Genomic DNA, 114,882 nt, shown 5'->3' with positions numbered 1-114,882 from the left:
GCCCCGATACTGGGGGCCATCGCCGACCAGAACGGCCGCCGCAAGCCCTGGCTGATTGCCTTCACCCTGCTGTGCGTGGTCTCCACCGCCATGCTCTGGTTTGTCGCGCCGGGTAGTGGTGACCTGTGGTTCGCGGCCTTCTGGATCAGTCTCGGCATACTGGGCGCTGAATGCGCCTTTATCTTCTACAACGCCATGCTGCCTGATCTCGCCACGCCCGAACGGGTGGGCCGCTGGTCCGGCTGGTCCTGGGGACTGGGCTACGTCGGCGGCGTTACCTGCCTGGTGGTGGCATTGTTCGTCTTCATTGAGGGTGATACCAGCTGGCTGGGCCTGGACCGGGACGCGCTGGAGCATGTGCGCGCCACCTTTGTACTGGTGGCGATCTGGTACCTGGTGTTCTCCCTGCCGGCCTTCTTTTTCGTTCCGGACCGGCCGTCCCGGGGCCTGCCACTGGTGCCGGCGGTCAGGGCGGGCCTGGTCCAGCTCCGGGACTCCATCCGCCAGGTGCGGCAGTACCGGACCATTGTCCGTTTCCTGATCGCCCGCATGCTCTACACCGACGGCCTCGCCACCATCTTCACCTTCGGTGGGGTTTATGCCGCCGGCACCTTTGGTATGGACCAGACCCAGGTACTGCAGTTCGCCATCGCCCTGAACGTCACTTCCGGTCTGGGAGCCCTGGCCTTTTCCTGGGTGGATGATGCGATCGGCGGGCGCAATACCGTGCTGTTGTCGCTGACCGGGCTGACCCTGTGCGCCGCTTCCATTCTCCTGGTCACGGATCCGCTATGGTTCTGGGTCGTGGGTATGACCCTGGGCATCTTCGTGGGCCCGCTGCAATCCGCCAGCCGCTCCTATATGGCCCGGGTGGCGCCACCACACCTGCAGACCCAGATGTTTGGCCTGTTTGCCTTCTCAGGCAAGGCCACCGCATTCCTGGGCCCGTTGATGGTAGGTTGGGTAACCGCCGTTTCCGGCAGCCAGCGCTGGGGAATGAGCACCATCCTTATTTTCCTGCTGATCGGTTTTGCGATTATGCTGACGGTGCCACCGGCATCCAGAACCATCCATCACCAACCTGCGGAAGCGAAGTAAACCATGACACCCGGTATCGAGTCTGCCAGAAAGGCAGGCATCCAACACACCATCCACCAGTACGACCACGACGCCAACGGCGAATCCTACGGCCTGGAGGCGGCGGAAAAGATGGGCGTGGACCCGGCGCGGGTGTTCAAGACCCTGGTGGTGGAGACCGATGGCGGGCAACTGGTGGTGGCGATCGTGCCGGTTTCCACCAGCCTCAACCTCAAGAAAATCGCCAAAGCCGCCAAGGCAAAGAAGGCCGCCATGGCGGACAAGCAGAAAGTGCAGCGTACCACCGGCTACGTGCTCGGCGGCGTCAGCCCCCTGGGCCAGAAGAAGGCCCTGACCACCGTCATCGATGACACCGCGAACCACTTCGACACCCTCTACGTCAGCGCCGGGCGGCGGGGCCTGGAAATCGAACTGGCGCCGGCGGACCTGGTAAAGCTGACAAACGGCATTTTTGCGGATATCCGGCAGGACTGATAGCTCCCGCCCCCCTTCAATCGAACCTCCTGCGCTATAGCACAAAAAAGCCCGGTCGGGTCTCCCCGGCCGGGCTTTTTACTACCGGACTGTCACTCAGGTGCGCTTGGCGCTCTCCCGGGCTTCGTCCAGGATTTTATTGAGGGTCTCGCTGGGCTGCATGATCTTGCAGACCTTGTCCGCGGGCGGGTGGTAGTAACCACCGATGTCCGCCGGATGGCCCTGGATCACGCTCATTTCCTCCAGGATCTGGTCCTTGTTCTCTTCCAACTGCTTGGACAGCCTGGTAAAGAACTCCTTCAGGTCCTTGTCGCCATCCTGGTTGGCCAGCTCCTCCGCCCAGTAGCGGGCCAGGTGGAAGTGGCTGCCGCGGTTATCCAGCTCGCCGGTTACCCGGGACGGTGACTGGTTGTTCTCCAGCAGGCGGCCGGTGGCCGTGTCCAGGGCCTCACCCATCAGACGGGCGCGCTGGTTGTCCTGCTTCTCGCCCAGCTCCTCCAGGGAGACCGCGATGGCCAGGAATTCACCCAGGGAGTCCCAACGCAGGTGGTTCTCCTCCAGCAGTTGCTGCACATGCTTGGGCGCGGAACCGCCGGCGCCGGTCTCGTACAGGCCACCGCCGTTGAGCAGCGGCACGATGGACAGCATCTTGGCGCTGGTGCCCAGTTCCAGGATCGGGAACAGATCGGTGAGGTAGTCACGCAGGACGTTGCCGGTCACGGAAATGGTGTCCAGGCCGCGGATCAGGCGCTCCATGGTCCAGCGGATGGCGCGAACCGGCGACATGATGCGGATGTCCAGGCCTTCGGTGTCGTGTTCCTTGAGATAGGTCTTCACCTTCTCGATCAGCTGGGCATCGTGGGGACGCTCGTCATCCAGCCAGAACACCGCCGGCATGCCGGTGGCTCGGGCCCGGTTGACCGCCAGCTTGACCCAGTCACGGATCGGCAGGTCCTTGGTCTGGCAGGCACGCCAGATGTCGCCTTCCTCGACCTTGTGCTCGGTCAGCACGGTGCCGTCCTCGGTGACAATGCGGACGGTGCCGGCTTCGGGAATCTCGAAGGTCTTGTCGTGGGAACCGTATTCCTCGGCCTTCTGGGCCATCAGGCCCACGTTGGGTACGGTGCCCATGGTGGTGGGATCGAAGGCGCCGTGGGTCTTACAGAAGTTGATCACTTCCTGGTAGATGGTGGCGTAGGTGGACTCCGGCATCACGGCCTTGGTGTCCTTCAGCTTGCCATCACGGGCCCACATCTTGCCAGAGTTGCGGATCATCGCCGGCATGGAGGCATCCACGATCACGTCGCTGGGCACGTGCAGGTTGGTGATGCCTTTGACCGAGTCCACCATGGCGATTTCCGGCCGGTGCTCGTAGGTCTTGTGCAGGTCTTCCTGGATCTGTTCCTGCTTGGACTCCGGCAGTTGCTTGATCTTCTCGATCACGGACGACAGGCCGTTGTTCGGGTTGACGCCGATTTCCTGGAACAGGTCGCCGTACTTCTCGAACAGCTCCTTGTAGAAGACCTTCACCGCGTGACCGAACACGATCGGGTGGGAGATCTTCATCATGGTGGCCTTCACGTGCAGGGAGAACATCACACCGCTGTTCTCACAGTCGGCAATGGCGTCCTCGAAGAACTTCACCAGGGCCTGCTTGCTCATGTACATGCCATCAAGCACTTCGCCTTCCTGCAACGGCAGGTCGGACTTCAGTACCGTCTGCTCACCCTTGCCATTCTCAAACACGATGTTGGCCTTGGTGGCCTTGTCGAGGGTGACGGACTGCTCGCTGGAGTAGAAATCGCCGCCACGCATGTGGGCAACGTGGGTGCGGGAAGCAGGGCTCCACTCACCCATGGAGTGCGGGTACTTGCGGGCGAAGGCCTTGACCGCGGCGGGGGCACGACGGTCGGAGTTGCCTTCACGCAGTACCGGGTTCACGGCGCTGCCGAGAACCTTGGAATAGCGTTTATGGGCTTCCTTTTCCTCATCGGTTTCCGGATGTTCCTTGTACTCGGGAACCTTGTAGCCCTGCTCGTTCAGCTCCTTGATGGCCGCCCGGAGCTGCGGGATGGACGCGCTGATGTTCGGCAGCTTGATGATGTTGGCGTCCGGGTCCTTGGTGTACTCGCCCAGTTCCGCCAGGGCATCGGGGACCCGCTGGTGTTCTTCAAGGTAATCGGGGAACGCCGCCAGGATACGGGCGGCGAGGGAAATATCACTGGTCTCGAAAGTGATGCCCGCCGGTGCGGTAAAGGTCTGCAGGATCGGTAGCAGGGAGCGGGTCGCCAGGGCCGGCGCTTCGTCGGTCAGTGTGTAGACAATCTTCGGATTTTCGGTTGTCATTTTCGTCCTCTGGATAATGGATGAATTCAGGACGGTCACCATCTGGTCAAGCGTCTTGTGAACCCCCGACCGCAACAATGACTGAATAGGGTCTTTTGATGAGTCACATAAGATAGCATTTTTTTTTAATATTGGGTTACGATCTTAGTCTTAAGGTCAGATTTCACCATTCCGTCATATGGCATTCCCACCCATTAAAACCGACGCTTACCGCCCGGGAACTGGCCTGGCATTCCCACCTGACCTGTGCTTTAGTATTGGACATAAACCTTCACCGCCTACCTTTCTGGAGTACCCGCATGATCCATGGACGGATTGGTCCATTCGTCGCCCTGATCGCCTTTGCAGCCCTACTGGGCGCCTGTGCACATCAAAGCTCTACCGTCGTTACCGATGTCCAGTCGACCGGCCAGCCCAGTCGTGGTTTTTCCAACATCCTGGTAGTGGCAGCCAACGGCAACCCGGAGGTACGCAGGGCGGTGGGCAAGGCATTGACCGACCAGATCGTCCGGAAAGGTGTCAGCGCCTTTTACCTTGCCGATGACAACGACGTCCTGTCCTGGGATAACCCGGCGGAACTGCGCAGCCAGTTACTCGATATCGCCACCAAGGGCCAGTACGACGGGGTACTGGTGATGTCACTGGTCGACAAGAAACACCACGAGAACTACCAGCCGGAAACCGTGAGCTACATCCCGGACAACCGGGACATTGGTCCAACGGCATCCATGACCTACATGGAACGTTCGGTCCAGCCGGCCTCTTTCAAACGCTCGGTGGAATACGTCATCCAGTCAACTCTCTATGATGGCACCAACGGCAATGCGGTCTGGCGGGCACTTTCCCGCACGGTCGACCCCGATTCCCTGGACAAGGCCGCCAGGGAGTTCGCCTCGGTCGTTGCCGAAGCATTGGACGCACCGCTCGGTCAGGGGGGCTCCCAATGACCCGATCAGGCCCAACCATTGTGCTGGTCTGCGCTATGACGGTGGTCACTGGCTGCGCAAACCGGGATGCCAGCCTCTCCCAGGGCGTCGATGATCCCTGCGCCACCGTCCAGGGGCTGATCGCCGAATACCCGGAGGGCTTCCCGTCCTACCGCGGAAAAGCCAACAACACCCGCAATATCACCACCTATCGGGCGAAGGAAGACCTGGTGGCCGGTCATTGCGAGATCTGGCAGTGGGGTAATGGCGACACCGCCTATAGCTGCTCGGCGGCGGCACCCTCCATCGATATTGCCAGGGATCGATACCTCAAGTCCGTTAACTACCTGATGCAATGCCTGGGGCCGGACTGGAGCACCGTTGAAATGACCCGTGACCGGGATGGCGAGACCGACGGCCAGCTCACCCGGTTCACCTCCGGCGAGCATCCGGACCTGTCCGTATCGGTCCATCTGATCGACGAGAAACGAGGCCCGAAACACAGCTACACCAACTACCTGTACCTGGGCACCGACGCCCAGGACCCGGGGGCGACCGACTGACCCCCCAACCATCGGGACTGGCATGGGTCGGCACAGCGTATGACAACCGGCAGCCAACGGAGCGGCATCAACCTGGTGGTCTGGCTGGCACTCAGCCTGCCGGCCGTCGCCGGGGCCAGTGATTTCACCCAGGCCGGGTTGCTATTCCTAGATCTTGCCCGTGTCATTGATGGTCACCAGATTGCCCAGTGCGTCGAGTACCATATAAAACCGGTCCGGCGCTTCCCGCCGGTCGTCGTATCGCACAATCCAGAACCGCCTGTCATTCACTTCCCGCACTTCCACCGCGTCGGCTTTCACGTCGGACCAGCTTTCCTCGAGCTTTCTGCTGGCCACCAACTGCATCTTCAGAAAGTCGGCCCGGTCTGTGACCTGCAGATCTGATAACGGCTCGGTCACGACATGGTTAGGGTGGGCAAGAATAGTATTGGCCCAAAGCAGGGTAACAACAAGCGAACAGATCAATACAAGCGTCTTCACTGCCTGGTTTCCTTAGAGTGTTGATATTGTAGGCGTTTATGTCAGGTCCGAGCGCACCGACCGGCAGCTGTTGGTCCAGAACAGGACCAGCTACGGCAACCCGGGCGGTCAGGAGAATCGTGCAGAATGAGTGGTGCAGAACAAACCCGACATCGTCATCGGGCAGAGAGCCTACCAGAGGGAAAACAGGGACTGGATTAACATTGAATCATGTCCCGAAGCATGAGGGGATGGTCTGAGGCCCAGGCCATTGATATCCCGGGCCCCTTTTTGTAATAACTTGTCCGCTTACTCCACCTTTACCAGATCGTCCGGCTTCCAGGTCTGGTCGTAGAAGGTCTTTTCAGCGGTGCCGCCCGCCCAGGCCGTTTTTTGCTGGCGGCCTTAGTGACAGCAGAGGTTGCGGTTGTCCCTGCTACCCAGTCCAGGATCATCTTGGGCGCCATTTCCACGGTTAACTGAATGTGGCAGGCCCACTACTAATTAAGAAACTGCAGATTCAGACCGAGGAAAACCTGCCACTCCGGCTGCCCGGGCCCCTTGTCGGCAATCGAAAACTGCGGCTCGACAAACATGTTGACCACAGTCTTGCCCCGCTTGATCACCTGCCCGATACCAACACCCACCGGCACGCTGTAACCGTCGTTCTCCAGGTTGTAGACCCAGATGGGTGCGGCCCGCAGATAGGTGCCGCCACCAAGCTGGTAGAAAGCGAATGGCTGGAAGGCGGCAAAGTTTGCATCCTCCCGGTCATCCTCGCCGGCAAAGCTGTCCTGCCAGGAGAGCAGGTAACCGTACTGGAACTGGGGGTCGGCCCCGTTGAACAGGACATTCACCAGCCCGCCGGACCATTTCTCGCTGCCCAGCTCATCCTTGCCGGCCGTCGGGGCGGTGATCTGGGGACCAACACCAAAGCTGACCGCCGGATTGCCGGTATCGAACAGATACGCGGAGAACAGGTTAAGGTCACCAAAACTGGTTTCCTTGTCGCCGTCCGGCGCGGTGGGGAAGGTGTTGATGGGCAGTGATGCCCGCAGAATCCAGTTGGTGTCGCCGGCGGAAAACGGCCTGGCATAACGGAACCAGAACTGGTTGGCGGATTCATCGGATTCGGTCAGGTCGCCGATGTAGTAATCCTGCATGTTGAAAGCGGTCATGTTGGCCAGCGGGTTGTTGGCCTGCGCCGCTGCGCCTGGCGCTTCCTGGGCAGTCACGTTAAACGAGACAAGCAGCGCAACAACGCCGGCGCCAGCCCGAGCCCATATTGATCGCATTGTCGTTGGAGTCATAAGACATGTCCTTACCAATAGGGTGGGCATGAGAACCAGCGAGGCCAGCCCCGCTGGTTCCCAGTCTTCCTACATGGAGGTTTCCTTCGGCGTCACGATGGGCCACCAGGGGTCGAACTTGACCAGCAGCGAGCGGAACTCATCGAAGGTGCCGGCATCGCCTTCCAGGGTGGCATCGCCAGAGTCGACCTTATCCTTTATCGATGCCTGACCGGCCAACACGTCATTCAGGTTGGCTCGCGTCATTGAGATGGACACATCCGCATCATCGAAAGGCTCCTCGTAATAGTTCAGGACCCCGTTCTCCAGCGCGACACCGTAGTCCTCTTCGGTATCGGTCAGCTCGAAGTTCATCATCATCTGCTTGCCAGCGGCCTTGTTGCCGTCAATCTGAATGGCCAGGTAGTCAAAGAACATTTCCAGGGGCATTGAGGCCACAATATCCGGGGAGGCCGTACTTGGCATGGGCATCACTTTGACACCGTCACGGAGTTCCTTGGCGCCAGACAGGTAGAAGTTACGCCAGGGGCCATTTTCGGCCTGATACCCCAGTTGCTCCAGGGCATCCGCCAGCAGGTCCTTCGCGCGCTGGTTGTCCGGCTCGGCCATCACCACTTTGTCCATGACCTGGGCCACCCAGCGGTAGTTGCCCTCGTCGTAGTCGCCCATGGCTTTCTCGATAACGGCTTCAGCGCCGCCCATGTACTCCACGAACTTTTCACCGGCTTCCACGGGCGGAAGGGGATGTAATCGGGAGGGGTTGCCATCAAACCAGCCCACGTAGAAGTTCCAGGTTGCCTTCACGTTGTGGTTCAGGCTCCCGTAATACCCACGGTTAGGCCAGAATGTCGCCAGCTCGTCGGGCAGTTCAATCGTTTCAGCAGCCTCCACCATGTTGTACCCCTGGTTGAGCATCCGGAGGGTCTGGTCATTGATGTACTTGTACAGGTCCCGTTGCTTCTTGAGGTGATTGACCACGTTCTCGTTGCCCCAGGTGGGCCAGTGGTGCGGTGCGTAGAGTACTTCCACATCGTCGCCCCATTCCTGGATGGTCTGGTGGAGATAGTTGGACCAGGCCCGGGCATTACGCACCTTGGCACCGCGCAGGGTATAGAGATTGTGCATGGTGTGGGTGGCGTTCTCGGCGGCGGTCAAAGCTTTCAGTTCGGGGATGTAGAAATGCATCTCCGCAGGGGCTTCGCTACCCGGGGCCATCAGGAATTCAAACTCAAGACCATCAATGGTCATGGTCTGGCCGGACTCGGTAATATCATCCGTGGGTTCAATCAGTGTGGCCGTACCCGTGGAGGTGGAGAGGCCAAGCCCCGTACCCAGGCTGCCCTGCGGCCCTTTCTCCAGCAGGTTGCCGTACATGTATCCAGCCCGGCGGCTCATGTGGTTGCCAGCGAAGACGTTCTCGCTAACGGCCTCCTCCACAAAGCCCTCTGGCGCCACAATCTTCACCTTGCCGGCTTTCACGTCCGCCTCATCCACCACACCACGGACACCACCAAAGTGGTCCACGTGGCTGTGGGTATAGATCACCGCGGTTACCGTCTTTTCGCCCTGGTGTTCCTGGTACAGGTCGAAGGCCGCCTTCGCCGTTTCCGCCGAAATACAGGGGTCGATAATGATCACGCCCGAGTCACCTTCAACAAAGGTGATCACCGACAGGTCGGCACCACGCACCTGGTGGATCTCCGGCGTCACTTCGTACAGGCCCGGCTGGCTAAGAAGCTGAAGCTGCCGCCAGAGGCTGGGGTTCACCGTATCCGGCGCCTCCTGGTCGTTGGCAAAACCGAACTGGCCAGCGTCCCAGATCACATCACCCTTGTCATTCTTGATCTGCCCATTATTGGGCAGGGGGGCGATGAAGCCCTTGGAAGAGGTCTCGAAATCGGTTCTGTCATCAAAGGGCAGTTGGTCGAGTACGGCCTGATTGTTCTGGGCTGTGGTCTCACTTGCCGGATTGCCCGCAGCCTGGGCGAGGCCGCCCGACGCCAGAACGGCGCTCAGACTGATGGCCAGGGAATTACGTCGAAAGTTCATGGTAATCATCGTCGATATCTCCATTACTATTTACGCACGTCCCGGGCAACTTCCGTACTGCCACGCCCAATGGACAGCCAGTTTACGTTTTGAGTGTTGCGAATAGTCTTACGTATAGGATTGCGGTGCGGTTTTCTTCCCTCCTTACGAACCACCTGGCCTTACGAACTACCTGGGCCCACGCAGACGATTTCATGAAGGTCAACAGCCGGGAAGTCATACATTCGCGAGTACCACGGTCACTCCCGAAGATGACGCGCTGGCGACGTTGGCCAAAGCGATTTAAACCATTCTCCCGATGATTCGTTGCAGGACTCTGGCAGGCAGGATCAGGAGCTGTGTTGGCGTTCAGAACCGCGCCTCCCTGCGTGAACCACTACACATTATTAATGTTCAGGTAAGTATAGTAACCATTCCTGTTTACGCCATAGGAAACGGTTTTTCTTCGCGAAAACAGGGGGTTCCGGACTATTGGTCCCGCAACTGTTGCTCGTAGGCTGCGGCCCGGTTGGCCTGCCCCTGCTTGCGAAGGAAACTGACCAGTGCAGAGAGGATTTCCCGGTTGCCCGGATAGCGGCCGGTGGCTGACTCCAGTTCGGCAATAGCGTCCTCGGTGCGCCCTTGCGAGTCCAGTGCAACCGCGTAGACGTACACGTAGCGTGCCGGCGCGGTATCGCTGCCCGCGGCACTGCCAAGGTGCTTGATGGCCGGATCAAGCTGCTGCTGGCGCACCAGCAACAGGCCAAGGGAGTGTTCGATTGAGGCCGGGTCATTCACTTTCCCGAGTGCCGATTCCAGCACCTGCCGGCCTTCAGCATCCCTGCCCCGGGCCCGCAGAAGATCGGCCAGGTTTACATAGGCCGCTGTGTAGTATGGCGCCCGTTTGATGGCGGTGCGATAAACACCTTCCGCCTTCGCGAACTGACCTTGCTGACCGTACAGCCCCGCCAGATTCACCAGCGATTCCGGTCGATCCGCATTGTTGCGCTGTGACTGGATGTACTCCTCCATGGCGTCGGCATGCCGGCGGCTCACCTCCGGCTGCTCCGACGGCAAGGTGTCGGCCGACAGGTTGCTGGCGGTGAGGCTGCGGGGTATGCGGTGCTCGTCGTAAAGTCCGGGAATGCCAAAGATGGCCCGGTACTGTTCGGGAATGCCAGTCAGCCCCTGGGCAACCCCCAGCGCCACCAGCGGCTCTCTGGTCTGGCTCGCCTGCTGGAGGACCGGTACGGTCCGCTGCGACAGGTAGCGGGGCAGCAGGCTGGCCGCTGTGGCACGGGCAATGGCTGGCTGTGACGTGTCCTGGATCAGCCGGGCCAGCTTCTGTTCCGCCTGTGGGCCGCCGTAGCGACCGGCGTGGAGGGCATCCGCAAAGTGATCGTTTGACGGTTCCCCGTGACGTTGTCGCAGCGAGTCCGCCGCCCATTGATCGTCCTTGTCCTGATGGCAGTCGATGCAGACGTTGGGTACCCCCAGGGAAACCGAGAGATCGGGCCTTGGAATGCGGAAACTGTGGGCCTGGCGTTCATCCACGCCCATGAAAGTGGCGTCCGGCATATGGCAGGCGACGCACTCGGCCCCGGCACTATCCTCCGGATGGCCATGGTGTTCCCCGGTGTCGAACCTTGAGGCCTGGTGACACTGGCCACAAAGCGCATTGCCTTCCGCCTTGCGCGCCAGGCTGTGGGGGTTGTGACAGTCGGAGCAGGTGACGCCGGCGTGGTACATGGCGCTCTGCAGGAAGGAGCCGTAGACATATACCTCGTTCGCCACCTGGCCGTCCACATGGTAGAGCCCTTCCTCAAGCAGCGAAGGCAGGAAATGGTTGAACAGACCGTCTTCCGGTCGGGCGCCATGGAACTGGGTGGCACGGCGGGAGTGGCACTGGGCGCAGACTTCCAGCTCCGGCTGCATTTCCGGTCCGGCACTCTCGGGGGGCGGACTACCGGTTTCCGGGTCAATGGCCCAAACCTTGGACTCTGCCCGGGACAGGGACAGTTCAAAGCCGTTGAACGGCTGGCCCCAGTCTTCCGCTTCCGTCGCGTCCACATGCTGCTGACCCGGACCGTGGCAGGCCTCGCAACCTACATCGATCGCGTTCCAGGTGGTGGCGTAGGTGTCCGTTTCCAGGTCGTAGTTCTTCTGCAGGTTGGTGGAGTGGCAATCCGCGCACATGAAGTTCCAGTTCTGGTTGAGCCCGGTCCAGTGCAGCTCGTCACCGGCGCGGACCGGTTCATCCGGATAGAGGTGGTACCAGCGTTGGCCGCCGGCCGCCTTCGGGCGTGTGTCCCAGACAACGCCCAGTGCCTGCAGTCGTCCGCCCGGCATTTCAATGAGGTATTGCTGTAGTGGCTCGACACCGAAGGTGTAGGCGATGGGGTAATCCGCCAGCTCGCCATCCGGGCCATCGGTGCGAACGTAGTAGGTATCGCCGTCGCGGTAGAAGGTGGAGGTGGTGCCAAAGTAGTCGAAGGTGGTGTCGCCGAAATCCCCCAGTACCGTGCCCGGGATGGCCGGCTGCATGGCCAGGTCGTGGTGGGAATTCCGCCAGAGGTCATGCTCATTCTCATGGCACCCGGCACAGGTTGATGAGCCCACATAGCCCCGGTCATCCGCTGCCATACCGGGTGAGGCCGCCTTCGGGCTCGCCGGAGCCCCGTGAGCCAGTCCCGTCAGTAGCAGGCAGGCCAGTATTATCAAGAGTCGGTACACATCACGCCCTGTTACGCCTGACACCCGGGCCGCTGCAATGGCGACCACCCCTGTGTCCCAAAGTTACCGCAGGCCAGACGGAAACCGGGAAAGACCCGCCATGGTCCATGGGCTGGCGTCTCCCGGTACGTCACCGTGCGAATGACTGTGTCCTTCCGTGCCGGAATCCAGGCCAGGCAGGCTACTGGTTGCCAGTCCAGACCGTCTCCCAGTCGTTAGCCATGTCCACCAGTACCCAGCCCCGGTCACCCGCCTGGTCCAGGCCATCCGCCAGCTTGCCGAAGTGTGAATCCCGGTCGTAGGCGAATTCCCGTTCACCGTCGGTATGGTGTAACAGCATGCCAAGCCTGGGACCCGCCCCGGCTGTGGTCCATTCCAGCATCTGGAAGTCGCCGTCGGAATTACCGACTGCCATGACCGGACGCTTACCGATACCTCGCATGATGCCAACCGGCTTGCCGGCCTTGTCATCGATAAAAAAGATACCACCGGTTTTCATGAGCATCGGCGTACCGCCTTCGCTGATCTGGTACTCCGTGTTCCCCAGAGTAGCCACCACCTGCTCGGGCGGTACGTTGTAGGCATCCTCAGCGAAAGCGCGAACGAAGTCCACGCCACCACCGGTGACAATGTACACCTTGAAGTTTTGATCCCTCAGGTAGGTGAGCAGCTCCACCATGGGCTGGAAGGTCATGTCACCATAAGTGAGCCCGGAAGTCGGGTGTTCGGTACTGGCCAGCCAGGCCCTGGCATCGGCCTGGAATTCTTCCACGGACATGCCGGCGTGGCTGACATTGATGATTTCGCTCAGGCCCTCCATGCCGCCGGCCATCATGCCCTTCATATCCCCTTCATTGGCGGCCTTGAGGACGTCCGATTCGAGGATGGACGGATCCTCGGCGGCCTTTTCCCTCAGGCGGTCCAGGGCGTAGGCGGCCTGGAAATACATCGGTTGTTCACTGATCAGCGTGCCGTCGTTGTCGAACACGGCGATGCGGTCTTCTGCTGGCACGAAGGTGTCAGCGTCCTTGTCCGTAACCGATTCCACGAAGTCAATGATGGCTGCCTTGCTGCCGGTATTGTTCCAGGAGGGCAACGGGTCGGCCAGGCACGGTCCCAACGCCAGTGCACCGATCAGTGCGGCGATTGCTCGTTTCATGGTTCTGCTCCCATGCGTGTCCCTTGAAGTCCCACTCAGAACAGGCCGGGCCACTATCGCGGCCCGGCCCGGTCATCACTGCTGGACGTCGTTCAGCTCGATTCCCTTTTCCTTGAGCACACCCTGAACCTGTTGCAGGGCACGGAAGCGCTTGATGGTCATGGGACCACCATAGGCATCCGACTGCAGCGGACGCGGCGGGTGCTCCATATAACTCTGGGCAACCTGTTCCAGCTCCTGGCTGAAGAACGGCAACGCCCAGGTGTTCTCGCGACCCGAGGTCATGAAGATGTCGTAGCGTTCCTGCGGGTCTTCCCAGAGGTTGTAGAGCTGCGGTACCACATCGGCATACTGGGAAGGACCACGCCAGCCCAGCTCGGCTGCCGGCGCTTCAGACCCGGCAAGCGCACCGTTGTCGCCCTTCTGGTTGAATACCGCCTTCCACTGGTCAATCCGGATGGCACCCGGCATCAGTTCCGTCTCGGTGAAGTAGAGCCAGGTGTTACGGCCCCAGTCTTCGTCGTCCACATCCGCGAACAGGATCGGCGCCATGTCATGACTGTCGAAGATCATGGGCTCGCCGGCCCGGTCTTCAGAGGGCAGTTCGACACCACCGAGGTGCGCGAACGTGGCCATCAGGTCAAGGCCACCAACAATCTCGCTGGACTTGCTGTTGGGCTCGATCTTTCCGGTCCACTTGAAGAAGGCCGGTACCCGCCAGCCACCTTCACGGTCGGTACCCTTGGAACCACGGAATGGGGTCATGCCACTATCCGGGTGCACATCCTGCCATGCACCATTGTCGACGGTATAAACCACCAGGGTGTTCTCCTCGATACCCAGTTCCTTGATCTTGTTCAGGATCTTGCCGGTCTGGGCGTCCATCTCGACCACCTTGTCGCCATACTTGGACTTCACGTCCGAAGCACCCACATATTCATCGGCTGGTATGTTCGGCTGGTGATTGGCGGACCAGTTGATGGACATGAAGAAGGGCTGATCCAGCTTGGCCAGGCGCTCCATTTCCACCACGGCCATTTCCGCGGTATTGGTGTCGAGATTGGCCAGGTCCTCCTCGGTCATGTCGGCCATGGACAGGACTTCCGTGGCCTCACCACCGGCCTCGCCTTCAAGAATGCCAATGGTGTTGTCCTGGAAGAACTTGCGCTGATCATCCGTGATCTGGGGGTTCCAGCCATCAAGGGCGTAGGTCATGGCATTGAGGTGATAGAGCAGCACGTTCTCCATCTTGTCGTAACCATGGGCAATGGGCATGGCGTAGTCATCCTCGCCCAGGTGCCACTTGCCGGCGAAGTAGGTGTTGTAATCCGCCTGCTTGAGTACCGAGGCCAGAGTCCACTCCGCCTCCGGTAACCCGCCGCCCTGGCCCTGGAAGGCCACGGTGGTCATACCGGAGCGGTTCGGGTTGCGGCCGGTCTGCATGGCGGCACGACCCGGGGTACAGGAGGCCTGGGCATAGAAATCGGTGAACATCATGCCTTCGTTGGCCAACTGATCCAGGTTGGGAGTATCCATACCCCGGGCCTTGCCGCCGAGATAGGCGCCTAGATCCCAGTAGCCGGTGTCATCGGAGATGATCATGACAATATTGGGTTTGGAGCCGTAGGTGGGGTAGTCCTGGTGGTCCGTCGAATCCTGGGCGTTACCAATCGTTGGCAACACGGAAGCAAAGGCCAGCATGGCCATCATACGTAATGACATTGCCAAATCCCTCTAAGCTATTAATGATACGTCTGCCCCATGAGTCGCAACAGCATCACAAACAGCAGTCTGTTCAAAGCGATCAGACAATTGCGTACGATTTAGCCAATGGTAGACAAACTTAGTCTAGCAACGATCCCGGATAACACTTGTGAATTTTGAGTGTCGCCCAAAGGCCTGAAGTTAAAGCAGTCCCTCGATAGGCATCAGCGAGAACAACCACAGCATGCCTCGATCGAAAGCATTGGTACCCGGTTCATTGGTCAGCACATCACCCGCGCCATCCCGCCAGATCAGGTCACCATCGTCGTCCAGTTCCACCCGGTAGGCGTGAAGCGTGAGATCCGGCCCGAATACGCTGGCCAGTTGCCGTGCCAGTTCCGGGCTCTGCAGGATCAGGCCCATTTCCGTGTTGAGCTTCGCCGACCGGGGGTCGAAGTTGAAGGAGCCAACGAACACCCGGTCGCCGTCCATGGCAAAGGTCTTGGCGTGGAGGCTGGAGGAACTGTTCAGGCTGAAACCGGAACTGCCCCTGCCGCCGTTACCGGCCCCCACGGCCCTCATCTCGTAGAGTTCCACCCCCGCGTTCAACAGTTCCTTGCGATGGCGGGCGTAGCCGCTGTGGACTACCAGCACATCGGTGGCCTCGGCGGAGTTGGTGAGGATGCGTACCTCGACGCCCTTTTCCTCCAGCCGCTCGAACACCGCCACGCCTTCGTCGGTGGGCACGAAATAGGGGGAGACCAGTTCCAGGGATTGGCCGGGCGGGCCCATATCCCGGGCCAGGTCGCTCATCATCAGACGACTGTCATCCACCTGGTCCAGCACCTTCGCGGGATCATCGCTCACCAGACGGGCCGTTGCCCAATCCAGTTCCAGCTCGCCATCCAGCAACAGCCCTACAAAGGGACGGTCGGTGACCGCCTGAAAGTAGCGTTGCGCTTTCGGCGATCGGGCGGTCTCCTGAATCTGCCCCCGCAAAGCGCGGCGCTGGGATGCCCCCACGGGCTCCACCAGTGCTTCCAGGGGATAGGCGGACTCGCTGGCCCAATAGCGATCGAACTGCTGCGTCACCTCTGGCACGGTGGTGCCTATGGCCAGTACGTCCAGATCCACGAACAGTGCACCTGGCGTGGCCCCGAAATACTCATCACCAATATTACGCCCTCCCAGCACCGTCAGGGCGTTATCAGCGGTCATGGACTTGTTGTGCATGCGCCGGTTGACCCGGCTGAAGTCGGTGAGGAAATTGAGCCATTTGGCGCTTCGCACCGTGAAGGGATTGAACAAGCGGACATGGATATCCGGGTGGCTGTCCATGGCCGCCAGCAGGGGGTCAAGGCCACCGATGCCGTTATCGTCCAGCAGCAGGCGCACGCGGACGCCCCGGTCTGCGGCTTCCAGCAGTTCTCCCAGCAACAGCAGGCCGGTAGTGTCTTCCTGCCAGATGTAGTACTGCACATCCAGCGTGCGCTCGGCGGCGCGGATCAGCAGCACCCGGCTGGCGAAGGCATCAAGCGGTTCGTAGAGGGGATAGACGCCGGTGTCGCAAGGGTTCCGGGACGCCAGCGTCGCCACGGACCGGCCGATCAGGGTCTCCCGGACCTCGCTTTCCGGTAACCCCGTCAGGTCGCTGCCATGGTCCACCACCGGCAGGCTGCAACCAGCCAGCAGCAGGATCAGGAGCAGCGCCAGGGGTACGCCTTGGTACCGGTTACCTGTCACGGGTTCACCTCCCTGTTCCCGGATTGTCATGATGGGCCATGGAGGAAAGACTTGCAGAACCCGTGACAATTGGCAATCGCTTCCGGTTCAGGCACCCCCGTCCAGCAGGCCGGCGGCGCGGCATTGCTCGCGGATATGGTCCAGGGCCTGCGGGTTGGCCAGGGCGTCGCGGTTGTCCGCTTTGGCCGAACCGTTGATCAGCCGGGCCACCGCCAACTCCACCTTCTTGCCGCTGCGGGTGTAGGGGATGTCGTCCACGGCAATGATGTGCTTCGGCACATGGCGCGGGCTGGCACCTTCACGGATGCGGCGGCGCAGCTGTTGCACCAGGTCGTCGGAGAGAGTCTGGCCCTCCGCCGGCACCACCAGCAATACGACTTCCACATCACCGTCGATCTGCCGGCCCACCACCAGACTGTCCGCCACTTCGGCGATGGTTTCCACCTGTCGGTAGATTTCCGCGGTGCCGATACGCACACCACCCGGGTTGAGGGTGGCGTCGGAGCGACCATAGATAATGGCACCACCGTGCTCGGTGAACTCGATAAAGTCGCCGTGGGCCCAGACGCCGGGAAAGGTGGCGAAGTAGGCATCGCGGTAACGCTCACCATCCGGGTCGTTCCAGAAACGTACCGGCATGGACGGCAGTGGCTGGCGGCAGACCAGTTCACCACGACCCTCGCTGACTGGCTTGCCGTCGTCGCCATAGGCCACCGCATCCACACCCAGGAAACGGCACTGGATCTCGCCCCGGCGTACCGGCAGCAGGGGCGTTGCCCCCACGAAGCAGCCGCAGATGTCGGTACCACCGGCGATGGAACCCAGCAGCACCTCCGGTGCGCCATCGTTATAGACCCAGTCATAGTCTTCCGGCAGCAACGGCGAGCCGGTGGAGAACACCACCCGCAGGTGGCTCTGGTCCAGGTCCCTGGCAGGTTTCAGCTCAGCCTTACGACAGCCGGCGATAAAGCGGGCGCTGGTGCCGAAGTGGGTGACCCTCTCCCGGGCCACGGTTTCCCACAGCATGTTCAGATCGGGGTAGCCCGGGGAGCCGTCCACGGTGACCACGGCGGCACCGGTTATCAGCGCGGACACCTGCCAGTTCCACATCATCCAGCCGCAGGTGGTGAAGTACAGGAAGCGGTCGTCCGACCCCACATCGCCGTGGAGCATCAGTTCCTTGGCATGGTTCACCACCAGCCCGGCGCTGCCATGCACGATGCACTTGGGCTTACCGGTGGTGCCGGAGGAATACAGGATGTAGACCGGGTGATCCGGCGGCAGCGGCGTGAAGGAGGGCGCCTGCCCTTTACCAGCCGCCAGGGCATCTTCCCAGGTGGTGACCCTGTCGCCGAGGATGGGCCCATCATCGGGTAGCTGCCCGATGCTCACCACGCACTTCAGTGATGGCAGTTGCGCCACCAGGTCCCGGAAGGCTTCCTGGCGCGGGAATACCTTGCCGCCGTAGCCATAGCCGTTCACGGCCACCAGCGCCGTGGGCTCGATCTGGCCGAAGCGGTCGTTGATGGCGCCCACCCCGAAGTCCGGGGAGGCGGAACTCCAGATGGCCCCCATGCTGGTGGTGGCCAGCATGGCGACAATGGCCTCATAGCCGTTGGTGACAATGCCGGCCACCCGATCCCCCTGAGCCACACCCTGGCTGCGCAGGAAGGCCTCGAAGGCCCCTACGTCTGCCTTCAACTGGCCGTAACTGCGCCGCAGCACCGGGCGGGTCTCGCAATAGGCCACCACCGCCTCACGATCGGCATGGTCGCCCTCCGCCAGCCGCAGCAGGTTGGCGGCAAAGTTGAGCTTCATTCCGGGGAACCACTCCGCCCCTGGCATCTCACGGCTGCCCAGTACCCGTTCGGCCGGAGTGTCGCAGACCAGGCCGCAATAGTCCCAGACCTTCTGCCAGAAGGTCTCCAGCTCGTCGACGGACCATTGGTGCAGGGCATGATAGTCGGCAAACGGCCCCAGGCCCTGCTCTTCCAGCCAGGTCCTGAAGCGCTCCATGCGGGAAGTTTCCAGGGTTTCCTCAGATGGTGTCCAGACCACCATGGACTCGTGCTTGTCACTCATTCAGGACTCCTTTACTGCATGTGCCAGCCATGGCTGACCACGATGGACTGACCGGTCAGCGCGGCAGAGGGGAAAGCGGCCAGATGGACGGCCAGTTCGGCAACATCCTCGACGGTGGTGAACTCACCATCCACGGTGTTCTTCAGCATGACGTTGCGGATTACTTCCTCTTCGGAAATCCCCAGTTCCTTCGCCTGCTCCGGAATCTGCTTTTCCACCAGCGGAGTGCGTACGAAGCCCGGGCAGATGATGTTACTGCGCACACCATGCTCGGCCCCTTCCTTCGCCACCGCCCGGCACAGGCCCAGCAGGCCGTGCTTGGCCGCCACATAGGGGGATTTCAGGGGTGAGGCCTCCACCGAGTGGACGGAGCCCATATACAACATGGTACCGCCCTTGCCGGCGTACATCTGGTTCAGCGCGGCACGAGTCACCAGGAAGGCACCATTGAGGTGGACATCCACCACCTTGCGCCAGTCACCGTAGGCCAGTTTGTGGACCGGGTCGATGTGTTGCACCCCGGCGTTGGCCAGGGCAATGTCCACACCACCCCACTGGTCGGCCAGTTGGCGGAAGCCGTCGTCCACGGCCTGTTCGTCAGTGACATCCATGGCCAACGCCATGGCCTGGCCGCCGGCTGCTCGAATTGCCTCGGCAGCCTCATTGGCGCTGTCATGGTTCAGGTCGGCAATGGCCACCCGGGCGCCTTCACGGGCGTACTGCTCAGCGATGGCCCGGCCGATGCCACGTGCGGCGCCCGTAATCAGGGCGGTTCTCTGTTTCAGCCTCATGACGGATACTCCTTGTTGATCCGGTTCATTATTGTTGTTCATTGGCCACCATACACCTCATTGGGCAACCAGGTTGCCAGGGGCTCGAAGGCAAACACCAGCCCCAGGCCCAGCAACTGCAGCAGGATGAAGGGCAGCACCCCCAGGTAGATGTCCCTTGTGGTGATGCCGGGCGGACAGACCCCCTTAATATAGAACAGTGAGAAACCCACCGGGGGAGTCAGGAACGACGTCTGCAGGCAGATCGCGAACAGTACCGCAAACCAGACCGGCTCCACGCCCAGGGAAAACAGCACCGGCGCCACCAGCGGCAGGATAATCAGCGTGATCTCCACCCAGTCCAGGAAGAACCCCAGCAGGAAGGTAATCAACAACACCGTGATCAGGACACCGGTGGTACCGAAGGGCAGGCCGGTGATGGCATCGCGGATGACATCATCACCACCGAGACCCCGTAAGACCGCCGCGAATACCGTGGCGCCGATAAAGATGCCGAAGATAAATGCCGTGGTACGACTGGTCTGGTACAGGGCCTCCCGCAGTACGTCCATGTCCAGTCGACGGCTGACAAAGGCCATCAGCATGGCGCCGGCGGCACCCACCGCCGACGCTTCCGTGGTGGTGGCGATACCGAAGAAGATCGACCCCAGCACTGCCAGTATCAGCGCCATGGGGGGCACCACCGACAGGAACACATCCACCAGCGCCCGCAGATCCAGCTTCTGGTGATGCTTTGGCGCCGGTGCCAGGTCCCGCTTCAGCCAGGCGGCAATGCCGATATACAGGATGTACATCACCCCCAGCATGAGGCCGGGGATCAGCGCGCCCATGAACAGCTTGCCCACCGACGCATCGGAGGTTCCCAGCCGGTCAGACATCAGTACCAGCATAATGCTCGGTGGCACCAGGATACCCAGAGTACCCACGGAACAGGCGGTGCCCACCGCCAGGGACTTGTTGTAGTGAGCCTGCATCATCGGTCCCAGGGACAACATACCCAGCAACACCACCGAAGCCCCGACAATGCCGGTGGAGGCCGCCAGCAGGATGCCGACGATAACCACGGTGATGGCGTAGCCACCCCGCAACGGCCCCAGCACCCGCACCAGGCTGTGCATCAGTTTTTCGGCGATGCCGGAACGGTCCAGCATGATGCCCATGAAGATGAACAGCGGCAGGGCCACCATCAGTTCATTGGCCACGATGCCGTAGATACGGGCATCCAACACACCGATGGTGCCGGACCAGGTAAACCAAAGGTCTGCGTCGAAGTATTCGACCATCACGTGGCCAACGACTGCGAACACAAGGCCAATGCCGGCCAGTGACCAGGCCACCGGAAAGCCCAGCAGCAACAGCGCCATGAAACTGGCGAACATGGCGATAACGAGCAGTGTTTCCAGTCCCATCAGTGGTCCTCCTCCTGGTCATGGGGAGCGGCCAGGGCCCGGGGGAAACCCGCCAGCAAGGTGGTGCACCGGGTCAGCCGGGAGAAAAGGGCCAGGGCCACCAGCGCCAGGCCCAGGGGCAGGAAACCCTTGAAGATAAACCGGTACGGCAGGCCACTGGGGGCCTGTGAACGCTCGTCCAGCACAAAGGCCTTCCAGGCGTAGGGCACCAGGGCTTCCATCATCAGGTAGAGGATCGGCAGCGCCAGCAGGGCAATGCCCAGGGCCTCAATAAGCGCGCGGGTCCGCAGGGAGAATTTCTCTCGCAGCACATCCACCCGCACGTGGTCATCCTTCACCACCGCGTAGGCCAGGGTCATCATCATGGCGATGCCGAACAGGTGCCAGGATAGCTCCTCCAGGGCAATGGAGCCCCGGGACAGCACGAACCGGCTGAATACGTTGACCAGCACCACCACCAGCATCACCAGCCACAGCCAGGACAGACCCCTGCCGATGGCGCTGATCAGCCGATCCAGGCCCTGGGAAAGCCGGTTGTGGGGAAGGCCGTTATGGTGGGCAGCGGGGCTGGCCGGAGCACTGAAAGTCGCAGGTTCCGTCACATCAACCTCGGATATGTTCTGGATTCAGGGGAAAACGGGCGGGCACGGAATGCGCCCGCCCGCGACTGGCTACGGGATCAGTCGTACTGGTAGAAGTCCCGGGGCAGGTAGCCCTTGCTGTGCCAGATGGAGTGGTGTTCCATGAACTCACGCTGGCTGGTGAGCACCCGCCTGAACATCTCGTCCTCGGCGGCGATATCATCCAGCACCTTGTTGGTGGCCTCCTGGAGTTCCCGCAGTACCGGTTCCGGCAGGGTCTGGGCAGTCACGCCTTCGTCCTGGTAGTCCCGCAGGGCGGTGGGCTGGGCGTATTCGCTCTCGGCGAAGCCCTTGAGGGTGGCGGACTCGCAGCCCATTTCCACCAGGGCGCGGGTCTGGGGTTCAAGATCATCCCAGACATCCTTGTTGACCAGCAGGTGGGAGGTGGTCAGGGTCTGGTGCCAGCCCGGCATGATGTAGTTCTTGATGATCTGGTCCAGCCCAAGCATCTTGTCGATGGCCGGTTGCGAGAACTCGGTGGCATCGATGGTCTGCCGCTCCAGGGCCTGGTAGATCTCACCGCCGGGCACCATGGTCACCGAGGCGCCGAGTTCTTCGAGCACCTTGCCGCCGATGCCGGCAAAGCGGATGCGCAGGCCGTCATAATCGTCCAGTGACTCGATGGGCTCGGCAAACCAGCCGGCGCCTTCCGGGCCGATGATGCTGCACAGCATGGGGTGGATATTGCGCTCGGCGTAGATTTCCTCCAGCAATTCGCGGCCTTCGCCCTCGTAGTACCAGGCCAGGTAAGCCGGGGGCTCCATATTGAACGGCGCGCCGGAGTATAGCGGCAGTGCGGGGATGGTGCCCTGGTCATAGCCAACCCAGGTATAGCCGGCCGGGTACTTGCCCTCGCTGACGGCATCCATGATCTCGAAGGGGGGCACCAGCTCGCCCGGCTCATAGTAGCGGAACTGGATATCGCCGCCGGAGATATCCTTGAGGTTCTCGGACAGGTGCTTGACTGGTGTGGTCAGCCCCACCAGGTGGGAAGGGAATGCCAGCGGCACCTGCCAGCGGACCTTTTCCGCGGCGGCGGGGGTGGCGGACAGGGCCAGGGCGCTGGCAGCGGCCACGCCCAGGCCAAGACGGGATACGGAGGTCTTGATCGACATATCGGGTTCCTTGTTGTTTTTGTCGCACTCACGACAGGACTGTCTGTTGCAGCCAGAACAACCGGAACCGGGCACTATCGCCGTGGACGGGAAAGCCAGTGTTGTTAGTGGTTGTTCTGGCCGTCACGCCGTGGTGAGCAGAAACCGTGCCGATCAGGATTTTGTCTTAAAAATCAGATGAATGGATTGCCGGCGCACAGCCGGAAATTGATAGGTGTCCTGAAAATCGGACAATCCCCATGCATATCAGCGAAAACTTGTCCTTAATTACGGACAGGTGTCCTTGATTCAGGACATTCTGGCAAGTTTCTGGTAGAGCACAGAGCGGGAAATCCCCAGCAGGCGGGCCGCCCGGCTGCGGTTGCCCCGGCTGGCCGCCAGGGCTGATTCAATGGCTTCCCGCTCCGCCGATGCCACCACCTCCGCCAGGGTATGGGTAACACCAGCAACCGGGTGGCCGGCGCGCGGGACAGTGTCGGTGACCGGCACCGACAACGTCTCCAGGGCGGGCAGCACCTGTGCCAGTATGTCCCGGTCCAGGGCTTCGGCATTCTCGTTCAGGGTCAGCGCCCGCTCCAGCACATTGCGCAGTTCGCGGATGTTGCCCGGCCAGTGGTGCCGGGCCAGCAGGGCCAGGGCCTCGTCGGTGATCTCCGCCCCCAGGCCCGGCCCATCCGAAAGGTCCGCCAACAGACTTTCACAGAGAATGCCCAGGTCCGCCAGCCGCTCCCGCAGGGAAGGCACCTGAATGTCCATGACATTCAGGCGGTAGTACAGGTCCGACCGGAAGCTGCCCTCCACCATCATCTGCCGCAGGTCACGGCTGGTGGCGGCAATCACCCGCACATCCACCGCCTGCACCTGGTTGGAGCCCAGGGGCTCCACCTCCCCCTCCTGCAGCGCACGGAGCAACTTGGCCTGCAGCGGCAGCGGCATGTCGCCCACCTCGTCCAGGAACAGGGTGCCGCCGTTGGCGAGCTGGAAGCGCCCGTCACGGTATTTGGCGGCGCCGGTGTAGGCACCGGGGGCAACGCCAAAGAACTCTGCCTCCAGCAGGTTTTCCGGTATGGCCGCCACGTTGACCGCCACAAACGGACGCTCCGCCCGCCCGGAGGCGGCATGGATGGCCTGGGCCAGCACCTCCTTACCAGTACCGGTCTCCCCCTGGAGCAGTACCGGCATGTCCCGCCCCGCCGCCAGCCGCGCCTTGCGCTTGACCTCCAGCGCCGCCGGGCTGGCGCCGATAAAGTCCGATAAACTGTAACGGGTGCCCCTTGCCTGTTTGGCCAGGGCCTTGCGGGCCGCCTGAAGGTCCCTGTGCAGGCGGCGGTATCGGGCCACGAGGGGCGTGAGGGGCTGCAGATCGTCATAGAGGATGCAGGCGATGGCGCCCACTACGGCACCGTCTCCATCAAAGTAGGGCAGTCGGGTGACCACCAGTTGCTGGTCCTGATGCTCCATGATATCCAGCAACAGTGGGTCACCGCTGGCCACCACCTCCGGCATACGGCTTTGGGGGATAACCCGCTGCACCGGCTGACCGATCACGTCCTGCTCGCGGACACCCAGCAACCGACAGTAGCTGTCATTGATCCATGTAATGCGCGCGTCGCAGTCCACGGCAATGGCCCCGGCACTGGCCTTTTCGAACATGGCGATCAGTGCCTCAATCATGTCCCGGGTCAGGCCGCGGATTCCGGTCGGCTGGAAGGGGGATGGCATGCGGTACCTCATCTGGCGCTACGGTGGATCAGCCCAGCTTCAGGAACGGGGCCAGTGAAACGCCGAGTATAAACACCAGCGCCGCCAGGGCGGCAATAACCGTGACCGGTTTGCGCAGGAACTGGTGCCAGACGCCATCGCCGCGGCCCTGGCGCAAGGCCTCTTCCCAGGCTTCCCGTTGCCGGCGCTGACGCCCGGCCTGGTAGTCCTTCAGCAGGGCCTTCGCCCGTTCCGCCTCGGTCCCGTCATGGGCCCAGAAACCGCCCATGCTGATACCCCAGAAGGAGGGCGGCGTCTCGTAATAGTTCACATCATGCTCCTCGAACAGGGCGCGGATCTCATCCGCCTCGTCGTCGGGCACATGGCGCAGATTCATCAAATGGTGGGGCATCGGTTACACTCTCGTGGCCGTCTGGCTTTTGTACGTCATTGCTACAAGGATACTCCATGCCCGGCCACCTTGAGACCCTGCTGGCCTTTGATCACCAGCACCAGCGCGACCAGCGGCAGTCGCCGACCTTCCTGCACCGCCGGGACCGCCGTTACGCCCTGGACCGGGGCGAGGGCCACAAGCCGGATATCCGCCACTGGCTGGGCCAGCTCCAGGCCCTGAACGGGACAACCGCCGCCGGTTTCCCGGAACTCCGGTTCTGGCGGCATTTTACCACCGTCTTTATCACTGCCGGTGCGCTGCTCGGCGTCATCACCATGTCGGGCCTGCTGTTCTATGATGGGGGCCAGCAGATCAATATCACCGTGATCCTCGGCGTCATCCTGCTGCAACTGGTGCTGGCCCTGTTCACCGCCTGCCAGGGGCTGGCCGGCTGGCAACCCTGGGCACCGCTGGCCCACAGTCTGCAACACCGTCTGGAGAAGCGTCAGCCATCATCAGTCCTGCGGCCCCTGTTCAGCCCGATGATGGCACGGACCGCCCAGGCCGCCGGCCTCACCTTCGGCGTCGCCGGACTGCTGACCCTGCTGGTTTCCGTGGTTGTGCAGGACCTGGCTTTCGGCTGGAGCACCACCCTGGAAACGTCAGCCGAGGGCTGGTATCGCGTTGTCTCCTGGGTGGCGGCCCCCTGGTCCGGCTGGCTGCCGGTGGCCACCCCAAACCTGGATCTGGTGACGGACACCCGCTTTTTCCGGCTGGATGCCGCCGGTACGGACACCGCCAGTATCCGCTGGGGCGCCTGGTGGCCCTTCGTGGCCATGGCCTGGCTGACATGGACCATCCTGCCGCGGCTGCTGTTACTGGTGGTCGCCACCCTGGACCTTCGCCGCAAGGAGCAACGGGCGCTTTGCGACCACCCCGGCTATAAGGCGCTGCTCTGGCGCATGGAAACCCCGGCGGTGGAGACTGGCAGCGACGCCACCGACAGTGGCCAGCTTCCCGTCGATGTCACCTCGGACACCGTCGCCATTCCCGAGACTCCGCTGGTGGTCTGCTGGGCCGGCGCCTCGCCGGCGGACATCCTGACAAAGCCGCCTTCGCAGCCCCTGCGGGCGGGGGGCAACCAGAGTCTTCAGGCGGACCGGGACACCCTGGACGCCATCGCTGAGCGGCGATCTCCGGAGGACCGGCACCTTCTGGTGGTGACCCGGAGCTGGGAGCCCCCCACCGCAGAGCTGGAGGACTTCCTGGAAGATGCCACCAAACAGTTTCCGGATCTCGCCCTGATCCTGCTGCCCGTGGCCAGCGATCCGTCGCAACCACCAGCGCCCCAGCCCCTGGCCCAATGGCTGCGATTTGCAGAGAGGGTCGGCCAGAACACCCGCGTGGCCACCGCCAACACACCGGAGGTGCACCATGCCCCCCAGTGATCAGGCGCCGGTTTTCGCCGTCGTGGGTCACCCCAACCGGGGCAAGTCCAGCGTCGTGGCCACCCTGTCCCAGAACGACCGCATTGCCATCGCCCTGGAACCGGGCACCACCCGGGAGAGCCACACCTACCCCCTGACCGTGGACAACCACACCCTGTATACCCTGGTGGACACCCCCGGGTTCCAGCGCCCGCGGCGGGTGCTGGAATGGCTGGAGGCACACAGCCTGTCCGCCTCCGACCGGCCGGATACGGTGGCGGCATTCGTGCACCAGCACCGGGACAACCCGAAGTTCCGGGACGAGTGTGAGTTGCTGACGCCCATCATCGAGGGCGCCGGCATCATCTACGTGGTGGACGGCTCAGTGCCCTATACCGCCGAGCAGGAGGCGGAAATGACCATCCTGCGCTGGACCGGACAACCCAGCCTGGCCCTGATCAACCGTATCGGCGCCGACGACCACACCGAAAGCTGGCACAAGGCCCTGGGGCAGTTCTTCCAGGTTGTGCGCAGTTTCGACGCCGTTCGCGCCCCGTTCGAGAAACATCTAAGCCTTCTGAAAGCCTTTGGCCAACTCCGCCCGGACTGGGAGCAACCCCTGGATCAGGCCACCCACTATCTGACGCGCCAGCGGGAAGACCGGCAATGGCAGTCCGCCCGGCTGATTGCCGGCGCACTCGCCGACATGATGCGCCACCAGGAGTCCCGTACCTTGCCCCGAAACCTGCCGACACCCGGCAGCAACAGTCGCGAGGCCCTGGAAACCCGACTCAGGGAGCGCTGGTACCAGAATCAGCGGGAACGGGAAGAGCGCCTGCGGCGGGATATCGAGACTCTGTACCAGCACCACCAGATCGCCCGTCAGGAAGCCGAACTGAGCTGGCACCAGGACCATGACCTGTTCAGCGAAAGCACCCGCCAGGCCTGGGCCGTCAGCAAACGCTACCTGGCCACCGCCGGCTTCGGCGCCGGCGCGGTCGGTGGTGCCGGTATCGACGCCCTGACCCTGGGCCACTCCCTGGGCGCCGGCGCCCTGATCGGTGGCCTGATCGGCGCCGCCGGCAGCTACTTCTACGGCGACCGGCTGGCGGTGCAGGCGTTACGGCTGGGGCCACTGAAGGGTAGTGGCGAACTACAGACCGCCACCTTCGGCCCGGTACAGGACCTGCAATTCGGCTATATTGTTCTGGGAAGGGCGGTGGATCACTGGTGGCACATCAGTGAAAGGAACCATGCCGGTCGTGACCCGCTGGAGCTGCCACCCTCCGACAGCCACTGGCTGGAACAACTGGACAGCCCCCAGCGCAAGGCGATCCAGCAAGCCCTCGGCAAGCTGCGCAAGGGCCGGCAACTGGCCCCTGACGAACAGCAACCCCTGGAGGCCGCCATCCATTCCGCCCTGGTGGGTTACCGGAAATGGCGGGCCGATAACGGTGCCAGCAGGGATTCGATAGCCTCTGGGGAGGCGGGCCGGCCTCGTTAAGGGGCGGCCAAACAGTTATAATGCAAGGCTTGTCACATTCAGTAGCCTCTGAACGATACCGGGATGATCCCTGGCTTTCAGAACGGCTTTACCCAACCAGAACGAGGTACGCCCATGAAAATCGTACGAGTGCAGGACATCATCGGTACCGAACGTGAAGTCAGCGACAAGCAGTGGACCAGCCGCCGTCTGCTGCTGAAAAAGGACGGCATGGGTTTCTCGTTTCACGAGACCATTATCAAGGCCGGCTCAGAGCACACCTTCTGGTACAAGCACCACCTGGAAGCCGTCTACTGCGTAGCCGGCAACGGGCGCATCAAGGACCTGGCCACGGGCGAGGTTCACGAGATCACCGACGGCACCCTGTATTCCCTCGACAACCACGACCGCCACACCCTGTATGGTGGCACCGAGGACATGCGCCTGATCTGTGCCTTCAACCCGCCGGTGACCGGCCGTGAAATCCACGACGAAGACGGTGCCTACCTGCCGGACACCAGCGACAACTGATCGTTGATGGCGGTCGAACGCACCGCAACCACACCGCCACCGCCAGCAACGCTGCTGCCGGTGGCGGTGTTGCTTTGGCTGGCCGGTGTCTACCTGCGCATCCCCATCCTGGTGGCGCCGCCGCTGGCACCGTTCATCAGCGATGACCTGGGCCTCAACCAGGCCCTGACCGGCGCCCTCACCACCCTGCCCATCCTGATGCTGGCCATTGGCGCCATGCCCGGCTCCCTGGCGATTTCCCGCCTTGGTCCCCGCAACACCCTGGCACTGGCCATCACCATCATGGCCCTGGGCTCCGCCGCCCGGGGGCTAGTTCCTGACGCCATCACCCTGATGGTCGCCAGCATCGTCATGGGCCTCGGCATCGCCATGATGCAACCTGCACTGCCGGCCCTGTTACCGAGATGGCTGGAGCCCCACCACATTGCCATCGGCTCCGCCATCTACATGAACGGCATGCTGATGGGCGAGTTCATCGGTGCCGGCGTCACCCTGCCGGTGCTCATGCCGCTGCTGGACAATAGCTGGCAGGACACCCTGCTGGCCTGGTCGCTGCCGGCGCTGCTGGTGGCCGCCGCCCTGTTCATCCCCAGGCGGGACCTCAGCCGCCCCACCAAACGGGCAGCCTGGCTTCCGGACTGGCGCAATCCCCTGACCCTCAAACTGGGCCTGCTGCTGGGCCTGTCCTCCTCCATGTTCTTTGGCCTCAACGCCTACATGGGCAACCTGCTGGAGCAGCAGGGCCACTTCGGAAAACTCTCCGAAGCCCTGTTCTGCTACAACATCGCCCAGGTCTTCGCCTCCCTGATGATGCTGAAAATGGCCCGCCAGTGGGTCGGCCGCCGCGACCTGATCGTCTGGATGGCCGCCCTGAGCATCCTCGGCACCGCCGGCACCATCGTTACCGAAGGCTGGTGGTCCATCGCCTTCGCCACCTTCATGAGCTTCGTCGCCGGCATACTGCTGATCCTGCTGATCGCCCTGCCACCACTGGTGGTCCGCTCCGAAGACACCGGTCGCCTCTCCGCCGGTACCTTCCTGGTGGGCTACACGGTGGCGTTCTCGGTACCCATGCTGGGCGGCGTCCTGGCAGACTGGACCGGCGATATCCGCCACGCCCTGATGATCATGGTCGGCTACAGCGTGCTGGTGCTGCCACTGGCATTCACCCTCGACCTGACAAACAAAAAGGGCCAGCCCGAAGGCTGACCCCGAAGAGGCCCCACACTCACAGCCTGAGGGCCGTGGAGCGGGGGGTGGGTTCTGCAGGGAACCCTTGTCTGAGCGAAGCGAGTTTTGGGTTTCCGGAAGAACCCGCCCCCCGCTTCGCGGCCCGCCCCCAATCTCAGAGGTAGAAGTCTCTCAACGGAGGAAACCCGTTAAATTCAATAGCGCTGTAAGTGGTCGTATAGGCCCCGGTAGACAGCCAGTACATCCGATCCCCGATCGCCAGATTCAGAGGCAACGGATACTTGTGGTGCTCATACATGATATCGGCACTGTCACAGGTCGGCCCGGCAATCACACAGTCCTCGCCCTCGCCGGACTTCTCCGTCCAGATCGGAAACTTGATCGCCTCATCCAGCGTCTCGATCAGACCACTGAACTTGCCCACATCCGTATACACCCATCGGTGCAGGGCTGTCCGGGACTTGCGGGAGATCAGCACCACCTCGCTCACCAGCACACCGGCATTGGAAATCAGTGAACGGCCCGGCTCGATGATAATCTCCGGCAGGTCGTCACCGAAATCCTCCCTCAGGAAACGATGGATCTCTTCCGCGTACACCCCCAGCTCATTGGTGCGAGTGATGTAGTTGGCCGGGAAACCACCGCCCATGTTGATCATCTTCAGCTCGATGCCGTCCTCTTCCTTCAGACGCTCGAAGATGACCTTCACCTTGTTCAGGGCCGCATCCCAGGCGCCGATCTCACGCTGTTGGGAACCCACGTGGAATGATACGCCATAGGGCACCAGCCCCAGGTCACGGGCCAGGATCAGCAGGTCCATGGCCATGTCGGTCTGACAGCCGAACTTGCGGGACAGGGGCCAGTCCGCGGTCAGCGTACCCTCGGTCAGGATCCGAACATACACCTTCGAGCCCGGGGCCGCCTTGGCAATATTGCGCAGGTCCGCCTCGGAATCCGTGGCGAACAGGCGCACACCGCGCTCGTAGAAGGTGCGGATGTCCTTCGCCTTCTTGATGGTGTTGCCATAGCTGACCCGGTCACCGGTCACACCCAGGGCCATCACCTTGTCCAGCTCATACACCGAGGCAATATCAAAACTGGCGCCCTTGTCCCGCAGCATGGTCAGGATCTGCGGAGCCGGGTTGGCCTTCACCGCGTAGTAGACCTTGGCGTACGGAAAGCCTTCCACCAGCTCGTTGTACTGGCGGTCGATCACCTTGGTGTCGATCACCACGAACGGGGTTTCCTGCGTGTCCGCAAAGTCCTTGATGCGCTTGAACGTCTCGGCGTCGTAGTAGTCGGCAATGTTGGCGTTGGTGACATCGGTCATGGGTGGTGTGTCCCTCCACAGGGTAATCGCCCATAAAAAAGGGCACCACAGCAACGCTGCAGTACCCGTCATATGGCGCGATCATCAGGCTTTTTTCATGGGCCGGATATGAGCAGAAATACCCATGGGGCAAGACCTTATGAAACCACTGGAATAGATTTGTAATGTATTGAAACAGGAAGGGGTTGGGGGCTATTCAATACGCCGCCCAGACTGTTAATGTGGTCACAAATTGAACAGCCGGAGTATAACGATGTCTGAAGTCGCTTCCATGGCAGCCGCCAGCACCCAGATGAGCCAGCAACGGGTGAGTGAACAGGCGCAGATCCAGGTCATGAAACAGGCCATGGACATGCAGGAACAGGGCGCCATGCAATTGCTGGAAGGCGTCACCGATACCGCCGTACCCACTGCCGGCGCCAATCCGTCGGATCGCGTCGGGGCCAATGTTGACGTGAAGGCCTGAGGGCCGGAACCTTCAGACCGCCACCGGCCAGAGTGGGGCCGGGCCGTCCGGATCTTCCGGCGCCGTCCGGGTCCGCAGATAGCCCAGGATGGCATCCTTCAACGCCGTTCCCTGGGCCAGCCCCTGGTTGCCAAACAGCCGGTTGAATTCCAGCACGTAGGGGTAGCCTTCCACCAGGGCGATGTCGAAACCGGCATGGTTCACGCCCAGCGTCCGTGCCAGGCTCAGGGCAAGGTCCGTCGCCACTGCCGGCACCACCGACGCATCGATTTTTCCGCCCCGTGCCACGTTGTTATAGAAGCCCTGATCCGACTGCGTTCGCCAGTAGGCCGTGAGTACCTGATCTCCCACAACTACAACACGCACATCCCGGTCGATAGGCAGGTACTCCTGCGCATACAGCACCGGCGTCCGCTCGCAGTACCGTAACCAGTCCTGGCGGGATTCGATCAGCCAGACGCCCTCACCCATGGAGGCCTTGGGCAATTTGGCGACGAAGGGCGAGGGCATGGTCGCCCAGACCCGGTCCCGTTCTTCCGGCCCGTTGGCTTCGATCAGTGTCCAGGGGGTATGTTCCGGCGCCACGGTCTGGAAGGCCCGGGTCATCTCGACCTTGTCGTGGCCGATGCGGTAGCTGGCTTCACTGGGGAAAACCCGGCACTTCAGGCCATGGACCAGGGCATTTAGTTGCCAGTATTCCGGGAACAGTACCCAGTCGGCCTGTTCAAGCTCGGCCTTGTGACGCAGGAAGTGCTCGGGTTTGATGGTGGTGGTATCCGGGAAGCCCAGGGTACGGAAGATATCGAAGGAAACCAGTTGCATTGGGGTGTTTGCTCAAGGGAGACGCTGTGCATTTTATGGGCAATTCGGTGTTTGGCAAGTGGTTTGTGAGTAAGCCGTGAGCTGGGTTCGTAGATTGGCTGGTTTGGTGGCTGGACTCGAAAACGAGCGAATCTTTACTGATCTTTTGTCTCATGATTGGCATGGAAGCGAGGCGCGGTTTGCCGGCAAACAGGTCTAGTGAGCCTTTCAGTTGGATGCAGTGTTTTCATGGAGGCAAGCACGGGGTCAAAAGTGAGGGGGTGCTGGTAGGTCTTTCAGAGCAGGGCCAGGGAAGGCCCGGTAGCAAGGTCGGTCCAGGGATGGGCCGTGAATTGCGGCGGCGAGAGACCTACCAGCACCCCCTCGCAGGCACTAACGCTAAAATACCTACTCCCCGGAGGAAAGCCCGGAACGATACCGGGCAGGACTAACCCCTTCCCACCGCCGAAACGCCCGGGCAAAGGCGGCCTCCTCCGAAAACCCAAGGCGCTCACTCACCACGACCACTGTCTGCCCGGCCTGCAACAACTCCGTCGCCAACCGATGCAACTCCCGCTCCCGCAGCACCTTGAACGACAACCCCTCATCCGCCAGTAACCGGTTCAGATGTCGGCCACTGACCGCCAGCTCCGAGGCCACCCGCTCCTTGCCCCAGTTAGGATGCTCCCGCACCAGGCGACTCACCTGCCCACTCAGACTCTGATGACCCAGGGATTCCAGGGTATGATCCGCAAGCTGCCGCAGGTGATCCCGCAACGCGCTATTGGCCTGGATCAACGGCAGATCGCCCTGGTCCCGGTGACACTGCAGACAGTTGCAATCAGCGTCAAACACCACCGGCATACCCAGCCGTTCCCGATAGGACACCCCATCACCCCGGGACGGATGAGCCAGCAAAAGGATCTCCGGCCGGAAAGCCTCCCCGGTAGCCCAGCCTGCCAGCCGCACCAGCGACGCCATCACTGCGTCCACCCGTTCCGCCACCCGCACCCGATACTCCGGCCGATAGCAGAGGCTGATCCAATCAGCATCCTCCGAGATCGAGAACTCACCACCATCACCCACCACTGGCGCGTACTCCACCAGCGCCTCAAGCCCCTCCCGCAGGGTATCGCAGCTCACCAGCAACATACCGGCACTGTCCAGGTGCCCCACCTGCAACGCCAGGCCGATCTCCAGCCCGGCCAGCGGATCGTCCACCGCCTGGCAATATTCCTCCCAGAGCCGGTCCTGCACCGCCAGTGGCACCCGCTGCCCCGGCACCACCTGTCGGGTAATATCGTCGGACAGCGTGATGCCCCGGCGTTGCGCCGCCTGCAGGATCGCCTGGGCATAGAGGTGGGTAACCGTGGGTGACGTTCCGATCATGGCCTGAATTGTCGTGGTTTCTGTCCTGTCCGGTCAGGAAAACGGACGCATTTACCCATAAGATACGGGATGACAAGAACAAAATCAGGAAATTCCAACATGTATGCAGTGATCGGCGCGGGCCCCATGGGCCTTGCCTGTGCCCGCAATCTCCAGAAGCAGGGCATTCCCTTTACCGGATTCGAACTCCATGGCGACGTAGGCGGTCTGTGGGATATCGACAACCCGCACAGCACCATGTACGAAACCGCGCATCTGATCTCGTCCAAGCGCATGACCGAGTTCGTGGAGTTTCCCATGAAGGACTCGGTGGCCCAGTACCCCAGCCACCACGAGCTACGCACCTACTTCCGGGACTTCGTCGACCATTTCGGCCTGCGTGAACACTATGAGTTCAACACCTGCGTGGTGAATGTGGAGCCCGACGGCGACCAGTGGCAGGTGACCACCGAGCACGACGGCCAGCAACAGACCCGCACCTTCGACGGCGTAATGATCGCCAACGGCACCCTGCATACCCCCAATAGGCCCAGCCTGCCCGGCGAGTTCGACGGCGAACTGATGCATTCCGCAGACTATCGCTCTCCGGATGTCTTCAAGGGCAAACGGGTACTGATCATCGGCTGTGGTAACTCCGGCGCCGACATCGCCGTGGACGCCGTGCACCATGCCCGCTCGGTGGACATGAGCCTGCGTCGCGGCTACTACTTCCTGCCCAAGTTCCTCAACGGCAAGCCCATCGACACCATTGGTGGCAAACTGAAGATGCCCCGGCCCATCAAGCAACGGCTGGACGCCGCGCTGATCCGACTGGTGATGGGCAAGCCGTCGGACTACGGCCTGCCGGACCCGGACTACCGCATGTACGAATCCCATCCGGTGATCAACTCGCTGATCCTGCACCACCTGGGCCACGGGGATATCCACCCCCGGCGCAGCATCGATCGCGTCGAGGGCAGGACCGTCCACTACAGCGACGGCGAAAGCGGCGAGTACGACCTGATCCTGATGGCCACCGGCTACCTGCTTGATTACCCGTTCATCGACCGCAAGCACCTCAACTGGCCGGAACATGAGGACGCGCCCCGGCTATACCTGAACATGATGCACCCGGACTACGACAACCTGTTCCTCATGGGTATGATCGAGGCCACCGGCCTGGGCTGGGAAGGTCGCAACCAGCAGGCGCGACTGGCTGCCCTGTTCATCCGCGAGCAACAGAAGGGTACCCGGGATGCCGAAGACCTTCGGCAACGAAAGAAGGAGCGGGTGGGCGAACGGCTGGACGGGGGCTACAACTACATCAAGCTCGCCCGCATGGCCTACTATGTGAACAAGGACCAGTACCTGGAGACCCTGGCAGGCCATATCGCCAAACTCCAACCCGACCACAGCAAGGGGTAAATCCGTATGACGGTGCAGTTTGACCCCGCCAGCCTGGTCACCCTCAACGTGATCCTGGCCCTGATGATGTTCGGCGTGTCCCTCAATCTGAGCCCCGCCGACTTCAAACGGGTACTGACCATACCCCGGGCCCCCATCGCCGGGTTAATTGCCCAGTTCCTGTTGCTGCCGGCAGCCACCTGTCTGTTCACCTGGGTCTTCCGGGTCGATCCGCAACTGGCCCTGGGCATGATCCTGGTGGCCTCCTGCCCCGGGGGCAGTTTTTCCAATATCATGACCTGGCTGGGCAAGGGCAGCGTGGCGGTGTCGGTGAGTATGACCGCGGTCTCCAGCCTGGCCGCCACGGTGATGACGCCGCTGAACTTTGCCCTCTACGGCTGGCTCAACCCCCACACCCGCGCCTACCTGCAGGAGATTGCCCTGCAGCCAGAGAACATCCTCATGCTGGTGCTGCTGGTGCTGGCCTTGCCGCTGCTACTGGGCATGGTCACCGGCAGACGCTTCCCGACGCTGGCGGTGCGTAGCGAGAAACCCCTGCGGTTCATTTCGCTGCTAATATTTCTGGCCTTCGTGGCCATCGCTTTCCTCAATAACGTGGATCTGTTCCTGGCCCAGTTCCATACCTTCTTCTGGCTGGTGGTGGGCCACAACCTGCTGGCACTGGCCCTGGGCTACGGCATGGCCCGGCTGATGAAACTGTCGGTGCCGGACCAGCGGGCGGTGACCATGGAGGTGGGCATCCAGAACTCGGGGCTGGGGCTGGTGATCCTGTTTACTTTCTTTCCGGAAGCGGGCGGCATGATGCTGATCACCGCCTTCTGGGGCGTGTGGCACCTGGTGTCAGGCCTCACCCTGTCACAGATCTGGGCCCATCGGCCGCTCCCCGATCCCAAACCCGTACAACCACAAAGCTGACATCATGACCACCGAAAAACGCATCCTGATCACCGGCGCCGCCGGCTACATTGGCCACCAGTTGGGCAACCGGCTGGCGAAGGACTACTTCGTCATGGGTACCGACCTGCACTGGCGGGAAGGCCTGGACTTTCCCCTGGAAGTGCTGGATGTCCGCGATTCGAAACTGGTGCTGACCCTGGCGGAATACCGCATCACCCACGTTATCCACCTGGCGTCGATCCTCCAGGCCTCACCGGACCGGCAGCGGGACTACGACATCGACGTCAACGGCACCCGCAACGTGCTGGAAGCCTGTGTGGCCGCCAAGGTCCGGCACATCACCGTGACCAGTTCCGGGGCCGCCTATGGCTACCACCCGGACAACCCCCCGTGGATCGACGAGGATGACCCACTGCGGGGCAACCCGGAGTTCGCCTACTCGGACCACAAGCGCCAGGTGGAAGAGCTGCTGGCCCGTTACCGCACCGAGCATCCGGAACTGAAACAGCTCATCTTCCGACCCGGCACGGTACTGGGCACGGATACCCGCAACCAGATCACCAGCCTGTTCCTGGCGCCCCGGCTGCTGGCGATCCGCGGCAGTGACTCACCGTTCGTGTTCATCTGGGACCAGGATGTGCTGGATGCCATGGAACAGGGCATCCGCGAAGACCGGACCGGCCGGTACAACATGGCCGGCGACGGTGCCCTGACCATCCGCGAGATTGCCCGCAAACTGGATAAACCCCTGCTGACCCTGCCGGCGGGCGTCGTCAAGGCGGGCCTGCAGGTGGCAAAATGGCTGGGCAAACCGGTGGGACCGGAGCAGGTCAATTTCCTGCGCTACCGGCCGGTACTCAGCAATCGGCGCCTGAAGGAGGAATTCGGTTACCGGCCCCGGAAGACCTCGGCGGAAACCTTCGACTTCTTCGTCGGGCATGCCCAGCAGCGGGGTGACCTGTGACCGTTACCCTGATTACCGGCGCCGCCAGCGGCCTCGGCTGGGCCATGGCGCAACACTGGTACCGGGCCGGACATTGCCTGGTGCTGGCGGATATCGATGCCGAAGCCCTTCACCAGCGGCGGGCGGAACTGGGCGACGACACCCGGGTGCATATCGTCACCGTCGACGTTACCCGGCGGGACGAGCTCCAGCGCCTAGTGCACGAAACCGAGACCACTTTCGGCCGGCTGGACCTGCTGGTGAACAACGCCGGCATCACCCACCGGTCGCCCGCCACGGACACCAATCCGGAGGTGTTCCGAAAGGTGATGGCGGTGGACTGGCAGGGGCCGGTGGAACTGACACAACTGGCCCTGCCCTTGCTTGAACAGTCCCGGGGCAGCATTATCTGCATCGGTTCCATGGCCGGCTGGATGCCGGTACCGGGGCGGGCCGGCTACTGCGCCGCCAAGGGGGCCCTGGCCCAGTTCTTCGAGGTGCTGCGGCTGGAGCTGGAGCCCCGGGGCGTCCATGTGCTGATGGTGTACCCCAGCTTCCTGGACACCCCCATCGAGCACAACGCCCTGGGGGCGGATGGGAGCAAGGCCAGACATGCCCGCTCCACCATCGGCGGCCTGTCCAGCGCCGATGACATGGCTCGGATGATTGACCAGGCCCTGAACAGGCGCAAGCGCTGGCTACTGCCCGATGGCGTCTCCCGTTTCGGCAGCCTGTTGTGGCGCATCGCGCCGGCCCTCTACCTGCGAGCCATACGCCGGAAGTTTGCCGGCGATATTGCCAGCAGCCACCACCCGACACTCCGGACAAAGGCCCCGTGACATGATCGACCCCTGGCTTTGGCTGGGCTTTGCCATCCTGCTGGCCTACACCATCGAAGCCATCACCGGCTTCGGCTCCATTGTCATCGCCCTGTCCCTGGGGGCCGTGCTGCTGCCCATCCCCGACATGCTGCCGGTACTGGTGCCCCTGAACGTATTCATGAGCGGCTACCTGACCTGGAGGCATCACCACCATATCGACTGGCGGCTACTGGCCACCCTGATCCTGCCGCTGATGCTGGCGGGTACGGTGGCCGGCTACCTGCTGACTCCCTGGTTGGGGGCCGGCATCCTCAAGGCCCTGTTCGGGGCGCTGGTGGTGTGGTTTGCCGGCAAGGAACTGTGGCGACTGTTCGGGGGGCGGGTGGCGGAACCCCACGGCCTGATGACCAGCCGCATTATTACCTTCGGTGCCGGTATCACCCATGGCCTGTTTGCCTCCGGCGGGCCGTTGCTGGTCTATGCCCTGGCGGGCATCCGGCTCGACAAAAGCCGGACCCGGGCCACCCTGCTCACGGTCTGGTTCACCCTGAACCTGACCCTCAGCGTGCTCTACCTGTTCGATGGCAGCCTGATGGCCAGCGCCCACCGGCTGGTGTGGTATCTGCCATTACTGATGGTGGGCGTACTGGTGGGGGAATTCCTGCACCACCGGCTCAACGAGGAGCGCTTCCGGCAGGCAGTGTATGGCATTCTGCTGATTACCGGCGTGCTCCTTATTCTTCGGGCATAGATGGCCACTGGCGTCCCGTCTGGTTAATTCGCTGATCTACCGAGCCACCCTCAGAGTCAGCGAGTGGCGCCGTGACGAGAACTTCGAAACCTGCGTCAGCCATGCCGACGAGGCCCTGTACCAAGGCAGGCGGAACCGGCGGCGGGCCCGCCGCTCAGCGACACAAGGCCCCATCGCAGGTCAGGGTATTGAAATCGTGGACAGCCGAATGCCCCGGGTTGCCCTCCGGCCTGGGCACCCCCGCCGGCACGAAGAAAGTCGCGGAATTGGCCCCGTACAGACCACTGGGATAGGTGAACGCCTCCAGCACCACATAGGCCCGATGCACCCGGGGGGTGGGAGGCCGTGGTATCCCCTCGCCGGCAACCGGAGGGATATCCGGTTCCGGGCGGCTGGCGATCAGGGCATCCACCCAGGCATCGGCATCGGCGGACGTGGCTTCGCGCAGGACACCCCTGGCCAGGGCCTGGTCGATACCCGCCTGTCCCGCCAGGGGCGCATCCGGGTCCCGAAACGATTCCGGGGTTTGTGCCGTTGAGGTGATCAGTTCGGCCCCCGCATCAAGGGCTTCCCCCACCAGAATACGACCGGTGTCCCTGTCGCCGGGAAACACCAGGTCCACCGGCTGGTTGAAAAGCTTCCGCGACAGGGGGTTCAGCGCAGCATTGCGATCCTTGCCCACATAGAAGTATCCGCACGACCCCTGGTTGTCATAACTGCTGTTCAACACCGGAACGTCCGGCTCCAGCCCCGCAATCGCCTGGCGGTGATAGCCGGATACCACCACCGCCACAATCTCCGTGCCCTGGCTCCAGCCCAGGTTCCAGACCGTCGGCTCATAGGCCCCGAGCATCAATGCCACCGGCTGCCCGGGACTGTTGACGGCGACATCGAACTGCGTGGCCTGATGGCCACTCTGGTCGATCTGGAAAGGGAGTTCCCGCCCCGTGTAGCCACCGGCGGCGTACACGGCCATGAACTCGGGAAGTTCGAGGTTATCGAAGGCGCAGGGAGGCGGCCTTTCCACAGAGGCCTGCTCCTGTGCCGGAGGCTCAAACTCGAAAGTGGCCTGCTCCCTGGAGGAGTCATCTGCCGCAAACAATAACAGGAGAGAAGTGGCAATCCATGATTTCATGACAACGTCGCCTATGTGTGACGGGGAGCAAACATAATGATGGCCATACCAACCAGCGCCACGGCTGATCCCAACAGGTCATAGGGGGTGGGCCGGATGCCGTCCACCACCCACAGCCACAGGATCGCCATGAAGATATAGACGCCACCGTAGGCCGCATAGACCCGACCTGCAGCGGTGGGGTGCAGGGACAGCAACCAGGCGAACAGCGCCAGGCTCAACGCCCCTGGGATCAGCAACCAGATGGACTTGCCTCCCCGCAACCACAGGTAGGGTAGGTAACAGCCAACAATCTCGGCCAGTGACGTGACAAGGAACAGGCCGACGGTCTTGAGTTCAGGCAATGCTTGGTACTCCCGATATCATAATACCCCCGGGCCAGGGCACGAAATGCACTCTTGTTACTGCGCTGTTTGTCCCTGCACGGCGGAATAGTCACCCTTTCCGATGATGATGTGCAAGCGTGAAAGCGGATTCGGCCGAACCACATCAATTCTGTTCAATAACCGGGCTCCGAATCACCGCAGAATACCTCCGTCACCAAAGCGGAGAACCACCCATGAGCCTTTCCCTGATCCTGCCCATGTCGGCGTTTGCCCTGGCTGCATCCATTTCCCCGGGCCCGGTCAACCTGGTCTGCCTGAGCAGTGGCACCCGTTACCCCATCGCCCGGGGTCTGGTCTTCGTGACCGGGGCCACCCTGGGGTTTATCGCCCTGTTCCTGGCCGTCGGCCTGGGGCTTTACTCGCTGATGACCATGGTGCCGATGCTGGAGGACCTGTTGCGGTGGGCCGGCGTGGCCTTCCTGCTCTACCTGGCCGTGCGCCTGGCCCGGGACAGCGGTGACCTGCCGGAGGACGACGCCCAGGCACCGGGCTTTGCCACCGGCGCCCTGATGCAGTGGCTCAACCCCAAGGCCTGGCTGGCCTCCGCCTCCGGCATTGGCGCCTACACCAGTGCCAATGACCTGGACACCATCCTGCTGTTCGCGTTGCTTTACCTGCCCATCTGCTGGCTGTCGCTGGCCACCTGGGTTTACGCCGGCGCCTTCCTCCGGCGCCATGTGCAACGGCCTGCGGTGCTGGTCACCATCAACCGGACACTGGCCGCGTTACTTGCCGCCAGCTGTGTCTACCTGCTGCTTGGCTGACGCCACCCGGTACTGCTTCGGGGTGGCCGCCATCAACCGCTTGAAGGTGCGCTGGAAATGGGCCTGGTCGGCAAAGCCCGCGTCCAGGGCAGCCTCAACGATGGGGGCGCCCTCCCTGAGGGCCCGACGACCGAGCTGTATCCGGCGGTTGACCAGGTAGGCATGGGGCGTGAGGCCGAAATGCTGCTTGAACGCACGGACCAGGTGCCCGGCGCTATAGCCCGAGTGGTCGCACAGCCTATCCAGTGAGATATCCTCGGCCACATGCTCGTCAAGATAGGCTGCCAGTGATCTGAGGGTTTCCGGAGCCTGTGTTCTGGAGTGGACCGGCTGGCTGGCCAGTTCATGCATCAGGTCCGACAGGAACTCCACCACTTCGGTCTGTTTTTCCAGCAGGTCCCGGCTGTCATCCAGCAGGCAATGCGCCATGTGGCAGTACCGCCGGTACCACTGCGGGTCCGAGATGATCGGTGTCGAGATGTCCCGCCACTGCGGAGAAGGCAACAGGCCCGCCCGGTAGCGCAGGTCCGTCAGCCAGTCCGTATCCACGTACATCATGAAGTAGGCCCAGGGCTGATCCTCGATGGGATTGCAGTTGTGCACCCACTCGGGGTTCATCAGCACCAGGTCGCCGGCTGTCACCTGATAACGGTCGGTGCGATAGCAATAGGTGCTCCGGCCACCGGTAATGGCGCCGATGGACCACTGGGTGTGGCTGTGGGGGGCGTAACAGACCTGGCGACCGTCCTCGACCTGGCGCAGTTCCACATGGGGCATACGGGGGTCGCGCCAGAAAATGGGGTTGGAATTACCTCTCATGATGGGCTGCCTCTACCTACCTATCAGGTCAGGATAAGTTGGGACCTAGACACAGTGGAAGAATCAAACTCAGAATGGCTCCACATCAAGACCAAGGCAAGCCTATTTATCAGACCATACCTGGCGGAGAATCCACCAAACTGGGCACGCTTCCAACCAAGGACGCTTTGGCGTGTCGCCCCGTGGAGGTACCCCCCGAAAGTTCGACGACATCATTGTATCCGTCGATGAACCAGATACGTGGCCAATTATTCTTCAAGCCGCATATCGTAAAGAATCATTCTTTCGCTGCCAGAGCTGCCACTCGCCACATTCGCATTGACGGCGGTAAATGCCTTCCAGCGACCTTGATCAACCAAGAAATCACCGACAGCAAAATATGTATTGGAAACATCCATCGCCAACTGCTGGATATCCCCAGCCTGTTTGTATTCGAAATGGCCGCTCACCTCATCAGTGATCACGTAAAACATTGTGGCAACCAGCCTGCCATCGTCATCCTTCCCGAGCGACTCAAGGATAGCCTTGTGAATCCGGCGTGAATCCTTCGGAAAAAACCTCTCACCTATCTCAATGCCGGTCACATCCGGTGACCAACTATCACCACGACCAAGAGGATTTGAAGGAAGTGAGAAAAGGAGGTTCAATGCAGCCTGATGTCGTCTCCCAAGAAAAAACGAGCGTAACTTACCATCTGCCGAAAAATCTCCAAGCAACTCAGTCAGACCAGCCTTTTGCTCGGCCATTCGTCTGTGCAGTTCTTCCTTCCCACTCTGTGGAGCGCGATCGCCCTCTGGTGAGACAGCAAGAAGACTCGCTCTAACGCCTCCTTCATGGGGCTCCACCCGACCTTCGTATGTCGCGGCAGGCAACTCAATGCTGCGAAGGTCTTGGGTTACCCGGCGCCGCATATCAGGATCATCAGCGACATCGAAACCACTGATAAGCAATTCAGGGATTACGTCGATTTCCTGATTCACAACGGAATACACTGCCGGTGCCTCAGCAACCTGCCACCTGAGTTGCACTTGATCTCCCGTATGGGATTGGCAACCCAGAAGAGCGAACGCCGTAACAGCAAGAATCAAGAATCTCATGAGGCCGAAACGTTGTAGACAAATGCATCCACGCTGGCACCAATGAGTTGTGTTTCCAAACTCATTCCGGCAAAGAAACCAACAGCTTTCACGCTTTTGGCGAACCTTTGCAGCACATGAGTGCTCATACCAACTGCGTTAAAGCCTCCGCGAACGTATGCCTCAAGAACGTTGTTCATGATTTCGAAAAATTCCTGGCGAGTGCAATTATTGCGTGCCATACAGACCTCTACCGGGGCATCGAACCACATGGCGCTGGAAATATTGCCACTTATTTGCTTGCCTGCAGTCATCGTTTTAACGATCAACCCACCGGTAAAATCGGAGTCTGTATAAACGCCTCCATCTGGACGGGATAGGCCAGCGTAGATGCTGCCAATTTTTTCAGTGGGAAAGTCCTCATGACTGTATGATGCATTGATCCCTGGCACCGACACTGAAAAGCCCCCCAATACGCCTGCTCCGGGCCCCTCTAACTTCACGACTCTGTTTTCGGCAACGTGCTTTATTGGCATGACAACATGCGCCCCACCGACCTCTACTCTGGCGATTGGAGTGCCAACCGTTACCTGTAACCCACTAGCTCCTGCAATTTCCCATCCGGTGGTATCGAAGTCCATATTCTTCCCTTTCTATCAAGTCCATGTCCGTTGATTGGCTTAAGCCCAGTTTCAGTTTGTGCGTCGAATTTACTAGCACTTCCTACCAAAGTCAGGTTTCAGGACGAGATTGACGAGGAAAAATTACTCTTACCTATCCTTGTATGCGCTGGAGGGAATGCATTCCGTCAAGGAACGCAGAGCATCGTCCTGATACCCAAGTAATAAGCATACCGTACTGTAGACTAGGGTCCAGCTCTCGGCCCAATGCATTCCGAGAAAAGCATCACACTTCTTTACCTCCCTGACTTCTTAGTCCCCATCTTTGCCTCCGCTGTGAACGGGTCTTCGGGCCAGGGGTGCTTAGGATAACGACCGCGCATTTCCTTGCGGACTTCCGGATACACCTCGCGCCAGAAGTTGGCCAGGTCCGCAGTGACGGCCAGGGGGCGTTGTGCGGGTGATAGCAGGTGGATAACAACAGGGACACGCCCGCCGGCAAGCCTGGGGGTTTCCGTCCAGCCGAACAGGGCCTGGAGCTTGGCCGCCAGCACCGGACCGTTTTCCGCCGTGTAGTCCAGGCGGACCTGCTGACCGGTGGGGATTTCCAGGGAGGTGGGCAGTTCCCGTTTCAGGGTCTGCTGCCGGTCCCAGGGCAGCAGGGATTGCAGGGCATCCAACAACGGAATCCGTTGCAGGGCTTTCCAGTTCCGGACACCGGCCAGGAAGGGGGCCAGCCACTGCTCCAGGGTTGCCATCAGGGCGCTGTCAGACACCTCCGGCCACTGGTCCGGTTCCAGGGAGCGCATAAAGGTCACCCTTGCCTGCCACTCGCGGGCGGCCTCGTTCCAGGGGAGGCTGTCGATGCCTTTTTGGCGGACAGCGGTGAGCAAGCCAAGCTGGATCTGCTCAGGCCCTGGCTCCGGTAACGCTTTCTCCGTCAGGACCAGGGCCCCCAACCGGGTCACCCGGCGGGCGACCACGGTACCCCGGGCGTCGTCCCAGGTCGCTTCGTCCGAGGTTTGGATATGGTCGGCCAGGTCGGCTTCCAGGGTGGCACGGTCGGTGGCGGCGGCCAGATAGATCCGCGCCTCCCTGGCCCGGCCATCCAGGTCGGCGGCGACAATCCATGACTGTTGGCCCAGGACGTCCTCATCGGACAGACTGGCGCCACGACCATTACTGAGCTGGTAGCGGCTGGCATCGCCTGAGCGCCTCAGGCCTACCCGGTCCGGGTAGGCCAGTGCCAGCAGACGGCCCGCCGGCAGGCTGTCATCCACATCCCGCTCATTGGCATCCGGCAGCAGCCGGGCGGCGGAGCGCCGGATCGCGTCCAGTCGGTTGCGGTCGAGGTTCGGGGTCCGATACTCCCCACCCAGTACCTGCAAGCGATAGCCGATATCCGCCCCCGCGCCGGGGCCAAGCAGGTCCCGTTCACCCAACAGCGCCGCCAGTCTGGCCGCTGATTGTGGATAACCCAGCTCCCGACCCTTCAGCACCATATGGGCCAGGCGGGGATGGATACCCAAAGCCCGGGCGTTGCGACCATGGTCGGTGATGGTTCCATCCGGGTTGAGCAGATCCAGCCATTGCAGCAGGGCCACCGCCTGGTTCCAGTGGGCCGCCGGTGGCGGGTCGAGCCAGTCCAGGTCCTCCGGTCTGAGGGCTCCCCATTGCGCCAGCTCCAGCGCCAGGGGGGCCAGGTCCGCCTCCAGGATCTCCGGGGGCGTGAACGCGGCAAGGCCATGCTGGTCGGACTCGCTCCACAGGCGGTAGCACACCCCGGGCTCCACCCGTCCGGCCCGGCCCTTGCGTTGCTCGGCGGCAGCCTTCGACACCCGCCCCGTCTCAAGGCGGGTCATGCCGCTATTGGGGTCGAACACCGCCCGTCGGGCCTGGCCGGCGTCGATGACCACCCGCACGCCCTCAATGGTCAGGCTGGTTTCGGCAATGGCGGTGGCCAGTACGATCTTGCGTTCGCCATCGAGGACCGGCCGGATGGCCCGATCCTGTTCGTCGCCCCTGAGGTTGCCGTACAGGGGCGCCAGGTGAACATCGGCCGGCAGGTTGGGGCGGATCAGGCGCTCCACCTGGCGGATTTCCCCGGCCCCGGGCAGGAACACCAGGATGGAGCCCGTCTCCGTCGTCAGCACTTCCCGGATGACCGAGGCCACCTGGTCAGTCACGCGGGGTGCCCGCCCGGCAGGGGTCGACGGCGGACAGTGGATCACCGCTACCGGGAAGGCACGGCCCTCGCTGCTGATCACCGGCGCATCATCCAGCATCCGGGCCAGGGGCGTGGTATCCAGGGTGGCGGACATTACCACCACCCGCAGGTCCGGGCGCAGTACCTGCTGGGATTCCCGCACCAGTGCCAGGCCCAGGTCCGCCTGCAGGGAACGCTCGTGGAACTCATCGAACAGCACGGCGGCGTAGTCGTCCAACAGCGGGTCGGACTGGATCATGCGGGTCAGGATGCCTTCCGTGACCACCTCAATGACTGTCTGTGCCGATACCCGGGTATCCAGGCGAGTGCGATAACCCACCGTCTGGCCGGGCTTCTCACCCAGTTGCCGTGCCATGAACCGGGCAGCGGATCGGGCCGCCAGGCGCCGGGGCTCCAGCATCAGGATCCGGCGCCCTTGCCGCCATGGGGCATCCAGCAGGGCAACCGGTACCCGGGTGGTCTTGCCGGCCCCGGGGGGTGCCTGGAGCAACACGGTGGTTTGTGACTCCAGGGTGGCAGTGAGTTCCGGCAGTACCTGGTCGATGGGCAGCATGGACAAGTTCCGGGATCTATCGGCGGGCGTGCCAGTCCTCGGCACGGGGAACGAACAGGGCAAAGAACAGCCCCCAACCCAGGGCAATGGCCCCCAGGGTGAAAGCGCCCACCAGGGTACCACCGGCGTCCAGCCATTGCCGCGTCAGCCAGGGGCCGGCCATCTGCGTCACACTGTACAGGGCCACCGTGGCGGCCGACAGGCGCGGGCCCTGGTGGGGGTGCAGGGCGCGGCCAATACGCTGGGTCAGCAGCACGGTGCCCACAAAGGTGCTGCCCACCAGCAGGGCACAGAGCACAATCCCCCGGGGGTCCGGCCAGACCACCAGCGCCAGGGCACCGAGGAACTGGATCAGGTAGTTCAGCCGCAGGGCCCGGAGGTCGCCCACCCGGGAGCCCAGGTAGCTCCAGACAATGGGCGTGGGAATGGTCACCACCGCCACCAGCAGCCAGGAGCCGTCCACCAGCCAGTGGCCTTCCGGTAACTGGGTCTTGGTCAGCAGGGGCAGGAAGGTCATGGGCAGGATGTAGCCCAGCCCCGCCCCGGCATAGGACAGGAACAGGGGAATGCTGGCCCGGTCCAGCAGAGGCCCCTTGTCAACGAACGAACCGTCATCCCGCCGGAGTCCCGCCGGTACATCCAGTTTCAGCAGGTACCAGGTGGCCCAGGCCGCCAGCGGAATGGACAGCAGCGCCGCCGGCCACCAGCGGGCCGGGCCGGTGAGCAGGTCCGCCGTGCCGGACACCAGCAAGCTGGACAGCAACAGGCCCACACCCACCCCCACATAGACCAGGCCACTGGCGGAGCTGCGGTTGCGCCTTACCAGCCATTCCAGTATCAGTGCCGGCGCCTGCACGAACACCACACCGTTGGCGATGCCGTTCACCAACCTCAGGGCGGACAGCCAGGAGGCCGGTTCCACCTGGGTCTGCAACAGGGTGGTTATCACGTGGACCACCATGGCGATGGGCAGGGTCAGGCGGATCTGGTCCGGGCGGTACCAGCGGATGGCCAGCAGGGCACCGATGAGGTAGCCCAGGTAATTCCAGGTCGCAACAGAGGCGCCTTCGCTGGCGGTCAGTTGGCCGTCGCCCACCAGGTAGGGCAGCAGGGGGGTGTAGATAAAGCGGCCCAGGGCATGGACCACCAGCAGGATAGTGGCGCCGGCCACCACTACCGACAGGAGATTGGCGGGCTTAGCGGCGGACCGGTGCTCTGTCATGGCGACTCCAACGGGATGGATCCCGGATCACGGAGCCTCTGACCTGGTAGCCCGCGGGCGGATAGCCCGGACGGGAACCAGTCGGGAAACTCCTTAGGTTACTTCACATCTACCTTGGCTGGCGTAATGTACTCGATTCTGGGCGGTCCCGCCAGGCAGCCGGCGGCGACCTTGCCGAAGGCCTTCATGTGGTCGCTCTTGCCATGGGGTTCCAGGTGCCCGGCGGATTCCCAGACTTCCAGGAACACCAGCCGGTTGGGATCGGACAGGCTGGTGTGCAGTTCATACTCCAGGCATCCGGGCTCCTTCAGGGTTGCCTCGATACAGGGTTTGGCGGCTTCCAGCAGGGTGTCACGCTGGTCCGGCTTTACATTCAGGATGGCTCGTACGTATAGCATGGTTGTCCTCGGGTTGGGGGTGACACATCCCGGAGAAGGTGTGTCGTTGATTGGAAGTTCAGGCAATCAGCCAGAGCGCGACTGGTTGCGACGGGTCCACTCGTAGATCTCGCGGTAGGCTTCGGCCAGCTTGTCCGGGTCATGGGGGGGCTGGATCAGGGCGGCTGTCCGGCCCTGGGGATTGATCAGGGCCAGATGGCCGCTGTGGTCCACCAGGGTATTGCCCTCACCGTCGTCCCGATGCACGAACACGGCACCCACGCTCTTGGCAAAACTGCGGAGCACATCGATATCGCCGGTCACACCGTGGAAATCCTCCCCGAAGAAATCCACGTACTGCTTCAGCTTTTCCGGGGTGTCATGCTCCGGATCGGCGCTCACCAACAGATAGTTGGGCTGGGGCAGCTCAGACGTCAGGCTGGCGTCGGTCTGTCGCAGGGTGGCCATGGTGGCGGGGCAGATATCCGGGCAGTTGGTGTAGCCCACAAACACAAAGGTCCAGCGACCCTGCAGGTCCTGCCGGGTCATCTCATCGCCCTCTTCGGTGGTGAGGGTGAAGTCCGCCAGCTCCCTGGGCTCGTCATACACAAAGGTGTTGATGGCGCTCAGATCCGGCGCCGGCTCAGGTTCCTGGCTCCGGTTATCCATCTGCTGGAAGATAACAAAACCGAAAATCAGGAATACGATCAGCAGCAATATCAACAGCGTGCGCCGGACCGAACGATCCATCATGTCTCCTGTCAGCCTGGTAATCAGAAGTAGAAGAAGTGGTCCACCAGCAACACCACGAACAGGGCCATCAGGTACGTGATGGAGTACTTGAAGGTTGCCAGCGCCACACGGCGGTCATCCCCCCGGAGCAGGCGGACCGCATACTGCAGGAATCGTAACCCGAGAACCGTGGCGCCCGCCAGGTAGATCCAGCCGGACATGCCGGTGGCAAAGGGTAGCAGGGTGGCCGCCAGCAGCATCAGGGTGTACAGCAGGATGTGCAGTTCGGTGTAACGGTTACCATGGGTGACCGGCAACATGGGAATGCCCGCCTTGGCGTACTCTTCCTTGCGGTGGATGGCCAGGGCCCAGAAGTGGGGGGGCGTCCAGGCGAAGATGATCAGTACCAGCAGCAGGGCATGGCCCTCCACCTGCCCGGTCACCGCCGTCCAGCCCAGCAGTGGCGGCATGGCCCCCGCCAGACCACCGATAACAATGTTCTGGGGCGTGGCCCGCTTGAGGAACAGGGTATACACCCCGGCATAGCCCACCAGGGATGCCAGGGTCAGCCATGCGGTGAGGTGGTTGACCTGCCACATCAGGACCATCATGCCGGCAACCGCCAGCACGGTGGCGAACAGAAGGGCATCCATCTGGCTGACCCGCCCGGTGGCCACCGGGCGGCGACGGGTGCGGGCCATGATGGTGTCAATTTTCTGGTCCACCACGTGGTTGACCACCGCGGCGGCTCCCGCCAGCAACGCAATACCCAGGTTGCCGAACAGCAGCACACTCCATCCGGGAACACCCGGCGTGGCGAGCAGCATGCCGATGACCGAGGTGAGGATCATCAGCGCCACCACACGGGGCTTGGTCAGTTCCAGGAAATCCCGCCAGGAAATGGATCGGCTGGCGGAGGACTGGGCAGCCATGGCCTTGGCCTGGTCAGTCATGCGGGTACCTCGCGTTGCGTTGTTGTTGTCCCTGCCGGTTCTGCGACCGGTTGTCGTGCGTAGCCATGCACACGCCAGAGCATGTGGATAACCGTCAGTAGCAGTCCGGCCCCCATGGCGTTATGGGCCACCGCGACGGACAGTGGAATATGGAATGCGACATTGGCTATGCCCAGCCCAATCTGCATGAGCAGCACCCCCGCGGTCAAGAGGACCATGGATCGGAGTGGTGTGCGTCGCACCTGCCGCCAGAGCACCAGCAGCAGCACGGCAAAATACCCGAGCACCACTATCGCCCCGACACGGTGGGTCATGTGGATCGCCACCCGCCCGTCAGCGGTGAGCTGGCCACCCAGGTAGTTGGGACCAATAGTCTGCAGGATGTCGAAGCCATGACGGAAATCCATGTCCTCGGGCCACCACTGGCCCTGGCAGGTGGGCAGATCGGGACAGGCCACTGCCGCATAGTTGGCGGCAGTCCAGGCCCCCAGGGCAATCTGCAGGATCACCAGGGCCAGGCCGCCGTAGAGCCAGGGTCGCAGGCGGGCCAGGGCACTTTCCCGTTCCGGTGTTACGGACTTGCGGGATGCCCGCAGGCGCAGGGTCAGTAACGTCAGCAGGCTGAGGGTGGTAAAGCCCCCCAACAGGTGTAACGCCACCACCTTGGGCCAGAGCTGCAGGGTCACGGTCCACATGCCGAACAGGGCCTGTAACACGATAAACCCGGCGGTGAACAGGGGGAGTTTGACCGGCACACCTTCTCGGCGATGACGAACAGCGTAGATAGCGAGGCCGAACACAATCAGCCCGAGGCTGCCGGCGGCGTAACGGTGGATCATTTCCGGCCAGCCCTTGGACACATCCACAGGGCTTTCCGGGAAGCGGGCGTTAGCCTCGGCGATACTGGCTTCACTCTGGGGCACGGTGAGGAAGCCGTAGCAACCCGGCCAGTCCGGACAGCCAAGCCCGGCATCCACCAGGCGGGTCCAGGCCCCCAGCATCACCACCACCACCGTAAACAACGCGGCAATCAGCGCCCAGCGTGCCATCACACGGTGAGCCTTACCTGGTTGATTCATGGCAACTTGTTGTTCTTTTTCCACAATCCGAACCCTTGCATGGCCGGGCACTGCCCGGACGTTTCTATCCGATCTGGGAGAGCTTCATCAGGTGCTTGAGGTCTTCGAGCATTTCCTTGCCGGTGTTACCGCTACCGTAGTGCATCATCACATTGCCAAACGGATCCACCACCAGGATGCGTGGGCTCTCGGCCGGGTCTACGTCCGCCGGCCAGGCGGGGTCGGCATCCGGGGCCAGGCTCAGGCGCTCCATGGAGCTGTACTCTTTTTGCCAGCGCGCCTGTAGCTCCTCCGGTACCGTGCCAAGCCAGGCGGCACGGCCCATCCGGTTAGCATTCTTGCCCAGGGCGATATTCACCTGCCGGGCCAGGTACAGGAGCTGTTCGCAATCCTCTCCGCAGTTCTGCGCGGTGACAACCATCAGCCACTTGGCATCCTGCTGGTCCGGGCCGAAGCGGGCCTGCAGGGGCTGTCCTTCGGCACCCAGCAGGTTCAGTTCGGCCACGGGGACCGGCGGTTCGATCAGCTCGCCGTGGTTGCTGCGGGTTTCCGGGTGAAGCCAGCCAGAGTAGTACATGATGGTGGCAAAGATCATCGGCCCGAAACCGATGGCAAACAGCAGCAAGGCGGTGCGACGACCCCGACGCACCTGTTCCGGGGACGGTTCGGCTTCCTGCTGCTGGGCAGTCGTGTCAGTCATTCAGGACTCCTGCTTACGATAGCTCGCTATTATTGTCAGTATGATGAGCGCCGCTGCCATGGAGAACCACTGCAGGGCATAACCATAGTGAGTCTGAGGGCCCATCATATCGGGTTCCCAGTCAGCCCGGAAGGCGCCCGGTTGATTTGTGCCATCCAGTTTCACGATCTTGTCCGCCACCCTGGGCTCCACTTCCGCGGCCAATTCCTCAGGCAGCGCCTGGACCCGCCGGGGCCAGGTGGAAGGCTTGCTTCTGGCGACCGGTTCGCCCGCCAGGATGGGCGGTACCGGGTAGTCTGCCACCCGGGCCAGCAGACGCACCGGCTCTTGCGGCGTGTCGATGACGGGAAGCTGGTCCCGACGGCGTTCCGCCTGCACCCAGCCCCGGTTAACCACCACCGGGGCCCCCTGGTCGGGGTGGAACAGGCTCAGCACTTCATAACCCGGGGCGCCGTCCCGGGTGCGGTTATCCAGCAGCCATACCGGTGTTCCGTACCGCCCGGTCAGGACAACCGGCTGCCCGGTCACCCCATTCGCCATGCCCGGATCGGCCCACGGACGGGCCTGGGCCGGGTCGTCCCACTGCTCCAGCAGGCGCTCCTTTTCCTCCGCCCGGTCCAGCTGCCAGAACCCGAGGCCGAGCAGTACCGGCAGTATCACCAGAGCCAGCATCAGCAGTCGCCAGTCGGGAGACCAGACCCGACGACGGGATTCATGTTCAGACATGCTCTGTTATAGTCCCAGTCTGCGGCCACCGGACCTGTCCCTGATGACGGACAATCCGGACATGGCCCGGAGGCTTATTGCCTTCAGACCGACAACAATAACGGGAATCCGATTCGGGGACGATACCCATGCTTCTAAAGATCCTGATCGTCGTACTGATGCTGGCCGTCATCATCAGCCTGTTCAGTGGCCTGTTCTTCCTGATAAAGGATGATGGCGGCAGACGGAGGGTGGTCAACTCGCTGGCGGTCAGGGTGGGCCTCAGCATACTGCTGCTGGTCGTTATCCTGCTGGCCTTGTGGCAGGGCGGGCTTAGCCTGAACCCGACACCCTACTGATGACCAGTCAGACAGAAACCAGGCCGGGTACCGGGCGATAGCCCGGCCCCCGCTGGCCAGTGGTCAGATAACGTAGACGAAGACGAAGAGGCCCAGCCAGACCACATCCACGAAGTGCCAGTACCAGCTTGCCGCCTCGAACCCGAAGTGGTTATCGCCGGTAAAGTGGCCTTTCTGGATCCGGATGAACATGACAATCAGGATCAGCGAACCCAGAATCACGTGGGCGCCGTGGAAACCGGTCAGCATGAAGAAGGTGCTGCCATAGATGCCTGACTGCAGGGTCAGGTTCAGGTCCTGGTAGGCGTGGATATATTCGTAGCCCTGCACGAACATGAACACGATCGCCAGCCCGATGGTGGCCGCCAGCCAGGTCTTCACCTTATTCCGGTGGTTTTCCTTCAGGGCATGATGGGCCAGCGTGATGGTGAAGGACGACGTGACCAGCAGAATGGTGTTCACCAGGGGCAGTCCCCACGCCCCAATCACCCCTTCCGGTGCCGGATAGGCTTCCGGGTCCGGGTTGTTAATCAGCGGCCAGGTGGCCTGGAAGCCTTCCCACAGCAACCCGCTGGCACCTTTGTCCCCTTCACCGCCCAGCCAGGGCACCGAGAATACCCGGGCATAGAACAGGGCACCGAAGAAGGCGCCGAAGAACATCACCTCGGAAAAGATGAACCAGCTCATGCCCCAGCGGAAGGAACGGTCCATCTGCGGGCTGTAGAGCCCCTCCCGGCTCTCGCGGATCACCGATCCGAACCAGCCGAACAGCATGTAGACCATCACCAGGCTGCCGATCAGGAAGATGAACCAGGAGCTGTGGGTGGATTCACCCTGCCCGCTGTTGACCATGACGGATGCTACCCCGTAGACGGTAAGGAACATCCCGACCGTGGCCACAATGGGCCACTTGCTCTGTTCAGGTACGTAGTACGTCTGGTTGTTCGCCATGCTTTTCTCCAGAGGCCCGTTCCGCTGGCCTGTCCATTCTCGATTATTGTTGTCGTGTCTCTCGTTGCATCGGATGGCATCCGGGGCGCCGTGCCCGTTGCGCCGGCCAGACCTGCTGGCCGGCCCCCGGTCCGGAACCGACCGGGGAACCAGGGCCGCGAATACCCCTTATTTTACGTCCGGCGGCGTTTCAAAGGTGTGATACGGGGCCGGCGACGGCACGGTCCATTCAAGGCCCTCTGCACCGTCCCAGGGTTTGGCCGAGGCTTTTTCGCCGTAGCCCCTGGCACACTTCACCACGATGAACAGGAACAGCAACTGGGTGGTACCGAACATGAAGGCGCCAACACTGGACACCATGTTGAAGTCCGCAAACTGCAGCGCATAGTCCGGAATACGGCGGGGCATGCCGGCCAGGCCCAGGAAGTGCATCGGGAAGAAGGCCAGGTTCATGCCCACGAACGACAACCAGAAGTGGGTCTTGGCCAGGGTTTCGTCATACATGGTGCCAGTCCACTTGGGCAGCCAGTAGTAGGCCGCCGCAAAGATACCGAAGATGGCACCCGGTACCAGTACATAGTGGAAGTGCGCCACCACGAAGTAGGTGTCGTGATACTGGAAGTCCGCCGGGGCGATGGCCAGCATCAGGCCGGAGAAACCGCCGATGGTGAACAGGATAACGAAGGCCACAGAGAACAGCATCGGCGCCTCGAAGGTCATGGAGCCGCGGAACATGGTAGCCACCCAGTTGAACACCTTCACCCCGGTGGGCACCGCGATCAGCATGGTGGCGTACATGAAGAACAGTTGACCGAAGATGGGAATGCCCACGGTGAACATGTGGTGTGCCCACACCACGAACGACAGCAGGGCAATTGCGCCCACCGCGTAAACCATGGAGGCATAACCGAACAGCTGCTTGCGGGCGAAGGCCGGGATAATGTGGGACACCACACCGAACGCCGGCAGGATCATGATGTACACCTCGGGATGCCCGAAGAACCAGAACACATGCTGGAACAGCACCGGGTCGCCACCGCCGGCGGCATCAAAGAAGCTGGTGCCGAAGTTGATGTCCATCAGCATCATGGTCACCACGCCGGCCAGTACCGGCATGACGGCAATCAGCAGGAAGGCGGTGATCAGCCATGTCCAAACGAACAGGGGCATCTTCATCAGCGTCATGCCCGGCGCCCGCAGGTTGAGGATGGTGGCAATGACGTTGATGGCGCCCATGATGGAGGAAATCCCCATGATATGGACGGCAAAGATAAAGAACGTGGTGCTCGGCGGCCCGTAGGTCGTCGACAGTGGTGCGTAGAACGTCCAGCCGAAGTTGGGCGCGCCGCCCTCCATGAACAGGGTGGACACCAGCATCAGGAAGGCCGCCGGCAGCAACCAGAAACTCCAGTTGTTCATCCGGGGCAGCGCCATGTCCGGTGCCCCCACCATCAATGGCAGCATCCAGTTGGCCAGCCCCACGAAGGCCGGCATCACCGCACCGAAGACCATAATCAGGCCGTGCATGGTGGTCATCTGGTTGAAGAACTCGGGCTGCACAATCTGCAGCCCGGGCTGGAACAGTTCCGCCCGGATGACCATGGCCATGCTGCCCCCGAGGAGGAACATGGCAAAACTGAAGATCAGGTACATGGACCCGATATCTTTGTGGTTGGTGGTTAACAGCCACCGGGTTATGCCCTTGGCGGGACCGTGATGGTGGTCCTGGGCGTGGGTATCTGCGACCGCACTCATTTGAAACCCCCGTTGCCGCCTGATTCTTTTCGCTGGCGATATCTTGTTATCTGGCGAACCCGACGGCGGAACCCTGCCCGCCGTCCGGCTGTCTGTTATTGATTCTTGTAGTCGAACACTTCTTTCGGCGTCACCATTTCACCGGTGTTATTACCCCAGGCGTTACGCTCGTAGGTAATCACCGCGGCCAGATCGGCCTCGCTGAGCTGGGCTCCGAAGGCCTGCATGGCGGTGCCGTTAACACCATTGACCACGACATCCAGGTGCGCCTCCACGTCCTCGGTCACCATCGGGGACCCCTTGAGTGCCGGGAAAGCGCCGCCGCCGGTACCATCCTGGCCATGACAGGCCGCACAGTAGGAGGTGTAGACACCCTCGCCACGCTCAACCAGCTCTTCCAGGGTCCAGTCCTTCTCGGTGAGCTGGCGCTCTTTTTCGGCCGCTTCCCGCCGGTCCGCGACCCACTGGTTGTATTCCTCTTCCGGCACCGCTTCAACCACCACCGGCATGAAGCCATGGTCCTTGCCGCACAGCTCGGTACATTGCCCGCGATAGATACCCGGCTCGTTCACCTCGAACCAGACCTTGTTGATAAAACCGGGAATGGCGTCCTTCTTGATGCTGAAGGCCGGCACCCACCAGGAGTGGATAACGTCGGCCGCCGTGAGCTCCAGGCGTATCCGCTTACCCACCGGAATCACCATCGGGTTGTCCACGTCCAGGAGATAGTTTTCGTTCTTGTCCATCCGGTTGTCGATTTCATCCCGGGAGGTGGCAAGGTTGGAAAAGTAGCCGAACTCATCATTGAGATACTGGTACTGCCAGCGCCACTGGTAACCGGTGACCCGGATATCGATGTCGGCTTCGCTGGTGTCGTACATGTCGACCAGGGTGGCCGTGGCGGGGATGGCCATGATGACCAGAATGGCAAAGGGTATAATCGTCCAGAGAATCTCCACGAGGGTGTTCTCGTGGAAATTGGCGGGCTTGTAGCCCTTGGACTTTCGATGGGCAAAGATGGACCAGAACATGACCCCGAAGACCACGACGCCGATGGCGACGCATATCCACAGGATGGTCATGTGAAGACCATAAACCTGGTTGCTTGTTTCAGTGACCCCCGGGGACATGTTCAGGGTCCACTCGGCCAGCGCCGGAGCAGACAATAACAGGCCCGCGACAAGGGCACCTGCCCGTTTTACGTGCACGTGCATACCGCGTCTCCACAGAATGTTGTTCTTGTTCATGACAGACACACTTGGAGCGGTCGTCTCTCCTGCGACGGCTGCCTGTCATGTCTGGCGGATCTGCGTGACACTTCCAGTGGATCGTTGGAAGTTCGTCCCCCCGGGCGCTATTGAAACCGGTCGCGCTCGCACACGCAACAGGTGGATTGCCGGGAAGTCTGTTCACGGATAACCAGAAGCCAGTATAGACAGAGAGTTAGCTCACACTCAAAACCTCTGACACATTTTGAAAAATTTTATAGATATAACCTTATGCAATTACGATATATGAGATCTCCTGACACAGTCGCGACATGCTGACCCTGACCCACTCGGACCGGCACCTGTGGCGCCTGGCCTGGCCGTTGATGCTCACCAACCTGACCGTCCCCCTGCTGGGACTGGTGGATACCGCCGTGCTGGGCCACCTGGAAAGCCCCGAATACCTGGGGGCGGTGGCCGTGGGCGCCAACCTGTTCAGCATCCTCTACTGGACCTTCGGCTTCATGCGCATGGGCACCACCGGGCTGGCGGCCCAGGCCTTCGGGCGCCGGGACGCCACCGCCCAGACCGCGCTGCTGCTACGATCCCTGCTGCTGGCCTGCGGCATTGCGCTGACGCTGATCCTGCTGCAGTCGCCACTCATTGCCACCGGCCTGGCACTGATGAACCCGGGGCCGGATGTGGCGGAGCTGGCGGCCGGGTACGCCGCCATCCGTATCTGGAGTGCACCGGCCGTGCTGTGCCAGTACACCCTGGTGGGCTGGCTGATCGGCTGCCAACTACCCCGCGGGCCCATGATCATGCTGATCGCCGCCAACAGCGTGAACATCGTGCTGGACGTGCTGTTCGTAACGGTACTGGGCTGGAACAGCCGTGGTGTGGCCCTGGCCACGGTTATCGCGGAGTACGGCGCCACCACCCTGGGCCTGTGGCTGGTGTGGCAGCGCCTGCCGGACCACCGGGCCAGCCTGCGGGCCTTGCTCGGTACGTTGCCGGACTACCTGGCGCTGATCCGCGTCAACCGCTATATCATGGTGCGCACTATCGCATTGCTGCTGGTGCTGGCCTTCTTCACGGCCCAGGGCGCCCGCCAGGGGGAAGTGATCCTGGCCGCCAATGCCGTACTGCTGACCTTCCTGCTGGTGATATCCAACGGCCTGGACGGCTTTGCCAATGCCGCCGAGGCCATGGTGGGCCAGGCGGTGGGCAGACGTTCACACCGCCGTTTCCTGGTGGCCTGCCGCACCGCCACCCGCTGGTCACTGATTGGCGCAGTGGTGTTCACGACGTTGTTCGTTGCCGGCGGGCACTGGCTGATCGGCCTGCTGACCAGCATCGATGAGGTACGTGACACCGCCCGCCAGTTCCTGCCCTGGCTCTGGCTGCTGCCTGCCACCGCCGTATGGGGTTACCTGTTCGACGGCATCTTCATCGGCGCCACCCGCACCCGGGACATGCAAAACACCATGCTGTTCTCGGCGTTGGTGGTGTTCCTGCCCGGCTGGTGGCTGACCACCGGCTGGGGCAATCACGGGCTTTGGTTTGCCCTGATCCTGCTGATGGTGGCGCGGGCAACGTCCATGGCGATGGTGTTCATGATCCGGACACGACATGGGTCATGGTTCTTCAATGAGTGATCGGTAATCCCCCCGGCACGAGAAAAAATCTCAACTACACTCCAGTTTAGGGAGCCGCCGACGCGGACAGCCCCGCATGACATAGTAACCCCGGCATTGTCTGACATGACTCCAGAGGCAGTATTGAACATCATTGATCAGGCCCGTCGGCAGGAAGCCCGTTCCGGCGAATTCCTTCGCCAGATGCGCGAGAAGGCAGCCAGGCTGCCCGCCAGCGTAACGGTGGACGGCTATCAGCCGGCCATGTGCCTGTTCCAGTTCGCGATCGAGTACATCGAGATGGCCCCGCGGCTGATCGACTGTATCGACGACTGTGCCCGCAAGTCCGGCAAGCGGGGGCTGTTTGACCCGTTCATCCAGACCGCCATCTGCTACTTCACGCAGCCCTCCATCATGCTGACCCGGTACGACGGTCTCGACGGCCTGCTAATCAAGGCCTACCTGTGCCACCGCCTGATGGAGGAAATGTACGAGAACAATCTCTCCACCCGCCGCAGCCAGGTGGTGGACATGGAAGCCACCCAGGCCAACCTGCTGGCTCACCAGCTCATCGGGGAGCCCTTCGCCAACGAGCTGGACGAATCCATCAACATGACCATGCTCAACCTGATCCGGTCACCGAGCTACTATGAACTGGATCTCGATCCGTTCGTAGAAGAACTACAGAAGGCCGCCAGGATGTGGATGAAGGAATACTGGGAAAACCTGCTGACCCGGAACCACATCCGGTTTACCCTGATGCCCTGACCGAACAACGAGCGACGGCAATGACGTGCAAACAGGCCCTGGTACTGTGTTTTACGGTGGCCCCCATGCTTGCGGTTGCGGATAACCTCCGCTTCCAGGTCACCGATGCCGGCAACGGCAAACCGCTGGCCGACGCGGTGATCGTCCTTCCGCTACCGGTGGACGAGACCACCGCGGACGCCCGTATGGTGCAGGAGAACCGCCAGTTCGTCCCCCATGTGATGGTGGTTCCGCCCGGTACCGATGTGGCCTTCCCCAACCGTGATAGCACTCAGCACCACGTTTATTCGTTTTCCCCGGCGAAGACGTTCGAAATCGAGCTTTATGCCGGCGTACCCGAGGCTCCGGTCAACTTTGGCACCACCGGCGTGGTGGAGCTGGGCTGCAACATCCATGACCAGATGCAGGGCTTCATCCTGGTGACCGACCAGCACCACGGGGTCACCCGTGAACAGGGAGCGGTGTCGCTGGACTGGCCGGACGAACGCCCGCTGCCCGACCAGGTCCGCGTCTGGCATCCCCGGCTGGTGAACAATACCGAACTGGTGGACGTTGCCGTCGACCTGACCGGCAGCGACCCGGTGACCCTGACGCTGAACGTGCGCCCCGAGCCGGAAACGGATTCCTCCCTCCAGCGACTGCAGCAGCGTTTCCGGGAGCTATGACCTGGCGACCTGGCAGTCTCGGGTTCCGTGGCCGCCTGCTGGCGGCCATGCTTTCCCTGGTGGCGGCCACCGCCCTGGCCCTGGGGCTGGTCTTCATGCTCTATCTGCTGGAAGACGAGGAACAGCGGGCCGCCAACAGCCTTGATGTCGCCGCACGGGTCACCACCGAGATCATGGCCGGCCGCGCCGAATTGCTGAGCGGCAGCCTGCAGGTACTGGTGGATGATTTCGGGTTCCGGTCCGCCATTGCCAGCGACAACCAGGCCACCCTGGAAAGTGCCCTCAACAACCATGCCGGTCGCGCTGGTGCCGATATCGCCGTGGTGCTGGATAGCAACGGCAACCCGAAGGCCACCCTGGGCACCGCCGACATCAACCTGGAGGACTTCCTTCCCCGACTGCTGGCAAGGGCCCGGGACCAGGGGCAGGCGGAGCAGATCGTCAGCACCGGCAACAAGGCCCTGCAGATGTTTGTCGTGCCCGTGAGCGGTGCCGGCCTGCGGGCGTGGCTTGTCGCCGGTTTTTCCCTGGACAACGGCTTTGCCCGCCAACTGGCGGAACTGACGGACACCAGCGTGGTGTTCCGCAGCCGCGCCAGCGCCTCCCTGCTGGCCGCGAGCGCCCCCCCGGAACCCTTCACCAGGCTGCCCGAGCCCGGAGACAACGGAGACATGCAGGAAACCCGGGGATTCTTCTTCCGCGCCATCGACCTTGGCCCGGGACAACCATCCCCAGTGCAGGCCATGCTGCTGGTCGACCGTGAGCAGGCCCTGGCCAACTACTATGACCGCGTCACCGATCTGGTCCTCATCCTGTTGATGGCCGCGGCCCTGTCCGGGCTGGTAGTACTGGTGACGGCGCGGGCACTGGGTCGGCCGGTTCTGGATCTGGCACGGCTCGCCACCGCCATTGGCAATGGCGAGCCGGTCACCGAACCCACGCCGCCACGAACCCGCGAATTGCGAACCCTCCAGGGTGCCCTGATCACCATGCAACGCCGGGTCAGGGAGCGGGAGGAACGCATCCGCTTCAACGCCTTCCACGACGAACTCACCGGCCTGACTAACCGCAAGGCCCTGAACGCACAGCTTGAGGAATACCTGCGGAAACGGCGGCCACTGCTGCTGGCCGGTATCACCCTGACCCGGTTCCGGGCCCTCAACGACACCCTCGGGTTCGATTTTGGCGACCAGGCCCTGGGTCTGGCCGCCGACCGGCTCCGTGCCTCCGTGGAGAGCCAGGCCCTGTTACTGAGCCGTTCCGGCGGCAACGAGTTCGTGGTTCTGGCGGACCCCGGAGCGGGTCCGCTGCACACCCTGCTGCCCCGCATTCAGGATGAGCTCCAGGCCGAAGCCACTATCGACGGGACGCCCCTCCACCTGCAGGTGGCTCTGGCGGGCCTGGAAGTCCCCCGGGATGCCGGCACCCTGGACGAAATCCGGCGTCGGTTGCGGCTGACTCTGAAACGGGCCGAACACAGCCCCGGGCAGGTGGCCCTGTACGAACCCGGCGGGGACGAGCACCATCTGCGGGAGCTGACCCTCAGCCAGGACCTGCGCCAGGCCATCGCCACTGGTGGCCTGAACCTCGTGTACCAGCCCAAGATCGACATGAACAGCGTGGGCATTGCCCAGGTGGAAGCCCTGTGCCGCTGGCACCACCCGGAGCTGGGGTTCATCTCACCTGAGGAGTTCATCCTGCTGGCGGAACAGACCGGCCAGATCGGCAACCTGACGCGCTTTATCCTGACCCGGATTGCCCACGACCTGGCGAGCCTGCACGGGGAAGGCCTGTTGATCGGCGCCGCCATCAATCTGTCGGCCCTGGACCTGGGCAATCCGCAACTGACCGACGATGTCCGGCAGGCCTTCGGGGAGCAGGGTATCGACTGCCACTGGCTTACCTTCGAGGTCACCGAAAGTGCGGTGATGTCGGATGCCGCCTCCGCTCACCGCACCCTGGACCAGCTCAGGGCCATGGGTGCGACCCTGTCGGTGGATGACTTCGGTACCGGCTATTCGTCCCTGTCGCAACTGCGCCAGTTGCCGGTACAGGAACTGAAGATCGACAAATCCTTCGTGCTGCGCCTGCACCGGGAACCCCAGGACCAGTTGATCGTCCGCTCCACCCTCGACATGGCCCACGGGCTGGGCCTCACGGTGGTGGCGGAAGGCATCGAGGACCTGGAAAGCTGGCAACTGCTGCAGGACTGGGGCTGCGACAAGGGGCAGGGTTTCTACATGGCACGCCCGATGCCAGCAGCGGACCTTGGTGACTGGGCCCGGACCTTCCGGACCCGGGCCGACACACTGCTTCCGACCACTGGAGATATCTCATGAGAGACCACCCCCGACGCGCCGGACCGACACTGGCCATCGCCGCGGCCCTGACCCTGTCCACATCCGCCATTGCCGACCCCGGCAGCCGGCTCTGGGCCACCGGCGGGGTCACCACCATCGAGGGCAGTGCCGGCGGCGGGCTGGTGCCCTGGGCAATGCTGGCGGGCTACGCCAGCGATCGGGAGTGGGGCGGCACGGTCACCCTGTCACAGGCGAAAGTGGACGATTTCACCCTGAATGTCGCCGGTGCCGCCGTGAACTGGCATAACCGGGTCGAAGTCAGCATCGCCCGCCAGACCCTGGACCTGGATACCCTGGGGGCTGCCCTGGGCGAAGACGAGCTGTCCCAGGATATCTTCGGGATCAAGGCACGGCTGTTTGGCGATGTGCTCTACAGTGACTACGGCCAGTGGTCCGTGGGACTGCAGCACAAGCGCCAGCGGGACTTCGACATACCGGAGGCCGTGGGTGCCAGGGATGACCGTGGCACCGACGTCTACCTGTCTGCCAGCAAGCTGTTCTTTGCCGCGGTGTTCGACCGCAACCTGCTGTTGAACGCCACCGTGCGGGGCACCAAAGCCAACCAGGGTGGGTTGCTGGGCTTTGGCGGTGACCGCAACGACGACTACGAGGCCATGCTGGAAACCAGCGCCGGTGTACTCCTGAACCGGCGCTGGATCATAGGTGCGGAGTACCGGCAGAAGCCGGATAACCTGGGCTTCGCTACCGAGGACGACTGGTGGGACATCTTCATCGTCTGGGTGCCGGACCGGCGCCTGGCCATCACTTCCGCCTGGACCAACCTGGGCGACATCGCCGGCCTTGAGGACCAGCGGGGCCCCTACCTTTCGCTGCAGGGCAGTTTCTGAGGAGTTCCACGATGACACTGAGAACGGGCACGATCATCCTGCTGACCACCCTGGCACTGCTTACCGGATGCGCCACCCGCGATTCCCTGTCCGGGGATACCCTCTACCAGGACCTGGGCGAGCGCGCTGGCATTGCCGATATCGTGGAGGACCTGCTGCACCGTATCGTCGAGGACGAACGCATTGCCTTCCAGTTCAAGGGCATCGATGTGGTTCAGTTCCACACCAACCTCACGGACCAGATCTGCGAGATCAGCGGCGGCCCCTGCACCTACGGAGGACGCCCGATGACCGAGGTACACACGGACATGAACGTGACCGAAACCCAGTTCAATGCCCTGGCGGAGCAACTGGTGCTGGCCATGGAGGACAACGGTATCAGTACCGGCGCCCAGAACCGGCTCCTCAAGCGGCTGGTGGAGCTGCACCCACAGATCACCCACCGCTAGGTGAACGGCGCGCTTGGCGTGGGTGACAACTGGCGTTAACCTTGTTGGCCTTCAACCCACTGAATTTCCTTCTGACCGGAGAACCCCTCAATGGACAATCCCGATCTCGGCAAACTGATCCTCCGCCTGACCCTTGGCGGCCTGCTACTGTTCCATGGCATCAGCAAGCTGCTCAACGGCGTCGGATTCATTGAGGGTCAACTGGCCAGCCATGGCATTCCGGCGTTCTTCGCCTATGGTGTATTCATTGGGGAACTGTTGGCGCCCCTGATGGTTATCCTGGGCTACCAGACCCGCATCGGGGCCCTGATCATTGTCTTCAACATGCTGGTGGCCATCGCTCTGGTCCACACCCATGAGTTGATGAAGCTCGGTGGCAACGGCGGCTGGGCACTGGAACTGCAGGGCTTTTTCCTGTTCACCGCGCTGGCGCTGATCTTCCTGGGACCAGGCCGCTACAAGCTGAAGAACTGAGGTACCACCATGACCCGGCACGTGCTCCCCGGTCGCTACCGGCACTACAAGGGCAAGGACTACGAAGTCATCGGTACGGCCCGCCATAGCGAAACCGAGGAATGGCTGGTGGTCTACCGCTGCCTGTACGGCGACTACAGCCTTTGGGTTCGCCCCCTGGAGATGTTCAACGAATCGGTGGAAGTGGCCGGCGAGCAGGTGCCCCGCTTTACCCGCATCAGTGACTGACCCATAAGTCATTGATGCATCGTGCCCGGGTGTCCCAGACCCCGGGCATTTTTGACTCCACGGCCCGTTTCCTGCACATTAGCGCCCCTTCAAAACCTGACCAATCTGTAATCACCCGTGCACAAGGCCCCACAAGGGCCACTGCTAACCATCGGAGTCTTACCATGAACGCCGTTGTCGCTGCGGTAATCGTCATGCTCGTATTGAGCCTGCTTCGCATCCACGTTGTCGTTGCCCTGATCATTGGCGCCCTTGTCGGCGGCCTGCTGGGCGGCCTGTCCCTGGACGCCACCATCGAAGCCTTCAACAACGGACTGGGTGGCGGTGCCACCGTGGCCCTGTCCTACGCCACCCTCGGTGCCTTTGCCGTGGCCATCGGAAAGTCCGGCCTGGCCCATGCCCTGGCGGACAAGGCATTGGCGCTGGTGGGCAACCAGGACGCCGGTGACTCCTCCGCCGCGGCCAACAAGGGGGTGCGCTTCCTGATTATCGGCCTGTTGCTGGCGGTGGCCCTGTCCTCCCAGAACATCCTGCCGATCCACATCGCCTTTATCCCGCTGATCGTACCGCCGCTGCTGTATGTGATGGCAAAGCTTAAGCTGGACCGGCGTCTGGTGGCCTGTGTGCTGACTTTCGGCCTGATCACCCCCTACATGTTCCTGCCGGTGGGCTTCGGCGGCATCTACCTGAACGAGATCCTGATGGCCAATGTGGCGGACAATGGCATCACCATCGAGGGCCTGAGTGTGATCAAGGCCATGGCCCTGCCCGCCCTGGGCATGCTGGTGGGTCTTCTGGTGGCGGTCTTCTTCAGCTACCGGGGTGACCGCCACTACGACCTGTCGCTGATCGAGCAGACCGAACGGGTGGACACCCACTACAACAGCTGGACCCTGTTCATGGCCCTGATGGCCATCGTCGCGGCCTTTGTGGTCCAGCTCTGGCTTGGCTCCATGATCCTGGGGGCGCTGACCGGCTTCGTGCTGTTCAACCTGTCCGGCGTGGTGCGGTGGAAGGAATCCGATGACCTGTTCACCGAAGGCATGAAGATGCTGGCCATGATCGGCTTCATCATGATCGCCGCCAACGGCTTTGCGGAAGTGATGCGGGAAACCGGCGACATCGCCAGCCTGGTACAGGGCTCCGTCGAGGCCATCGGTGACAACCGGGCCATGGCGGCCTTCCTGATGCTGGTGGTGGGCCTGCTGATCACCATGGGCATCGGCTCGTCCTTCTCCACCATTCCCATCATCGCCGCCCTCTATGTACCCCTGGCCCTGGAACTGGGCTTCAGCCCCCTGGCCATTGTCGCCCTGGTGGGCACCGCCGGCGCCCTGGGGGATGCAGGCTCACCCGCTTCCGACTCCACCCTCGGCCCCACTGCCGGCCTCAACGTGGACGGCCAGCACAACCACATCTGGGACACCGTGGTACCCACCTTCCTGCACTACAACCTGCCGTTGCTGGTGTTTGGTTGGCTGGCGGCGATGGTGCTGTAACCAGCGGACCAGGGGGTAGTAAGGCTTAGGCGGGTTGGTTTCAAAACGAAAGGGTCCGGGTGGGGATTCCGAAACAGTCAGAAAAACAACCGTTTTTCGTTTAGGAACCCCCACCCGGACCCTTGAGCCCCCAGAGTTTGCAGGCTACAAAAGCAACCACGTAGCCCAGAAAATCAATCCTCAGAGCGGGACTTGAAAAACACCACCTGCTTGACGGTGTGGTCCTCCTCATTGTCACGCTTGTTCACCCGGGTCTCCAGCTCCCCATTACCGGAGGGGCCATCGCCCCCCTGGCTGTCGGTGAAGCCGCAGGAGACACACTCCCGGTGCTGAACGCCGTCGTCATCAGTGAACATGGTCAGCCGGTCCATGGCCGCGCACCGGGGGCACACAGCCCCGGCGATGAAGCGTTTCGGTGTACGGGCCATTATCTGACTCCTCAGGCTGCGTGCTCGTGGTCGGTGATGCCGGACTGGCGAAGCAGGGCATCCACGTCCGGTTCACGGCCCCGGAAAGCCTTGAACAGTTCCGCCGGCTCCCGGGAGCCGCCCATTTCCAGGATGTTCTCCCGGAAGGACTGGCCGGTCTGCGGATCGAAGATGCCATTCTCCTCGAACAGCGAGAAGGCGTCCGCCGCCAGCACTTCCGCCCACTTGTAGCTGTAATAGCCCGCCGCATAGCCACCGGCAAAGATGTGGGAGAAGCCATTGGGGAAGCGGTTGAACTCGGGGCTCTCGATCACCGCAATGTCCTTACGGACTTCCCGGTGCATGTCCAGTGGATTGGTGGGTGCTGCCTCGGTGAATTCCGCGTGCAGGCGGAAATCGAACAGGGAGAACTCCAGTTGGCGGACCATCTGCATTCCGGCCTGGAAGTTCTTGGCCGCCAGCATCTTGTCCAGAAGGTCCTGGGGTAGCGGTTCGCCGGTCTCGTGATGGCTGGCGATCAGGGCCAGGGAGTCCGGGTTCCAGCACCAGTTCTCCAGGAACTGGCTGGGCAGTTCCACTGCATCCCAGGCCACGCCGTTGATACCAGACACATCCGCCACATCCACCTGGGTCAGCATATGGTGCAGGCCATGGCCGAACTCGTGGAACAGGGTGGTCACCTCGTCGTGGGTCAGCAGCGAAGGCTTGCCTTCCACCGGCGGCGTGAAGTTGCAGGTCAGGAAGGCCACCGGCAGTTGCAGGGTGCCACGCTGGTTCTTCCAGCGTACCCGGCAGTCGGCCATCCAGGCGCCGCCACGCTTGCCCTGGCGGGCGAAGGGATCCAGGTAGAACCAGGCGATCTCTTCACCATCGCGGGAGATGCGATAGGCGGTGGCGTCCTTGTGCCAGGTTTCCACTTCGGGCCGATGCTCGATCTGCACACCAAACAGCTTCTCGGTGACCTGGAACATGCCGGAGATGACACGCTCCGCCGGGAACCAGGGACGCAGGGTTTCCGGGGAAATATCGTAACGCTTCTGGCGCAGTTTCTCGCTGTAGTAGCCGATGTCCCAGGCCTGCAGGTCCTCAACGCCGTACTCCTCCCTGACGAAGGCCTTCAGTTCGGCCACTTCCTGATCCGCCACCGGCTTGGACTTGGCGGCGAGCTGGTTCAGGAAGTCCATGACTTCGCCGACGCTGGAGGCCATCTTGGTGGCCAGGGAGCGCTCAGCGTAGCTGTTGAAACCCAACAGTTTGGACTGGGCATGCCGACGCTTGAGAATCTCCGCCATGATCGGGGTGTTGTCCCATTTGCCGCCGTCGGGCCCCACATCGGAGGCGCGGGTGACGAAGGCTTCGTAGACTTCCCGGCGCAGCTCCCGGTTATCGCAGTAGGTCATGACCGGAAAGAAGCTGGGGAAATCCAGGGTGATCACGAACCCGTCCAGCTCTTTCTGTTTGGCGGCCTGACGGGCGCCGTCCAGGGCCGATTCGGGCACGCCGGCGAGTTCGCTCTCGTCGGTGATGTGCTTGTACCAGTGCTGAGTGGCATCCAGTACGTTGTCGCTGAAGCGGCTGGACAGATCCGCCAGCTCCCGGGACAGGTTAGCGAAGGTTTTCTTCTTGTCCTCGGGCAGGTCGACGCCCCCCAGGCGGAAGTCCCGCAGGGTGTTGTTGACCATCTTGCGCTGGGCCTCACTGAGGTCCTGGAAATCCGAACGTTCGGCCACTCTCTTGAAGGCGGCGCAGAGTTGCTCGTTCTGGCTGATCTCGGTGCCATACTCAGTGAGCTTTTCCAGGCAGCGCTTATGGACGGCCCGGATGTCGTCGTTATTCATCACGCCATTGAGGTGTGAGATTACCGAGAAGGCGTTGTTGAGGCGGTCGTCCAGCGACTGCATGGGCTGTACCAGGGTGTCCCAACTGGGATCTTCCTGGGCCGCCAGATCCTGGATCTGCACGCGGTTGTCGCTGAGGATCTGGTCAATGGCGGGCTCCATGTGTTCGGTCCGGATGTGGTCGAACCTGGGGAGCAGGTCGTCGGTGAGCAGTGGGTTGTTCATTTGGCCTCGTCTCAGCTGATTGTCCAGAAGGTTACCTGGCCTGATAGATTGGTGCCTGACAGGCGTTGGGGATATTTTCTCCGCTGCAATTCACGGCCCCTCCCTGGACCGACCTTGCACCGCGCCATCCATGGCGCTGCTACGAAAACATCCCCAACACCTGTCTACCAACCTCCGTGGGTCCGTAAGGGAGCAACGGCCAGGTTCTGATAGTGTCGATCACCGTGTAATCTGTGAAGATAACGGTATGCAAATCTCTTGGCTAATAGGTGTATGTAATGGCGAACATACGTTCTCACAAGGGCTACACCCCAAAATTCGGTGAACGGGCCTGGGTGGATGAGTCGGCGGTGGTGATCGGCGATGTGGAAATGGGCGACGACTGCTCGGTCTGGCCCATGACCGTGGTGCGGGGTGACATGCACCGCATCCGCATCGGCGACCGCTGCAGCATCCAGGACGGCACGGTGATCCACATCACCCACGCCTCCGACTTCAACCCCGGCGGCTGGCCCACGACCCTGGGCGACGACGTCACCGTCGGCCACAAGGCCCTGATCCACGGTGCAACGGTCGGCAGCCGTGTGCTGGTGGGCATGGGGGCGATCATCATGGACGGTGCCGTGGTGGAAGATGAAGTCATCATCGCCGCTGGCTGTCTGGTGCCGCCGGGCAAAACCCTGGAGTCCGGCCATCTCTATGTCGGCTCGCCATGCAAGAAATCGCGGGCACTGACCGATAACGAGAAGACGTTCTTCAAATATACAGCCGCCAACTACGTCAAACTTAAAGACGACTACCTGGCTGAGCAATGACTGCGTTTTCCCGGCTGTCTGACGGGTATGGTGGTCGGGGGTGTTTACGTAGCAGCGACAGGATGTCGCGGAGCAAGGTCGGTCCAGGGATGGACCGTGAATTGCGGCGAAGAAAACACCCCCCGACCACCATACCCTGCCCCCGAATCCCCCAATCCCCGAATCTCAACCAACCTGACCCAGATCAAAATTCAACCAATCCGCCTCTTGAAAAACCCCAATCCGCTCCTAAATTCGATAACAGCAGAAGTTCACGGAGTAACCATCCGGCTGGCGCCACCGTGATGGAGCTGTTCCGAGACTGAAGCTGAATCAAAACATCGTATTCAGGTTCACAGGAGGAGTTTCATTATGAGCAACCTTACCCGTTGGAATCCGGTCAGCGAATTTGAAGACCTGATCAACCGTTACAACCGCTACTTTGGTCTGCCCACCGCCGGCAATGGCGAGCGGGAGGGCAAGGATCTGTTCCGCCGTAACGACTGGGCCCCGGCCGTCGACATCAAGGAAACGAAGGAAGCCTTCGTGATCGATGCCGAACTGCCGGGCATGAAGAAGGAAGACGTGAAAGTCACCGTCCACGACGGCGTGCTGGCAATCCAGGGTGAACGCAGGAAAGAAGAAGAGACCAGCGACGACAGGCAACACCGTGTCGAAAGGGTCTACGGCAGCTTCCTGCGCCGCTTCACCCTACCAGACAACGTGGACGAGGGCAGCATCAGGGCCGAGTTCAAGGATGGGATCCTGTCACTGACCCTGACCAAGGTGGAACCGGCCGAACCCAGGGCCATCGAGGTGGAAGTCCACTGATCGTTCCATCTCGCCTGCCACCTCCTTCGTGAAGCTCGGCGGCTGGGCTGGCTGTTACGCCAGTTCAGCCGCTTTTTTTGCGCCGGCTGCTTTCAGGGCATCAGCGTAGGCCGTCATGCGCTTGTGACGGGAAACGTGATCGAGGATGGTCTCGCCCTGACTGTCCTTTGCGTTCAGATCCCGGCCTGCTTCCACGAAGAACCGGATAAAACGCTCGAAATCCTCGGCGCGCATGGCCTCGTAGGCGGTGATCAGGACATAGTGATCCGGGTTGAGCCGGGCGTCATAGGGACTGATCAGCAGGAAGCTCTTGACCCGCTCGTCGCTCCATTCCTCTCCGATGACTTTCGGTTTTTCAGGTCCGCTCATGATCTCTCTCGTTATAAAGCTGCCAGGAAAATAGGGCCAAACAGTATAACGACCCTCCGGCCCCCTGACCTAGATGAATTGTCTATTAGGTTATAGTGCCCCGCGTGGACATTCGGCCCGGAACGATCAGGGCAGCACCTCGACCGGCAGGTCTTCGGTGGGAGCCGAATCCTGACAGCCCGGGTCGCGGATGGCAATCTCCACCCGACGGTTGAGGGCGCGGTTCTCCGGGGTGGTGTTCGGCGCCAGGGGCTGGGTTTCCGCCCGGCCGGCGGCAATCACCCGATCCGCCGGAATCTGGCGGTTCATCACCAGCTCATGGACCACGGATACCGCCCGGGCCGCCGACAGGTCCCAGTTGGATCGGAAGCGGCTGCTGGTGATGGGCACATCGTCGGTGTAACCCGCCACGATGATATCGCCACTACACTGGGACAGGACATCCACCACCCGGTCGATGATCGGCAGCATCTGGGGCTTGATCTCCGCCTCCCCGGAATTGAAGGTAGCCTGCTCTGAGAACCGGATGACCACCTGTTGTGGATCATAGTTGACGCTCAGGGACTCATCGGCCACCTGGTCCTCCAGTTCGGCGATCAGGCGGGAGGAAAGATCCACGATGCCCTCGGGCACCTGCGTCACATCCGGCGCCGCACCACGGTCATCGATGAACTCCGCTTCCTCCCGGGGAGAATCCGGCGGTTCCGGCAGCGATACCGTATCCGACTCGATCATGGTCAGCGGTGAACCACCGATATCCTCCGCCACCACATTGGCGCTGCCGAACGCCACCGCCATGGACTGGGCCATGGCCTTGTACTTGTTCAGGTCCATCTCAGCAAACGACAGAAGCAGGATAAAGAAGGTGAGCAGCAGGGTCGCCAGGTCCGCAAAGGTGACGATCCAGGAGGGCGCGCCGCCCTTGTGGCGCACACGGGTACGACGGGTCAGAACCGGAGATGCCAACGGTCAGGCCTCCTGGCCCGCTTCCGGCGACTGGCGCTGATCCGGGCTGACGAAGGACGACAGGATCTCGGAGATCACCCGCGGATTCTGGCCCCGCAGGATGTTCTGGATGCTGGTGACGATCAGCACCTGGTTGCGGCGCTCGTCCTCTGCCTTCAACTGCAGCTTGTCTGCCAGGGGCAGGGCAATCAACTGGGCCAGGAAGGCGCCGTAGAGGGTGGTCAGCAGGGCGATGGCCATGGCCGGCCCGATGGAAGAGGGATCATCCAGGGTATTGAGCATCTGCACCAGGCCCACCAGGGTGCCCAGCATGCCGATGGCGGGCGCCGACTCGCCGATGCCCCGGAAGACCCGCTCGGCCACTTCGTAACGCTCGCTCATCTGCTGGATGTCCTGGGCGAGGGTTTCCTCCACCATTTCCGGCGGATGACCGTCCACGCACAGGTTGATGGCCTTGCGCAGGAACTCGTTATCGGTTTCGTGGCTCTCCAGCCCCAGGATGCCGTCCTTGCGGACCACCCGGGCCAGCTCACTGACCTCGAGGATCAGGTCGCTGGGGCGGTCCAGGCGGTCGGTGAAGGCGGTTTTCAGGGCCAGCTTGACGGAGCTGGTCACCGTAGCCATACGGAACCTCACCAGGGTGACCGCCAGGGTGCCGCCCAGGACGATCGCCAGACCGGGAAGGTTGAGAAAGGTCAATACGGTGGCGTTGGCCAGCATGGCAATAATGACAATCGCCACCCCTGCCACCAGCCCGACCAGGGTAAGAATATCCATGCAGTGTCCCGTCCGGGTAATTCGTTAACCGACTGCGCCACTGAGGGCCTGACGGCCTTATGACGATTACTTACACTGCCCACAGCATAGCCCAGTTTGGTGGGTCAGGTTACCACCGGCTTGCCAAACAGTGACATACCTCAGTGTTTGCGCAGTTCCTCCATCACCGGCGCGGTCCGCGGGCGCACCCCCCGCCAGAGTCGGAACGACTCCGCTGCCTGTTCCACCAGCATGCCCAGGCCATCCAGGATGCGGCCGGCGCCGTTCTCCGACGCCCACTGGTTGAAGGTGGTCATGCCCGGCGAGTACATCATGTCGTACACCACCGTATCCGGCGTCACAATGTCCGTGGACACTGGCGGCAGGTCGCCCTGAAGGCTGGCGCTGGTGCCATTGATAACCACGTCAAAGGCACCGGCCACGTCAGAAAAACCGGTGGCGGAAAGCCGGGTATCGCCGGCCTCGTCCGCAAACAGCTCCACCAGCGCCCCGGCCTTCGCCACCGTGCGGTTGGCAATCACCAGTTCCCCCGGCTGTACCGCCAGGATCGGGCCCAGCACACCGCGAACCGCGCCACCGGCCCCCAGGACCAGTATTCGCTTGCCGGTGAGGCTGACGCCGGCGTTAACGGTCAGGTCCGTGACCAGCCCGATGCCGTCGGTATTGTCCGCCACCAGTCCGCCGTCGGCCTCCTGGTAGAGGGTGTTGCTGGCCCCGGCCTTCTCGGCCCGCTCGCTGCGCCGGTCCGCCATGTCCCAGGCCTGCTCCTTGAAGGGCACCGTGACATTCAGGCCCTGGCCGCCCTTGGCGAAGAAGTCCCGCACAGTCGCCGCAAAGCCCTCCAGCGGCGCCTGGATGGCGGTGTATTCCATTGCCTGGCCGGTCTGGGCAGCGAACAGGCTGTGGATGCGGGGGGACTTGCTGTGGCTGATGGGGTTGCCCACCACGGCGTACAGGTCATTGTGCATCGTCGTCCTCCAGCCAGTTGCGTCCGGTCAGGAAATGCTCCGTCAGCCGCGCTTCCCCGGAACCGGGTTCCGGCACCCGGTTATAGTCCCAGCGCACCAGCGGTGGCAGGGACATCAGGATGGACTCGGTGCGACCGCCGGACTGCAGCCCGAACAGGGTGCCACGATCGTAGACCAGGTTGAACTCCACGTAGCGGCCCCGGCGGTAGAGCTGGAATTCCCGCTCCCGCTCGCCCCAGGGCAGATCCTTGCGGCGCGCCACAATGGGCTCGTAGGCGGCAATGAAACTGGAACCCACGGACTGCATCAGGCCGAAGTCGTCCGCGAAGTTGCCGGTGTTGTGGTCGTCGAAGAACAGGCCGCCGATGCCCCGGGGTTCCTGCCGGTGCTTGAGGTAGAAGTACTCGTCACACCACTGCTTGTAGCGCGGGTAGAGATCGGACCCGAAGGGCAGGCAGGCATTGCGGGCGGTGTCATGCCAGTGGCGGCAGTCCTCGTCGAAACCGTAGTAGGGTGTCAGGTCATAGCCGCCCCCGAACCACCACACCGGGTCACTGTCTTTCGGGGTGGCGATAAAGAACCGCACATTGGCGTGGGACGTGGGCACGTAGGGGTTCTTCGGATGCATCACCAGGGATACGCCCATGGCCTGCCAGGGCGCACCTGCCAGGTGCGGACGGTGGGCCGTGGCGGAGGGCGGCATCTGCTCCCCCATCACCCGGGAGAAGTTCACGCCGCCCTTCTCGAACACGGCGCCCTCGGTGATCACCCGGCTGATGCCACCGCCGCCTTCCGGACGGTCCCAGGCATCGGTGACAAAACTCGCCTTGCCGTCCAGGACCTCCAGTCGCTCGCAGATGGTGTCCTGCAGGTTCAGCAGGTACTGCCGGACCGCTTCGGAATCCGGCGTGGCGGGATCGGTCATCGGGCCTCCTATCTCAGCTTGCGGCCAGTGGTGATATCGATAATGGTGCTGGGCTGGCGGGACTCGCCCAGGCTTCCGGACACCATCAGGTCAATGCCATCCGGGAAGTAGCGCCGCACCTGCCAGGGCGACCGGGCCGGCTCTCGACCGGCCGGGTTGCAGGAGGTGGACACCAGCGGCATGCCCGCCAGCCGGCAAAGTTGCTGTACCAGAGGGTGGGCGCTGACCCGCACGGCAATGGTGTCATGGTCGCCCCGCACCCAGTCGGGGATCCGACGGTGCACATCCGGCACCACGCAGGTGACCGGGCCGGGCCAGTGCTGCTGGGCCCGTTCGCGCACCTCGGCCGGCAGCGGGTCCAGCAGGAAATCAATCTGCTGCACTGAGGCTGCCACCAGGATCAGGCCCTTGTGCATGGGCCGTTGCTTGAGGGCGAGTATGGCGTCGACGGCGAACTCGCTCCAGGGATTGCACCCCAGGCCCCACACTGCCTCGGTGGGATAGGCGATCACGCCCTGCCCGTCCAGCACCTGGCAGAGCCGCTGGCGGGACCAGTTTGTGGCAAGGTTGATGGCTGTTGTCATGACGCTCCGCAGACTCTCACAACGGCCACGGTGCAGGGCTGGAAAGGAATACTAGAACACCCTCAGATACCCTCCGGGGGCGGATTCCACCAGTCCTTCCATTTCCAGCATCAGCAGCGACTGCATAAGCTGGTCCGCCGGCAAGCCCGTGGCGTCACAGATTTGATCCGTTGAGCGGGGATCATACCCTAAAGCCTCCAGCACCGCGATTTCCCGATCGTCCAGATGGGCTGGCACCGGCGTGGGTTCCGGTGCCGTAATGGGCAGTTCCGCCTGGGGTTCCGCAGGGGCTGGCTTCGGTGAGGGCGCCTCCACCGGCCGGTTCCACCAGGCGGAGAGTTCGTCCTCGATATCGTCCACGGTCTCCACCAGCCTGGCGCCCTGGCGGATCAGCTCGTGACAACCCCGGGCCAGGGGGTTGTGGATGGAGCCGGGAATGGCAAACACCTCCCGCCCCTGCTCCAGGGCCAGCCGGGCGGTAATCAGCGAGCCGGAACGCAACCCCGCCTCCACCACCAGGATGCCCCGACTCAGGCCGCTGATGATACGGTTGCGTCGGGGAAAATGGCCCGCCTTGGGACCGGTGCCCGGTGGATACTCCGACACCAGCACGCCCCGCTGGATAATCTCGCCGGTCAGGGCCCGGTGAGCACTGGGGTAGATCACATCGGCACCGGTGCCCACCACGGCAACGGTATCGCCGCCCGCCGCCAGGGCGCCGGCATGGGCGGCACCGTCGATACCCTGGGCCAGGCCGCTGGTGACCGCGTAGCCCCGTTCCGCCAGGGCACCGGCGAACTGCCGTGCGTGGTCCAGGCCCGCCCGGGTGGCATTGCGGGAGCCGACAATGGCGATCTGGGGACATGCCAGCAGCGAGGGATTTCCTCGCACATAGAGAACCGCCGGAGCATCCGGTATATGGCGCAAGGGCTCCGGATAGTGCCGGTCTCCCCAGCCCAGCAGCCCGATGGACTGACGCTGGCAGGTATCGAAAACCGCGGCCACGTCCGCCAGGGGGGCAAAATCCAGGTCCCGCCGTTGCCAGGCCGCCATGATGGCACGGGCCCCGGCACCGGCGCCGAAAGCCTTCTGGGTGGCCGGGGAGGCCTCCAGGAATTCCAGCGGGTTGGCAAAGGCATCACACACCGCCAGCCAGCGCTTGCCACTGAAACGGGGCAAGGAGCCCAGTATCAGCCAGGGGGCGGAAGGGGACGACAGGAAATCAGTGTCTGGTGCGCTGACCGTCACCGGGGTAAACCTCCCTGTTGGAGGGGCTGCCTTCCTGGCAGCCCTTACGTTCTGATCGGGGTCTTACGGATTCATCACCTTGTCGCCAACGGACAGGGCGCGGGTAGCCTGCAGGATCAGGCCGTAACTCAGTTTCTCATAGGTCTGGAAGACCATCAGCAGACCGGCGCGTTCATCGGGCAACTGGACCATCTCATTGGTGACGGGATCCTTGGCCAGGTTACCCGCCTGCAGTACCGCCAGCACGTTACCCACTTCCAGGCCATCACGCTGGCCCCGGTTCAGCACCACCACGTTGTACTGGCCGATCTGGGTGACACCACTCTCCACCGCGATCATCTTGCCTTCAATGTCCTCATCCGGCGCGCTGGGAGTGAAGCTGGTATTGATCCGGCGGTCCTCCCGGGCCAGCAGGCGGTCCTCGATACGGACTTCCTCACGGGTGCGGGTCAGTTGCACTGTCAGGACGTCGCCGTTCTCATCGGTCACCTTGCCATCACCGATGGAACGGGCCTCCAGGCCCAGGAACTCACCGGTATCCGGGTCCACATGGGCGCGGCTGCGACGGAAGATGCCCACACTGGTATCCGGGGCTTCGCCACGGGCATAGACACGGTCGCCGGCACCGGTCACGATGCGGCCTTCCTCGCCTTCCAGCACATAGGGAGCACCGTTAAGCTCTTCTTCCGTCACGATGCGGGTCTTGCTGAGGAAACTGTCAATGGCGTCCAACGGGATAGCCGGAATCGGGGTATCGATCGGCTCCGACCGCACCTGGGGCGACAGTTTCACCACACCGTTGCTGGTCTTGGTCAGGTAGGGCTTACCATCAATGTACACCAGCGCCAGTTCATCACCGGGGTAGATCAGGTGCGGGTTGTTGACCTGTGGATTAACGTGCCAGATCTCCGGCCAGTACCAGGGATTGTTCAGGAACCGTGACGAGATATCCCAGAGGGTGTCACCCTTCTTCACCACATACCGGTCGGGGTGATCGGTCCGGAACTCCGGGCCCTGCGCCTGTGCCCAGGAAGCGGACAGCAGCATCACGGCTGCCAGAGCGTACAGCAGTTTCCTCATTGTAAAATCCTTCATCGCGCGTGCCTTGAAAGCGTGCTCCCCTCTAATATAGAGGAAAGTAACGAAATTGTGACCTTATATTCTTGTCTTGCAGTAGATTCTGACTATCGACTGATCAGTTTGTATTCAATGATGCTTCCGGGGATAATAGTGTTATCAACCGCTGTCTCCCCTTGGAATGCAGAGTTCTCGTTCCGATTATGATAACGAGTAGACAGCAAAAGTCGCGGTACGCGATCGCATTTTTGTGACACCAGCCAGACCTCCAGACGAGATCATGGCAACTCAGGCAAGTACAGGCAATTATGATTCTGAATATTCTTGAATATCCGGACCCACGGCTGCGCACCATCGCCAAGCCGGTGGAGGAAGTCACCGAACGACACCGCAAGCTGATCGATGACATGTTCGAAACCATGTACGATGCTCCGGGTATCGGCCTGGCGGCAACCCAGGTGAATGTGCACGAGCAGATCATCGTGATGGACCTGTCCGAGGACAAGAGCGAGCCACGGGTGTTCATCAACCCGGAAGTGGAAGTGCTCGACGGTGACTACCAGCCGATGCAGGAAGGCTGCCTGTCGGTACCGGGTTTCTACGAGGATGTTGAGCGTATCGAGCACGTCCGCATCAGGGCCATTGACTATAACGGCGAGCCCTATGAACTGGAAGCCACCGGGCTCCTGGCCGTGTGCATCCAGCATGAGATGGATCACCTCAACGGCAAGCTGTTCGTGGATTACCTGAGCGCCCTCAAGCGCAACCGGATCCGCAAGAAGCTCGAGAAGCTCCACAAGAAGAGCGCCTGACCAGGGCGTAACAGCAGAAGACATGAAAGGCCGGGTGTAACAGCACCCGGTCTTTTCGTTTGTTACCGCAGCCAGAAACAGGAACCCGCTGTGCGAATCGTTTTTGCCGGAACCCCCGATTTTGCCGCCGTCGCCCTCCGGGCGCTGCTTGCCACTGACCATGAGATTGTCGCCGTCTACACCCAGCCCGACCGCCGTTCCGGCCGTGGCCGCAAGCAGCAGTTCGGCCCCGTCAAGCAGACGGCGGTGGACGCGGACATCCCGGTATTCCAGCCCGTTTCCCTGAAGGACGACGCCGAGCAACAGGCGTTGCGGGGCCTCAAACCGGACGTGATGGTGGTGGCCGCCTACGGCCTGATCCTGCCCCAGGCGGTGCTGGACATTCCGCGCCTGGGCTGCCTCAACATCCATGCCTCGCTGCTGCCCCGCTGGCGTGGCGCCGCCCCCATCCATCGGGCCATCGAAGCCGGCGATGCGGAGACCGGCATTACCATCATGCAGATGGCCGCCGGCCTGGATACCGGCGACATGCTGCTGAAACAGCGCACCCCCATCCATGACGACGACACCGGCGGCAGCCTCCACGACCGGCTGGCGGACATGGGCGGGCAAGCCATTGTGGAAGCCCTGGCGGCCCTTGATACCCGTGGCCTGGATGCCGAGCCCCAGAACGATAGCCAGGCCAGCTACGCCCACAAGCTGAGCAAGGATGAAGCCCACATTGACTGGCGGTCGGATGCCCACGACATTGCCCGCAAGGTCCGCGCCTTCAACCCCTGGCCGGGCACCGACGGCGAACTGGACGGCGAGCGCATCCGCATCCACGAGGCCTTCGCCGTCAACGACACCGGCGACCAGCCCCCCGGCACCGTGCTGGCGAGGGAGCGTGCCGGTATCGACATTGCCTGCGGCACCGGCATCCTGCGGGTCACCCGGGTGCAGTTGCCCGGTACCCGGGCCATGTCCGTATCCGACCTGATCAATGGTGGCAAGCCCGTGCTCATGCCCGGCCAGGTGCTGCACTGATGGCCAGGGAGCTGCCCCTGCGCGCCGTCGCCGCCCGGGTACTGCTGGCGGTGGAGCAGGGCGAGTCCCTGGGACAATGCCTGCCGGCGGAAGCCCAGTTCCTGGACCCGGACCTCCGGCCCCAGTTGCAGGCCCTGTGCTACGGCACCTGCCGCTGGTTCCACCAGCTGGACAGCGAGCTCAACAGTCGTCTGCGCAAGCCCCTGCGCAAACAGGACCGCATCGTCCATCACCTGATCCTGGCGGCCCTGTTCCAGCTTCGCTTCAGCGCCAACCCCTCCTACGCCGTGCTCAACGAAACCGTGGATGCCTGCAAGGCCCTGGGCAGGACACCCCTGACCGGCCTGGTGAACGGTGTCCTGCGGGCGGCGGAACGGGAGGGCGCACCCGAACCCGCCAGCGATGAGGCCCGCTACAGCCACCCGGACTGGATGATCGAAAAGCTGCGCCATAACTGGCCGGATCACTGGCAGGGCATCCTCGACGCCAACAATACCCAGGCCCCCATGACCCTGCGGGTGAACCCGATGCATGGCAGCCGTGAACACTACCTGGAACGGCTGCAGGAGGCTGGCATCCCGGGCCGGGCCACCACTTTCGCCCGCCATGGCGTCCAGCTGGACAAGCCGGTTCCCGTGGATCTGCTGCCAGGCTTTGCCGAGGGTCACGCCAGCGTGCAGGACGAGGCTGCCCAACTATGCACCCAGTGGCTCCGTCCGGAGCCGGGCCAGCACATCCTGGATGCCTGCGCCGCACCCGGGGGCAAGACCTGCGCCATCCTGGAAGCCATCGACAACCGGGGTGACGTCACCGCCATCGACGAATCCATCGACCGCCTGCCCCGGATCCTGGAAAATCTGGACCGGTTGCAACTCTCTGCCAAACTGGTAGAAGCGGATGCCGCCGACATTGACCAGTGGTGGGACGGCCAGGCCTTCGACCGCATACTGCTGGATGTACCCTGTAGCGCCACCGGTGTGATCCGCCGCCATCCGGACATCAAGCTGCTGCGGCGGGAGACGGACATCACGCCGCTGGCCAGCATCCAGCTAGGGTTGCTGAGTGCACTCTGGCAGACCCTGGCGCCGGGTGGCCGACTGGTTTACGCGACATGTTCAGTGTTTCCGCAGGAAAACAGTCGTATAATCCGGCGGTTCGTGAAGCAGCAGCCGGATGCCCGGTTGCTCGATGAACCCGCGGCCTGGGGCATGGACACCGGCCATGGACGCCAGTTGCTGCCGGATCCCCACAGTCACGACGGATTTTTCTACGCTTGCCTGACCAAGGGCGGGCCGGAGGAGAGCCAGTGAAAATCATAATCCTCGGAGCGGGTCAGGTGGGCGGCAGCCTTGCCGAAAACCTGGCCAACGAGGCCAACGACATCACCGTTATCGACAGCGATGGCCTGCGCCTGCGGGAACTGCAGGACCGGCTGGATATCCGCACGGTTCAGGGCCTGGCCTCCTACCCCACGGTGCTGCGCCAGGCCGGGGCGGAAGACGCCGACATGCTGATCGCCGTCACCAACTCCGACGAGACCAACATGGTGGCCTGTCAGGTGGCTTTCTCCCTGTTCCGCACACCCTCCAAGATAAGCCGGGTGCGGGCCAATGCCTACCTGGCCCGCAAGGAACTGTTCGGCGAGAACGGCTTCCCGGTGGATGTTCTGATCAGCCCGGAGCACCTGGTGACCCAGCACATCACCCGGCTGATCGAGTATCCCGGCGCGCTGCAGGTACTGGAATTTTCCAACGGCCTGGTACGACTGGTGGCCATCCGCGCCACCGAGGGCGGACCTCTGGTGGGCCACGAGTTGTCCTACCTTCGTACCCACATGCCCCGCATCGACACCCGGGTGGCCGCCATCTTTCGCAAGGACCGGCCTATCATTCCCCAGGGTGACACGGTGATCGAGGACGGTGACGAGGTGTTCTTCATCGCCGGCACCGACCATATCCGCTCGGTGATGAGCGAACTGCAGCCCCTGGAGAAACCCTACAAGCGTATCTTCATCTGTGGCGGCGGCAACATCGGCCAGCGCCTGGCCCATACCCTGGAGAGCCGCTACCAGGTAAAACTGCTGGAGCGGAACCGGGATCGCTGCGTGATGTTGTCGGAAAACCTGCGCAAGACCATCGTGCTGGAGGGCAACGCTGCCAACAAGGACATCCTGCTGGAAGAGAACATCGAGAGCACCGATGTATTCTGCGCGGTGACCAACGATGACGAGGCCAACATCATGGCCTCGCTGCTGGCCAAGCGCCTGGGCGCGCGAAAGGTACTGACGCTGATCAACAACCCGGATTACGTGGACCTGATCCAGGGTGGCGAGATCGACGTCGCCATATCGCCCCAGCAGACCACCATCGGCAGCCTGCTGACCCACGTGCGCAAGGGTGACGTGGTCAATGTGCATGCCCTGCGGCGGGGTGCGGCGGAAGCCATTGAGGCCATCGCCCACGGCGATCACCGCTCATCGCGGGTGGTGGGTAAGCGCCTGGACGAGATCAAGCTGCCCCAGGGCACCACCATCGGTGCCATCGTCCGCCACAACGAGGTGCTGATCGCCCACGACCACCTGAGGGTGCAGCCGGACGACCACGTCATCCTGTTCCTGGTGGACAAGACCCGTATCCGTGAGGTGGAGAAACTGTTCCAGGTGGGACTGACTTTCTTCTGATGATCACCCCAATCTCAATGGAAGGGAATCGCTGAGAATGCGCCTGCCGGTGATTGCCAAGATACTCGGCCTGCTGATGATGCTGTTCAGCCTCACCATGCTGCCGCCCCTGGGCATCTCCCTGCTATACGACGACGGCCAGTGGCAGCGCTTTGCCAATGGCCTGCTGATGGTCATGTTCGGCGGACTGGTGGTTTGGCTGCCGTTCCGCCGTGTGAAGGGTGACCTGCGGGTGCGGGACGGCTTCCTGATCACCACCCTTTTCTGGGTGGTCCTCAGCGTCGCCGGTTCGATCCCCTTCTACCTCAGCAATAACGCCCCCTATACCTACGTCGATTCGCTGTTCGAGGCGGTGTCCGGGCTGACCACCACCGGTGCCACGGTGATCACCGGTATCGATTCACTGCCGGAGTCCATGCTCTGGTACCGCCAGCAATTGCAGTGGCTGGGGGGCATGGGGATCATCGTGCTGGCGGTGGCCATCCTGCCGATGCTGGGTATCGGGGGCATGCAGCTCTACCGGGCCGAGGTGCCGGGACCAGTCAAGGACAACAAGCTGACGCCCCGCATCGGCGAGACCGCCAAGGCCCTGTGGTACATCTATGTGTCGCTGACCGTGTTGTGTGCGGTGGCCTACTGGGCCGCCGGTATGAGCTGGTTCGATGCCATCGGCCACAGCTTCTCCACCATTGCCATCGGTGGCTTTTCCACCCACGACGCCAGCATCGGCTATTTCGACAGTGCCCTGATCGAGATGATCGCGGTGGTGTTCATGATCATCTCCGGCGCCAACTTCGCCCTGCACTTCATGGCCTTCCGCCAGCGCAGCCTGCGGGCCTACTGGCTGGACTCTGAGTTCCGCTTCTATTTCAGCATCCTGGCCGTTGTGAGCGTGGTCACCATTCTGGTGCTGATCTATACCGCCACCCTGGACCCCACCAGCGCGATCACCAAGGGCATCTTCGAGGTGGTCTCCATCGCCACCACCACCGGCTTTGGCGCCGCCGACTTCAGCCAGTGGCCACTGATGCTGCCGTTCATGCTGTTCGTGCTGGCCTTCATGGGCGGCTGTGCCGGCTCCACCGGTGGCGGCCTGAAGGTGATGCGGGTACTGCTGATCTACCGCCAGGGCTCGCGGGAGGTGAAACGCCTGCTGCACCCCAACGCGGTGATCCCGGTGAAGCTGGGCAACCGCCCGGTGTCGGACCGGGTGCTGCAGGCGGTGTGGGGCTTCTTCTCGGTCTACATGTTCATGTTCGTGGCCATGCTGATCATCCTGTTGGCCACCGGCCTTGACCAGGTCACCGCCTGGACCGCCGTCGCCGCCGCCATCAACAACCTGGGCCCCGGCCTTGGCGAGGTGGCCTACCACTACGGCAACATCAACGACGTGGCCAAGTGGGTGCTGTGTTTCGCCATGCTGCTGGGCCGCCTGGAAGTGTTCACCCTGCTGGTGCTGCTGACACCCGCCTTCTGGCGACGGTAGATGGCAGGATCATTGTTCAAGGAGGGACAAGACAATGCGAATGGTATTGATATCCCTGGCATTACTGGCTTTCGGGTGGTGGCAGACCGATCTGGCATCCGACACGACGTGGCACGGTGTCATTGCACCCATAACCCTGTTTATCGGCCTCTGTGGGCTTTTGGTGGGGGTTGTTGTCCGGTTCCCCACCCTCCAACGTGGCAGTGATGGCGGTGCCAGCATTGGAGGGGATGGGTCAGGGGATGGTTGCTGAGTTAGACATTATGACTTCCCACAACGGGGCAGCTGCCAACCTCGTGTGTTAGCTTCGTCCAGAGTCAGAACTTTTGCCTGAGGTCCCAAAGCAGTCCGAGGAGAGGCCTGCTCACTCATCAAACCACTACCCTTCCGGGCGTAGCGCATAGAGGATCATGCTCTCATTTCGAGTGGTTCCCCGGGACAAATGGCCACTAACACCTGTGAAGCTTTTCCATCTTCCAGTCGTGACATTGAAGTCACCCAACGCGAGATAAGTATGGGAAATGCTGACCGGGACTTCTTTCAGCTCCCCTTCACGCTTTACCCGAAAATACCCTTCCACTTCATCGCTGATGACGTAGAGCATAGTGGCTATTTGTTCTCCATCATCGGTTGCCGTCACCGATTCCAGAAACGACCGACCAATCCGGCGGGTGTCTTCCGGGAAGAAGCCCGATCCGACTTCAACACCAAAAACCTGAGGCTGCCAGTAATCACCAGTTTTTAACGATCGGCCAGGAAGCGAAAACAGTAAGTTCAACGCATTACGCTGCTTCTGAGCATGATAGAAGGACTTCAACTCACCATTGTTCGAGAAGTCACCAACCAACTCTGCGTTCCCGGCATTATTCTCTATCATCTGTCGCCGAAATTTTTCCTGGTCATCTTGCGGGGGCCGTTCGTAATCAGGCATAACCCCGGTAACGGTTGCTCTTACCAGACCCTCGTGGGGCTCAATCCGCCCTTCGTATGTCGCTGGCGGCAATGTCAATGATCGTAGCTCTTGCTTTACCAGCTCCCGGAGCTCCGAGTTTTCCAGAACCTCAAACCCACTCACCATCAAGCCGGGCTTAACGTCTATTTCCTGATAGACCACTTGGTACTCAGCCGGAGAATCCTGAACCCGCCACTCGAACGTGACGGGTTCACCTTGCGACATGGTCTGACAACCTGTCATAAGCAGACCCACCAAACCGATTAGTAATGTGATTTTCATGACGACGACACGTTATAGACAAATGCATCCACGCTGGCACCGATCAACTGGGTTTCAAGACTCAAGCCCGAAAAGAAACCAACGGCTTTAACGCTTTTCATGAATCGTTCCATAGTATGAACTCCAACACCTACCGCATTGAACTTCCCCCTGACGTAGGAAACAATCACATTCTCCATGATCTGGAAAAATTCCTCACGGCTGCAACTCATTCTGGCCATACAGGCTTCTACGGGGGCATCAAACCACATGGCGGCTGAAACGTTTGCGCTGATCTGCTTTCCTGCCGTCAGAGTTTTTACAAGCACACCGCCGTTGAAATCTGCCTCCGTATACACTCCGCCATTGGACCGAGAAAGTCCCTGATAGATACTGCCGATCTTGCTCGCAGGGAAATCTTCATGGCTATAAGATCCGTTTACGAATGGTACAGAAATCGAGGCGCCCAGCCCGAACCCTGCGCCTGGGCCTTTTAGCGTCACCAGCTTTTCGTTTTCGGTATGTTTTATAGGCAGAACGATATGTGCGCCGCCTATTTCGACCCTCGCAATCGGTGTCCCCGCCATAACCTGGGCTCCGCTTGCGCCCGCAATTTCCCAGCCAGTGCTTTGCAGTTCCATATCATTACTCCTTGTAAATTAATATCCATATAAAGTGCGAGCCGTCCCAAGCAATGGTGACGGCATATGGCCTCCGGAAGACATACCAAAAACGAAGACTGACCAAAGGTAGTCAGCGCAGTACAACAGTAGGAACATCACAATCCTTTGCGTTTTTGGAAGGAATGAGCTCTCGCGTTGGAGGCCTGTCATCCTGACGACCGCAATAGGAACCTATATCAATCCTTTGCTACTGGCAACAATGATGCCGCCATGTATGTGAGGCATTTCAGAAAACAAAACCTGGACGACTGGCCCGACCCCGCAAGGTAGTCGCAGCGCCCCTGCCCACGAGCAGCAGACGAGCTTGTGTACTATTTCGACACCGCCTTAGAAATACCCTGCCATGGCGCGTATAATACCCGCCTTTCGATGCGGGCCGGCTCTGTTATGTTGTCCGACCGCCCGCAACACACAGACTGAATAGCAGGCTACCGTCGTGACAACCATGGCATCACAACCGTCAAACCCGGATCTGACGACCTTCCAGGGGCTGATCCTGGCACTGCAGAACTTCTGGGCGCAGCATGGCTGCGTGGTCCTCCAGCCACTGGACATGGAAGTGGGCGCCGGCACCTTCCACCCGGCCACTTTCCTGCGGTCCATTGGCCCGGAAACCTGGAACGCCGCCTACGTGCAGCCCAGCCGCCGCCCCACCGACGGCCGCTATGGCGAGAACCCCAACCGCCTGCAGCATTACTACCAGTTCCAGGTGGTGCTCAAGCCCTCGCCGGACAACATCCAGGAGTTGTACCTGGACTCGCTCCGCGCCCTGGGCCTGGACCCGCTGGTTCACGATATCCGCTTTGTGGAAGACAACTGGGAATCCCCCACCCTGGGCGCCTGGGGCCTGGGCTGGGAGATCTGGCTCAACGGCATGGAGGTCACCCAGTTTACCTACTTCCAGCAGGTGGGCGGCCTGGAATGCTACCCGGTCACCGGTGAGCTCACCTACGGTCTGGAGCGCATCGCCATGTACCTGCAGGGCGTGGACAGTGTCTATGACCTGGTGTGGACCCGCGGCCCCGATGGCGTGGTCACCTACGGTGATGTTTTCCACCAGCAGGAGGTGGAGATGTCCACCTATAACTTCGAGCACGCGGATACCGAGTTCCTGTTCCACAGCTTCGATGTCTACGAGCGGGAAAGCGCCCGCCTGATAGATGCCGGCCTGGCGCTGCCCGCCTATGAACAGGTGCTCAAGGCCTCCCACACCTTCAACCTGCTGGATGCCCGTCATGCTATCTCCGTGACCGAGCGTCAGCGCTTTATCCTGCGGGTGCGGACCCTGGCCCGGGCCGTGGCCCAGGCCTACTTCAACAGCCGCAAGGCCCTGGGCTTCCCGCTCGCGCCGGAGGCCCTCCGCAAGGAAGTGCTGGCCGCTGAAGAGAACACCGGCAAGGGCAAGAAAGGCAAAAAGGCCAAGAAGGGGAACGCATAATCATGGCTACTCAGGATTTTCTGGTTGAACTGGGCACCGAGGAACTCCCTCCCAAGGCCCTGAAACCCCTGTCCGATGCCTTTGCCCGGGGCATCCGTACCGGCCTGGAAGAAGCAAGCATCGCCTTTGGGCAGGTGGAAGCTTTTGCCGCGCCCCGTCGCCTGGCGGTTCGTGTCCGCAAGCTGGAGGACGCCCAGCCGGACAAGCCGGTGGAGAAGCGCGGCCCGGCGGTGAAGGCCGCCTTTGACGATTCCGGCAATCCCACCAAGGCCCTGAACGGCTTTGCCAGCTCCCTGGGCGTAACGCCGGAACAGCTGGACACCCTGGAGACCGACAAGGGCGCCTGGGTGGTCTACCGTACCGTGGAGCAGGGCAAGCCCACCGTGGAACTGCTGCCGCAACTGGTGGAGCAGGCCCTGGCCGGTCTGCCCATTCCCAAGCGCATGCGCTGGGGCGCCCACCGCACCGAGTTCGTACGGCCGGTCCACTGGCTGGTGTTCATGTACGGCAACACCGTAATCGACGCACCCATCATGGGTCTGAAGCCCGGCAACACCACCCGCGGCCACCGTTTCCACTGCCCGCGCTCGCTGATCGTGCCGACCCCCAATGACTACGAGATCGTGCTCAAGCAGGAAGGCTACGTGATCGCCGACTTCGCCGAGCGGCGCGAGGTGATCCGCCGGGGCGTGGAGGACATCGCCGAGAAGAAAGCCAGTGGCAGGGCGGTTATCGACGAGGATCTGCTGGACGAGGTTACCGCCCTCAACGAGTGGCCGGTGCCGCTGCTGGGTGGCTTCGAGGAGCGCTTCCTGGAGGTCCCCGCGGAGGCCCTGATTTCCTCCATGAAGGAACACCAGAAATACTTCCACGTGGTGGACCCCGGCGGCCAGATGCTGCCTGTGTTCATCACCGTGGCCAACCTGGAGAGCAAGGACCCGGCCCAGGTCATCGCCGGTAACGAGAAGGTGATCCGCCCGCGTCTGGCCGACGCCGCTTTCTTCTACGACACTGACCGCAAGACACGGCTCGAAGACCGTGTCGAACAGCTCAAGCCCATCGTGTTCCAGGAGAAGCTGGGCAGCATCCATGACAAGTCCGTGCGCGTCGCGGCCCTGGCCGGCAAGATCGCCGAAGCCATCAACAGCGACCCGGCGCTGGCGGAACGCGCCGCCATGCTGGGCAAGACGGATCTGGTTACCGAAATGGTGCTGGAGTTCACCGACCTGCAGGGCATCATGGGCCAGTACTACGCCGCCAACGACAGTGAGCACGAGGATGTGGCCAAGGCCCTGAACGAGCAGTACATGCCCCGTTTTGCCGGCGACGACCTGCCGTCCACCCTGACCGGCTGTGCCGTGGCCATCGCCGACCGGCTCGATTCCCTGGTGGGCCTGTTCGGCATCAACCAGCCGCCATCCGGTACCCGCGACCCGTTCGCCCTGCGCCGGGCCTCCCTCGGTGTACTGCGCATCATCATCGAGCGGGAACTGCCCCTGGACCTGCAGACCTGCTGCGAATGGGCAGAGCAGAACTTCACCCAGCTCACCGAGCAGAACACCGCCAGCACGGTGGTGGACTACATGCTCGAGCGCTTCCGTGCTCACTACGAGGAGCAGGGCATCAGCGCCGAGGTCTACCTGGCGGTGCACGCCCGTCGTCCGACCCGACCGCTGGACTTCGACCGCCGGGTGAAGGCGGTGGATGCCTTCCGCAAGCTGCCAGAGGCCGAGGCCCTGGCCGCCGCCAACAAGCGGGTGTCCAACATCCTCACCAAGCAGGGCGACGAGTCCATCGGTGAGCATGTGGATAACGCCCTGCTGCAGGACAAGGCGGAGATCGCCCTGGCCGAGCACGTCAGCGAGCAGGCCGGGAAGGTGGTGCCGCTGTTCGACAACGGTGACTACGCCACCGCCCTGAGCTCCCTGGCGAGCCTGCGGGCCCCGGTGGACGCCTTCTTCGACGAGGTGATGGTAATGGCGGACGACGAGGCGGTGCGTAACAACCGCCTGTCACTGCTCAACCGCCTGCGCAACCTGTTCCTGCGGGTGGCGGACATCTCGGTACTGCCGGGCAGCTGAAACACCGGCCTAAAATGACAAAGGGCTTCTCCTGAAGGGGAAGCCCTTTTTCGTTGGGTGATCGACAGGGCTACAGCCAGCCCTTGCGCTTGAAATACCAGTAGGGGGCAAAGCCGGACCCCACCATCAGCGCCAAGGCCCCCGGGTAACCCAGCAGCCACTCAAGCTCGGGCATGTACTCGAAGTTCATGCCGTAGATACTGGCAATCAGCGTCGGCGGCAGGAACACCACGGCGGCGATGGAGAAGGTCTTGATGATCTGGTTCTGCTCGATGTTGATAAAGCCCTGGGTGGAACCCATCAGGAAGTTGATCTTCTCGAACAGGAACGCACTGTGGGACATCAGGGTTTCGATGTCCCGGGCGATTTCACGGCAGGTTTCCCGCAACTCCGGGTGCGATCTCAGGTGCCTGATCAGAAACGAAATATCCCGCTGGCTGTCCATCAGGCACAGGCGGATGCGACCGTTACTGTCTTCCAGTTTGGCCAACTGACTGATAGCTTCCTCCAGCTCCGCCTCCTCATCTTCCAGCACCAGGTAGGACACCTTGTCGAGCTGCTCATGAATATGCTCCAGGTTGTCGGCGTGGTTCTCGATCTTCTGCTCGAACACCGTCACCAGCGCTTCGGAAGGATGGTGGCTTTCCAACTGGCCCCGGCGGGCCCGCATGCGCATCAGGCGGAAGTCCGCGATCTCGTCATCCCGGATGGTGATCAGTCGCTCGGGCTGGAGAATGCAGGCCACCGATACCGTGATGTGCCGCCCTTCGGTCTGGGTCAGGAACAGCGAGTGCACATGGATACCGGCCTGGTCGACGAAACAGCGGGCTGATGCCTCGATCTCGTCCACTTCATCCTGCTCCGGCACATCGGTCAGCAGCAGCTTCTCGAGAATCGCCTTCTCTTCCTCGCTTGCTTCACAGCAGTCGATCCAGTCCGCCGCGCGAACCTGTGCCTCCAGTGGCTCGTCCGTCACCGGAATTTCGCGAATGAGACCATTGGTAAATCTGAACAGTCGAAGCACAGCCTTCTCCCGTTGGTGATCTGGTGTCAGGTTATTCTACCCGGCAAGGGAATCAACCCATAAGGAGATCCGGGAGAATCACCATAACCGCTACGGGAGGGCTGGCAATTGGATGGAGAATACGTATAATGCAGCCCGTAATTCGGCGTGTGGCGCAGCTTGGTAGCGCACTTCGTTCGGGACGAAGGGGTCGCAGGTTCGAATCCTGCCACGCCGACCATTCCTTTCCCGGTTTCCCTACCGCTTTTCCATAGTCCTTCTTCTCTGCCACACGTTTCCATCACCAGATCCTTAGCACCAGTCTGTCGATCATCAGACCCGGAATACGTCCACGTTATTTGTGCGCAACAGCGACACATAACCGCAACGGGCGCCTGGATGAAGCGCCCTGTTAACGACGGTGGAACGCGAATCACGTTTTCGAACCACTGTCATTGTTAAGGTCATCCCTGCAATGAGTCCCAGGCAGGATGTCGCTGAGAGTAGGGGGTTAATGGTGTAAAGCCAGAAACGCCATCGCCCGTCAGTGGCCAGGAACCATCAAAAACCGATCCACAATAACAAGATGGCCCTTACCATGGACGACAGAATTCACACCGTCGACTGCCGGTGGCTGCTTGCCCTTTACGCCATTATTCCGATTTCGGTCGCCGCCGTGGCCCTGGACCTGCTCTGGCTTGATAGCAGGCTGTCAGAAGACTTTCTCCCGTCCGATCCCAACCGATGGGCGTTCTGGACCGTCGTCTTCGGCCTGCCCCACATCATTGCCAGTACCCTGACCATGGCTGACCGGGAATACCTGGGTTACTATCGCCGTCGACTGGGTATTCCTCTGCTTGCCTTCACCGCCATTACCACCGCAGGCTACCTGGGCCCGCAACCCCTCAGCTACAACCTGCTGTTTGTGTTCCTGGCGTTCTACACCATTTACCACGTACTGGCGCAGCAGCTTGGCCTGACGCTGATGATGATGGGCGTCCCGCCAACCCGCGTCTTCCGGGCCTGGAAGTGGTTGGCCATTTTTGCGGGGTTCGCCATCTATGTCAGCGTCTACGGGCAGGGCCGCTTCAGGCATATCGACATCGGCCCGCTGCCGCTGTTCGATGTCGTCAGCTATCTGGCGGGAGCCCTGGTCGCCCTGATGACGGTGTTGGCCATTGAGCTGACAAAGCATGCCCGCTATGCCATCGGCAAGTGGTACCTGTGGGGCAACGTCGCCATGCTGGTATCGGTATTCCTGATCAACGAGATAGGCTACACCGTGTTCGTGATCATGATACCGCGCATCATTCATGACCTGACGGCGTTCAGTGTTTACATCACCCACGACCGTAACCGCAACAAGGCCGGCCCCAGGAACCTTGTTTACCGGCTGACCCACCTGGTGCCGCTACCGGCGTACCTGATCCTGCCCCTGGCCTCCATTGCCATCGCCTATCCCCTGACGATGAACAGGGACCACACGGCGATTGGTATCGTGGTCCTTACCGTGTCCTTCCTGCATTACTACTTCGAAGGGTTTATCTGGCGAGGCAATACGCCCCACAAACAGCATCTTGGATTCCGGCGGTAACACACCGACCAGCCTGTTCCACATGGGTCCGGAATAGTCTGGACTGGCTTGCAGGCATGCCTGGTGTCTACGGATCTGGCTATCGAACATCACCCCTCTGCGATGCCTTCGCGCCGGCCCAGTTTCTCCAGCAATCCGTCCCTGACGCCCGACCAGTCCAGGTCCGTGATGCTGTACATCACCGAATCCCTGACAAAGCCGTCCTGAACCACCATATGCCGGCGCAGCACGCCTTCCTTTTGCGCTCCCAGCCGCTCGATCGCCCTCTGTGACCGCAGGTTCCTGGCGTCCGTCTTCAGTTCCACCCGGAGAGCGCCCAGCACCTCAAAGGCATGCCTGAGCAGCAGGTACTTGGCCTCGGTATTCACCGCCGTACGCTGGTAGTCCCGCCCGACCCAGGTGTAACCAATCTCCAGCCCATGATCCCGGGGGCGGACGTTGAGGTAGCGGGTACTGCCCATCAGGGCACCGGAATCCGGCTGGACCAGCACATACGGGTAATGCAGCTCCTTGCTGGCCAGGCCCAGGGCCTGGTTCACCCACTGTTCCGTATCCACCCGGCTGGTAAAGGCCCCTGCAGGCAGATAGGCCCAGTCCTCCTGGAGCTGGCCAATGTCGAACAGGCCATCCATATGGTCCTCCAACAGGGGTTCCAGACGCACGTGACGACCTTCCAATACCGGTTGTTCCATCTTCATAACCATACAGTTTCCCTTCCATTTTCAACGACAGCATTAGCTGTCTTTAGCTTTAGCCCATCCGTTGTTTCACGACCGGGGCGTCAGAGACACGGCGATGAACGACACAGCACGTGGTCGCGTTACCCTGGGGATCCGGTCTATTGCCAGAGGCCACCACACATCGCCGGATAGGTGGCGGGTGAAAAGCCATCAATACGGATATCCCGCACCCGATCCAGACCATGCCAGATCAGTTTGTGGCCCTTCAGGCGGCTGGTGATGCGGATGCCTTTCTCCAGCCTCTCGATTTCGTCTGCGCTGGCATCACGGGCGTCGCCCACCTCCCCAAAGAGGCGAACGGCGGGAGCGGAACTGAACTGCCCCCGGAACAGCGATTTCAGCCAGAACCCGGTACTGCTGTTAACTGCCATCAGGCAGATCCGCCGGTTATGCTCGAAGTTCCTGGGCATGGCTTTCGAGTAGGCATCAAAATAGTAGCCGGTCATATCGTCCCGGAAGAAGACATGCCCGATAGGTGTCACATGGGGGTTGCCGTTCTCATCAACGGTGGCAATGGAGAAAAATCGATTGGATTTCCGGGCGTTGCCCAGAACCTGCAGAATCCCGGGCCAGTGTTTTTCCAGTTTCATTTCCATTTCCTGCTCCTTCAGGTTGGGTCATGATTCATCCGGTATCAGGGCCAAAAGGTCGGTGACGCCAATATCCTCGCCGGCCTGCGACAACAGCGTGGACACCTGGCCCCGGTGGTGGGTCTGGTGATTGAAAAAATGCTGGATCAGGTAGGACAGTCGCTTGTTGGAAGACTGGCCCTCAATCGTTCGGTACGCCAGCGCCTGGTCCACACCCGAATCTTTCAGCCCACCGACCCAGCGGACAATCTCGTCGTCCAGCAACCGCCGATGGTCCCGGAGCTTTCCCAAGTCATCGAACAGGATCTGGTCCAGGCTGGTGGGGGTCGGCTGTGCCGCGACCTTCTGCAGTGATTCAGTGCCGGAGGGAAGGGTAGCGAAACGTTTCAGCCATAGTGTGTCGCCCACCACGATGTGATTCAGGGTGCCCAGGATGGAACCGAAGAAGGCGCCACGGTCCCGGGAAAGCTCGCTCGGATCAAGTCGTCCCGCCGCCTCGTAGACCTTCCCGTTCATCCACTGGTTGTAGGCGGCCATCTGTTGGAACAGGTGTACCTGGCTCATGGTTTTCTACCTCCGGGCAACCGCTAATGGGTTCATTCCAGCCTATACTCCATGAAGACCGCATCAGGGTGCGGGTTGTAGCGGTACGGTGGAATCTCACGAAATCCCAGTCTCCGGTATAGACGCAGGGCGCTGTCCAGCTCGGGGATCGTGTCCAGGCGAATAATATGCTCTCCCAATGTCGGGTCCAGCAACTCAAGAACAGGCAGGCCGTGTTGGGCAACGAATGAGGCGTGGTTGACGTACTGACCGGCATTCCATGTCTGGCTCATGTTAGGTTCCTTGGCACTTTATATCGACGGCGTTCCTTTCGCCTGACGAAAGGGAAATAGTACTGTTTTACAAGCGAAGGGACAAAGCAGCAGGAATCGCTCGGCAACGTCGCGTCAGAGAGTCGATTCTGTTTTGGTCACTGTACTGCCGATACATGGCGAGGCGGGCTCATTGTTGTCAACAACCAGGGTGGCATGGTTGGCCGGTCCACACTCCTGAAAATATAGCTGCTGACCTTCGATGTACCGCCTGTTCAACGGCGCAAGTGGATCCATGGGCGTGCCGTCCCGCGCACCCAAGCGCTTTATCGACGTCTCGAAGGACACCTCGAGAAGCACGGACAGGTCCCAGTATCCGCGAAGCTCGGGGCGGTGAGCAAAGATGCCATCGAAGATGAGGATATCACCAGCAGCCGCTTGCCGCGTACTCGAACGGACCGGGGCATCGTTCCTGTGATCGAACACTGCTGAAATATACTGCCCTGAGCCTCCGGGAGACAGAGGGTCAAGCAGCACCTGCCTCAGCGTGGCGTAATCGTATGAATCACGGTAAAAGCCCTCCGGGCAAAACCGGCCACGGCGATACCGGACCACGCGCGGATGATGAAACCCGTCCACAGAGGCACGGATCACTTTTGCACCCCACGCCTCCAGCGTCCGACCAAGCTCATCCCCGAACATCGTCTTGCCCGCGCCGTCGACACCATCAATGGCTATCCGTGTGACGAAGGGACTTTGAACGCTCAGGATAGCTTGCGCAATTTGCTCTATGGCCAAGATACGATTACCTCTTGCCGCTCCAGCGCCCACTTAAGGGCGGCGACCGTCCCGCACCATTTACATCGCACTTTTGGTTGGCCTGAACTCAGATTGCCGGATTCGATAGTGGTTACGCCCGATCCGGGCTTCATAACCCAGAGGCTTGAAACCGCATTTTTCCAACACACGGATCGAGCCAGTGTTCTAGGCTCATTGTCTGGTTCATCTCAAACATACAGTTCAAGGCCCTCATAGGGTTGCTTCCTGAGCGTAGCCAGCCGGGTCTGGAGATCTCCGGCGTGAAGCTCCAGTTTGTGCCCATCCGGATCAAGGAAGTACAGAGAGTCCCCTTCGCTCTTGTTCTCTTTCCAGATCGTCACATTGTGCGCGCGGATGGCCTTGGCGCTCTCGTTAAAGAACCCCTTCTCCACAGAAAAGGCAATATGGGTGTACTCAGGTTCAGCGCCACTACACTTGCTCGCATCCAGCGACAGGCAGATCCAGGCTTCACCAGCCAGCAGGTAAGCACCCCGCACCCATTTCGCCACCGGTTTCAGGCCAACCACGTTGGTATAGAAATCAAATGACCGTTCAAGATCACTGACAGCCAATGTTATATGATTGATGCCGTTAACCATTCCGCCTCCTGATTCTGGCGTCGAAAAATGCCGGAGTGAAGTAACTAACAGGATAGGCTGGCTAAGCGCCTTCATCGATTCTTACCATATACACTGCGTCTTCCCCATAGGCAGAGAGGCCTCTCCGCAGCGCCTCATCAACTTGCACAGCCTCGAAGCCATGACGTTGCCAATACGATGATGCCCCCTGGATAGCGACAAGGAATATGCGTTTATATCCCCGCTCTCTTGCGGTATCCAGCACAGCTTTCAGCAATTGATTCGCGGCACCCGCCCTCCGGGCCGATGGGCTCACTGCCAAATCATGGATACAGACACTGTCAGCTTGTAAGGGAACAGAATACTCAACGCCATCCAGGTCCAGCATTTCGCCGAACATCCACGGCAAAGCGACGACATAGCCAACCGGAAGTTCTCTCTGTACTGCCATGAAACAGAAATCCGGACACGCAGTCAGTTTTGCGGAAAACGAATCCATCGACTCGAGGATGTCCTGGCTGTAGCACTCCCTCTGTATACGAGCCACATCCGGGAGGTCAGGCTGTGACAATTTTCTGATACTCATGCGGGCATGCATCCCTGCCTATTCGGGTATGGCGTCTGTCTATGGCCCCTATCGTGGACTCATATTTTTATGCGAATAGTTTCCAACCTAGACATAGGCCTCATGCAAGTCAATGAACTCCGCCCAGGTGACCGGTTTTGCCACGAGGGTAGACATTGGTATGTGAGTTGGCGTGGGAATCGGATGCTTCAAGGAAAAAGACTAGCACCCTGCCACCAGAATCCATTCCACTGGCAGGGTGCGTGCTTGGGGATTATTGGTCGCATACCCCTGGCGGTTGTTCCCTCAACCAGCCAGGGGCAACAACGGCCGCTTACGGGGCTGTGGGGGGCGTCGGGAAATCGAACTCCGGAAACGCATCATCCAGGCCGGTTTCCACCGCCGGGGTCAGGTCGATACGCAGGTAGGTATCGTTCTCCCCGGTGTAGGCGGGCCATTCCTGGCGATCGATGGCGGGGTCGCCGTCCTTCGCGAAGGAGGCCCACAGGTCCAGGGAAAGCTGGCTGACCATGGCGTATTCCTCCGGATCGATGCCCGGGCTGTCGGTGGTGGCGAACTTCTGTGGTGTCGGGTCCGGGTGGCCGGTCAGACCCAGCAGGTAGTGGGCCACGAAGCTGCCCGGATAGTCGAACATGTAGACCAGCTCGACACCGTGGTAGGCGGAGGTGCCGAAGTTACGCCAGCCCGCCGGTACATGGTCGAATACGTAGGTGTAGACGTCGGACTCGTTGTACTCGGCCATCCACGGCATGTACCACTTCAGGCCTTCCACCAGCGGCGGCAGATCACCGGTGTTGGCACCGGCCATTATGGACACGTCATGGTGCTTGCCGGCCTCGAAGGCATCGCGGATGCCCATGGTCTGGTACCAGCCGTCGATGTTCGGGCGTGCGGCAAAGCCGGCCTCGGCGGAGGCTTCCACAATGTCCGGCCAGGGGATATCGCGCATGGCGGCCAGCACGTCGGGCTCATCCGCGACACCCAGGGCTTCCGCCAGGTTGATACCCTGTTGTTCCTGAGCTTCCAGCGGGTTTTCCACCGGAATAGTCTGGTCACTTGGCGCCGCCATACCACTCTGGACAATGGCCTTGTGGAACAGGCCGTCCGCCAGCGGCGAATGCAGCAGGGACAGGGTCTTGCCGCCACCGCCGGATTCACCAAAGATGGTGACGTTGTCCGGGTCACCCCCGAAACGGTCGATGTTCTCCTGCACCCACTCCAGGGCGGCCACCAGGTCAAGCTGCCCATAGTTGCCGGAGGCGCCATTTTCCGATTCCTCGGTCAGGGCCGGGTGCGCCATGTAGCCGAAGGGGCCGAGGCGGTGGTTGACTGTAACCACAATGGCGCCCTTGCCAGGCAGTGATGTGTTGTTGAACCCTCTGGTGTTGCCGGTGAGAATAGCGAAGCCACCACCATGGAACCAGACCATGACCGGCAGCGGTTCATCGCCGGCGTCCTTGGGTACGGTAACATTGAGGTAGAGACTGTCCTCACTCATGCCGCCTTCGCCGAAGGCTTCGTTGGTGGGGTCCTGGGCGGACTGGTCGGACCAGGCGATGGCTTCACGCACGCCCCACCAGCCATCGTGATCCACCGGGGGCTTCCAACGTAGTTCCTCCAAGGGTGCCTTGGCGTAGGGAATACCGTAGAACCCCCAGGCCTTGTCGTCGGGCGTGGTAAAACCGCGCAGCACGCCGAGGCTGGTAGGCACGATCTTGCGATCACTCTGGGCCCGGGCCACCAGCTCCACAGCGCTCTCGGCGTTCATCAGGCGTCGGGGTCGTGGGTCGGTGTCATCAAAGACCTCTTCGCCAGCAGCGTTAAGTTCCGCCATCAGGTCGGTCACCGCTTCGCTCCGGGCGAACTCCGCCGGCGACTGGTCAAAGGTCAGCATGTCCGTGTACTCGTCGACAATCCGGGAAGCTTCCCGGGACACGTCGATGCCATTGTTCAGGTCGCCATCCTGGTCCAGGGTCTGGATCAGGGCGGCGAGGTTGGTGGCCTTGTCGGTGAATTCCCCGGCGTCCGGGAAATGGTTCCATGCCGAGAGGTTACGAACCTTGTGCAGGCGGGCCAGCCGAATCCTGTCCAGTGCGTCCTTTACCTTTTCCAGGCGCTCGCCGTGATTCCGGGACGTACGTTCATGGGCCCGGTCCGAGGCCTGATCGGGCAGGGCATGGGCCAGTGTGCTGACACCACCAAATGCCAGGCCCGTGGCGACACAGGTGGCAATGGTGGTCAATCGAATCTGTTTACAAAGCCGTGTCTTCTGGGGGATCGACATGAATCTCTCCGGTTTGTTGTTAAGGGTAGGGAAAGATGCCGGAACCGACGGCTGAACAGTCCCGGACATAAGCAGGTCGTCACTGCTCAGGGGGTATTAGCTGCCACAGCCCTGGGTGTTGACGAACATCATCGGCAGGGTCAGGTGCAGCATCCGACGGAAGCTGTCCATATCGTGTTCACCCTCGAACTCCTCACGAAGGTTGGCCACGCCGTAGTCATTGAGAATCTCAATGGTTGCCTCGGTGTTGCTGTAGGCAATGTCGTCGTAACCCGCGCCCATGACGATCGGAGCGTTCAGCAGGCTGTTGGTTTCCGGATCATCCAGAACCGATTCGAACTCACGCTCGAACGCCCTGCGGGATGTGGAGAACCAGCCGGAGCCATAGATGAACACATGGCTGAACAGGTCCAGGTTGCCGAGGCCCACGTTGAAGGCCACGAAACCGCCCTGGGACAGGCCGGCAATGGCACGATTGTCACGATCGGTGCGGACGTTGTAGTTGGACTCCACGTAAGGCATCAGGGTGTCCTTGAACAGGTCCACACAGCCACCGCTGGTGCCTGGGGTAACCGGGCTGCCAGAGGCACAACCACTGGTGTCCGGCATGACCACCACCATCGGGTCGATGCGGCCCTCGGCAATGGCGTTATCCAGGATCAGGTCGGCGCTGCCGCCCCAGTCCTCTTCACGGCTGGTCCAGTTGGAATCGTCCTGCCCGGCGCCATGGCTAAGGTAAAGCACCGGAAAACCCTCGGGATTGGATTCGCTGTAGCCCGGCGGGGTGTAGATATGGACACGGTCACCGCCGAAGGTGCCGCCGATATTGACGACTTCCACCTCACCATTGGGTACGCCCGGACGGTCACGGTAGTACTCGGTGGCACCCTGTGGCAGCATTGCCGGGGTTTCGGTGGGGCAGGATGCCGGCGCATCATCCGGGTCCCAGCCGGAGCCCCCTCCAATACCACCACCCCCACCAATCGCCAGGGCGGAGCCCGTCATGGTTAGTCCACATACAATTGCGAGTGATCTCAGGCCGTTGCGTTGCATTGTTTTAACCCTCCAATGGTCGTGTTAAGTGTTGCGACGGAACCGGAATGAGGGTTCCGCTGCTACGGCCCGACGAGTTATAGCGCTGCCCCCGGGGAAGTTCAAAATGTCCGGGAGTTCATCCAGACGCCGGATATAGCGAGCGCTCGACCGGATATCGAACCAGGCTTTTCAGCCTGAACGGAATGCCAATCCGTAGAAACAGATTCGAGTATCCATTGAAGGGCTCAGACGTAACTATTGATTACCAAAGGCGGAATGAATGCTCACTTTTAATCAGGAAAAATACCCTGACTACTGTCCATGTATGGAAAACTGGAATAAAAACGAAATCGGAATACCCGGTGATCACCCAAAATGGTTAACTCCGCGTAATGATCCAGTATCGGATTTGCAGTTGATGATAATTTGAGCACCCATCCCACTTTTTGAATCTGTGAGGGCAGTCACCGGGCGATTACCTGGTTTGCCGTGCGCCACCCGGCGCCTGACTGCCGGGTTCTTTTTCCCTTCGAAAGATGGCACCCGTCACTGTTATCCGTACACAGTGGCGGGTATTATTCGCCCCATAAGTGATCACAAAACCACCAGCTCGGATCCGTCCATGCCCAAAGGTCCCAAACTCTCGCCGGAGGCCAGGCTAAAGGCCATTATCGATGCTACTCGCGCCGGCACCTGGGAATGGAATCTCGACACCGGTGCCGTCATCGTTAACGACCGCTGGGCCAACATGCTCGGTTACGAACCCGCCGAGCTTCAACCCATGACTTACGAGCTCTGGCAGTCCCTGACACACCCGGAAGATGCTGATAATGCGAAGGCCCGGATGGGGGACTACCTGCGGGGGGAGACGCCCTATTTCGACTGTGTGATTCGCCTCCGTCACCGGGATGGCCACTGGCGGTGGATCCATAGCCGGGGCCGACGCCTGGAGGATGACAAGCTCCAGGCCAACTGGGTCTGCGGCACCCACCTGGATATTTCCGAGGAACGGGAGACCCAGCATCGCCTGCAACGCCTGGCGGAATCCCTGCCCGGGGTGATCTACACCTTTGTGATGGACACCGACGGCCAGTTCCGTTTCACCTATGTGAGCAGGAAAAGTATCGATTTCTATGGAATCCCTGCGGAAGAGACACTGACAAACCCTTCCACGCTGTTCGATATCATCGTTCGGGACGATATCCAGCAGGTCCTCGATTCCACGGTCGAGTCAGCAGAAAACCTCACCGAATGGCGCTGCCAGTACCGGATCGAGGTCAACGGCGAAATCCGCTGGATGGAGGGCGTGGCCCAGCCGGAGAGGGACGAGCTGGGCCGTATTGTCTGGCACGGCATGGCCATGGATATTACCGAGCGCAAACAGCTGGAGCTTGAGCTGGAACGCCTGTCCATCACCGACGAGCTCACCGGCCTCCACAACCGGCGTCACATGCTGCGGACCCTGGAGGAACAGATCGCCCGCGCGAATCGCTATGGCGACGTTTTCTCCCTGATCTCGCTGGATCTCGACCATTTCAAGCAGATCAACGATTCCTGGGGCCACCTGGTGGGTGACCAGGTACTGCAACGGTTCGCCGGTGTCCTGCGAAGCCGGGTCCGCCGGACCGACGTAGTGGCACGTACCGGGGGTGAGGAGTTCCTGGTCCTGCTGCCCAGTACCGACACCGCCTCGGCCCACCGTGTTGCTGAAGACCTGCGAAAGGCCACGGAGCAGGAAGCCTTCGACAATGGCGAGGGCCAGTCCTTTACCGTGACCCTGAGTGGTGGTGTGGTGACCTGGCACGAAGGCCTGTCCTCTATCCGGGATCTGTTGTCCCGATGCGACCAGGCGCTGTACGCTGCCAAACGCCAGGGGCGTAATCGCATCGTGGTACCAGACCCGGAATGACCGTCGGGAGGCGGGCTCCCTCTCCCGGGGCCGAAACCCGGTCAGATGCCCACGAACCACCGACAGGAGTCATCCCATCGCCAGCAAACACCGCCGGGCCCTGATCCTGGCCCGGGACTTTATCCTGCCCTACCGCAAGGCCGTTGCCGGTGCCATGACCGCATTGGTGATCACCGCCGGCATCACCCTGTCACTGGGCCAGGGGCTGCGCATCCTGGTGGACCAGGGCCTGGCCACCCAGTCGCCGACCATGCTGGCGCAATCCATCGGCCTGTTCTTCGTGCTGGTGATGGCCCTGGCGGTGGGCTCCTTTGCCCGGTTCTATCTGGTCTCCTGGATCGGCGAGCGGGTGGTGGCGGACATCCGCAAGCAGGTGTTCAGCCACCTGATCGACCTGCATCCAGGGTTCTACGAGAAGAACCGCAGCCTGGAGATCCAATCCCGGTTCACGGCGGATACCACCGTATTGCAATCGGTGATCGGCTCCACCGTCTCCATCGCCCTGCGTAACCTGCTGATGCTGATCGGCGGGGTCGTCCTGCTGTTCATCACCAACCCAAAGCTGGCGAGCGTGATCATCTTCGGCTTTCCGGTGGTGCTGATTCCCATCCTGTTCTACGGTCGCCGGGTGCGGAACCTGTCCCGCCTGAGTCAGGACCGGGTCGCCGACGTTGGAAGCTATGTGGGCGAAAATCTCACCCAGATCAAGACCGTTCAGGCCTTTAACCACCAGCCGGTGGATCGGGAGCACTTTTCCACGGTGGCAGAGAACGCCTTCCTGATCGCCAGGGACCGTATCCGCCAGCGGGCCTGGCTGATGACCCTGGCCATCACCCTGGTGATGGGGGCGGTGGGCATCGTGCTGTGGATTGGCGGCCTGGATGTGATTGCCGGGCGAACAAGCCCCGGGGAACTGGCCGCCTTCGTGTTCTACAGCCTGCTGGTAGGCGTATCCGCCGGGGCCATCAGCGAGGTGATCGGTGAACTGCAGCGGGCCGCCGGGGCTGCTGCCCGCATCTTCGAACTGCTGCAGAGTGACAATGAGATCGACCCGGCGCCTTCAGATGCCGTATCAATGCCCCAGCCGGTCCGGGGCAACATCGAGTTCCGCCAGGTCAGCTTTGCCTATCCCACCCGGCCGGAGGTGGAGGCTATCCGGGAGTTGTCCGTGTCCATCACCGCCGGCGAGACTGTCGCCCTGGTGGGCCCCTCCGGGGCCGGCAAGTCCACCCTGTTCGACCTGTTGCTGCGGTTCTACGACCCACAACAGGGTCAGATCCTGATCGACGGCGTCGACAGCCGGCAGGTCAGCCCCGCCGACCTGCGCCACTGCTTTGCCCTGGTGCCCCAGACCCCGGCCCTGTTCCACGGCACCATTGCCGACAATATCCGCTACGCCCGCCCCGATGCCGGCCTGGACACGGTGATCCGGGCCGCCCGCACGGCCTACGCCCACGACTTTATCCAGGCCCTTCCGGAGGGCTACGACACCCGCCTGGGGGATACCGGCCTGGGCCTGTCCGGTGGACAGCGTCAGCGCCTCGCCATCGCCCGGGCGCTACTGGCGGATGCCCCCATCCTGCTGCTGGACGAAGCCACCAGCGCCCTGGATGCGGAAAGCGAACAACTGGTGCAGCAGGCCATGCCGGGGCTGATGGCGGGCCGGACCACCCTGGTGATCGCCCACCGGCTGGCCACGGTCCGGCATGCCGACCGTATCCTGGTCATGGACCAGGGGCGCCTGCTGGACGCCGGCCACCATGACGAGCTGATCCACCGCAACGACCTGTATGCCCGCCTCTCGGCACTGCAATTCCGAGGCTCCGGGGAAGATGATGCAGGTCATTGATTTTTCCCGTTCATTATTTGCGCAATTGCCAACCCACTGTTAGCTTTTCAGTAGGGGCTTCCCCCCGAATCACCACCGGTTTTCTCAACGGCAGCACCACACTGCCAGGGAGAGCGCATGGCTGACACGGTTACGGATCTGCTGGCCCGGTACTGGGCCACTGGTTTCTTTATTGTCGCCACACTGGGCCTGTGTGCCTTCATGGTCGGCGCCTCCAGCCTGCTGGGCGGGCGCAGCCAGGGTGTCAGCAAGTCGCTCCCGTTCGAATCCGGCATTGTCGGCACCGGCGATGCCCGCCAGCGCTTTTCCGTCAAGTTCTACCTGGTCGCGATGCTGTTCGTGATCTTTGATATCGAAGCCGTATTCCTGTTTGCCTGGGCCATTGTCATCCGCGAGGTGGGGTGGACCGGCTTCTGGGGCGCGGCGGTGTTCATTCTGATCCTGCTGGCCGGCCTGCTCTATGACAGCCGTACCGGTGCCCTCGACTGGGCGCCGGAGTCATCCAGCGGCAGGCCCCATCGTCCGGCAGGCTGATCCAAGCTATCTGGCAGGAACGCTGTGCTGCACGCCAGCGTTCATGGAGGCGAAGCATGTCCTACACACTGACCCGGGCGGAACCGGTGCCGGAGGGCGACAGCCGCTATCCGGTCCGCAGGCAGGAACCCACGGAAGACCCGGTCAAGAGCCAGCTTGAGCGCAATGTGTTCACCGGCAAGCTCAGCGAGGTGCTTAACAATGCGGTCAACTGGGGCCGCAAGAACTCCCTGTGGCCCTACAACTTCGGGTTGTCCTGCTGCTATGTGGAGATGACCACCGCCTTCACCGCGCCCCACGACATTGCCCGCTTCGGCTCCGAGGTGATCCGGGCCTCGCCCCGGCAGGCGGATTTCATGGTCATCGCCGGTACCTGCTTCATCAAGATGGCGCCGGTGATCCAGCAGCTCTATGACCAGATGCTGGAACCCAAGTGGGTGATCTCCATGGGGTCCTGCGCCAACTCCGGCGGTATGTACGACATCTACTCGGTGGTTCAGGGGGTGGACAAGTTCCTGCCGGTGGACGTCTACGTACCCGGCTGCCCGCCCCGGCCCGAGGCCTTCCTGCAGGGGCTGCAACTGTTGCAGGACTCGATCCAGGAGGAGCGCCGGCCGCTGTCCTGGGTGGTGGGGGACCAGGGCGTCTACCGGGCGGAGATGCCGTCCCAGCGGGAGAAGTGGCGGGATCAGCGGATCCAGGCCACCGAACTGCGGACACCCGACAAACTCTGACGAGCTGGAAAACCATGAGCACAGGCACCGTCGACAACCCACAGGCTGACACCGGAAACGGCCACCTGCTGGACCAGTTCCGGGAGGATGTGCTGTACCTGCAGCCTACCCTTGCCGGCATGCCGGTATTCTGGGTACGTCGCGAGAGCATTGTGGATATCCTGACTCACCTCAAGGAACAGCCGGCGCCGTTCAGCATGCTGTACGACCTGTCTGCGGTGGACGAACGCCTGCGCAACCACCGGGATGGCCTGCCGGAGGCGGACTACACGGTGTTCTACCACCTGCTGTCGGTGGAGCGGAACGAGGACCTGATCCTCAAGGTGGCGCTGTCCGAGTACGACCTGCGGGTGCCCACGGTCAGTCATGTATTCGCCAATGCCAACTGGTATGAGCGGGAAATCATGGACATGTTCGGCATCGCCGTGGCCGGGCACCCGCACCCGGAACGCATCCTCATGCCGCCCACATGGAAAGGCCACCCCCTGCGCAAGGACTACCACGCCCGGGCCACGGAATTTGATCCCTACACCCTCACTGTAAAAGGCCAGCAGACCGAGCAGGAGGCCATGCGGTTCGAGCCGGAGGCCTGGGGCATGCAGCGGGAGCGGGACGGCGCCGAGTTCATGTTCCTCAACCTGGGGCCCAACCATCCCTCCGCCCATGGCGCCTTCCGCATCGTGCTGCAACTGGACGGCGAGGAAATCGTCGACTGCGTACCGGACATCGGCTACCACCACCGGGGCGCCGAGAAGATGGCCGAGCGCCAGTCCTGGCACAGCTTCATTCCCTACACCGACCGCATCGACTACACCGGCGGCGTCATGAACAACCTGCCCTACGTGCTGGCGGCGGAAAAGCTGGCGGGCATCGACGTGCCGGACCGGGTCAAGGTGATCCGGGTGATGATGGCCGAGATGTTCCGCATCACCAGCCACCTGCTGTTCCTGGGCACCTACCTGCAGGACCTGGGGGCCATGTCGCCGGTGTTCTTCACCTTCAGCGACCGGCAACGGGGCTACAAGGTGATCGAGGGTATTACCGGCTTTCGCATGCATCCGGCCTGGTACCGCATCGGTGGGGTCGCCCAGGACCTGCCCCAGGGCTGGGAAAAGCTGGTGCAGGAATTCCTGGACTGGATGCCCGCCCGCCTGCGGGAATACGAGAAGGCGATGATGGAGAACGCCATCGTGCGGGAACGCACCCGCCATGTGGCCGCCTTCGACACCGCCGAGGCCCTGGAGTGGGGTGTTACCGGCCCCAACCTGCGGGCCACCGGCTGCGACTTCGACCTGCGTAAGGCACGGCCCTATTCCGGCTACGAGCTGTTTGATTTCGAAATACCCCTGGGCCACAACGGCGATGTCTTCGACCGGGGCCAGTTGCGCATCGACGAGATGCGCCAGAGCCTGCGCATCATCCAGCAATGCGTGAATAACATGCCGGCGGGCGACTACAAGGCGGATCACCCGCTGACCACACCGCCACCCCGGGAACGCATGCTGCAGCACATCGAGACCCTGATCACCCATTTCCTGCAGGTGTCCTGGGGACCGGTACTCAAGCCCAACGAATCCCTGCAGATGATCGAGGCCACCAAGGGCATCAACAGTTACTACCTGACCAGCGACGGCAACACCATGAGTTACCGCACCCGCATCCGTACCCCGAGTTTTCCGCACCTGCAGCAGATACCGGCGGTGATGAAGGGTGGTTTCGTACCGGACCTGATTGCCCACCTGGGCAGCATTGATTTCGTGATGGCAGACGTGGACCGCTGATGATGGCAACGACACCACAGACAACCGGACTGATCGGCAGCGACGGCTTCGAACTGCACCCGGCGGACGAGACCGCCATCCTGGAGGAAATGGCCCACTACGAGCAGCCCCAGGCCGCCTGCATCGAAGCGCTGAAGATCGTCCAGCGCCGCCATGGCTGGGTTCCGGACGAGGCCATCCCCGCCATTGCCCGGACGCTGGGCATAGGGCCCGCGGCCGTGGAAGGCGTGGCCACCTTCTACAGCCTGATCTTCCGTCAGCCGGTGGGCCGCCACGTGGTGCTGGTGTGTGATAGCAGCTCCTGCTTCCTGACCGGCTTTGACGAACTGAAGCAGGCACTGGTGGACCAGTTGGGAGTCGACTACGGCCAGACCACCGATGACAGCCGCTTCACCCTGCTGCCGGTGTGTTGCCTGGGGGCCTGCGACGGCGCCCCGGCGCTGATGATCGACGATGACACCTTTGGACCTGTCCGCCCGGAGGATCTGCCGGGCCTGCTGGAGGGGTACCCATGAGCAACGCCATAACCAGCCAGCGCGATTCGGTCCGCTACCGCAGCCGGCTGTTGCAGCCGGAGGCCGACCGTAGCGCCGACACCCATCCGCTCACCTGGCGGTTGCGGGACGACGGCGAGGCGGTCTGGCTTGATGAGTACCTGCGCAAGGACGGCTACCAGTCGGTGCGTAAGGCCCTGGCTGAAGGTGACCCCCAGGCCATTATCGCCACCATGAAGGAGGCCAATGTGCGTGGCCGTGGCGGCGCTGGCTTTTCCGCCGGACTCAAGTGGAGCCTGACCCTGCAGGGCGGCGATAGGCCCCGGGGCTACCTGATCTGCAACGCCGACGAGATGGAGCCGGGTACCTTCAAGGACCGGCTGCTGATGGAACAGCAGCCCCATCTGCTGATCGAGGGCATGATCCTCGGCGCCTACGCCAATAACTCCTTCTATGGCTACATCTTCCTGCGGGGCGAGTACGTGGAATCCGCCCGGGTGCTGAACCGGGCCATCGAGGAAGCCCGGGAAGCGGGCTGGCTGGGGCAGGACATCAACGGCAGCGGCTTCGACTTCGACATTGCGGTACACACCGGCGCCGGGCGCTACATCTGCGGCGAGGAAACGGCCCTGATCAACTCCCTGGAGGGTAAACGCGCCAACCCCCGGGCCAAGCCCCCGTTCCCCGGCCAGTCCGGGGCCTGGGGCAAGCCTTCAGTGGTGAACAACGTGGAAACCCTGTGCAACGTGCCAGCGGTGATCCTCAACGGCGCTGGCTGGTACCAGGGCCTGTCCGGCGATCGCACCGACGACGGCGGCAGCAAGCTCTACGGGGTCTCCGGCCCGGTGGAGCGGCCTGGCCTGTGGGAGCTGCCCATGGGCACCACCGGCGGTGAGATCCTCGACCGGGCCGGGGGGCTACGGGATAACCGCCAGCTCAAGGCCTGGCTGCCCGGCGGCGCCAGTACCGGCTTTCTGCTGCCGGAACACCTGGAGTTGCCACTGGACTTCGACACCGTGGGCAAGGAGGGCAGCCGCCTGGGCACCGGTCTGCTGACGGTGGTACCGGAGGACATGAGCATGGTGGCGCTGATGCGCAACCTGGAGGAATTCTTCGCCCGGGAATCCTGCGGCTGGTGTACGCCCTGCCGCGACGGCCTGCCCTGGACCGTAAAACTGCTGCGGTCCCTGGAACGGGGGCAGGGGGAAACCGGCGATATCGAACTGCTGGACAAACTGGCGGCGGACTGCGGCCCGGGCCTGACCTTCTGCGCCCATGCCCCCGGCGCTGCCATGCCACTACAGACGGCATTGAAGCATTTCCGCCACGAATTCGAGGCGGGCGTGAGCAAGCCCACAGGCAAGGCCCACGAAGATCCCATTCCGGTGGGTCAGGTATAGCAGGCAGACGTATGAGCTTCCCCAAGACGACGCAACGGGACTGAACCATGGCCATCATTCATGTGGACGGACAGCAGCACGAGGTGAACGGGGCACACAACCTGCTCCAGGCCTGCCTGTCCCTGGGCCTCGACATTCCCTATTTCTGCTGGCACCCGGCCATGGGCAGCGTGGGCGCCTGTCGCCAGTGCGCGGTTAAACAGTACAAGGATGCGGACGATGACAAGGGCACGATCGTGATGTCCTGCATGGCTCCGGCATCGGACCGGACCCGCATCTCCATCGACGATGAGGAAGCAAAGGCCTTCCGCGCCAGCGTGGTGGAGTGGCTGATGATCAACCACCCCCACGACTGTCCGGTGTGCGAGGAGGGCGGCCACTGCCACCTGCAGGACATGACGGTGATGACCGGCCACGACCGTCGCCGTTATCGCTTCCGCAAGCGCACCCGCCGCAACCAGTACCTGGGACCGTTCATCGCCCACGAGATGAACCGCTGTATCACCTGTTATCGCTGTGTACGCTTCTACAACGACTACGCCGGCGGCACCGACCTGGGCGCCTTCGGGGCCAAGGACAACGTCTACTTCGGGCGCTATGAGGAAGGCACCCTGGAGAGTCCTTTTTCCGGCAACCTCACCGAGGTGTGCCCCACCGGCGTGTTCACCGACCAGAGTCATTCCGAGCAGTACACCCGCAAGTGGGACCTCCAGTTCGCCCCCGGCATCTGCCACCAGTGTTCGGTGGGCTGCAACATCAGCCCCGGGGAACGCTACGGCAGCATCCGCCGCATCGAGAACCGCTACCACGGCGAAGTGAACGGTTACTTCCTCTGCGACCGGGGCCGCTTCGGCTATGGCTATGTAAACCGGGAGGACCGCCCAAGGGTGCCGGAGTGGCGGGATTCACCGGAGAGCGACCCGGTGCCACTGGGTGTTGAGGATGCCCTGGCCCGGATCACCGATGCCCTGCGCCATGCCCGTCGCGTCATCGGTATTGGCTCGCCCCGGGCCAGCCTGGAGAGCAATCACCAGTTGCAGAAGCTGGTCGGCATGGATAACTACGCTACCGGTATCGAGACCCGGGAACAGGCCTGCCTGGAGCGGATGGCGGAATTGCAGCGCAGCACCGGCCTGGCCACGCCCAGCCCCCGGGAGATCGAGGACCATGACGCCATTTTGGTACTGGGGGAAGACCCGGTGCAGAGCGCCGGCCGCCTGGGCCTCAATATCCGTCAGGCGGGCCTGGCTCGTCGCAAAGCCCTGGGCGAGACCATCGGCGTACCGGCCTGGAACGCCGAGGCCCTCAAAACCCTGGCCCAGGACCGCTACCACCCGCTGTTTATCGCCTGGCCCGCAGCCACGGACCTGGATGACGTCGCCGAAGCTCGCCATCCCCTGGCCCCGGACGATATCGCCAGGCTCGGTTTTGCGGTGGCCCACCACATTGATCCCGCCGCCCCGGCAGTGGATGACCTGTCTTCAGACCTTGCCGAGGCTGCCCAACGCATCGCCGATGCCCTGATGGCGGCAGAGCGGCCGCTGGTGGTCAGTGGTGGCTCACTGCTGTCGGAAGCCGTGCTGGACGCCGCCGGCAATATCGCCCGGGCCCTGGCCCGCCGGGCCAAGCGGGGTGGACTGACACTGATCCGGCGGGAAGCCAACAGCACCGGCTTGTCACTGATGGGCGGTCATTCCCTGGACTGGGCCCTGGACGAACTGGACCAGGGCCGTGCCGACGCCCTGGTGGTACTGGAGAACGACCTCTACCAGAGACTGCCAGCCGCCCGGGTAGACGCGGCCCTGGCCCGGGCGGACATCATTGTGGCCCTGGACCACCAGCACACGGCCACCACCGCGAAAGCCAGGTTCACCCTGTCCACCGCCAGCTTTGCCGAGTCTGACGGTACCCTGGTGAACCTGGAAGGTCGCGCCCAGCGTTTCTTCCAGGTGTACGACCCGACCTATCTGCGGCCCGAGACCCGCATCCACGAGAGCTGGCGCTGGCTGCATGTATTAACGGTGAATCTGTGGGGCCAGAAGACCAGCGATATCACCCTGGATACGGTGATCGGCTCCTGCGTGTCCGACCACCCCGTGCTGGCCGGTATGGTCGATGCCGCCCCCAGTGCCAACTATCGCATCGACGGCCTGCGCCTGGCCCGGGAACCCCACCGCTACAGTGGCCGCACCGCCATGCGCGCCAACCTGAACGTGAGCGAACCCCGGCCCCTGCAGGACCCGGACACCGCCTTCGCCTTCTCCATGGAGGGCTACAGTGGCTACCAGGAAGCCCGCCAGCAGGTGCCCTTCGCCTGGGCCCCGGGCTGGAACTCGCCCCAGGCCTGGAACAAGTTTACCGATGAGGTGGGGGGTCACCTGCGCGGCGGCGATCCCGGCGCCCGGCTGATCCCGCGGGAGCCCGGGCCACACCACTACAGCCAGCCATCACCATCCGCCGACACCACCGACGGCCTGCGGGCCCTGATCCTGCCCCGGCTGTTTGGCGGCGAGGAAACCTCCTCAATGGCCACACCCATCCAGCAAAGGACAGAGGCCCCCTGGCTCACCCTGAGCCATGAGGATGCCCTACGTCTGGGCCTGCATACCGGGGACATCGTCAGCCTGGGTGGGGAAAGGGCAATGCCCGTACGCGAACAGGACGACTGGCCCACCGGCTGGGTGGGGCTGCCCGCCGCCCTGATACCCGGGCTGTTGCAGGGCGAAACCGTCACCCTGCAAAAGGCATCGGGAGGTGAGCCATGAGCTGGTGGACACCACAACTGGCCGCCATCGTCTGGGCCATGTTCCAGGCCCTGGTGATCCTGCTGGGCGCGGTATTGCTCGGCGCCGCCCTGACCGTGGTGGAGCGCCGCCTGCTGGGCCTGTGGCAGGACCGTTACGGCCCCAACCGGGTCGGGCCCTTCGGCACGATGCAACTGATTGCCGACATGCTGAAGATCTTCTTCAAGGAAGACTGGATTCCCCCGTTCGCGGACCGGCCCCTGTTCGTGCTGGCACCGATCATCGCCTTTGCCTCGCTGTTGCTGTCTTTTGTGGTCATTCCCATTACCCCGGGCTGGGGCGTGGCGGATATGCACATCGGGCTGCTGTTCTTCCTGGCCATGGCGGGCATCAACGTTTACGCCGTGCTGCTCGGCGGCTGGGCCAGCGGCAACAAGTACGCGCTACTGGGGGCCATGCGGGCCTCGGCCCAGACCCTGTCCTACGAGGTGTTCATGGGGCTGTCGCTGATGGGGGTGGTGGCCCTGGCCGGCTCCTTCAATCTGCGGGATATCGTCAATGCCCAGGAAGGCTTCTGGTTCATCATTCCCCAGTTCTTCGGCTTCGCCACCTTCCTGGTCGCCGGTATCGCCGTTACCCACCGCCACCCCTTCGACCAGCCGGAGGCGGAGCAGGAGCTGGCGGACGGCTACCACATCGAATACTCCGGCATGAAGTTCGGCATGTTCTTCATCGGCGAATATGTCGGCATGGTGCTGGTATCCGCGCTGATCGTGACGCTGTTCTTCGGCGGCTGGCATGGGCCATGGCTGCCACCGATCCTGTGGTTCGCCCTCAAGACCGGCTTCTTCCTGATGCTGTTCATTCTGCTGCGGGCGTCACTGCCGCGGCCCCGGTACGACCGGGTGATGAGCTTTGGCTGGAAGGTGTGCCTGCCGCTGACACTGATCAACTTACTGGCCACGGGAGCGGTGATGCTCCTGGTGGATTCCTAGGGAGGGCTTATGGAAAGGACTAAAGTCCCGGTCATCAGAACGGTGCTCTGGCTGGTGCCGGCTACCTGGTCCCAGCTGCGCACCCTGGGCATGGTGTTCATGCACAGCTTCCGCAAACGGGAGACGGTGAACTACCCGGAGGAGGAGGTCTACCTGCCGCCCCGCTACCGGGGCCGCATTGTGCTGACCCGTGACCCGGACGGCGAGGAACGCTGCGTGGCCTGCAATCTGTGTGCAGTGGCCTGCCCGGTGGACTGCATCTCCCTGCAGAAGGGCGAAATGGACGACGGCCGCTGGTACCCGGAGTGGTTCCGCATCAACTTCTCCCGCTGCATCTTCTGCGGCATGTGCGAGGAAGCCTGCCCCACCTCCGCCATCCAGCTGACGCCGGATTTCGAGATGGGCGAGTACGACCGCCAGCAACTGGTGTACGAGAAGGAAGACCTGCTGATCAACGGCCCCGGCAAGGATCACGACTACCACTTCTACAAGGTGGCGGGCATGGCCATCGGCGGCAAGGACAAGGGCGAGGCAAGCAACGAGGAGACACCGGAAGATGTGCGGACACTGCTGCCCTGAACGGATGGAGAGCAACTGATGGAACTCGCGTTCTACCTCAGCGGCCTGGTGGCGGTATTTGCCACCGTTGGCGTGATCACAGGTACCAGCCCGGTGCACGCGGTGGTGTACCTGATTGTCTCGCTCATTGCGGTGGCGCTGGTGTTCTTTGCCCTGGGCGCGCCCTTTGCCGGCGCCCTGGAGATCATCGTGTACGCCGGGGCCATCATGGTGCTGTTCGTGTTCGTGGTGATGATGCTCAACCTGAAACCGGACGCGGACCGGGACCAGGCCTTCCTGCACCCCCGCTACTGGCTGGGGCCGTCGCTGCTGGCCATGCTCCTGCTGGGGGCCGTGGTATCGCTGCTGGCCCAGGGTAGTGTGGGTCAGACCATCGACGGTGACCTGCTGACCGCCAGATCGGTGGCCCTGACCCTGTTCGGCCCCTGGCTGGTGGTGGTGGAACTGGCCGCCATCCTGCTGCTGGCGGCGCTCGTCACTGCGTCCCACGTGGGCCGGCGTTCGAACCCCCTGCGCAATCGTGGAGGTTCCCCATGAATGGCATCCCCATGGAACACGGCCTGATCCTGGCCGCCATCCTGTTCAGCCTGGGGCTGCTGGGGCTGATCCTTCGGCGCAACATGCTGTTCGTGCTGATGAGCCTGGAGGTGATGCTTAACGCCGCCGCATTGGCCTTTATCGTCGGCGCCACCGCCTGGAACCAGCCGGACGGGCAGGCCATGTTCCTGCTGGTGATCACCCTGGCGGCGGCGGAGGTCAGCGTGGGGCTGGCGTTGATGATCCAGCTTTACCAGCGATTCCGTTCCCTTAACCTCGATGCAGCCAGCAGGATGCGTGGATGATGGCATTGGCGGTCGTACTTTCGTTCCTTTTGCCCCTGGCGGGCACCCTGATACTGGCCTTTTCCGCCGGTCGCCTGGGCCCACGGACCAGTTCAGTCATCGGCGTGGGCAGTGTCGGGCTGGCGGCGCTGGCCACCGCGTGGACGGTCATATCCCACGCCGGTGGCAGCGAAGGCGTTACCCTGTGGACCTGGATCGCCGTCGGCAACTTCCAGCCCACCATCGGCCTGGCGGTGGACGGCCTGGCCCTGGTGATGATGTCAGTGATCACCGGCGTCGGCTTCCTGATCCACCTGTTCGCCGCCTGGTACATGACCGGGGAAGAAGGCATCACCCGCTTCTACGCCTGGATGAACCTGTTCGTGTTCAGCATGATGCTGCTGGTGCTGGGGGATAACCTGCTGTTGCTGTTCCTGGGCTGGGAAGGCGTTGGCCTTTGCAGCTACGGGCTTATCGGCTACTACTACCAGGGCAGCGCCAATGGCCGGGCCGCCTTCAAGGCCTTTGTGGTGACCCGCATCGGCGATGTGTTCCTGGCCCTGGGGCTGTTCCTGATCTTTATGGAGCTGGGCACCCTGGACATCCAGACGGTGCTGGCCCGGGCCCCGGAACTGTGGACGTCGGGTAGCGATGTCGCCAACCTGGCCGCGCTACTGGTGCTCGGCGGCGCCCTGGGCAAATCCGCCCAGGTGCCACTGCACACCTGGCTGCCGGACGCCATGGCCGGCCCCACCCCGGTGTCCGCCCTGATCCACGCCGCCACCATGGTCACCGCCGGGGTCTACCTGATCGCCCGCCTGAATGGGCTATTCCTGCTGGCCCCGGACGTCTTGTTGCTGGTAGGCGTAATCGGCGCCGTCTCCTTGCTGCTGGCGGCCTTCGCGGCCCTGGCCCAGACGGATATCAAGCGGGTGCTGGCCTATTCCACCATGAGCCAGATTGGCTACATGTTCCTTGCCCTGGGGGTAGGCGCCTTTGACGCCGCCATCTTCCACCTGGTCACCCACGCCTTCTTCAAGGCCCTGCTGTTCCTGTCCGCCGGGGCGGTGATCATCAGCTGCCACCACGAGCAGGATATGGACAAACTCGGCGGCCTGTGGCGCAAGCTGCCGGTGGCCTATGGCGGCTTTATCGTGGGCGGTGCGGCGCTGGTGGCGCTGCCATTGGTGAGCGCCGGCTTCTTCTCCAAGGACGAGATCCTGTGGCAGGCCATGGCGGCGGACCAGACCGGCCTGCTGATCGTCGGCCTGCTGGGGGCGGTGCTCACCGGCATCTACACGGTGCGGCTGATCCTGGGTACCTTCCATGGCGAGCCGGGCAGCGACCACGCCCGCCACCCCGAACCGGGCACCAACCCGGTCACCCATCACCTGCCGCTGGTGGTGCTGGCGATCCTGTCTACGTTTATTGGCGCCTGGATCTATCCGGGGCTGGGGGACCTGTTCCCAGCAGCCCCCGGTGAATCCGTTCACACCGGCCATACCCTGCTGCAGGTGCTGGCCATGGGCGCTTCCATCGCCGGCCTGCTGATCGCGGCCTGGCTGTTCCTGTGGCAACGGGACTGGCTGGCGGACAAGGCCCGCCATGGCATTGGCGCCCGCCTGTGGACCCTGTGGCACAACGCCTGGGGCTTCGACGCTGTGTTCGACGGGCTGTTGGTACGGCCCTGGCAATGGACCGTGAAAATACTGCGGGTGGATCTGGTCAACCTGGTGATGAACCTGCCGGCGGTGCTGGCGAAGGCCTTCAACGCCGGACTGGTGCGCAGCCAGAACGGCCGGGTTCGCAGCTACGCCCTGGTGATGGTGTTCGGGGCCACGGTGATTCTGCTGACCCTGGCCCTGCTGCCGGGAGGTGTCGCATGATCCTGGTGTGGCTGATCCTGATCCCGTTTATCGGCGGCCTGCTGTGCTGGCAGGCAGAGCACTGGGGCGAGAAGGCGCCACGGTGGATTGCCCTGGTCACCATGCTGTTTGTGCTGGTGATCAGCCTGTGGCTCTGGGTGACCGGCGATTTCACCATGCCGGGCGAGGGCAGTCGCCACTGGATACTGGAATGGCGGGCGCCGTGGATACCCCGCTTCGGCATCGAAATCCACCTGGCCATGGACGGGCTGTCGCTCATTCTAGTCGCGCTGACCGGCTTCCTCGGGGCGCTGGCGGTGCTGTGCTCCTGGCACGAGATCGCCCGCCGGGTGGGGTTCTTCCACCTGAACCTGCTGTTTATCCTCGGTGGCGTGGTGGGCGTGTTCCTGGCCCTGGACCTGTTCCTGTTCTTCCTGTTCTGGGAAATGATGCTGGTGCCCATGTACTTCCTGATCGCCCTGTGGGGCCATAGTGGCTCCCAGGGGCAGACCCGCATCCGTGCCGCCACCCGCTTCTTCATCTACACCCAGGCCAGCGGCCTGCTGATGCTGGTGTCGATCATTGCCCTGGTGTTCGTGCACTATTCGAATACCGGGGAGCTGTCCTTCAGTTACGACACGCTGCGGGGCACCGATATCCCCGAAGCCCTGGCGCCCTGGCTGATGCTGGGGTTCTTTATCGCCTTCGCGGTGAAACTGCCGGTGGTGCCCTTCCATGGCTGGCTGCCGGACGCCCACGCCCAGGCGCCAACAGCGGGCAGCGTCGACCTGGCGGGCATCCTACTGAAGACCGCCGCCTACGGCATCCTGCGCTTTGCCCTGCCGCTGTTCCCGGAAGAATCCCAGGCCTTCGCCCCGGTGGCCATGACCCTGGGGCTGGTGGGCATCATCTACGGCGCGGTGCTGGCCTGCGGGCAGCAGGACATCAAGCGGCTGATCGCCTACACCAGTATCTCCCACATGGGCTTTGTGCTGATTGCCCTGTACTCCGGCTCGGAACTGGCCATCCAGGGGGCGATCATCCTGATGGTGGCCCACGCCTTTTCCAGCGCCGGGCTGTTTATCCTCAGCGGGCAACTGTACGAGCGCATCCACACCCGGGACATGCGCACCATGGGCGGGCTGTGGGGCCGCATTCCGGTGCTGCCCGGCTTTACCCTGTGCTTTGTGGCCGCCTCCCTGGGCATGCCCGCCACCGCCAACTTCGTGGGTGAGTTCATGGTGCTGTTCGGCACCTTCCCCAGTGCGCCGGTGGTGGTGGTCATTGCCAGCATCGGCCTGGTGCTGGCGGCGATCTACTCCCTGCTGCTGATGCAGCGGGTGCACTACGGCCCGGAGTACCGCCACGGCGCCCTGGCCGGGCCGGACCTGCGGGAATACGTCATGATGCTGGCGTTGCTGGTGCTGACCCTGTTCGTGGGACTTTATCCGCAGCCGATCCTGGACATCACCAGCCCCATCGCCGGGCCGGCGGCTGAGTTGTTCCAGCAGGCACCCGCCGAACTGGCTGACCGGGCAGGGGAGGTGAACTGATGCTGACCCTGGAGAACCTGGTCGCACTGCTGCCATTGATCGTGGTCGGCACCACCGCCGTAGTGGTGATGCTGGGCGTGGCCTGGCAACGGCACCATGGCATCACCGCACTGCTATCCGCCGCCGGTTTGATTCTGGCCCTGGCCTGCCTGCCGGTGGCGTCCGGCGCCCTGTCGTCGCCACCGCTGATGGTCATGGACGGCCTGGCGATCATGGGCAGTGTGCTGGTACTGCTGTGCGCGCTGGTCACCGTGGCCCTGAGCCACCACTACCTGACCGGCTACATCGGCCCCCGGGAGGAGTTCTACCTGTTGCTGCTGTGCGCGGTGACCGGCGCCCTGGGGCTGGTGGCCAGCAATCACCTGGCGAGCCTGTTTATCAGCCTGGAGCTGCTGTCCATGCCCCTGTACGGCATGCTGGCCTACAGCTTCCGGGCGGAACGGTCCCTGGAGGCGGGCATCAAGTACCTGAT

105 protein-coding genes, 1 tRNA gene and 1 pseudogene (1 of these 107 only partly in view) are annotated in these 114,882 nt (G+C 62.2%); 51 read left to right on the top strand and 56 right to left on the bottom strand.

Features of this window, described 5'->3' with window-relative positions; translation table 11 throughout:
* Positions 1-1,098 carry the 3' portion of an MFS transporter gene (locus ACJO2E_RS05795; RefSeq protein WP_406962714.1) on the top strand. The gene continues 216 nt to the left of window position 1, outside the view, so 1,098 of the gene's 1,314 nt are visible here — the last part of the coding sequence; the start codon falls outside the window, past its left edge; the stop codon is at positions 1,096-1,098.
* Between the two features lie 3 nt (positions 1,099-1,101).
* Positions 1,102-1,572 carry a Cys-tRNA(Pro) deacylase gene (gene ybaK / locus ACJO2E_RS05790; protein WP_406962712.1) on the top strand — a complete coding sequence of 157 codons (471 nt, stop codon included), beginning with the start codon at positions 1,102-1,104 and terminating at the stop codon, positions 1,570-1,572.
* Positions 1,573-1,668: 96 nt separating this feature from the next.
* Here the strand turns inward: ybaK and ACJO2E_RS05785 are convergent, their stop codons facing one another.
* Positions 1,669-3,918, bottom strand: a complete 2,250-nt coding sequence (locus ACJO2E_RS05785) for an NADP-dependent isocitrate dehydrogenase (protein WP_406962710.1) — start codon at positions 3,916-3,918, stop codon at positions 1,669-1,671.
* 299 nt (positions 3,919-4,217) lie between these two features.
* On the opposite strand from ACJO2E_RS05785, the gene ACJO2E_RS05780 reads away from it, so the two are divergent.
* Positions 4,218-4,865 carry a hypothetical protein gene (locus tag ACJO2E_RS05780; protein ID WP_406962708.1) on the top strand — a complete coding sequence of 216 codons (648 nt, stop codon included), beginning with the start codon at positions 4,218-4,220 and terminating at the stop codon, positions 4,863-4,865.
* Positions 4,862-5,407 (top strand): hypothetical protein, encoded by a 546-nt coding sequence (locus ACJO2E_RS05775; protein WP_406962706.1) that lies wholly within the window; start codon positions 4,862-4,864, stop codon positions 5,405-5,407. Before ACJO2E_RS05780 ends, ACJO2E_RS05775 begins: the two co-directional genes overlap by 4 nt.
* Before the next feature lie 147 nt (positions 5,408-5,554).
* Here ACJO2E_RS05775 and ACJO2E_RS05770 read toward each other — a convergent pair whose 3' ends face one another.
* From ACJO2E_RS05770 to ACJO2E_RS05705, 14 genes are all read right to left on the bottom strand, one after another.
* On the bottom strand, positions 5,555-5,887 hold the full coding sequence (locus ACJO2E_RS05770) for a DUF6488 family protein (RefSeq protein ID WP_406962704.1): 333 nt from the start codon (positions 5,885-5,887) through the stop codon (positions 5,555-5,557).
* A gap of 479 nt (positions 5,888-6,366) precedes the next feature.
* On the bottom strand, positions 6,367-7,176 hold the full coding sequence (locus tag ACJO2E_RS05765; protein WP_406962702.1) for a hypothetical protein: 810 nt from the start codon (positions 7,174-7,176) through the stop codon (positions 6,367-6,369).
* 69 nt (positions 7,177-7,245) lie between these two features.
* Positions 7,246-9,225 (bottom strand): alkyl/aryl-sulfatase, encoded by a 1,980-nt coding sequence (locus tag ACJO2E_RS05760; RefSeq protein ID WP_406962700.1) that lies wholly within the window; start codon positions 9,223-9,225, stop codon positions 7,246-7,248.
* 468 nt (positions 9,226-9,693) lie between these two features.
* Entirely contained in the window at positions 9,694-11,847 is a 2,154-nt protein-coding gene (locus ACJO2E_RS05755) for a tetratricopeptide repeat protein (RefSeq protein WP_406962698.1), read from the bottom strand.
* Between the two features lie 271 nt (positions 11,848-12,118).
* Positions 12,119-13,096, bottom strand: coding sequence for an HAD family hydrolase (locus ACJO2E_RS05750; RefSeq protein WP_406962696.1), 978 nt, complete (start codon positions 13,094-13,096; stop codon positions 12,119-12,121).
* 75 nt (positions 13,097-13,171) lie between these two features.
* Complete coding sequence (locus ACJO2E_RS05745; RefSeq protein WP_406962694.1) at positions 13,172-14,818, bottom strand: arylsulfatase; 1,647 nt, start codon at positions 14,816-14,818, stop codon at positions 13,172-13,174.
* Between the two features lie 183 nt (positions 14,819-15,001).
* Positions 15,002-16,543: a phospholipase D family protein gene (locus ACJO2E_RS05740; protein ID WP_406962692.1), complete on the bottom strand. Its 1,542-nt coding sequence runs from the start codon at positions 16,541-16,543 to the stop codon at positions 15,002-15,004.
* Between the two features lie 87 nt (positions 16,544-16,630).
* On the bottom strand, positions 16,631-18,625 hold the full coding sequence (locus ACJO2E_RS05735) for an acetoacetate--CoA ligase (RefSeq protein ID WP_406962690.1): 1,995 nt from the start codon (positions 18,623-18,625) through the stop codon (positions 16,631-16,633).
* Positions 18,626-18,636: 11 nt separating this feature from the next.
* Entirely contained in the window at positions 18,637-19,416 is a 780-nt protein-coding gene (locus ACJO2E_RS05730) for a 3-hydroxybutyrate dehydrogenase (RefSeq protein ID WP_406962688.1), read from the bottom strand.
* 38 nt (positions 19,417-19,454) lie between these two features.
* Complete coding sequence (locus ACJO2E_RS05725; protein WP_406962686.1) at positions 19,455-20,825, bottom strand: TRAP transporter large permease; 1,371 nt, start codon at positions 20,823-20,825, stop codon at positions 19,455-19,457.
* Entirely contained in the window at positions 20,825-21,427 is a 603-nt protein-coding gene (locus tag ACJO2E_RS05720) for a TRAP transporter small permease subunit (protein WP_406962684.1), read from the bottom strand. The genes ACJO2E_RS05725 and ACJO2E_RS05720 overlap by 1 nt, the downstream gene beginning before the upstream one ends.
* Before the next feature lie 77 nt (positions 21,428-21,504).
* Complete coding sequence (locus ACJO2E_RS05715; RefSeq protein WP_406962682.1) at positions 21,505-22,581, bottom strand: TRAP transporter substrate-binding protein; 1,077 nt, start codon at positions 22,579-22,581, stop codon at positions 21,505-21,507.
* Positions 22,582-22,869: 288 nt separating this feature from the next.
* Positions 22,870-24,303: a sigma-54 interaction domain-containing protein gene (locus ACJO2E_RS05710; protein ID WP_406962680.1), complete on the bottom strand. Its 1,434-nt coding sequence runs from the start codon at positions 24,301-24,303 to the stop codon at positions 22,870-22,872.
* Between the two features lie 28 nt (positions 24,304-24,331).
* On the bottom strand, positions 24,332-24,694 hold the full coding sequence (locus ACJO2E_RS05705; RefSeq protein ID WP_406962678.1) for a DUF6164 family protein: 363 nt from the start codon (positions 24,692-24,694) through the stop codon (positions 24,332-24,334).
* Between the two features lie 56 nt (positions 24,695-24,750).
* Between ACJO2E_RS05705 and ACJO2E_RS05700 the strand changes: the two genes are divergently transcribed.
* The 4 genes from ACJO2E_RS05700 (at position 24,751) to ACJO2E_RS05685 (ending at position 29,326) form a co-directional block, all read left to right on the top strand.
* A complete protein-coding gene (locus tag ACJO2E_RS05700; RefSeq protein ID WP_406962676.1) occupies positions 24,751-26,124 on the top strand; it encodes a DUF2868 domain-containing protein in 1,374 nt (457 codons plus the stop codon).
* Complete coding sequence (locus ACJO2E_RS05695; protein ID WP_406962675.1) at positions 26,111-27,607, top strand: GTPase/DUF3482 domain-containing protein; 1,497 nt, start codon at positions 26,111-26,113, stop codon at positions 27,605-27,607. The genes ACJO2E_RS05700 and ACJO2E_RS05695 overlap by 14 nt, the downstream gene beginning before the upstream one ends.
* Positions 27,608-27,721: 114 nt before the next feature.
* Entirely contained in the window at positions 27,722-28,117 is a 396-nt protein-coding gene (locus ACJO2E_RS05690) for an ectoine synthase (RefSeq protein ID WP_328185367.1), read from the top strand.
* Between the two features lie 6 nt (positions 28,118-28,123).
* Positions 28,124-29,326 (top strand): MFS transporter, encoded by a 1,203-nt coding sequence (locus tag ACJO2E_RS05685; RefSeq protein ID WP_406962673.1) that lies wholly within the window; start codon positions 28,124-28,126, stop codon positions 29,324-29,326.
* A 136-nt stretch (positions 29,327-29,462) separates the two neighbouring features.
* On the opposite strand, the gene ACJO2E_RS05680 is transcribed toward ACJO2E_RS05685, so the two are convergent.
* Complete coding sequence (locus ACJO2E_RS05680) at positions 29,463-30,638, bottom strand: type III PLP-dependent enzyme (protein WP_406962671.1); 1,176 nt, start codon at positions 30,636-30,638, stop codon at positions 29,463-29,465.
* A gap of 253 nt (positions 30,639-30,891) precedes the next feature.
* Between ACJO2E_RS05680 and ACJO2E_RS05675 the strand changes: the two genes are divergently transcribed.
* Positions 30,892-31,104: a YjfB family protein gene (locus ACJO2E_RS05675; protein WP_406962670.1), complete on the top strand. Its 213-nt coding sequence runs from the start codon at positions 30,892-30,894 to the stop codon at positions 31,102-31,104.
* Between the two features lie 12 nt (positions 31,105-31,116).
* On the opposite strand, the gene ACJO2E_RS05670 is transcribed toward ACJO2E_RS05675, so the two are convergent.
* Positions 31,117-31,926, bottom strand: a complete 810-nt coding sequence (locus ACJO2E_RS05670; protein WP_406962668.1) for an ATP-grasp domain-containing protein — start codon at positions 31,924-31,926, stop codon at positions 31,117-31,119.
* Between the two features lie 387 nt (positions 31,927-32,313).
* Positions 32,314-33,294 carry an AraC family transcriptional regulator gene (locus tag ACJO2E_RS05665; protein ID WP_406962667.1) on the bottom strand — a complete coding sequence of 327 codons (981 nt, stop codon included), beginning with the start codon at positions 33,292-33,294 and terminating at the stop codon, positions 32,314-32,316.
* 99 nt (positions 33,295-33,393) lie between these two features.
* Here ACJO2E_RS05665 and ACJO2E_RS05660 point away from each other — a divergent pair, with 99 nt between their 5' ends.
* The 5 genes from ACJO2E_RS05660 to ACJO2E_RS05640 are packed head-to-tail and all read left to right on the top strand — an operon-like array spanning position 33,394 to position 38,110.
* Complete coding sequence (locus ACJO2E_RS05660; protein ID WP_406962666.1) at positions 33,394-34,698, top strand: flavin-containing monooxygenase; 1,305 nt, start codon at positions 33,394-33,396, stop codon at positions 34,696-34,698.
* Between the two features lie 6 nt (positions 34,699-34,704).
* Complete coding sequence (locus tag ACJO2E_RS05655; protein ID WP_406962664.1) at positions 34,705-35,613, top strand: bile acid:sodium symporter family protein; 909 nt, start codon at positions 34,705-34,707, stop codon at positions 35,611-35,613.
* A 4-nt stretch (positions 35,614-35,617) separates the two neighbouring features.
* Positions 35,618-36,559, top strand: coding sequence for an SDR family oxidoreductase (locus ACJO2E_RS05650; RefSeq protein ID WP_406962663.1), 942 nt, complete (start codon positions 35,618-35,620; stop codon positions 36,557-36,559).
* A complete protein-coding gene (locus tag ACJO2E_RS05645; RefSeq protein WP_406962661.1) occupies positions 36,556-37,377 on the top strand; it encodes an SDR family oxidoreductase in 822 nt (273 codons plus the stop codon). The genes ACJO2E_RS05650 and ACJO2E_RS05645 overlap by 4 nt, the downstream gene beginning before the upstream one ends.
* A gap of 1 nt (position 37,378) precedes the next feature.
* Complete coding sequence (locus tag ACJO2E_RS05640; RefSeq protein WP_406962660.1) at positions 37,379-38,110, top strand: sulfite exporter TauE/SafE family protein; 732 nt, start codon at positions 37,379-37,381, stop codon at positions 38,108-38,110.
* A 154-nt stretch (positions 38,111-38,264) separates the two neighbouring features.
* Here ACJO2E_RS05640 and ACJO2E_RS05635 read toward each other — a convergent pair whose 3' ends face one another.
* Together ACJO2E_RS05635 and ACJO2E_RS05630 are read right to left on the bottom strand one after the other, a co-directional pair.
* Positions 38,265-39,245: a hypothetical protein gene (locus tag ACJO2E_RS05635; protein WP_406962658.1), complete on the bottom strand. Its 981-nt coding sequence runs from the start codon at positions 39,243-39,245 to the stop codon at positions 38,265-38,267.
* An 11-nt stretch (positions 39,246-39,256) separates the two neighbouring features.
* On the bottom strand, positions 39,257-39,589 hold the full coding sequence (locus ACJO2E_RS05630) for a YnfA family protein (RefSeq protein ID WP_406962656.1): 333 nt from the start codon (positions 39,587-39,589) through the stop codon (positions 39,257-39,259).
* A 215-nt stretch (positions 39,590-39,804) separates the two neighbouring features.
* Here ACJO2E_RS05630 and ACJO2E_RS05625 point away from each other — a divergent pair, with 215 nt between their 5' ends.
* On the top strand, positions 39,805-40,395 hold the full coding sequence (locus ACJO2E_RS05625; RefSeq protein WP_406962654.1) for a LysE family translocator: 591 nt from the start codon (positions 39,805-39,807) through the stop codon (positions 40,393-40,395).
* On the opposite strand, the gene ACJO2E_RS05620 is transcribed toward ACJO2E_RS05625, so the two are convergent.
* From ACJO2E_RS05620 to ACJO2E_RS05570, 11 genes are all read right to left on the bottom strand, one after another.
* Complete coding sequence (locus ACJO2E_RS05620) at positions 40,357-41,214, bottom strand: helix-turn-helix domain-containing protein (RefSeq protein WP_406962652.1); 858 nt, start codon at positions 41,212-41,214, stop codon at positions 40,357-40,359. The two genes, ACJO2E_RS05625 and ACJO2E_RS05620, sit on opposite strands and share 39 nt — an antisense overlap.
* Positions 41,215-41,462: 248 nt before the next feature.
* The gene (locus tag ACJO2E_RS05615) at positions 41,463-42,242 is read right to left on the bottom strand and encodes a hypothetical protein (RefSeq protein WP_406962650.1); all 780 of its coding nucleotides are present in this window, start codon (positions 42,240-42,242) and stop codon (positions 41,463-41,465) included.
* A gap of 65 nt (positions 42,243-42,307) precedes the next feature.
* Positions 42,308-42,931: a hypothetical protein gene (locus tag ACJO2E_RS05610; RefSeq protein WP_406962648.1), complete on the bottom strand. Its 624-nt coding sequence runs from the start codon at positions 42,929-42,931 to the stop codon at positions 42,308-42,310.
* 275 nt (positions 42,932-43,206) lie between these two features.
* The gene (gene hrpB / locus ACJO2E_RS05605) at positions 43,207-45,690 is read right to left on the bottom strand and encodes an ATP-dependent helicase HrpB (RefSeq protein ID WP_406962646.1); all 2,484 of its coding nucleotides are present in this window, start codon (positions 45,688-45,690) and stop codon (positions 43,207-43,209) included.
* Between the two features lie 16 nt (positions 45,691-45,706).
* Complete coding sequence (locus ACJO2E_RS05600) at positions 45,707-46,912, bottom strand: YbfB/YjiJ family MFS transporter (RefSeq protein WP_406962644.1); 1,206 nt, start codon at positions 46,910-46,912, stop codon at positions 45,707-45,709.
* A 98-nt stretch (positions 46,913-47,010) separates the two neighbouring features.
* The gene (locus ACJO2E_RS05595) at positions 47,011-47,310 is read right to left on the bottom strand and encodes a putative quinol monooxygenase (protein WP_406962642.1); all 300 of its coding nucleotides are present in this window, start codon (positions 47,308-47,310) and stop codon (positions 47,011-47,013) included.
* A gap of 66 nt (positions 47,311-47,376) precedes the next feature.
* Positions 47,377-48,039 (bottom strand): SCO family protein, encoded by a 663-nt coding sequence (locus tag ACJO2E_RS05590; protein WP_406962640.1) that lies wholly within the window; start codon positions 48,037-48,039, stop codon positions 47,377-47,379.
* A 23-nt stretch (positions 48,040-48,062) separates the two neighbouring features.
* Complete coding sequence (gene cyoE, locus ACJO2E_RS05585) at positions 48,063-48,953, bottom strand: heme o synthase (protein WP_406962806.1); 891 nt, start codon at positions 48,951-48,953, stop codon at positions 48,063-48,065.
* Between the two features lie 17 nt (positions 48,954-48,970).
* Entirely contained in the window at positions 48,971-50,053 is a 1,083-nt protein-coding gene (locus ACJO2E_RS05580) for a COX15/CtaA family protein (protein WP_406962638.1), read from the bottom strand.
* A gap of 64 nt (positions 50,054-50,117) precedes the next feature.
* Positions 50,118-50,753: a redox-active disulfide-containing membrane protein gene (locus ACJO2E_RS05575; RefSeq protein WP_406962636.1), complete on the bottom strand. Its 636-nt coding sequence runs from the start codon at positions 50,751-50,753 to the stop codon at positions 50,118-50,120.
* Positions 50,754-51,479 carry an SURF1 family protein gene (locus tag ACJO2E_RS05570; RefSeq protein ID WP_406962634.1) on the bottom strand — a complete coding sequence of 242 codons (726 nt, stop codon included), beginning with the start codon at positions 51,477-51,479 and terminating at the stop codon, positions 50,754-50,756.
* Positions 51,480-51,607: 128 nt separating this feature from the next.
* Here ACJO2E_RS05570 and ACJO2E_RS05565 point away from each other — a divergent pair, with 128 nt between their 5' ends.
* Entirely contained in the window at positions 51,608-51,817 is a 210-nt protein-coding gene (locus ACJO2E_RS05565) for a twin transmembrane helix small protein (RefSeq protein ID WP_406962632.1), read from the top strand.
* Between the two features lie 63 nt (positions 51,818-51,880).
* On the opposite strand, the gene ACJO2E_RS05560 is transcribed toward ACJO2E_RS05565, so the two are convergent.
* The 3 genes from ACJO2E_RS05560 to coxB all read right to left on the bottom strand — a co-directional run bounded on the left by ACJO2E_RS05560 (position 51,881) and on the right by coxB (position 55,737).
* A complete protein-coding gene (locus ACJO2E_RS05560; protein ID WP_406962630.1) occupies positions 51,881-52,768 on the bottom strand; it encodes a cytochrome c oxidase subunit 3 in 888 nt (295 codons plus the stop codon).
* 168 nt (positions 52,769-52,936) lie between these two features.
* On the bottom strand, positions 52,937-54,523 hold the full coding sequence (gene ctaD, locus ACJO2E_RS05555; protein ID WP_406962628.1) for a cytochrome c oxidase subunit I: 1,587 nt from the start codon (positions 54,521-54,523) through the stop codon (positions 52,937-52,939).
* Between the two features lie 95 nt (positions 54,524-54,618).
* Positions 54,619-55,737: a cytochrome c oxidase subunit II gene (coxB, locus tag ACJO2E_RS05550; protein ID WP_406962626.1), complete on the bottom strand. Its 1,119-nt coding sequence runs from the start codon at positions 55,735-55,737 to the stop codon at positions 54,619-54,621.
* A 326-nt stretch (positions 55,738-56,063) separates the two neighbouring features.
* Here coxB and ACJO2E_RS05545 point away from each other — a divergent pair, with 326 nt between their 5' ends.
* The 9 genes from ACJO2E_RS05545 (at position 56,064) to ACJO2E_RS05505 (ending at position 64,659) form a co-directional block, all read left to right on the top strand.
* Positions 56,064-57,389, top strand: a complete 1,326-nt coding sequence (locus tag ACJO2E_RS05545) for an MATE family efflux transporter (RefSeq protein WP_406962624.1) — start codon at positions 56,064-56,066, stop codon at positions 57,387-57,389.
* 105 nt (positions 57,390-57,494) lie between these two features.
* The gene (locus ACJO2E_RS05540; RefSeq protein WP_328185338.1) at positions 57,495-58,136 is read left to right on the top strand and encodes a hypothetical protein; all 642 of its coding nucleotides are present in this window, start codon (positions 57,495-57,497) and stop codon (positions 58,134-58,136) included.
* Between the two features lie 20 nt (positions 58,137-58,156).
* Entirely contained in the window at positions 58,157-58,801 is a 645-nt protein-coding gene (locus ACJO2E_RS05535; RefSeq protein WP_406962622.1) for a cupredoxin domain-containing protein, read from the top strand.
* Positions 58,798-61,140 carry a bifunctional diguanylate cyclase/phosphodiesterase gene (locus ACJO2E_RS05530; protein ID WP_406962620.1) on the top strand — a complete coding sequence of 781 codons (2,343 nt, stop codon included), beginning with the start codon at positions 58,798-58,800 and terminating at the stop codon, positions 61,138-61,140. Before ACJO2E_RS05535 ends, ACJO2E_RS05530 begins: the two co-directional genes overlap by 4 nt.
* Entirely contained in the window at positions 61,137-62,009 is an 873-nt protein-coding gene (locus tag ACJO2E_RS05525) for a DUF3034 family protein (protein ID WP_406962618.1), read from the top strand. Before ACJO2E_RS05530 ends, ACJO2E_RS05525 begins: the two co-directional genes overlap by 4 nt.
* 11 nt (positions 62,010-62,020) lie before the next feature.
* Positions 62,021-62,458 (top strand): group I truncated hemoglobin, encoded by a 438-nt coding sequence (locus ACJO2E_RS05520; RefSeq protein ID WP_406962616.1) that lies wholly within the window; start codon positions 62,021-62,023, stop codon positions 62,456-62,458.
* Between the two features lie 90 nt (positions 62,459-62,548).
* A complete protein-coding gene (locus ACJO2E_RS05515; protein ID WP_406962615.1) occupies positions 62,549-62,932 on the top strand; it encodes a DoxX family protein in 384 nt (127 codons plus the stop codon).
* A 9-nt stretch (positions 62,933-62,941) separates the two neighbouring features.
* Complete coding sequence (locus ACJO2E_RS05510; RefSeq protein WP_406962614.1) at positions 62,942-63,160, top strand: DUF1653 domain-containing protein; 219 nt, start codon at positions 62,942-62,944, stop codon at positions 63,158-63,160.
* 164 nt (positions 63,161-63,324) lie between these two features.
* A complete protein-coding gene (locus ACJO2E_RS05505) occupies positions 63,325-64,659 on the top strand; it encodes a Na+/H+ antiporter family protein (RefSeq protein WP_406962612.1) in 1,335 nt (444 codons plus the stop codon).
* A 173-nt stretch (positions 64,660-64,832) separates the two neighbouring features.
* Here the strand turns inward: ACJO2E_RS05505 and ACJO2E_RS05500 are convergent, their stop codons facing one another.
* Positions 64,833-65,087 carry a YheV family putative zinc ribbon protein gene (locus ACJO2E_RS05500; protein ID WP_406962610.1) on the bottom strand — a complete coding sequence of 85 codons (255 nt, stop codon included), beginning with the start codon at positions 65,085-65,087 and terminating at the stop codon, positions 64,833-64,835.
* Between the two features lie 11 nt (positions 65,088-65,098).
* A complete protein-coding gene (gene prlC / locus ACJO2E_RS05495) occupies positions 65,099-67,150 on the bottom strand; it encodes an oligopeptidase A (RefSeq protein ID WP_406962608.1) in 2,052 nt (683 codons plus the stop codon).
* Positions 67,151-67,428: 278 nt separating this feature from the next.
* Between prlC and ACJO2E_RS05490 the strand changes: the two genes are divergently transcribed.
* Positions 67,429-67,965 carry a gamma carbonic anhydrase family protein gene (locus ACJO2E_RS05490; RefSeq protein ID WP_406962606.1) on the top strand — a complete coding sequence of 179 codons (537 nt, stop codon included), beginning with the start codon at positions 67,429-67,431 and terminating at the stop codon, positions 67,963-67,965.
* A gap of 351 nt (positions 67,966-68,316) precedes the next feature.
* A complete protein-coding gene (locus ACJO2E_RS05485; protein ID WP_406962604.1) occupies positions 68,317-68,775 on the top strand; it encodes an Hsp20/alpha crystallin family protein in 459 nt (152 codons plus the stop codon).
* Between the two features lie 54 nt (positions 68,776-68,829).
* Here ACJO2E_RS05485 and ACJO2E_RS05480 read toward each other — a convergent pair whose 3' ends face one another.
* The 8 genes from ACJO2E_RS05480 to ACJO2E_RS05445 all read right to left on the bottom strand — a co-directional run bounded on the left by ACJO2E_RS05480 (position 68,830) and on the right by ACJO2E_RS05445 (position 75,692).
* Positions 68,830-69,144, bottom strand: a complete 315-nt coding sequence (locus tag ACJO2E_RS05480) for a PA4642 family protein (protein ID WP_406962603.1) — start codon at positions 69,142-69,144, stop codon at positions 68,830-68,832.
* A 126-nt stretch (positions 69,145-69,270) separates the two neighbouring features.
* The gene (gene tssL / locus ACJO2E_RS05475) at positions 69,271-70,110 is read right to left on the bottom strand and encodes a type VI secretion system protein TssL, long form (protein WP_406962601.1); all 840 of its coding nucleotides are present in this window, start codon (positions 70,108-70,110) and stop codon (positions 69,271-69,273) included.
* Positions 70,111-70,113: 3 nt separating this feature from the next.
* Complete coding sequence (locus ACJO2E_RS05470) at positions 70,114-70,887, bottom strand: MotA/TolQ/ExbB proton channel family protein (protein ID WP_406962600.1); 774 nt, start codon at positions 70,885-70,887, stop codon at positions 70,114-70,116.
* Between the two features lie 140 nt (positions 70,888-71,027).
* On the bottom strand, positions 71,028-71,855 hold the full coding sequence (gene aroE, locus ACJO2E_RS05465; protein ID WP_406962598.1) for a shikimate dehydrogenase: 828 nt from the start codon (positions 71,853-71,855) through the stop codon (positions 71,028-71,030).
* Complete coding sequence (hemF, locus tag ACJO2E_RS05460; RefSeq protein WP_406962596.1) at positions 71,845-72,780, bottom strand: oxygen-dependent coproporphyrinogen oxidase; 936 nt, start codon at positions 72,778-72,780, stop codon at positions 71,845-71,847. Before hemF ends, aroE begins: the two co-directional genes overlap by 11 nt.
* Before the next feature lie 8 nt (positions 72,781-72,788).
* Positions 72,789-73,364, bottom strand: a complete 576-nt coding sequence (tsaC, locus tag ACJO2E_RS05455; protein WP_406962594.1) for an L-threonylcarbamoyladenylate synthase type 1 TsaC — start codon at positions 73,362-73,364, stop codon at positions 72,789-72,791.
* A 51-nt stretch (positions 73,365-73,415) separates the two neighbouring features.
* Positions 73,416-74,612 (bottom strand): DNA-processing protein DprA, encoded by a 1,197-nt coding sequence (dprA, locus tag ACJO2E_RS05450; RefSeq protein ID WP_406962592.1) that lies wholly within the window; start codon positions 74,610-74,612, stop codon positions 73,416-73,418.
* A gap of 63 nt (positions 74,613-74,675) precedes the next feature.
* Positions 74,676-75,692, bottom strand: a complete 1,017-nt coding sequence (locus ACJO2E_RS05445; protein WP_406962590.1) for a LysM peptidoglycan-binding domain-containing protein — start codon at positions 75,690-75,692, stop codon at positions 74,676-74,678.
* A 302-nt stretch (positions 75,693-75,994) separates the two neighbouring features.
* On the opposite strand from ACJO2E_RS05445, the gene def reads away from it, so the two are divergent.
* From def to ACJO2E_RS05420, 5 genes are all read left to right on the top strand, one after another.
* Positions 75,995-76,501, top strand: coding sequence for a peptide deformylase (gene def, locus ACJO2E_RS05440; protein ID WP_406962804.1), 507 nt, complete (start codon positions 75,995-75,997; stop codon positions 76,499-76,501).
* 90 nt (positions 76,502-76,591) lie between these two features.
* Positions 76,592-77,527 carry a methionyl-tRNA formyltransferase gene (gene fmt, locus ACJO2E_RS05435; RefSeq protein ID WP_406962588.1) on the top strand — a complete coding sequence of 312 codons (936 nt, stop codon included), beginning with the start codon at positions 76,592-76,594 and terminating at the stop codon, positions 77,525-77,527.
* Positions 77,527-78,837 carry a 16S rRNA (cytosine(967)-C(5))-methyltransferase RsmB gene (gene rsmB, locus ACJO2E_RS05430; RefSeq protein ID WP_406962586.1) on the top strand — a complete coding sequence of 437 codons (1,311 nt, stop codon included), beginning with the start codon at positions 77,527-77,529 and terminating at the stop codon, positions 78,835-78,837. The genes fmt and rsmB overlap by 1 nt, the downstream gene beginning before the upstream one ends.
* A complete protein-coding gene (trkA, locus tag ACJO2E_RS05425) occupies positions 78,834-80,207 on the top strand; it encodes a Trk system potassium transporter TrkA (protein WP_328187692.1) in 1,374 nt (457 codons plus the stop codon). The genes rsmB and trkA overlap by 4 nt, the downstream gene beginning before the upstream one ends.
* Positions 80,208-80,244: 37 nt before the next feature.
* Complete coding sequence (locus tag ACJO2E_RS05420; RefSeq protein ID WP_406962584.1) at positions 80,245-81,693, top strand: TrkH family potassium uptake protein; 1,449 nt, start codon at positions 80,245-80,247, stop codon at positions 81,691-81,693.
* Between the two features lie 379 nt (positions 81,694-82,072).
* Here the strand turns inward: ACJO2E_RS05420 and ACJO2E_RS05415 are convergent, their stop codons facing one another.
* Positions 82,073-82,927, bottom strand: coding sequence for a hypothetical protein (locus ACJO2E_RS05415; RefSeq protein WP_406962582.1), 855 nt, complete (start codon positions 82,925-82,927; stop codon positions 82,073-82,075).
* A complete protein-coding gene (locus ACJO2E_RS05410) occupies positions 82,924-83,547 on the bottom strand; it encodes a hypothetical protein (protein ID WP_406962580.1) in 624 nt (207 codons plus the stop codon). The genes ACJO2E_RS05415 and ACJO2E_RS05410 overlap by 4 nt, the downstream gene beginning before the upstream one ends.
* Positions 83,548-84,034: 487 nt before the next feature.
* Between ACJO2E_RS05410 and glyQ the strand changes: the two genes are divergently transcribed.
* Both glyQ and glyS read left to right on the top strand, forming a co-directional pair.
* Positions 84,035-85,027: a glycine--tRNA ligase subunit alpha gene (glyQ, locus tag ACJO2E_RS05405; protein ID WP_406962578.1), complete on the top strand. Its 993-nt coding sequence runs from the start codon at positions 84,035-84,037 to the stop codon at positions 85,025-85,027.
* 2 nt (positions 85,028-85,029) lie between these two features.
* Positions 85,030-87,108, top strand: coding sequence for a glycine--tRNA ligase subunit beta (gene glyS / locus ACJO2E_RS05400; RefSeq protein ID WP_406962576.1), 2,079 nt, complete (start codon positions 85,030-85,032; stop codon positions 87,106-87,108).
* A gap of 70 nt (positions 87,109-87,178) precedes the next feature.
* Here glyS and corA read toward each other — a convergent pair whose 3' ends face one another.
* Positions 87,179-88,132 (bottom strand): magnesium/cobalt transporter CorA, encoded by a 954-nt coding sequence (corA, locus tag ACJO2E_RS05395; protein WP_406962574.1) that lies wholly within the window; start codon positions 88,130-88,132, stop codon positions 87,179-87,181.
* 143 nt (positions 88,133-88,275) lie between these two features.
* On the opposite strand from corA, the gene ACJO2E_RS05390 reads away from it, so the two are divergent.
* Both ACJO2E_RS05390 and ACJO2E_RS05385 read left to right on the top strand, forming a co-directional pair.
* Positions 88,276-88,352 (top strand) — tRNA-Pro (locus ACJO2E_RS05390).
* A gap of 357 nt (positions 88,353-88,709) precedes the next feature.
* Positions 88,710-89,705 carry a hypothetical protein gene (locus tag ACJO2E_RS05385; protein ID WP_406962572.1) on the top strand — a complete coding sequence of 332 codons (996 nt, stop codon included), beginning with the start codon at positions 88,710-88,712 and terminating at the stop codon, positions 89,703-89,705.
* A gap of 89 nt (positions 89,706-89,794) precedes the next feature.
* On the opposite strand, the gene ACJO2E_RS05380 is transcribed toward ACJO2E_RS05385, so the two are convergent.
* The 9 genes from ACJO2E_RS05380 to ACJO2E_RS05340 form a co-directional block, all read right to left on the bottom strand.
* Positions 89,795-90,403 carry a GNAT family N-acetyltransferase gene (locus tag ACJO2E_RS05380; RefSeq protein WP_406962570.1) on the bottom strand — a complete coding sequence of 203 codons (609 nt, stop codon included), beginning with the start codon at positions 90,401-90,403 and terminating at the stop codon, positions 89,795-89,797.
* A 140-nt stretch (positions 90,404-90,543) separates the two neighbouring features.
* Positions 90,544-91,035: a pyridoxamine 5'-phosphate oxidase family protein gene (locus ACJO2E_RS05375; protein WP_406962568.1), complete on the bottom strand. Its 492-nt coding sequence runs from the start codon at positions 91,033-91,035 to the stop codon at positions 90,544-90,546.
* A gap of 27 nt (positions 91,036-91,062) precedes the next feature.
* Positions 91,063-91,599 carry a DinB family protein gene (locus ACJO2E_RS05370; RefSeq protein WP_406962566.1) on the bottom strand — a complete coding sequence of 179 codons (537 nt, stop codon included), beginning with the start codon at positions 91,597-91,599 and terminating at the stop codon, positions 91,063-91,065.
* Between the two features lie 32 nt (positions 91,600-91,631).
* On the bottom strand, positions 91,632-91,871 hold the full coding sequence (locus tag ACJO2E_RS05365; protein WP_406962564.1) for an N-acetyltransferase: 240 nt from the start codon (positions 91,869-91,871) through the stop codon (positions 91,632-91,634).
* 114 nt (positions 91,872-91,985) lie between these two features.
* Positions 91,986-92,648 carry a nucleoside/nucleotide kinase family protein gene (locus tag ACJO2E_RS05360; protein ID WP_406962562.1) on the bottom strand — a complete coding sequence of 221 codons (663 nt, stop codon included), beginning with the start codon at positions 92,646-92,648 and terminating at the stop codon, positions 91,986-91,988.
* Between the two features lie 209 nt (positions 92,649-92,857).
* Positions 92,858-93,268: a fosfomycin resistance glutathione transferase gene (gene fos, locus ACJO2E_RS05355; protein ID WP_406962560.1), complete on the bottom strand. Its 411-nt coding sequence runs from the start codon at positions 93,266-93,268 to the stop codon at positions 92,858-92,860.
* A gap of 61 nt (positions 93,269-93,329) precedes the next feature.
* Positions 93,330-93,833: a GNAT family N-acetyltransferase gene (locus ACJO2E_RS05350; RefSeq protein WP_406962558.1), complete on the bottom strand. Its 504-nt coding sequence runs from the start codon at positions 93,831-93,833 to the stop codon at positions 93,330-93,332.
* A gap of 313 nt (positions 93,834-94,146) precedes the next feature.
* The gene (locus tag ACJO2E_RS05345; RefSeq protein ID WP_406962556.1) at positions 94,147-96,117 is read right to left on the bottom strand and encodes a carboxylesterase/lipase family protein; all 1,971 of its coding nucleotides are present in this window, start codon (positions 96,115-96,117) and stop codon (positions 94,147-94,149) included.
* Between the two features lie 96 nt (positions 96,118-96,213).
* Complete coding sequence (locus ACJO2E_RS05340) at positions 96,214-97,122, bottom strand: alpha/beta hydrolase (RefSeq protein ID WP_406962554.1); 909 nt, start codon at positions 97,120-97,122, stop codon at positions 96,214-96,216.
* A gap of 652 nt (positions 97,123-97,774) precedes the next feature.
* On the opposite strand from ACJO2E_RS05340, the gene ACJO2E_RS05335 reads away from it, so the two are divergent.
* The 15 genes and pseudogenes from ACJO2E_RS05335 to ACJO2E_RS05265 form a co-directional block, all read left to right on the top strand.
* Entirely contained in the window at positions 97,775-99,061 is a 1,287-nt protein-coding gene (locus ACJO2E_RS05335; protein WP_406962552.1) for a sensor domain-containing diguanylate cyclase, read from the top strand.
* A 100-nt stretch (positions 99,062-99,161) separates the two neighbouring features.
* Positions 99,162-100,910, top strand: coding sequence for an ABC transporter transmembrane domain-containing protein (locus ACJO2E_RS05330; RefSeq protein ID WP_406962802.1), 1,749 nt, complete (start codon positions 99,162-99,164; stop codon positions 100,908-100,910).
* Between the two features lie 117 nt (positions 100,911-101,027).
* Positions 101,028-101,444 carry an NADH-quinone oxidoreductase subunit A gene (gene ndhC, locus ACJO2E_RS05325; protein ID WP_406962550.1) on the top strand — a complete coding sequence of 139 codons (417 nt, stop codon included), beginning with the start codon at positions 101,028-101,030 and terminating at the stop codon, positions 101,442-101,444.
* Between the two features lie 56 nt (positions 101,445-101,500).
* The gene (locus tag ACJO2E_RS05320; protein ID WP_406962548.1) at positions 101,501-102,178 is read left to right on the top strand and encodes a NuoB/complex I 20 kDa subunit family protein; all 678 of its coding nucleotides are present in this window, start codon (positions 101,501-101,503) and stop codon (positions 102,176-102,178) included.
* 14 nt (positions 102,179-102,192) lie between these two features.
* Positions 102,193-103,959 carry an NADH-quinone oxidoreductase subunit C/D gene (gene nuoC / locus ACJO2E_RS05315; protein ID WP_406962546.1) on the top strand — a complete coding sequence of 589 codons (1,767 nt, stop codon included), beginning with the start codon at positions 102,193-102,195 and terminating at the stop codon, positions 103,957-103,959.
* Positions 103,959-104,474 (top strand): NADH-quinone oxidoreductase subunit NuoE, encoded by a 516-nt coding sequence (nuoE, locus tag ACJO2E_RS05310; protein WP_406962544.1) that lies wholly within the window; start codon positions 103,959-103,961, stop codon positions 104,472-104,474. The genes nuoC and nuoE overlap by 1 nt, the downstream gene beginning before the upstream one ends.
* Positions 104,471-105,853 (top strand): NADH-quinone oxidoreductase subunit NuoF, encoded by a 1,383-nt coding sequence (nuoF, locus tag ACJO2E_RS05305; protein WP_406962542.1) that lies wholly within the window; start codon positions 104,471-104,473, stop codon positions 105,851-105,853. The genes nuoE and nuoF overlap by 4 nt, the downstream gene beginning before the upstream one ends.
* Positions 105,854-105,900: 47 nt before the next feature.
* Positions 105,901-108,618 carry an NADH-quinone oxidoreductase subunit NuoG gene (gene nuoG, locus ACJO2E_RS05300; RefSeq protein ID WP_406962540.1) on the top strand — a complete coding sequence of 906 codons (2,718 nt, stop codon included), beginning with the start codon at positions 105,901-105,903 and terminating at the stop codon, positions 108,616-108,618.
* Entirely contained in the window at positions 108,615-109,592 is a 978-nt protein-coding gene (gene nuoH, locus ACJO2E_RS05295) for an NADH-quinone oxidoreductase subunit NuoH (protein WP_406962538.1), read from the top strand. The genes nuoG and nuoH overlap by 4 nt, the downstream gene beginning before the upstream one ends.
* 9 nt (positions 109,593-109,601) lie before the next feature.
* Positions 109,602-110,171 carry an NADH-quinone oxidoreductase subunit NuoI gene (gene nuoI / locus ACJO2E_RS05290; protein ID WP_406962536.1) on the top strand — a complete coding sequence of 190 codons (570 nt, stop codon included), beginning with the start codon at positions 109,602-109,604 and terminating at the stop codon, positions 110,169-110,171.
* 18 nt (positions 110,172-110,189) lie between these two features.
* Complete coding sequence (gene nuoJ / locus ACJO2E_RS05285) at positions 110,190-110,708, top strand: NADH-quinone oxidoreductase subunit J (protein ID WP_406962534.1); 519 nt, start codon at positions 110,190-110,192, stop codon at positions 110,706-110,708.
* Positions 110,705-111,013 (top strand): NADH-quinone oxidoreductase subunit NuoK, encoded by a 309-nt coding sequence (gene nuoK / locus ACJO2E_RS05280; protein ID WP_406962532.1) that lies wholly within the window; start codon positions 110,705-110,707, stop codon positions 111,011-111,013. The genes nuoJ and nuoK overlap by 4 nt, the downstream gene beginning before the upstream one ends.
* Positions 111,010-112,878: an NADH-quinone oxidoreductase subunit L gene (gene nuoL / locus ACJO2E_RS05275; RefSeq protein ID WP_406962530.1), complete on the top strand. Its 1,869-nt coding sequence runs from the start codon at positions 111,010-111,012 to the stop codon at positions 112,876-112,878. The genes nuoK and nuoL overlap by 4 nt, the downstream gene beginning before the upstream one ends.
* A complete protein-coding gene (nuoM, locus tag ACJO2E_RS05270) occupies positions 112,875-114,410 on the top strand; it encodes an NADH-quinone oxidoreductase subunit M (RefSeq protein WP_406962528.1) in 1,536 nt (511 codons plus the stop codon). The genes nuoL and nuoM overlap by 4 nt, the downstream gene beginning before the upstream one ends.
* Positions 114,410-114,882, top strand: a pseudogene (locus ACJO2E_RS05265) (NADH-quinone oxidoreductase subunit N); the annotation flags it as partial. The gene nuoM and the pseudogene ACJO2E_RS05265, both read left to right, overlap by 1 nt.

Origin of the sequence: Marinobacter shunpengi (genome assembly GCF_045449695.1) — a bacterium.
In the GTDB taxonomy this organism is placed as follows: Bacteria; Pseudomonadota; Gammaproteobacteria; order Pseudomonadales; family Oleiphilaceae; genus Marinobacter.
Note: the sequence above shows the minus strand (reverse complement) of the source record. Positions and strands in the feature narration are given on the sequence as shown.

What these genes read in the sequence shown, in the direction of transcription:
- ybaK (WP_406962712.1), top strand. Translation starts at nt 1,102, where the DNA reads ATGACACCCGGTATCGAGTCTGCCAGAAAGGCAGGCATCCAACACACC.
- ACJO2E_RS05785 (WP_406962710.1), bottom strand. Translation starts at nt 3,918, where the DNA reads ATGACAACCGAAAATCCGAAGATTGTCTACACACTGACCGACGAAGCG.
- ACJO2E_RS05780 (WP_406962708.1), top strand. Translation starts at nt 4,218, where the DNA reads ATGATCCATGGACGGATTGGTCCATTCGTCGCCCTGATCGCCTTTGCA.
- ACJO2E_RS05775 (WP_406962706.1), top strand. Translation starts at nt 4,862, where the DNA reads ATGACCCGATCAGGCCCAACCATTGTGCTGGTCTGCGCTATGACGGTG.
- ACJO2E_RS05765 (WP_406962702.1), bottom strand. Translation starts at nt 7,176, where the DNA reads ATGACTCCAACGACAATGCGATCAATATGGGCTCGGGCTGGCGCCGGC.
- ACJO2E_RS05760 (WP_406962700.1), bottom strand. Translation starts at nt 9,225, where the DNA reads ATGAACTTTCGACGTAATTCCCTGGCCATCAGTCTGAGCGCCGTTCTG.
- ACJO2E_RS05755 (WP_406962698.1), bottom strand. Translation starts at nt 11,847, where the DNA reads ATGGCAGCGGATGACCGGGGCTATGTGGGCTCATCAACCTGTGCCGGG.
- ACJO2E_RS05750 (WP_406962696.1), bottom strand. Translation starts at nt 13,096, where the DNA reads ATGAAACGAGCAATCGCCGCACTGATCGGTGCACTGGCGTTGGGACCG.
- ACJO2E_RS05745 (WP_406962694.1), bottom strand. Translation starts at nt 14,818, where the DNA reads ATGTCATTACGTATGATGGCCATGCTGGCCTTTGCTTCCGTGTTGCCA.
- ACJO2E_RS05735 (WP_406962690.1), bottom strand. Translation starts at nt 18,625, where the DNA reads ATGAGTGACAAGCACGAGTCCATGGTGGTCTGGACACCATCTGAGGAA.
- ACJO2E_RS05730 (WP_406962688.1), bottom strand. Translation starts at nt 19,416, where the DNA reads ATGAGGCTGAAACAGAGAACCGCCCTGATTACGGGCGCCGCACGTGGC.
- ACJO2E_RS05725 (WP_406962686.1), bottom strand. Translation starts at nt 20,825, where the DNA reads ATGGGACTGGAAACACTGCTCGTTATCGCCATGTTCGCCAGTTTCATG.
- ACJO2E_RS05715 (WP_406962682.1), bottom strand. Translation starts at nt 22,581, where the DNA reads ATGTCGATCAAGACCTCCGTATCCCGTCTTGGCCTGGGCGTGGCCGCT.
- ACJO2E_RS05710 (WP_406962680.1), bottom strand. Translation starts at nt 24,303, where the DNA reads ATGCCATCCCCCTTCCAGCCGACCGGAATCCGCGGCCTGACCCGGGAC.
- ACJO2E_RS05705 (WP_406962678.1), bottom strand. Translation starts at nt 24,694, where the DNA reads ATGCCCCACCATTTGATGAATCTGCGCCATGTGCCCGACGACGAGGCG.
- ACJO2E_RS05700 (WP_406962676.1), top strand. Translation starts at nt 24,751, where the DNA reads ATGCCCGGCCACCTTGAGACCCTGCTGGCCTTTGATCACCAGCACCAG.
- ACJO2E_RS05695 (WP_406962675.1), top strand. Translation starts at nt 26,111, where the DNA reads ATGCCCCCCAGTGATCAGGCGCCGGTTTTCGCCGTCGTGGGTCACCCC.
- ACJO2E_RS05690 (WP_328185367.1), top strand. Translation starts at nt 27,722, where the DNA reads ATGAAAATCGTACGAGTGCAGGACATCATCGGTACCGAACGTGAAGTC.
- ACJO2E_RS05685 (WP_406962673.1), top strand. Translation starts at nt 28,124, where the DNA reads ATGGCGGTCGAACGCACCGCAACCACACCGCCACCGCCAGCAACGCTG.
- ACJO2E_RS05680 (WP_406962671.1), bottom strand. Translation starts at nt 30,638, where the DNA reads ATGACCGATGTCACCAACGCCAACATTGCCGACTACTACGACGCCGAG.
- ACJO2E_RS05675 (WP_406962670.1), top strand. Translation starts at nt 30,892, where the DNA reads ATGTCTGAAGTCGCTTCCATGGCAGCCGCCAGCACCCAGATGAGCCAG.
- ACJO2E_RS05670 (WP_406962668.1), bottom strand. Translation starts at nt 31,926, where the DNA reads ATGCAACTGGTTTCCTTCGATATCTTCCGTACCCTGGGCTTCCCGGAT.
- ACJO2E_RS05665 (WP_406962667.1), bottom strand. Translation starts at nt 33,294, where the DNA reads ATGATCGGAACGTCACCCACGGTTACCCACCTCTATGCCCAGGCGATC.
- ACJO2E_RS05660 (WP_406962666.1), top strand. Translation starts at nt 33,394, where the DNA reads ATGTATGCAGTGATCGGCGCGGGCCCCATGGGCCTTGCCTGTGCCCGC.
- ACJO2E_RS05655 (WP_406962664.1), top strand. Translation starts at nt 34,705, where the DNA reads ATGACGGTGCAGTTTGACCCCGCCAGCCTGGTCACCCTCAACGTGATC.
- ACJO2E_RS05650 (WP_406962663.1), top strand. Translation starts at nt 35,618, where the DNA reads ATGACCACCGAAAAACGCATCCTGATCACCGGCGCCGCCGGCTACATT.
- ACJO2E_RS05640 (WP_406962660.1), top strand. Translation starts at nt 37,379, where the DNA reads ATGATCGACCCCTGGCTTTGGCTGGGCTTTGCCATCCTGCTGGCCTAC.
- ACJO2E_RS05635 (WP_406962658.1), bottom strand. Translation starts at nt 39,245, where the DNA reads ATGAAATCATGGATTGCCACTTCTCTCCTGTTATTGTTTGCGGCAGAT.
- ACJO2E_RS05625 (WP_406962654.1), top strand. Translation starts at nt 39,805, where the DNA reads ATGAGCCTTTCCCTGATCCTGCCCATGTCGGCGTTTGCCCTGGCTGCA.
- ACJO2E_RS05620 (WP_406962652.1), bottom strand. Translation starts at nt 41,214, where the DNA reads ATGAGAGGTAATTCCAACCCCATTTTCTGGCGCGACCCCCGTATGCCC.
- ACJO2E_RS05610 (WP_406962648.1), bottom strand. Translation starts at nt 42,931, where the DNA reads ATGGACTTCGATACCACCGGATGGGAAATTGCAGGAGCTAGTGGGTTA.
- hrpB (WP_406962646.1), bottom strand. Translation starts at nt 45,690, where the DNA reads ATGCTGCCCATCGACCAGGTACTGCCGGAACTCACTGCCACCCTGGAG.
- ACJO2E_RS05600 (WP_406962644.1), bottom strand. Translation starts at nt 46,912, where the DNA reads ATGACAGAGCACCGGTCCGCCGCTAAGCCCGCCAATCTCCTGTCGGTA.
- ACJO2E_RS05595 (WP_406962642.1), bottom strand. Translation starts at nt 47,310, where the DNA reads ATGCTATACGTACGAGCCATCCTGAATGTAAAGCCGGACCAGCGTGAC.
- ACJO2E_RS05590 (WP_406962640.1), bottom strand. Translation starts at nt 48,039, where the DNA reads ATGGATCGTTCGGTCCGGCGCACGCTGTTGATATTGCTGCTGATCGTA.
- cyoE (WP_406962806.1), bottom strand. Translation starts at nt 48,953, where the DNA reads ATGGCTGCCCAGTCCTCCGCCAGCCGATCCATTTCCTGGCGGGATTTC.
- ACJO2E_RS05580 (WP_406962638.1), bottom strand. Translation starts at nt 50,053, where the DNA reads ATGAATCAACCAGGTAAGGCTCACCGTGTGATGGCACGCTGGGCGCTG.
- ACJO2E_RS05575 (WP_406962636.1), bottom strand. Translation starts at nt 50,753, where the DNA reads ATGACTGACACGACTGCCCAGCAGCAGGAAGCCGAACCGTCCCCGGAA.
- ACJO2E_RS05570 (WP_406962634.1), bottom strand. Translation starts at nt 51,479, where the DNA reads ATGTCTGAACATGAATCCCGTCGTCGGGTCTGGTCTCCCGACTGGCGA.
- ACJO2E_RS05565 (WP_406962632.1), top strand. Translation starts at nt 51,608, where the DNA reads ATGCTTCTAAAGATCCTGATCGTCGTACTGATGCTGGCCGTCATCATC.
- ACJO2E_RS05560 (WP_406962630.1), bottom strand. Translation starts at nt 52,768, where the DNA reads ATGGCGAACAACCAGACGTACTACGTACCTGAACAGAGCAAGTGGCCC.
- ctaD (WP_406962628.1), bottom strand. Translation starts at nt 54,523, where the DNA reads ATGAGTGCGGTCGCAGATACCCACGCCCAGGACCACCATCACGGTCCC.
- coxB (WP_406962626.1), bottom strand. Translation starts at nt 55,737, where the DNA reads ATGCACGTGCACGTAAAACGGGCAGGTGCCCTTGTCGCGGGCCTGTTA.
- ACJO2E_RS05545 (WP_406962624.1), top strand. Translation starts at nt 56,064, where the DNA reads ATGCTGACCCTGACCCACTCGGACCGGCACCTGTGGCGCCTGGCCTGG.
- ACJO2E_RS05540 (WP_328185338.1), top strand. Translation starts at nt 57,495, where the DNA reads ATGACTCCAGAGGCAGTATTGAACATCATTGATCAGGCCCGTCGGCAG.
- ACJO2E_RS05535 (WP_406962622.1), top strand. Translation starts at nt 58,157, where the DNA reads ATGACGTGCAAACAGGCCCTGGTACTGTGTTTTACGGTGGCCCCCATG.
- ACJO2E_RS05530 (WP_406962620.1), top strand. Translation starts at nt 58,798, where the DNA reads ATGACCTGGCGACCTGGCAGTCTCGGGTTCCGTGGCCGCCTGCTGGCG.
- ACJO2E_RS05525 (WP_406962618.1), top strand. Translation starts at nt 61,137, where the DNA reads ATGAGAGACCACCCCCGACGCGCCGGACCGACACTGGCCATCGCCGCG.
- ACJO2E_RS05520 (WP_406962616.1), top strand. Translation starts at nt 62,021, where the DNA reads ATGACACTGAGAACGGGCACGATCATCCTGCTGACCACCCTGGCACTG.
- ACJO2E_RS05515 (WP_406962615.1), top strand. Translation starts at nt 62,549, where the DNA reads ATGGACAATCCCGATCTCGGCAAACTGATCCTCCGCCTGACCCTTGGC.
- ACJO2E_RS05510 (WP_406962614.1), top strand. Translation starts at nt 62,942, where the DNA reads ATGACCCGGCACGTGCTCCCCGGTCGCTACCGGCACTACAAGGGCAAG.
- ACJO2E_RS05505 (WP_406962612.1), top strand. Translation starts at nt 63,325, where the DNA reads ATGAACGCCGTTGTCGCTGCGGTAATCGTCATGCTCGTATTGAGCCTG.
- ACJO2E_RS05500 (WP_406962610.1), bottom strand. Translation starts at nt 65,087, where the DNA reads ATGGCCCGTACACCGAAACGCTTCATCGCCGGGGCTGTGTGCCCCCGG.
- prlC (WP_406962608.1), bottom strand. Translation starts at nt 67,150, where the DNA reads ATGAACAACCCACTGCTCACCGACGACCTGCTCCCCAGGTTCGACCAC.
- ACJO2E_RS05490 (WP_406962606.1), top strand. Translation starts at nt 67,429, where the DNA reads ATGGCGAACATACGTTCTCACAAGGGCTACACCCCAAAATTCGGTGAA.
- ACJO2E_RS05485 (WP_406962604.1), top strand. Translation starts at nt 68,317, where the DNA reads ATGAGCAACCTTACCCGTTGGAATCCGGTCAGCGAATTTGAAGACCTG.
- ACJO2E_RS05480 (WP_406962603.1), bottom strand. Translation starts at nt 69,144, where the DNA reads ATGAGCGGACCTGAAAAACCGAAAGTCATCGGAGAGGAATGGAGCGAC.
- ACJO2E_RS05470 (WP_406962600.1), bottom strand. Translation starts at nt 70,887, where the DNA reads ATGGATATTCTTACCCTGGTCGGGCTGGTGGCAGGGGTGGCGATTGTC.
- aroE (WP_406962598.1), bottom strand. Translation starts at nt 71,855, where the DNA reads ATGCACAATGACCTGTACGCCGTGGTGGGCAACCCCATCAGCCACAGC.
- hemF (WP_406962596.1), bottom strand. Translation starts at nt 72,780, where the DNA reads ATGACCGATCCCGCCACGCCGGATTCCGAAGCGGTCCGGCAGTACCTG.
- tsaC (WP_406962594.1), bottom strand. Translation starts at nt 73,364, where the DNA reads ATGACAACAGCCATCAACCTTGCCACAAACTGGTCCCGCCAGCGGCTC.
- ACJO2E_RS05445 (WP_406962590.1), bottom strand. Translation starts at nt 75,692, where the DNA reads ATGAGGAAACTGCTGTACGCTCTGGCAGCCGTGATGCTGCTGTCCGCT.
- rsmB (WP_406962586.1), top strand. Translation starts at nt 77,527, where the DNA reads ATGGCCAGGGAGCTGCCCCTGCGCGCCGTCGCCGCCCGGGTACTGCTG.
- ACJO2E_RS05420 (WP_406962584.1), top strand. Translation starts at nt 80,245, where the DNA reads ATGCGCCTGCCGGTGATTGCCAAGATACTCGGCCTGCTGATGATGCTG.
- ACJO2E_RS05415 (WP_406962582.1), bottom strand. Translation starts at nt 82,927, where the DNA reads ATGAAAATCACATTACTAATCGGTTTGGTGGGTCTGCTTATGACAGGT.
- ACJO2E_RS05410 (WP_406962580.1), bottom strand. Translation starts at nt 83,547, where the DNA reads ATGGAACTGCAAAGCACTGGCTGGGAAATTGCGGGCGCAAGCGGAGCC.
- glyQ (WP_406962578.1), top strand. Translation starts at nt 84,035, where the DNA reads ATGGCATCACAACCGTCAAACCCGGATCTGACGACCTTCCAGGGGCTG.
- glyS (WP_406962576.1), top strand. Translation starts at nt 85,030, where the DNA reads ATGGCTACTCAGGATTTTCTGGTTGAACTGGGCACCGAGGAACTCCCT.
- ACJO2E_RS05385 (WP_406962572.1), top strand. Translation starts at nt 88,710, where the DNA reads ATGGACGACAGAATTCACACCGTCGACTGCCGGTGGCTGCTTGCCCTT.
- ACJO2E_RS05380 (WP_406962570.1), bottom strand. Translation starts at nt 90,403, where the DNA reads ATGAAGATGGAACAACCGGTATTGGAAGGTCGTCACGTGCGTCTGGAA.
- ACJO2E_RS05375 (WP_406962568.1), bottom strand. Translation starts at nt 91,035, where the DNA reads ATGAAACTGGAAAAACACTGGCCCGGGATTCTGCAGGTTCTGGGCAAC.
- ACJO2E_RS05370 (WP_406962566.1), bottom strand. Translation starts at nt 91,599, where the DNA reads ATGAGCCAGGTACACCTGTTCCAACAGATGGCCGCCTACAACCAGTGG.
- ACJO2E_RS05365 (WP_406962564.1), bottom strand. Translation starts at nt 91,871, where the DNA reads ATGAGCCAGACATGGAATGCCGGTCAGTACGTCAACCACGCCTCATTC.
- fos (WP_406962560.1), bottom strand. Translation starts at nt 93,268, where the DNA reads ATGGTTAACGGCATCAATCATATAACATTGGCTGTCAGTGATCTTGAA.
- ACJO2E_RS05350 (WP_406962558.1), bottom strand. Translation starts at nt 93,833, where the DNA reads ATGAGTATCAGAAAATTGTCACAGCCTGACCTCCCGGATGTGGCTCGT.
- ACJO2E_RS05345 (WP_406962556.1), bottom strand. Translation starts at nt 96,117, where the DNA reads ATGTCGATCCCCCAGAAGACACGGCTTTGTAAACAGATTCGATTGACC.
- ACJO2E_RS05340 (WP_406962554.1), bottom strand. Translation starts at nt 97,122, where the DNA reads ATGACGGGCTCCGCCCTGGCGATTGGTGGGGGTGGTGGTATTGGAGGG.
- ACJO2E_RS05335 (WP_406962552.1), top strand. Translation starts at nt 97,775, where the DNA reads ATGCCCAAAGGTCCCAAACTCTCGCCGGAGGCCAGGCTAAAGGCCATT.
- ndhC (WP_406962550.1), top strand. Translation starts at nt 101,028, where the DNA reads ATGGCTGACACGGTTACGGATCTGCTGGCCCGGTACTGGGCCACTGGT.
- ACJO2E_RS05320 (WP_406962548.1), top strand. Translation starts at nt 101,501, where the DNA reads ATGTCCTACACACTGACCCGGGCGGAACCGGTGCCGGAGGGCGACAGC.
- nuoC (WP_406962546.1), top strand. Translation starts at nt 102,193, where the DNA reads ATGAGCACAGGCACCGTCGACAACCCACAGGCTGACACCGGAAACGGC.
- nuoE (WP_406962544.1), top strand. Translation starts at nt 103,959, where the DNA reads ATGATGGCAACGACACCACAGACAACCGGACTGATCGGCAGCGACGGC.
- nuoF (WP_406962542.1), top strand. Translation starts at nt 104,471, where the DNA reads ATGAGCAACGCCATAACCAGCCAGCGCGATTCGGTCCGCTACCGCAGC.
- nuoG (WP_406962540.1), top strand. Translation starts at nt 105,901, where the DNA reads ATGGCCATCATTCATGTGGACGGACAGCAGCACGAGGTGAACGGGGCA.
- nuoH (WP_406962538.1), top strand. Translation starts at nt 108,615, where the DNA reads ATGAGCTGGTGGACACCACAACTGGCCGCCATCGTCTGGGCCATGTTC.
- nuoI (WP_406962536.1), top strand. Translation starts at nt 109,602, where the DNA reads ATGGAAAGGACTAAAGTCCCGGTCATCAGAACGGTGCTCTGGCTGGTG.
- nuoJ (WP_406962534.1), top strand. Translation starts at nt 110,190, where the DNA reads ATGGAACTCGCGTTCTACCTCAGCGGCCTGGTGGCGGTATTTGCCACC.
- nuoK (WP_406962532.1), top strand. Translation starts at nt 110,705, where the DNA reads ATGAATGGCATCCCCATGGAACACGGCCTGATCCTGGCCGCCATCCTG.
- nuoL (WP_406962530.1), top strand. Translation starts at nt 111,010, where the DNA reads ATGATGGCATTGGCGGTCGTACTTTCGTTCCTTTTGCCCCTGGCGGGC.
- nuoM (WP_406962528.1), top strand. Translation starts at nt 112,875, where the DNA reads ATGATCCTGGTGTGGCTGATCCTGATCCCGTTTATCGGCGGCCTGCTG.